The organism is Bradyrhizobium sp. dw_411, assembly GCF_018449695.1.
Taxonomy (GTDB): domain Bacteria; phylum Pseudomonadota; class Alphaproteobacteria; order Rhizobiales; family Xanthobacteraceae; genus Bradyrhizobium.
Genome location: NZ_JAAVUY010000011.1, coordinates 139,681 through 246,196 on the forward strand (window position 1 = coordinate 139,681; position 106,516 = coordinate 246,196).

Annotated in this window: 88 protein-coding genes (1 of these 88 cut by a window edge); 30 read left to right on the forward strand and 58 right to left on the reverse strand. The window is 61.1% G+C overall.

Annotation, left to right across the window (positions count from 1 at the left end; genetic code table 11):
- From HB676_RS20155 to HB676_RS20170, 4 genes are all read left to right on the forward strand, one after another.
- Positions 1–143, forward strand: the final stretch of a protein-coding gene (locus HB676_RS20155) for a cell cycle transcriptional regulator TrcR (RefSeq protein ID WP_213739776.1). Its footprint begins 550 nt before the window's first position; the window shows 143 of its 693 coding nt (coding positions 551–693); its start codon lies beyond the left edge, outside the window; it ends in the stop codon at positions 141–143.
- Positions 144–1,078: 935 nt separating this feature from the next.
- Positions 1,079–2,464 (forward strand): transposase, encoded by a 1,386-nt coding sequence (locus HB676_RS20160; RefSeq protein ID WP_213739778.1) that lies wholly within the window; start codon positions 1,079–1,081, stop codon positions 2,462–2,464.
- 104 nt (positions 2,465–2,568) lie between these two features.
- Positions 2,569–2,763, forward strand: coding sequence for a hypothetical protein (locus HB676_RS20165; protein WP_213739780.1), 195 nt, complete (start codon positions 2,569–2,571; stop codon positions 2,761–2,763).
- Positions 2,764–3,314: 551 nt separating this feature from the next.
- Positions 3,315–7,181 carry a DUF4082 domain-containing protein gene (locus tag HB676_RS20170; RefSeq protein ID WP_213739782.1) on the forward strand — a complete coding sequence of 1,289 codons (3,867 nt, stop codon included), beginning with the start codon at positions 3,315–3,317 and terminating at the stop codon, positions 7,179–7,181.
- Positions 7,182–7,447: 266 nt separating this feature from the next.
- Here the strand turns inward: HB676_RS20170 and HB676_RS20175 are convergent, their stop codons facing one another.
- The gene (locus tag HB676_RS20175; RefSeq protein ID WP_249780355.1) at positions 7,448–8,032 is read right to left on the reverse strand and encodes an ATP-dependent Clp protease proteolytic subunit; all 585 of its coding nucleotides are present in this window, start codon (positions 8,030–8,032) and stop codon (positions 7,448–7,450) included.
- Between the two features lie 213 nt (positions 8,033–8,245).
- Positions 8,246–8,791, reverse strand: coding sequence for a hypothetical protein (locus HB676_RS20180; RefSeq protein WP_213739786.1), 546 nt, complete (start codon positions 8,789–8,791; stop codon positions 8,246–8,248).
- Between the two features lie 512 nt (positions 8,792–9,303).
- On the opposite strand from HB676_RS20180, the gene HB676_RS20185 reads away from it, so the two are divergent.
- The 3 genes from HB676_RS20185 to HB676_RS20195 all read left to right on the forward strand — a co-directional run bounded on the left by HB676_RS20185 (position 9,304) and on the right by HB676_RS20195 (position 13,027).
- Positions 9,304–9,798 carry a Rieske (2Fe-2S) protein gene (locus HB676_RS20185; RefSeq protein ID WP_346347387.1) on the forward strand — a complete coding sequence of 165 codons (495 nt, stop codon included), beginning with the start codon at positions 9,304–9,306 and terminating at the stop codon, positions 9,796–9,798.
- A 38-nt stretch (positions 9,799–9,836) separates the two neighbouring features.
- The gene (locus HB676_RS20190) at positions 9,837–11,609 is read left to right on the forward strand and encodes a PQQ-dependent dehydrogenase, methanol/ethanol family (protein WP_249780356.1); all 1,773 of its coding nucleotides are present in this window, start codon (positions 9,837–9,839) and stop codon (positions 11,607–11,609) included.
- A gap of 77 nt (positions 11,610–11,686) precedes the next feature.
- Positions 11,687–13,027 (forward strand): cytochrome c, encoded by a 1,341-nt coding sequence (locus HB676_RS20195; protein ID WP_213739788.1) that lies wholly within the window; start codon positions 11,687–11,689, stop codon positions 13,025–13,027.
- A gap of 3 nt (positions 13,028–13,030) precedes the next feature.
- Here HB676_RS20195 and HB676_RS20200 read toward each other — a convergent pair whose 3' ends face one another.
- The 7 genes from HB676_RS20200 to HB676_RS20230 form a co-directional block, all read right to left on the reverse strand.
- Positions 13,031–13,720, reverse strand: a complete 690-nt coding sequence (locus HB676_RS20200) for a spermidine synthase (protein WP_213739790.1) — start codon at positions 13,718–13,720, stop codon at positions 13,031–13,033.
- A 250-nt stretch (positions 13,721–13,970) separates the two neighbouring features.
- Positions 13,971–14,189, reverse strand: coding sequence for an alkylphosphonate utilization protein (locus tag HB676_RS20205; protein WP_213739792.1), 219 nt, complete (start codon positions 14,187–14,189; stop codon positions 13,971–13,973).
- A gap of 12 nt (positions 14,190–14,201) precedes the next feature.
- On the reverse strand, positions 14,202–14,474 hold the full coding sequence (locus tag HB676_RS20210) for a hypothetical protein (RefSeq protein WP_213739794.1): 273 nt from the start codon (positions 14,472–14,474) through the stop codon (positions 14,202–14,204).
- A 330-nt stretch (positions 14,475–14,804) separates the two neighbouring features.
- The gene (locus tag HB676_RS20215) at positions 14,805–16,715 is read right to left on the reverse strand and encodes a propionyl-CoA synthetase (RefSeq protein WP_213739796.1); all 1,911 of its coding nucleotides are present in this window, start codon (positions 16,713–16,715) and stop codon (positions 14,805–14,807) included.
- Positions 16,716–17,113: 398 nt separating this feature from the next.
- Positions 17,114–18,472, reverse strand: a complete 1,359-nt coding sequence (locus HB676_RS20220; protein WP_213739798.1) for a tetratricopeptide repeat protein — start codon at positions 18,470–18,472, stop codon at positions 17,114–17,116.
- A gap of 89 nt (positions 18,473–18,561) precedes the next feature.
- A complete protein-coding gene (locus HB676_RS20225; protein WP_213739800.1) occupies positions 18,562–19,317 on the reverse strand; it encodes a hypothetical protein in 756 nt (251 codons plus the stop codon).
- A gap of 154 nt (positions 19,318–19,471) precedes the next feature.
- Complete coding sequence (locus HB676_RS20230; RefSeq protein WP_213739802.1) at positions 19,472–20,275, reverse strand: glucose 1-dehydrogenase; 804 nt, start codon at positions 20,273–20,275, stop codon at positions 19,472–19,474.
- A gap of 208 nt (positions 20,276–20,483) precedes the next feature.
- On the opposite strand from HB676_RS20230, the gene HB676_RS20235 reads away from it, so the two are divergent.
- A complete protein-coding gene (locus HB676_RS20235; protein WP_249780357.1) occupies positions 20,484–21,671 on the forward strand; it encodes a beta-propeller fold lactonase family protein in 1,188 nt (395 codons plus the stop codon).
- Between the two features lie 178 nt (positions 21,672–21,849).
- Here the strand turns inward: HB676_RS20235 and HB676_RS20240 are convergent, their stop codons facing one another.
- Positions 21,850–22,338 (reverse strand): hypothetical protein, encoded by a 489-nt coding sequence (locus HB676_RS20240; protein WP_213739804.1) that lies wholly within the window; start codon positions 22,336–22,338, stop codon positions 21,850–21,852.
- A gap of 191 nt (positions 22,339–22,529) precedes the next feature.
- Between HB676_RS20240 and HB676_RS20245 the strand changes: the two genes are divergently transcribed.
- Positions 22,530–22,832: a hypothetical protein gene (locus HB676_RS20245; protein ID WP_213739805.1), complete on the forward strand. Its 303-nt coding sequence runs from the start codon at positions 22,530–22,532 to the stop codon at positions 22,830–22,832.
- Positions 22,833–23,012: 180 nt separating this feature from the next.
- Here HB676_RS20245 and HB676_RS20250 read toward each other — a convergent pair whose 3' ends face one another.
- The 3 genes from HB676_RS20250 to HB676_RS20260 all read right to left on the reverse strand — a co-directional run bounded on the left by HB676_RS20250 (position 23,013) and on the right by HB676_RS20260 (position 26,014).
- Positions 23,013–24,212, reverse strand: a complete 1,200-nt coding sequence (locus tag HB676_RS20250; RefSeq protein WP_213739807.1) for a hypothetical protein — start codon at positions 24,210–24,212, stop codon at positions 23,013–23,015.
- A gap of 70 nt (positions 24,213–24,282) precedes the next feature.
- Positions 24,283–25,263: a tripartite tricarboxylate transporter substrate binding protein gene (locus tag HB676_RS20255; RefSeq protein ID WP_213739808.1), complete on the reverse strand. Its 981-nt coding sequence runs from the start codon at positions 25,261–25,263 to the stop codon at positions 24,283–24,285.
- A gap of 118 nt (positions 25,264–25,381) precedes the next feature.
- Entirely contained in the window at positions 25,382–26,014 is a 633-nt protein-coding gene (locus tag HB676_RS20260) for a CoA pyrophosphatase (RefSeq protein WP_213739809.1), read from the reverse strand.
- Positions 26,015–26,092: 78 nt separating this feature from the next.
- Between HB676_RS20260 and HB676_RS20265 the strand changes: the two genes are divergently transcribed.
- From HB676_RS20265 to HB676_RS20285, 5 genes are all read left to right on the forward strand, one after another.
- Positions 26,093–26,515, forward strand: a complete 423-nt coding sequence (locus tag HB676_RS20265; protein ID WP_213739810.1) for a PaaI family thioesterase — start codon at positions 26,093–26,095, stop codon at positions 26,513–26,515.
- A gap of 145 nt (positions 26,516–26,660) precedes the next feature.
- Positions 26,661–27,674 (forward strand): aldo/keto reductase, encoded by a 1,014-nt coding sequence (locus HB676_RS20270; protein ID WP_213739811.1) that lies wholly within the window; start codon positions 26,661–26,663, stop codon positions 27,672–27,674.
- A 110-nt stretch (positions 27,675–27,784) separates the two neighbouring features.
- Positions 27,785–27,964, forward strand: coding sequence for a hypothetical protein (locus HB676_RS20275; protein ID WP_213739812.1), 180 nt, complete (start codon positions 27,785–27,787; stop codon positions 27,962–27,964).
- A gap of 40 nt (positions 27,965–28,004) precedes the next feature.
- On the forward strand, positions 28,005–28,292 hold the full coding sequence (locus HB676_RS20280) for a DUF1488 domain-containing protein (protein ID WP_213739813.1): 288 nt from the start codon (positions 28,005–28,007) through the stop codon (positions 28,290–28,292).
- A gap of 177 nt (positions 28,293–28,469) precedes the next feature.
- Positions 28,470–28,757: a hypothetical protein gene (locus HB676_RS20285; RefSeq protein WP_213739814.1), complete on the forward strand. Its 288-nt coding sequence runs from the start codon at positions 28,470–28,472 to the stop codon at positions 28,755–28,757.
- A 204-nt stretch (positions 28,758–28,961) separates the two neighbouring features.
- Here HB676_RS20285 and HB676_RS20290 read toward each other — a convergent pair whose 3' ends face one another.
- The 4 genes from HB676_RS20290 to HB676_RS20305 form a co-directional block, all read right to left on the reverse strand.
- Complete coding sequence (locus HB676_RS20290) at positions 28,962–30,626, reverse strand: tetratricopeptide repeat protein (protein ID WP_213739815.1); 1,665 nt, start codon at positions 30,624–30,626, stop codon at positions 28,962–28,964.
- Positions 30,627–31,315: 689 nt separating this feature from the next.
- On the reverse strand, positions 31,316–32,275 hold the full coding sequence (locus tag HB676_RS20295; protein WP_213739816.1) for an AraC family transcriptional regulator: 960 nt from the start codon (positions 32,273–32,275) through the stop codon (positions 31,316–31,318).
- 394 nt (positions 32,276–32,669) lie between these two features.
- Complete coding sequence (locus HB676_RS20300; protein WP_213739817.1) at positions 32,670–33,446, reverse strand: SDR family oxidoreductase; 777 nt, start codon at positions 33,444–33,446, stop codon at positions 32,670–32,672.
- A 47-nt stretch (positions 33,447–33,493) separates the two neighbouring features.
- Positions 33,494–34,192 (reverse strand): GntR family transcriptional regulator, encoded by a 699-nt coding sequence (locus HB676_RS20305; RefSeq protein ID WP_213739818.1) that lies wholly within the window; start codon positions 34,190–34,192, stop codon positions 33,494–33,496.
- A gap of 187 nt (positions 34,193–34,379) precedes the next feature.
- On the opposite strand from HB676_RS20305, the gene HB676_RS20310 reads away from it, so the two are divergent.
- From HB676_RS20310 to HB676_RS20330, 5 genes are all read left to right on the forward strand, one after another.
- Positions 34,380–35,636: an ABC transporter substrate-binding protein gene (locus HB676_RS20310; protein WP_213739819.1), complete on the forward strand. Its 1,257-nt coding sequence runs from the start codon at positions 34,380–34,382 to the stop codon at positions 35,634–35,636.
- 116 nt (positions 35,637–35,752) lie between these two features.
- Positions 35,753–36,631 (forward strand): branched-chain amino acid ABC transporter permease, encoded by an 879-nt coding sequence (locus HB676_RS20315; RefSeq protein ID WP_213739820.1) that lies wholly within the window; start codon positions 35,753–35,755, stop codon positions 36,629–36,631.
- 8 nt (positions 36,632–36,639) lie between these two features.
- Positions 36,640–39,159, forward strand: coding sequence for a branched-chain amino acid ABC transporter ATP-binding protein/permease (locus HB676_RS20320; protein WP_213739821.1), 2,520 nt, complete (start codon positions 36,640–36,642; stop codon positions 39,157–39,159).
- A gap of 36 nt (positions 39,160–39,195) precedes the next feature.
- Positions 39,196–40,143, forward strand: coding sequence for a 3-hydroxyacyl-CoA dehydrogenase (locus tag HB676_RS20325; protein ID WP_213739822.1), 948 nt, complete (start codon positions 39,196–39,198; stop codon positions 40,141–40,143).
- Between the two features lie 29 nt (positions 40,144–40,172).
- On the forward strand, positions 40,173–41,096 hold the full coding sequence (locus HB676_RS20330) for a 3-keto-5-aminohexanoate cleavage protein (RefSeq protein WP_213739823.1): 924 nt from the start codon (positions 40,173–40,175) through the stop codon (positions 41,094–41,096).
- Between the two features lie 207 nt (positions 41,097–41,303).
- Here HB676_RS20330 and HB676_RS20335 read toward each other — a convergent pair whose 3' ends face one another.
- The 10 genes from HB676_RS20335 to HB676_RS20380 form a co-directional block, all read right to left on the reverse strand.
- Positions 41,304–42,311 carry a TRAP transporter substrate-binding protein gene (locus HB676_RS20335; RefSeq protein ID WP_213739824.1) on the reverse strand — a complete coding sequence of 336 codons (1,008 nt, stop codon included), beginning with the start codon at positions 42,309–42,311 and terminating at the stop codon, positions 41,304–41,306.
- A 168-nt stretch (positions 42,312–42,479) separates the two neighbouring features.
- A complete protein-coding gene (locus tag HB676_RS20340; protein ID WP_213739825.1) occupies positions 42,480–43,463 on the reverse strand; it encodes a tripartite tricarboxylate transporter substrate-binding protein in 984 nt (327 codons plus the stop codon).
- A gap of 2 nt (positions 43,464–43,465) precedes the next feature.
- A complete protein-coding gene (locus tag HB676_RS20345) occupies positions 43,466–44,530 on the reverse strand; it encodes a tRNA-dihydrouridine synthase (RefSeq protein ID WP_213739826.1) in 1,065 nt (354 codons plus the stop codon).
- A 40-nt stretch (positions 44,531–44,570) separates the two neighbouring features.
- Complete coding sequence (locus tag HB676_RS20350) at positions 44,571–44,906, reverse strand: cupin domain-containing protein (protein WP_213739827.1); 336 nt, start codon at positions 44,904–44,906, stop codon at positions 44,571–44,573.
- Positions 44,907–44,935: 29 nt separating this feature from the next.
- Complete coding sequence (locus HB676_RS20355) at positions 44,936–45,808, reverse strand: branched-chain amino acid ABC transporter permease (RefSeq protein ID WP_213739828.1); 873 nt, start codon at positions 45,806–45,808, stop codon at positions 44,936–44,938.
- Complete coding sequence (locus tag HB676_RS20360) at positions 45,801–46,574, reverse strand: ABC transporter ATP-binding protein (protein ID WP_213739829.1); 774 nt, start codon at positions 46,572–46,574, stop codon at positions 45,801–45,803. Before HB676_RS20360 ends, HB676_RS20355 begins: the two co-directional genes overlap by 8 nt.
- Entirely contained in the window at positions 46,571–47,545 is a 975-nt protein-coding gene (locus HB676_RS20365) for a branched-chain amino acid ABC transporter permease (RefSeq protein ID WP_213739830.1), read from the reverse strand. Before HB676_RS20365 ends, HB676_RS20360 begins: the two co-directional genes overlap by 4 nt.
- On the reverse strand, positions 47,517–48,242 hold the full coding sequence (locus tag HB676_RS20370) for an ABC transporter ATP-binding protein (protein WP_346347388.1): 726 nt from the start codon (positions 48,240–48,242) through the stop codon (positions 47,517–47,519). The genes HB676_RS20365 and HB676_RS20370 overlap by 29 nt, the downstream gene beginning before the upstream one ends.
- The gene (locus HB676_RS20375) at positions 48,239–49,384 is read right to left on the reverse strand and encodes an ABC transporter substrate-binding protein (RefSeq protein ID WP_213739831.1); all 1,146 of its coding nucleotides are present in this window, start codon (positions 49,382–49,384) and stop codon (positions 48,239–48,241) included. The genes HB676_RS20370 and HB676_RS20375 overlap by 4 nt, the downstream gene beginning before the upstream one ends.
- 65 nt (positions 49,385–49,449) lie before the next feature.
- A complete protein-coding gene (locus HB676_RS20380) occupies positions 49,450–50,301 on the reverse strand; it encodes an IclR family transcriptional regulator (protein WP_213739832.1) in 852 nt (283 codons plus the stop codon).
- A 299-nt stretch (positions 50,302–50,600) separates the two neighbouring features.
- On the opposite strand from HB676_RS20380, the gene HB676_RS20385 reads away from it, so the two are divergent.
- Both HB676_RS20385 and HB676_RS20390 read left to right on the forward strand, forming a co-directional pair.
- Positions 50,601–52,691 (forward strand): hydantoinase/oxoprolinase family protein, encoded by a 2,091-nt coding sequence (locus HB676_RS20385; protein ID WP_213739833.1) that lies wholly within the window; start codon positions 50,601–50,603, stop codon positions 52,689–52,691.
- Between the two features lie 5 nt (positions 52,692–52,696).
- Positions 52,697–54,250, forward strand: a complete 1,554-nt coding sequence (locus HB676_RS20390; RefSeq protein WP_213739834.1) for a hydantoinase B/oxoprolinase family protein — start codon at positions 52,697–52,699, stop codon at positions 54,248–54,250.
- Between the two features lie 13 nt (positions 54,251–54,263).
- Here the strand turns inward: HB676_RS20390 and HB676_RS20395 are convergent, their stop codons facing one another.
- From HB676_RS20395 to HB676_RS20420, 6 genes are all read right to left on the reverse strand, one after another.
- Entirely contained in the window at positions 54,264–54,905 is a 642-nt protein-coding gene (locus HB676_RS20395) for an ATP-binding cassette domain-containing protein (RefSeq protein ID WP_213739835.1), read from the reverse strand.
- Positions 54,898–55,689, reverse strand: a complete 792-nt coding sequence (locus tag HB676_RS20400) for an ABC transporter ATP-binding protein (protein WP_213739836.1) — start codon at positions 55,687–55,689, stop codon at positions 54,898–54,900. The genes HB676_RS20395 and HB676_RS20400 overlap by 8 nt, the downstream gene beginning before the upstream one ends.
- Positions 55,686–56,636 carry a branched-chain amino acid ABC transporter permease gene (locus HB676_RS20405; RefSeq protein ID WP_213739837.1) on the reverse strand — a complete coding sequence of 317 codons (951 nt, stop codon included), beginning with the start codon at positions 56,634–56,636 and terminating at the stop codon, positions 55,686–55,688. Before HB676_RS20405 ends, HB676_RS20400 begins: the two co-directional genes overlap by 4 nt.
- 1 nt (position 56,637) lies before the next feature.
- A complete protein-coding gene (locus tag HB676_RS20410) occupies positions 56,638–57,540 on the reverse strand; it encodes a branched-chain amino acid ABC transporter permease (RefSeq protein ID WP_213739838.1) in 903 nt (300 codons plus the stop codon).
- A gap of 70 nt (positions 57,541–57,610) precedes the next feature.
- Complete coding sequence (locus tag HB676_RS20415; RefSeq protein ID WP_213739840.1) at positions 57,611–58,921, reverse strand: ABC transporter substrate-binding protein; 1,311 nt, start codon at positions 58,919–58,921, stop codon at positions 57,611–57,613.
- Positions 58,922–58,987: 66 nt separating this feature from the next.
- Complete coding sequence (locus HB676_RS20420) at positions 58,988–59,959, reverse strand: dihydrodipicolinate synthase family protein (protein WP_213739841.1); 972 nt, start codon at positions 59,957–59,959, stop codon at positions 58,988–58,990.
- Between the two features lie 306 nt (positions 59,960–60,265).
- Here HB676_RS20420 and HB676_RS20425 point away from each other — a divergent pair, with 306 nt between their 5' ends.
- The 3 genes from HB676_RS20425 (at position 60,266) to HB676_RS20435 (ending at position 64,219) form a co-directional block, all read left to right on the forward strand.
- Positions 60,266–61,363, forward strand: a complete 1,098-nt coding sequence (locus tag HB676_RS20425) for a mandelate racemase/muconate lactonizing enzyme family protein (protein ID WP_213739843.1) — start codon at positions 60,266–60,268, stop codon at positions 61,361–61,363.
- 13 nt (positions 61,364–61,376) lie between these two features.
- Positions 61,377–62,465: a mandelate racemase/muconate lactonizing enzyme family protein gene (locus HB676_RS20430; RefSeq protein WP_213739845.1), complete on the forward strand. Its 1,089-nt coding sequence runs from the start codon at positions 61,377–61,379 to the stop codon at positions 62,463–62,465.
- 116 nt (positions 62,466–62,581) lie between these two features.
- Positions 62,582–64,219, forward strand: a complete 1,638-nt coding sequence (locus HB676_RS20435; RefSeq protein ID WP_213739847.1) for a GMC family oxidoreductase N-terminal domain-containing protein — start codon at positions 62,582–62,584, stop codon at positions 64,217–64,219.
- A gap of 18 nt (positions 64,220–64,237) precedes the next feature.
- On the opposite strand, the gene HB676_RS20440 is transcribed toward HB676_RS20435, so the two are convergent.
- From HB676_RS20440 to HB676_RS20455, 4 genes are all read right to left on the reverse strand, one after another.
- Positions 64,238–65,449, reverse strand: coding sequence for an ABC transporter substrate-binding protein (locus HB676_RS20440; protein WP_213739849.1), 1,212 nt, complete (start codon positions 65,447–65,449; stop codon positions 64,238–64,240).
- Between the two features lie 421 nt (positions 65,450–65,870).
- Positions 65,871–66,305 carry a hypothetical protein gene (locus HB676_RS20445; protein WP_213739851.1) on the reverse strand — a complete coding sequence of 145 codons (435 nt, stop codon included), beginning with the start codon at positions 66,303–66,305 and terminating at the stop codon, positions 65,871–65,873.
- A 33-nt stretch (positions 66,306–66,338) separates the two neighbouring features.
- Positions 66,339–67,937, reverse strand: coding sequence for an FAD-dependent monooxygenase (locus HB676_RS20450; protein ID WP_213739852.1), 1,599 nt, complete (start codon positions 67,935–67,937; stop codon positions 66,339–66,341).
- A 159-nt stretch (positions 67,938–68,096) separates the two neighbouring features.
- Positions 68,097–68,366, reverse strand: coding sequence for a hypothetical protein (locus tag HB676_RS20455; RefSeq protein WP_213739854.1), 270 nt, complete (start codon positions 68,364–68,366; stop codon positions 68,097–68,099).
- A gap of 531 nt (positions 68,367–68,897) precedes the next feature.
- Between HB676_RS20455 and HB676_RS20460 the strand changes: the two genes are divergently transcribed.
- Complete coding sequence (locus tag HB676_RS20460) at positions 68,898–69,803, forward strand: AEC family transporter (RefSeq protein ID WP_213739856.1); 906 nt, start codon at positions 68,898–68,900, stop codon at positions 69,801–69,803.
- A gap of 59 nt (positions 69,804–69,862) precedes the next feature.
- Positions 69,863–71,359 carry a UbiD family decarboxylase gene (locus tag HB676_RS20465; protein WP_213739858.1) on the forward strand — a complete coding sequence of 499 codons (1,497 nt, stop codon included), beginning with the start codon at positions 69,863–69,865 and terminating at the stop codon, positions 71,357–71,359.
- Between the two features lie 111 nt (positions 71,360–71,470).
- Here the strand turns inward: HB676_RS20465 and HB676_RS20470 are convergent, their stop codons facing one another.
- The 9 genes from HB676_RS20470 to HB676_RS20510 all read right to left on the reverse strand — a co-directional run bounded on the left by HB676_RS20470 (position 71,471) and on the right by HB676_RS20510 (position 85,990).
- On the reverse strand, positions 71,471–73,027 hold the full coding sequence (locus HB676_RS20470; protein ID WP_213739859.1) for an MFS transporter: 1,557 nt from the start codon (positions 73,025–73,027) through the stop codon (positions 71,471–71,473).
- 164 nt (positions 73,028–73,191) lie between these two features.
- On the reverse strand, positions 73,192–74,400 hold the full coding sequence (locus HB676_RS20475) for an alpha/beta fold hydrolase (protein WP_213739861.1): 1,209 nt from the start codon (positions 74,398–74,400) through the stop codon (positions 73,192–73,194).
- A gap of 3 nt (positions 74,401–74,403) precedes the next feature.
- Positions 74,404–75,771: a DUF4403 family protein gene (locus HB676_RS20480; RefSeq protein WP_346347389.1), complete on the reverse strand. Its 1,368-nt coding sequence runs from the start codon at positions 75,769–75,771 to the stop codon at positions 74,404–74,406.
- A 980-nt stretch (positions 75,772–76,751) separates the two neighbouring features.
- Complete coding sequence (locus tag HB676_RS20485; RefSeq protein WP_213739865.1) at positions 76,752–77,678, reverse strand: LysR substrate-binding domain-containing protein; 927 nt, start codon at positions 77,676–77,678, stop codon at positions 76,752–76,754.
- Between the two features lie 619 nt (positions 77,679–78,297).
- Positions 78,298–79,941, reverse strand: a complete 1,644-nt coding sequence (locus HB676_RS20490; RefSeq protein WP_213739866.1) for a thiamine pyrophosphate-binding protein — start codon at positions 79,939–79,941, stop codon at positions 78,298–78,300.
- 48 nt (positions 79,942–79,989) lie between these two features.
- Entirely contained in the window at positions 79,990–82,071 is a 2,082-nt protein-coding gene (locus HB676_RS20495) for a DUF4387 family protein (RefSeq protein WP_213739868.1), read from the reverse strand.
- 717 nt (positions 82,072–82,788) lie between these two features.
- Positions 82,789–83,352 carry a cytochrome b gene (locus HB676_RS20500; protein ID WP_213739869.1) on the reverse strand — a complete coding sequence of 188 codons (564 nt, stop codon included), beginning with the start codon at positions 83,350–83,352 and terminating at the stop codon, positions 82,789–82,791.
- Positions 83,349–84,359 carry a catalase family peroxidase gene (locus HB676_RS20505; protein WP_346347390.1) on the reverse strand — a complete coding sequence of 337 codons (1,011 nt, stop codon included), beginning with the start codon at positions 84,357–84,359 and terminating at the stop codon, positions 83,349–83,351. The genes HB676_RS20500 and HB676_RS20505 overlap by 4 nt, the downstream gene beginning before the upstream one ends.
- Positions 84,360–84,994: 635 nt before the next feature.
- Positions 84,995–85,990 carry an AraC family transcriptional regulator gene (locus HB676_RS20510; protein WP_213739914.1) on the reverse strand — a complete coding sequence of 332 codons (996 nt, stop codon included), beginning with the start codon at positions 85,988–85,990 and terminating at the stop codon, positions 84,995–84,997.
- 68 nt (positions 85,991–86,058) lie between these two features.
- Here HB676_RS20510 and HB676_RS20515 point away from each other — a divergent pair, with 68 nt between their 5' ends.
- Positions 86,059–87,270, forward strand: coding sequence for an MFS transporter (locus HB676_RS20515; RefSeq protein WP_213739871.1), 1,212 nt, complete (start codon positions 86,059–86,061; stop codon positions 87,268–87,270).
- A 426-nt stretch (positions 87,271–87,696) separates the two neighbouring features.
- On the opposite strand, the gene HB676_RS20520 is transcribed toward HB676_RS20515, so the two are convergent.
- From HB676_RS20520 to HB676_RS20560, 9 genes are all read right to left on the reverse strand, one after another.
- Entirely contained in the window at positions 87,697–88,620 is a 924-nt protein-coding gene (locus tag HB676_RS20520; RefSeq protein ID WP_213739872.1) for an ABC transporter permease, read from the reverse strand.
- Positions 88,621–88,629: 9 nt separating this feature from the next.
- Entirely contained in the window at positions 88,630–89,499 is an 870-nt protein-coding gene (locus HB676_RS20525; protein WP_213739873.1) for an ABC transporter permease, read from the reverse strand.
- A gap of 202 nt (positions 89,500–89,701) precedes the next feature.
- Complete coding sequence (locus HB676_RS20530; protein WP_346347392.1) at positions 89,702–91,279, reverse strand: ABC transporter ATP-binding protein; 1,578 nt, start codon at positions 91,277–91,279, stop codon at positions 89,702–89,704.
- Between the two features lie 6 nt (positions 91,280–91,285).
- Entirely contained in the window at positions 91,286–92,266 is a 981-nt protein-coding gene (locus tag HB676_RS20535) for a BMP family protein (protein WP_213739875.1), read from the reverse strand.
- A gap of 39 nt (positions 92,267–92,305) precedes the next feature.
- Positions 92,306–94,153, reverse strand: a complete 1,848-nt coding sequence (locus HB676_RS20540; RefSeq protein ID WP_213739876.1) for a hydantoinase B/oxoprolinase family protein — start codon at positions 94,151–94,153, stop codon at positions 92,306–92,308.
- A gap of 2 nt (positions 94,154–94,155) precedes the next feature.
- Positions 94,156–96,204, reverse strand: a complete 2,049-nt coding sequence (locus tag HB676_RS20545; RefSeq protein ID WP_213739879.1) for a hydantoinase/oxoprolinase family protein — start codon at positions 96,202–96,204, stop codon at positions 94,156–94,158.
- A 26-nt stretch (positions 96,205–96,230) separates the two neighbouring features.
- A complete protein-coding gene (locus HB676_RS20550) occupies positions 96,231–98,570 on the reverse strand; it encodes a xanthine dehydrogenase family protein molybdopterin-binding subunit (RefSeq protein ID WP_213739880.1) in 2,340 nt (779 codons plus the stop codon).
- The gene (locus HB676_RS20555) at positions 98,567–99,067 is read right to left on the reverse strand and encodes a (2Fe-2S)-binding protein (protein WP_213739882.1); all 501 of its coding nucleotides are present in this window, start codon (positions 99,065–99,067) and stop codon (positions 98,567–98,569) included. Before HB676_RS20555 ends, HB676_RS20550 begins: the two co-directional genes overlap by 4 nt.
- Complete coding sequence (locus HB676_RS20560) at positions 99,057–100,025, reverse strand: xanthine dehydrogenase family protein subunit M (protein ID WP_213739884.1); 969 nt, start codon at positions 100,023–100,025, stop codon at positions 99,057–99,059. The genes HB676_RS20555 and HB676_RS20560 overlap by 11 nt, the downstream gene beginning before the upstream one ends.
- Before the next feature lie 89 nt (positions 100,026–100,114).
- Here HB676_RS20560 and HB676_RS20565 point away from each other — a divergent pair, with 89 nt between their 5' ends.
- Both HB676_RS20565 and HB676_RS20570 read left to right on the forward strand, forming a co-directional pair.
- A complete protein-coding gene (locus tag HB676_RS20565; RefSeq protein WP_213739886.1) occupies positions 100,115–100,777 on the forward strand; it encodes a TetR/AcrR family transcriptional regulator in 663 nt (220 codons plus the stop codon).
- Between the two features lie 316 nt (positions 100,778–101,093).
- Positions 101,094–102,332, forward strand: coding sequence for an amidohydrolase family protein (locus HB676_RS20570; protein WP_213739887.1), 1,239 nt, complete (start codon positions 101,094–101,096; stop codon positions 102,330–102,332).
- Between the two features lie 132 nt (positions 102,333–102,464).
- On the opposite strand, the gene HB676_RS20575 is transcribed toward HB676_RS20570, so the two are convergent.
- From HB676_RS20575 to HB676_RS20585, 3 genes are all read right to left on the reverse strand, one after another.
- Positions 102,465–103,469 (reverse strand): ABC transporter substrate-binding protein, encoded by a 1,005-nt coding sequence (locus tag HB676_RS20575; RefSeq protein WP_213739889.1) that lies wholly within the window; start codon positions 103,467–103,469, stop codon positions 102,465–102,467.
- Between the two features lie 63 nt (positions 103,470–103,532).
- A complete protein-coding gene (locus HB676_RS34110) occupies positions 103,533–104,369 on the reverse strand; it encodes an ABC transporter permease (RefSeq protein ID WP_213739891.1) in 837 nt (278 codons plus the stop codon).
- Between the two features lie 10 nt (positions 104,370–104,379).
- The gene (locus HB676_RS20585) at positions 104,380–105,195 is read right to left on the reverse strand and encodes an ABC transporter ATP-binding protein (RefSeq protein ID WP_213739893.1); all 816 of its coding nucleotides are present in this window, start codon (positions 105,193–105,195) and stop codon (positions 104,380–104,382) included.
- Between the two features lie 360 nt (positions 105,196–105,555).
- Here HB676_RS20585 and HB676_RS20590 point away from each other — a divergent pair, with 360 nt between their 5' ends.
- Positions 105,556–106,515 (forward strand): amidohydrolase family protein, encoded by a 960-nt coding sequence (locus tag HB676_RS20590; RefSeq protein WP_213739895.1) that lies wholly within the window; start codon positions 105,556–105,558, stop codon positions 106,513–106,515.
- Position 106,516 lies beyond the last annotated feature (1 nt).

Below are 106,516 nucleotides of genomic sequence, written 5' to 3' on the forward strand. Positions count from 1 at the left end.
GCGCCACCCTGCTGCCGGCCTCCGAGACCACCCGCAAGGAACCGGAATTCGAGCCCAGCGAAAAGCAGCGCGACGATCTCAACGTCGATGCCGTATTCGCCAAGCTGAAGACCATCGGCGGCAAGAAGCAGGACGACGAGTAAGGCGTTTCCGGAGACTGTCGTCTCCCGCGCTTGATGCTGAACGGATTCGAATTTTCAAACAGCCAAAACTCAGATCGTCATTCCGGGGCGATGCGAAAGCATCGAACCCGGAATCTCGAGATTCCGGGTCTGGTCCTTCGGACCATCCCGGAATGACATCGCTTAAATTTCACACACCCCCGCATTCCCGCGACGCAATCCGCCCGAGTTTTGCCAGTAACTTCCCGCCCTCTCGTTCGGAGGGCGCAGGGAATGCCGGGCGCCCGATGCGCCCGCAGCGGCGTGTGCAATGGGTGGAGTAGAAGGCACACGCGTTAGTCAGGTCACACCGGCATCACCCGGCATTCCCTACGCAATGGTTTTAACGGCTTCCTTCGCGCTCTCCCCGGCGACCGGGCTTTCTTGCCACCGTCGCCCCCAAGAAACCTGCTTCTCAAGGAGAAGCTTGCTTCTCAAGAACTTGACGCCAGCGTCGGGGCGTCAGGACCACACGACTTCTCCGTCCGCTTCGGCGCCGTTCGTTATCGGCGCTTCCACGTCCACCGCATCCCGCCCCGCGTCCGTGACGATCGCGAACCGCCCCTCAAGTGGGACGGGACGGAAGGGGATATAGATTGATTTGCTATTTCTGAAAATCAGAATATTTTTTATCGAGGGGCTGGACACAGGCGTGCCGCGCAACGCACAAGCGCGTCATTGATTTGCCCGTCGGGTTATCGTCTTGCCGTTTGAAGCGACGATCTCCGCCGTCATCCTCCGCTCCGGCAGCGGAAGTGACCGTCACCAATCCTGACGTCTGCTTTATTCTTGCCAACGGACTTCGGCGACTCGGCTCACCATGTCCGAAATGTGCCGATTTTGTTGCAAAAGTCGGTTGAGGCCTGCCGCGAAGCGTGATTCCGTTGTGTTGACGCGATTCTCGGCGAGGTCGATCCATGATGGGCCGTCTGAAGAGTGACCAGGGTCAACTTTTCTACGAGTTTCACCTTGGTGATGCGGTTCCTGACGATCATCTGGTGCGGAAGATTGACGCCGCGCTCGATCTATCCTGGCTGCGCGGCGAGCTTGCGCCTCACTATTCGTCGATAGGCCGCCCGTCGATTGATCCGGAACTGATGATCCGGATGCTCATCGTGGGATATGTCTTTGCGATCCGCTCGGAACGGCTGATCTGCCGCGAGGTCCAGGTGAACCTTGCCTATAGGTGGTTCTGCAAGCTCGGTATCGAGGATGCGATCCCGGATCATTCGGCATTCTCACGAGCCCGCAACGAGCGCTTCCGCGAAGGCGAAGTTTTTCGCCACGTGTTCGAGCGGGTTGTCGAGACGTGTATCGCGGCCGGCTTGGTCGGTGGCGAGGGCTTTGCCGTCGACGCGAGCCTGATTGCGGCCGACGCCAACAAGCAGCGTTCGATTGCGGGTCAGGATTGGCGCAGGGATCGCGATCCCAAGAGGTCCAGCCGTGCCGTGAAGGAGTATCTGTCGACCCTCGACGATACTGCGTGGGGCGCCGCCAGCGACGTTGTCCCGAAGTTCGTTTCGCCGTCCGATCCCGCAGCGCAGTGGACCGGAGCTCACAAGGGACCAGCATTTTTTGCTTACTCCGACAATTATCTCATCGACGTGAAGTTCGGTGTCATCGTTGACGTTGAAGCATCCCGCTCCATCCGCCAGGCCGAGGTCGGCGCGGCAAAGACCATGATCGAGCGAACGGAGGAGCGCTTTGGTCTCAAGCCGGAGCGGCTTGCCGGCGATACCGCTTACGGGGCGGCTCCGATGCTGAACTGGCTGGTCGAGGAGAAGGGCATCGCGCCACATATCCCTGTGTTCGATAAATCGAAGCGGGACGACGGTACCTTCTCGCGCGGCGACTTTCGATATGACCGGACCGACGACGTCTACCACTGCCCGGGCGGAAAGCGGCTTGGGACGAGCGGCACAGTGCACGAGGGCAAGACGCTTCTGTATCGCGCAAGTAAGCTCGACTGCGATGTATGCCATCTCAAACCGCAATGCTGTCCAAAGGAACCGGCACGCAAGATTCCGCGCGATATCCATGAGCACGCCCGGGATGTTGCCCGCTCGTTCGCTGGCACCGAGGGCTTTGAGCAGTCGCGGCGGGAGCGCAAGAAGATCGAGATGCGGTTCGCGCACTTGAAGCGCATCCTGAAGCTCGGTCGGCTTCGACTGCGTGGACCGCGAGGTGCTCAGGATGAGTTTGTCCTGGCCGCGATCGCCCAGAACCTGCGACGACTCGCATCGCTGGTTGCGCGACCGCCACCCGCTCACGCGCCGTGTATTGGGTGCGTAGGAGTTGCGTAGAGAGCGTCGGGGCCGGCGGACCAAAGCCGGCGCTTCTAACGAGGTAGCTGACCCTTCACCTGCAGCACCCGACTTTTGCAACAAAATCTGCCAGGAACGGACTCATGCGCTGCAACAAATTCAGAGCATCAAACTCGTTGTCAGTCGCGCAACTCGTTGAGCAACGCCTTGGCCTCCTTCAAGTCGAGCGTATCGAAGCCCTCCGTGAATCAGCCGTCGACCGGCGCGAGAAGATCGTGGGCTTCGTCCCGCTTGTCATCGTTGCAGAGCGGCAGAAAATCGCGCCGCCCAAGCTGTAAAGGTTCAATTGTGCGGGGTGCGGCCGGTGCAATGCCTGGGCTCCAGAAACACTAAGTTACAAAAAACTGCGTGCACCAACTATTTTTTAGCTGGTAAACTCTTGGTCGATACCGTCTCCGCGATTCGAGTCGGAAGGCTGATCGGAAGATTTCGTCAGGGCGCGCTGACGTGAAGTTTGTCTATGGCGGCGGTCAGATCCTGGTAGGTGACTGGCTTGGAAAGCCTTTGTATGAGGGGCCCGCCACACTTGCGGACTTCCACGCCGTTGCCGTCACGAGCATGAGTTACTTCATAACCGCGATACAGCCACCTCTTACCTTCGGTCCAGTTTGGCTTCGCGTTTTGCACAATCGCCTCCTCGTTACCTGCTGATCACGACACATGAGATCTATGTCACATTACGTCAATCAATTGCGCGTAGTGATATCGTGACGACTCTACATTATTTTGCGTGTTTTAAAAATTAAATCGATAAATGTTGATTGCACGGGTCATCGGATATCACATTCCGTACCCATTGCATGGTTCTCCTCAGCAAAAATAGTGCACCATGACATTAAATCCTATTGTTTTAGAAAATCAAAAACAGGGCACACCTCAGAGTGAATGGGACCTCAGCGGAGCCGCCTCAACCAACATCGAGGGGTTCGCTACCAGCATCAGCGTTAATAGTGGCGACCAGATCGGTTTCAAGATCAATACGGATTCGGCGAACTACAGGATCGATATCTATCGACTTGGGTATTATGGCGGACTTGGCGCTTGTCTCGTTACAACGCTTCAACAGACGACGGCGTCGATTCAGCCGCCGGTAGGCGGCGATCCCTCGCTCGGTTTGTACGATGCCGGAAACTGGACTGTTTCCGTAACCTGGACCGTGCCCGCAAGCGCTGTCTCTGGTGTCTATATTGCGAAGCTTACCCGCCAGGATACGACTGCCGGCGAGAGCCATATTGTCTTTGTGGTTCGCAACGACGGCGCCACGTCGGATATCGTCTTCAAGACGTCCGATACGACATGGCATGCCTACAACGGCTGGGGCGGCGCGAATCTATACGGTGGCAACGCGACGGCGAGCCCGGACGGCCGTGCGTACAAGGTCAGCTATAATCGGCCGTTCGCCACGCGCGACGGCATCGGGACTTTCGCTGGTCCACAAGACTTTCTATTCAGCGGGGAGTATCCAGCGATACGCTGGCTGGAGCGTAACGGATATGACGTCGCTTACATTGCAAGCATCGACGCAGAGCCGGGCAACACTCCGCTGACAAACTACAAGGTATTCATGTCGGTCGGGCATGACGAATACTGGTCCGGAGATCTGCGCACCAGCGTAGAGGCCGCGCGTGACGCCGGCGTGCATCTCATCTTCATGAGCGGCAACGAGGTGTACTGGAAAACCCGATGGGAAGCGGACAGCAACGGCACCGCGAACCGCACCCTTGTTTGCTATAAGGAAACTCACGCCACTGCCAAGATCGATCCGACTCCCGTATGGACCGGAACCTGGCGTGATCCGAGTTTCAGTCCGCCATCCGATGGGGGGCGCCCGGAAAATGCACTGACCGGCACCATCTTCCAGGTCGATTCCTATCGGGGCGACATCATCACAATTCCATCCAACCTGGCTCAATTCAGGTTCTGGCGAAACACGGCGATCCAGTCCGGCCAGGCAAATGCGCTCGCGGTGGGTATGCTCGGATACGAATGGGACGAGGCGCCGAACAACGGCTTCCGGCCTGGCGGACTGATCAACCTGTCATCGACGACACTCGATGTGAGTACCTACCTTCTCGACTATGGCAATACTACTGGGGATGGGACCGCGACCCACAGTCTTACGCTCTATCGCGCGCCGAGCGGCGCGATCGTGTTCGGTGCCGGGACGGTATTCCTGTCTTTCGGTCTCGACACGACACACGATTATGCCAACGACGGCACGATTGCACCGACGCCGATTGACCCGAATGTCCAACAGGCCATGGTGAACCTGTTCGCGGATATGAGCGTCCAGCCGCAGACGCTGCAATCGGACCTCGTCGCCGCGACGGCATCTACGGACCATACGCCACCGGTATCCACGATTTCCGTCCCCGTTGCAGGTGCGAGCCTCGTACAGCAGCAGCCGGTGACCGTCTCCGGCTCGGCGAGCGATGCCGGCGGGCTCGTCGCCCTTGTCGAGGTTTCGACGGACGGTGGGACGACCTGGAATCCTGCCACCGGCACCACCAGTTGGACCTTCATATGGTGGCCGCTGCTTCCCGGAAGCTTCACGATCCAGTCTCGCGCCGTCGACGACAGTCTCAACATGGAAACGCCCGCGACCGGCGTTACCGTAACTGTCACGCCTTCCGCGACAGTGAGCCTGTTTACTCCCGCGGATGTGCCCTTCGCCGTGCTGGCCAACGACCCGCTCGCTCTGGAAATCGGGGTGCAGATCCAGGTCAACACGCCTGGTTCGGCTGCCGGTATCCGCTTCTACAAGGACCCGCTGAACACCGGCCCCCATGTCGTCAATCTCTGGAGTTCGACAGGCGCCTTGCTTGCCAGCGCGGCATCCACCGGCGAGACCGCGAGCGGCTGGCAACAGGTCAATTTCTCGACGGCTATTCCGCTCACCGCGAACACCACATACGTTGCGTCGTACCATACGGCTTCCGGATTCTATTCGGACGACATCAACTATTTCTTCGGTGCGCGTGCTGTTGGTGCTCTGCTCGCTCCCGGAAGCGGCACCAACGGCGTGTTTGCTTACGGAGCGACGAGCGTCTTTCCCGCCGGGACAGGTTTGAACTCCAATTACTGGGTTGATCTGGTCTTCAACCGGGCAGGAGGGGCCGGCAATCTGCCGCCCGTCGCGAACGATATCAGCGGCTTTACGACAACCGAGAATACTGCACTTTCCATTCCCGTCGCATCGATTCTGGCCAACTGCTCCGACCCGAACGGCTACACCTTGTCGATCTCGGGTGTCAGCAACCCGGTCGATGGTAGCGTCACTTATGATTCGACGGCCCAAGTGGTCAGCTTCACGCCGACGACCGGCTATCTTGGGGCCGCAAGCTTCACCTACACGATCACGAATGGCCACGGCGGCACCGCCTCGGCTACCGTTTCACTGACCGTCATCGCCGCCGGCATCGTAAATCTGTTCACCCCCGGAACGACGCCGACGAATGTCACGGTGGACGATCCCAATCCGATCGAACTGGGAGTGAAGTTCGAGGCATCCGTCGCCGGCCAGATTGTCGGAATTCTTTTTTACAAAGGCCCTGAGAATACCGGCACCCATGTCGTCAATCTCTGGGATTCGACAGGTACCCTGCTTGCCAGCGCAACCTCCAGCGGCGAGACTGCGAGCGGCTGGCAAACTGTGAACCTTGCCACCGCGGTGACATTGACCGCCGGCACGATCTATGTGGCGTCCTATCACTGCGGCGGCTTCTATTCGGGGGATGGGAATTATTTCGACGCTGACCACGTCAATGGAACCCTGACGGCACCAAGCAGCGCCAGCAGCGGTGGCAATGGGGTCTACACCTATGGCAGCGGGAGCAGTTTCCCTACCAGCAGCTTCAACGCCACCAATTATTGGGTCGATGTGATGTTCGGTCCAGGAGGCGGAGGAAATCTGCCGCCCGTCGCGAACGATATCAGCGGCTTTACGACAACGGAGAATGCCGTTCTTTCTATTCCGGCCGCGTCAATTCTGGCGCACTGCTCCGACCCGAACGGCTACACCTTGTCGATCTCGGGCGTCAGCAACCCGGTCGATGGTAGCGTCACTTATGATTCGACGGTCCAGGTGGTGAACTTCACGCCGACGACCGGCTATCTTGGGGCCGCAAGCTTCATTTACACGATCACGAATGGCCACGGCGGCACCGCTTCAGCTACCGTTTCTCTAACCGTCGTTGCGACCTTTACCGTCAGCCTGTTCACGCTCGGAACGACGCCGGCGGTTGTCACGGTGGACGACGCCAATCCGGTCGAACTGGGGGTCAAGTTCGAGACATCCGTCGGCGGCCAGATCGTCGGAATTCTGTTTTACAAAGGTCCTGAGAATACCGGCACCCACGTCGTCAATCTCTGGGATTCGACAGGCACACTGCTCGCTAGCGCAACGTCCAGCGGCGAGACCGCGAGCGGCTGGCAGACCGTAAACCTTGCCACCCCGGTGACGTTGGCTGCCAACACGATATATGTGGCATCATACCACAGCGGAGGCTTCTACTCGGCAGACAGTAATTATTTCGCAACTGACCACGTCAATGGAGTCCTGACGGCGCCGAATAGCGCCGGCAGCGGTGGCAATGGGGTTTACACCTACGGCGCCGGCAGCAGTTTCCCCATCAATACCTTCAACGCCACCAATTATTGGATCGATGTGCTCTTCAACCCCGGGACCGATTCGTAGGTGATTGAATTTAGGGGGCGCGATCAGAAGTCCCCTTTTGGGGGAAAGAGTTGCCGCCAAACTGGCCGGATACGGTCTTGAGCATAGCCATTGAACGGTGCCCAATGTCCGTTCCGGGTCACTTGCGGAAGTCGACGACCAGCCTGCGCTCGTCCGCTTGTACTTCTACAGCAGACATTACTGGGTTCGCGTCGGATGTTACCTAGTGTGGACGAAGTTGTTCAACGCCACCTCAAGGGGCACGACGCAGCACTAGAATGACTACGCTAACGAGCAGATGTGCGAATGAGATCATCCACGATGCCGGAGCCCTCATCTACGAGCTGCTGACCACTCATCCAGATATCATGGCCTGCGATTTTTTCACGCATCCTGGTAAGCCAGACCGAGCTCACGCCGCGGATGCCGATATCGCTACGGAAGAACTCGTCAGTGACTCGAGTCTCGATCTTCTTGATAGCTTGCGATAAGAGGGCTTTCTCGGAGTCGCTGAGTTCCTGTCGCTTCATGTTTCCGCTGGCGCTACTGTTCAAGCTGGCCTGGTGAAACATAAAGTAGGCTTCGGGATCGGCCATGCGCTCAGTGCCAGCGAGAAAAATCGGAACACACATTGAGGCGCAAACACCGGCCTTTTGGACGAGTGTATCAATCGCACGATCACGCGCACGGATCACGGCGACGACTTTGCGCCCGTGTTCGATCGAGCCGCCCGGCGAATTGAGCATGAGGACGAGCCGACGTCGATCCCCCTTGTAACGATCGATGGCAGCGGCGACGCGCTCGCTCATCGGTTCCTGCACAGGCCCGCTCCAGCCGAGCACGATGCGGTTCGGCTCTTCGCTGATGGACAAGATCTGTCGAGAGGCCACGTCTCCTGAGCCGGAAGGCAATTGGAAAAAGGCCCAAAAGAGCAAGATGCAGCAGATGCTGCCAAGAATCCTGAGCCAGGACATAGTCTACTTACTCAATCCAGAAAGGGAGTGCACTTGCGTAGCACTGCCAATAGATCCTGAGGTGTGCTTAATAAACGTCACGGAAGGTACATCGCAATCAGAAGATAGCCATCACGAATTGACCGCTTTATAGAGTAGGAACAGCGCAACGACTCCAGTTAGAGTCAGCATACCCGCCGCGGAAATAAACGACAGCGTACGGTTCAAAAGCTTTGTTTCCGCCGAGTAGAAGATCGAAACCGCCGTGCGGTCGATCGTTGAGCGCACCGGCACCAGAGCCTCCCCACCACCGCCCGAAAAAAGCATCATGAAACTAACAGCGATTGGCGCTTGATCAGGCATGGCGACCGATTTGATTTTGGCATTGCAAAAGGCGATAATGAAGTTTGTTCGCTCGCACTTTCCTTCCATGGCGCGCAAGTCATATGCTGGTTGCCATGTTCCGGCCAGCCGATGGTCGCGCAGGATGTTTGGAGCATAGTTCACAAACAGTCCGTAAAGCGCCGCTCCACAAGCAATCAGCACGATGAGCCAACGAACCGGGCTACCTGTCGCCCGGGCGGCCTCGGTGACGACCCGGCTCTGTGGGACAGCCATGTCGACATTAAGCGCTTGTGCAGCGGCCCCAACTCCAGATTGGCGCTTGCCGAACGTCATTGTGATCACTCCCGATACTCAGGTCGCCTGCTACCTAAGGATGAAGCCGATAAAACTTCGCTAAGAAGCATCGACGAATTATCCTGATTCAGACATCGTTAAGCGCTGCACATATGAAGTCCGTGATGTCTCCTTTGGGTCAAACTGAGACCTCGACCCGCCAGTGCGGCATGTCTGTTCTACCCCACAAGCAGACTTCGCTCCGCTACCCGGCCAGGTCCGTTCAGTGCCAACATCGGAAATCCACGCGACTTCTCTTCGCGGGCCGGGCGAAAATGCGATCCTGCTCCGCCGCTTGTGCGCTTGACGGGGTGCGCAATTGCAACGATCTTTTGCGCGGACGGTGCAACGCGCCGTCAAACAGCAACTCGGCCAGTTCACGTGCCGGGAGAAAGCGGGGAGGCGTGGCGGCTGCCAGCGATCGTGATCAGGCGTGCGAGTGCTCGTGCCGTTGCAACACGGACGATGGCGTAACGAGCCGCCGCGATGTGCTGCTGCTGGGATCAGCCTTCGTGGCTGCGACAGCTTTGCCGGCTGCGGCCGCCGAGCCGGCCGACGAGCGGCCTCAGGAAGGCGACTTTCTGGTTGGCACCGATGGCCCTCCGACCCCCCTCGGACCAAATGATATCTCGGCTCCGCAGGTGATCGCCTGGCCGATGGATCCAGTCACGAAAACAATCCGCGACGGATCGCGCCTCAACAAGGTGCTGCTGATCCGCCTCGATCCGGCCACGCTCGAACAGCCGACGCAGGGGCGCGCCGCCGATGGCGTTGTCGGATATTCGGCGATCTGCCCGCATGCGGGCTGCGAAGTTACCGGCTGGCAGGCGGATCAACTCATGCTCGAGTGTCCGTGTCACAATTCTCGCTACAATCCGCGCGAGGCGGCAGCGATCGTGGATGGACCGACCATGCGCGCACTGGCGTCGCTTCCGCTCAAAATTGTCGATGGCAAGCTTGTCGTCGCCAAGCCATTCATCGGGAGGCTCGGTGTCGTATCGTCCTGATCGATGAATCCCAAATAAAAAAAAGCAGGGAGGAGTTCATGTCTGGGTCGAAGAGGTGGCTGCACGGCATTTCAGCCGTTGCGGTGATAACGATTGCCGGTCTCGTGAGTGGATCGGCGCAGGAAATGATGGCATCGCCGCCGGCGGGTCCGGTGCCATTGCCGCAGGTGCTGCAGAACTATTCGCCGGTTACCGCGGATCGGTTGCGCAAGCCTGAAGATTCGAACTGGCTCTTGTTTCGGCGCACCTATGACGGATGGGGTTTTAGCCCGCTCGCCCAGATCACGCCGGAGAACGCCGGTCGTCTCCAGCTCGTGTGGAGTTTTGCCACCGGCCAGGTCGAGGGACACCAGGCGCCGCCCATCGTCAATAACGGCGTGATGTTCGTCGCGACACCCGGCAACCAGGTGATCGCCATCGAGGCAAAGACCGGAACGCTGCTGTGGCGCTACAAGCGCCCGCTGCCGGAAGATCTGGTGAACCTGCACCCGACCAGCCGTGGCGTCGGACTCTACGGCGACAAGGTCTACTTCGCATCGGCAGACACCACGCTGGTGGCGCTCGACGCCAAGACTGGCAAGGAAGCGTGGACCGCGAAGGTCGCTGACTACCGCAAGGGCTACTACACCTCGATCATGCCGCTCGTCGCCGACGGCAAGGTCATCATGGGAACGTCGGGCGGTGAACTCGGTATCCGCGGCTTCGTGGCCGCGTACGATGCCGAGACCGGCAAGGAAGCCTGGCGCACCTTCGCTGTGCCGGAGCCCGGTCAGCCCGGTAGCGAGACGTGGCCGAACGGCGATCAGTGGAAGACCGGGGGCGCATCGATCTGGGTGCCGGCAACCTACGATCCGGAGACCAATCTCTCGTATTGGGGCACCGGAAACGGCGGGCCGTGGATGGGCGACCAGCGCCCGGGCGACAATCTCTATACCTCGTCGGTGATCGCCCTCGACGGCAAGACAGGGTCGATCAAGGGACACTTCCAGTATCACCAGAATGATTCCTGGGACTGGGACGAGGTTTCGCCGCCGATCATCGTCGACTACAAGCACGGCGACAAGAGCGTGAAGGGCCTCGTCGACGTCGCCCGGGATGGTTACCTCTGGCAGCTCGAGCGCACGGATGGAAAGATCAACTTCATCACGGCGCAGAATTTCGTCAGCCACAACGTCTTCAAGGGCGTCGATCCACAGACCGGGCGGCCCATCGTCGATCCCGAACACAAGCCGACGACCGGCAAGACGACCTTGTTCTGCCCCGGCACGTGGGGCGGGAAGGATTGGCCGCCGGCAGCCTACAGCCCGAAGACGCGGCTGCTTTACATCCCGGCGAACGAAAACCTCTGCACCGAGTTGACGGCGGAAGTGCCGAAATACGTGGTCGGAGAACGCTACACCGGCGTCACCAACAACGTGCTGCGGATACGCGCCGGCGCGGACCACATCGGCGAAGTGCAGGCATGGGATCTCGACACCGGCAAGCGAGCCTGGACCACCAACCTGCCATCGGAGAACTGGGGGCCGATCCTCGCGACCGGTGGTGACGTGCTGTTCTCCGGCGGCACCACCGACCGCATGTTCCGCGCCTTCGACGCCAAGACCGGAAAGATCCTGTGGCAGTATCCCACGATCTCGGGGGTTAACGGCGTTCCCGTGTCGTTTGAGGTGGACGGCAAGCAGTACATTGCCGTGCAGACGGGTTGGGGCGTCGATGCCGCCCGCATGCAGGGCAGATTGAACCAGACCTTCCCGGGCAAGTATCCGGACGTGCCGCCCGGCGGCGCCGTCTATGTCTTCGCGGTGAACTGACCTGTAATCAACAACTGGCCGCGGGATGTGTCCCGCGGTCAGAATTTGACGATCTCCAGAATGATGATGGGACGCGTATGGCGAAAAAGCTGATAATTGCCGTTTCAGTGGTAGCGGTCCTTGCCATCGGCTTCGTTTCTTTTGCCATTCTCTGGCCGGCGAAAAGCACGTTGAGCACAACGGACGCCACTCCTGCCGCTTCGTTGGAACTGGCAGAATACGCGACGCGACTTTCGGATTGCGTTGCCTGCCACAGCGTTCCGAATGGAAAACCGTTCGCCGGTGGCCTTGCGATGGGGTCGCCCCTCGGCACGATCTATTCAACCAACATCACACCTGATCCAAAGACCGGCATCGGCACTTACGATTTGGTGGATTTTGACAATGCCGTTCGTCACGGCATCGCCAAGGACGGACATCGTCTCTATCCGGCAATGCCATACCCTTCCTACGCAAAGCTCTCCGATGACGAGATAAAGCTGCTCTACACGTATTTCAGCAAACACGTGGTCCCCGTTGAACAAGCCAACACGCCGTCGGATATTTCGTGGCCTCTGAATATGCGTTGGCCGCTTGCAATGTGGAATGTGGTTTTCGCCGACCCGAAGACCTATGCGCCGAAAACCGATCGCGACCAAAAATGGAATCGGGGCGCCTACATCGTTCAAGGGCCCGGACACTGTGGATCTTGTCATACGCCACGCGGCCTCGCCTTTCAGGAGGTCGCCCTGAATGAAGACAGCCCTCGCTTTCTATCGGGCGCGCTTTTGGACGGCTGGAAGGCGTCGAGCTTGCGTGGCGAAATGGACGTCGGCCTCGGCCGCTGGTCGGAAGCCGATATCGTCGCCTTCCTGAAGGACGGACATAACGACTTCGCCAGCGTCTACGGATCGATGACGGATGCGTACAACAACAGCACGCAATATTTCACCGACGACGATGTCGGCGCCGTCGCTCATTATCTGAAATCGCTTCCGCCAGCGAACGGCAATGCCGCCAATACCTACGTGTATGATCCGAAGACGACTGATTATCTGCATAGCGCGGAAAGAAAGTCCCCCGGCGCCATACAATATCTAAAAAATTGCGTCTGGTGCCATGGCTATGACGGCAGGGGCCAGGGTGGCCAAATGGCTGCCCTCGCCGGCAACCCCAACGTGATCGACAAAGACCCGGAGTCGATCATCAATATCATCCTGAATGGAGCCGGCCGGGTGGTTAAAGACGAAGCGCCCGACCCCTACAGGATGTCTTCGTTCCGTGTGCTAATGTCCGATGCTGACGTTGCTGCGCTAGCTTCCTTCATCAGATCGGCCTGGGGCAACAAAGGGCCGGCGGTGCTGGAGAAGGACGTATCCGAACTGCGGGACAAGACAAATATAACAAGCGATCGGGTCGTCATCTTGCGAATGCGCTAGCCGTTAGCGCGAGGCCGGCAGGGGCTTGATTGCGAACCAGATGACGTGGTGGGCGCCGCTGCGCTTGGTCGTTGCACGCAAGCGAACTTCATTGACCTCGAAATCCGCTGCAGCAAGGCGTTTCGAAAACGCGGCATTTGGCCCGGACGACCAGACCGCGAGGACACCACCCGGCCGCAGCGCGCGGCGGATCGATTGCAATCCCTTGCGGTCGTAGAGGGCGTCATTGGCCTTGCGGATCAATGCTTCCGGGCCGTTATCGACATCGAGCAGAATGGCGTCGAACGCCGATGGCGACGCTTTGATGATTTCGACCACATCGGCTTCACGGATGTCGGCGCGTGGATCGCTCAGGCAGTCGCCGAAGATTTCGGCCATTGGCCCGCGCGCCCACGCGATCACAGCGGGGACGAGTTCAGCGACAGTAATCCGTGCTTGCGCGTCCAGCACCGCGAGCGCGGCGCGCAAGGTAAAGCCCATGCCCAGTCCGCCGATCAACAGATGCGGGCGCTCGACGCCGTCGATCCTTCGACAGGCGAGCGTCGCGAGCGCCTCCTCCGATCCGCTGAGACGGCTGTTCATCAACTCGTTCTGACCGAGTTTCATCGAGAACTCGGCGCCCCTTCGCATCAAACGAAGTTCGACGTCGGCACCGGGCACTCGGGTCGTATCGATCTGCAACCACGGAATCATGCGATGCTTCTACGCTGTTTGAGACGGTCGCGCGCCCGGCAATCCGCCAAAAACAAGGCGTTTCTTGAAGCAGGACGACGAGTAAAGCGTTCCCGGGAGACACGAGGTTTCCCGAGGGTATTTTCGGTTGCGGGACGCGTATAATGCGTACGCAACCGGGATAGACCCTTGCATGACTGCACTCTTTGCGAAGATTCGATGGATGCCCGGATCAAATCCGGGCAGGACGGCTTGTGGATTGATCGGATCCTCACGCCTTCTTCAAAAACTCCGTCCGCAGTACCAGGCCCTTGACCTTGTCGGTGCGGCCTTCGATCTCACCCTCATTGTCGGTGAGGTGAATATGCCTGATCACGGTGCCGCGCTTGAGCACCGTGGACGAGCCTTTCAGCTTCAGATCCTTGATCAGCGTCACGCTGTCGCCCTCGGCGAGAAGCGCGCCGTTCGAGTCTCTGACCTTGATATCCATGCGGTGTAATCCCTACGGCCTGTTCGGATTGTTCAGCATATATTCGCCGAGGTCGCGCTGCCGCTTGTCGGCGCGGGCGGCGGCGTTGCCGCGCTGGGCGTCGCGGTCTTTGCGGCAGGCGACATATTGGGACGATCCGACGGCGACGTTGTTGGCGCGGCAGAAGGCGTCGTCGTCTTCGCCGAGAGTACCCGACGTGGGGGACTCGCCGCGACGCGCGCAGGCGGACAGCGCGAGAGCGAGGACGATCAGGGCTGTGGCGAGTTTCGCGGGTTTGGGCTGCATTCAATGTCCCGTCGGTCGAGTTCTTGCTGTCATTGCCGGGCTAAAGCGCGAAGCGCGACTTCACGCTAAATGACCCGGCAATCCATCGAAAACAAGGCGTTTCTTGAAGAGGATGGATGCCCGGGTCAAGCCCGGGCATGACGAATGGTTGAAACACTCCGTCAACGAGTTCGCTAACCTCTCCCGCTTGCGGGGGAGGTCGAAGCCGGAGGCTTCGGGTGGGGGAAATTCTATCAACCAGCACACCTGCGATACCCCCACCCCGGCCCTCCCCCGCACGCGGGAGAGGGAGCGCGCTCCCATCGTCGTTAGAAAGCTGCGTCGAGCATCTCACACCCGCCCTTTCAGCGCCTCGCCGATTTCGTCCAGCACTTTGGGGTCCTCGATGGTGGCGGGCATGGTCCAGGGGTCGCCGTCGGCGATCTTCTTGATGGTGCCGCGCAGGATCTTGCCGGAACGGGTTTTGGGCAGCCGGCCGACGGTGATCGCGAGCTTGAAGGCGGCGACCGGGCCGAGCTTCTCGCGCACCAGCGCCACGATATCCTTTTCGATCTCGGCGGGGCTGCGCGACACGCCCGCCTTCAGCACCAGGAAGCCGCAGGGCACCTCGCCCTTGATCGCGTCCTTGACGCCGAGCACCGCGCATTCGGCGACATCCGGATGCGACGCCAGAATCTCTTCCATGCCGCCGGTGGAGAGCCTGTGACCAGCGACATTGATGATGTCGTCGGTGCGGCCCATTACATAGACATAGCCGTCGGCGTCCTTGTAGCCGGCGTCGGAGGTTTTGTAGTAGCCGGGGAATTCGTCGAAATAGGCTTCCCTGCAGCGCTCGTCCTGCTCCCACAATGTCGGCAGACAGGCCGGCGGCATCGGCAGCTTGATGACGATCGAGCCCATCGTATCGGCGGGCAACGGTCTTGCCGCTTCATCGACGACATCGACCTGATAGCCCGGCATCGGCACCGTCGGCGAGCCGTGCTTGACCGGCAGCATGCCGAGCCCGACCGGATTGCCGGCGATGCACCAGCCGGTTTCGGTCTGCCACCAGTGATCGATCACCGGGACTTTCAACTGCTGCTCGGCCCATTCCACCGTCGGCGGATCGGCGCGCTCGCCGGCCAGAAACAGCGTGCGGAATGTCGACAGATCATATTGGCGGATGAATTTGCCGACCGGGTCCTCCTTGCGGATGGCGCGAAACGCCGTCGGCGCGGTGAAGTGCGCCACCGCCTTGTGTTGCGCGATCACCCGCCAGAGCGCGCCGGCATCGGGCGTACCGACCGGCTTGCCCTCATACATGATCGAGGTCGCGCCGTGAAACAGCGGCGCATAGACGATATAGCTGTGGCCGACCACCCAGCCGATATCGGAGCCGCACCACCACACCTCGCCGGGCTTGATGCCATAGAGATTGAACATCGACCATTTCAGCGCGACCAGATGCCCGCCATTGTCGCGCACCACGCCCTTCGGCTTTCCGGTTGTCCCTGACGTATAGAGGATATAGAGCGGATCGGTGGCGCTGACCGGCACGCAAGCCGCGGTCTTGCCGGCGGCGAGCGCGGCGCTGCGCAAGGTGACCCAGTCGTGATCGCGTCCCTTGATCAGGTCGCAGGTTTGCTGCGGTCGCTGCAGGATGATGCAGGCCTGCGGCTTGACGCTGGAAAGCCTGATCGCCTCGTCGAGCAGCGGCTTGTAGGCAACGATGCGGCCAGGCTCCAATCCACAACTCGCCGAAAGAATCAGTTTCGGCTTGGCGTCCTCGATCCGCGTCGCCAATTCCTTGGCCGCGAAGCCGCCGAACACCACCGAATGCACCGCGCCGATCCGCGCGCAGGCCAGCATCGCGACCACGGCTTCCGGCACCATCGGCATATAGAGGATGACGCGGTCGCCCTTGGCGACGCCGAAATCGGCCATCACGGCCGCCAGCGTCTGCACTTCGCGCAGCATCTGCGCATAGGTGAATGTGGTGACGCTATTGGTCAGCGGCGAATCGTGAATCAGCGCCGGTTGATCGGCGCGTCCACCCGCGACATGACGGTCGAGCGCGTTGTAACAAGTGTTGACCACCGCGCCGGCGAACCAGCGGCCGTACAGGCCGAGGCTCGGATCGAAGATCTTTTTCGCCGGCTCGATCCAGTCGATCTCCGCCGCCGCCTCGCCCCAAAATCCCAAGGGATCCCGCAGCGAGCGGGCGTGAACCTCGTGGTACCGGCTGTTGTCCTGGATGCTCATTGGCGTTGCTCCCGGGTGCCATTGTCACGGGAAGCGGCGGCAGTTCAAGGTGAAAACGATGCGACAACTGCGCTTACCTCTCCCGCGTGCGGGGGGAGGTCGCCACGCGGAGCGTGGCGGGTGGGGAATTCTATCCTCCCCTCGACCAGCGGGTTTTGCGGAGCATATGAAGAAAGAGATTGGGCCTGCAGTCTTTGTGCGGCCATCCTTCGAGACGGCCGCCTCCGGCGTCCCCTCAGGATGAGGACTTTCTGTGTGGCTAAATCTTGAACCCTCATGGTGAGGAGCCTCGTCTTCGAGGCGTCTCGAACCATGAGGCCCCAGGCGATTACCGCGGCGGAAAGTCATATGCGATAGCCCTCCCCGCAAGCGGGAGAGGGAGCGCACCCGACAAACTTCTACTGCCTCGCAATCGTGTTCAGCCGGTCCAGCCGCGCTTCCATCGCCTCGCGCAGATCATAGCCGCGGCGGCCGAACGAGGTGTTGCGCTTTTCGATGAAGTCGCGCTGCTGCTGGGTCAGCGCCAGGGCCGCGCGATGGCTGTCGGATTCCGCGCTCGCAATGACCCTCAAAAATACATCGTTGATATTGCGATCAAGCTGGGCAAGTCCGGGATCGGCGCAGATCGCCTTTTCCACCTGCCGCTTCGCGGTGGCGCAATTGAAGCTCGGCAGGTTCTTCTGATAGGACAGCGATCCCAGCCGCTCGGCTTCGACCGCGAGTTCCTTGTAATTGGCAGCCGCGGTGGCGTCGGAGGGATTGAGCCGGACGGCTTCCGCGTAATCCTGCATCGCGCGGCTGCGATCGCCCTTGCCGCGCCAGGCCGCACCGCGATTATTGTAGGCGCGCTGAAATTTCGAATCCAGTTTCAACGCCGCATCGTAATCCGCAATCGCGCGGTCGTAATCCTTCATGGCCTGATACGCATCGCCGCGGTTGGTCAGGAATGCCGCATCGGGGCGAAGCTTGATTGCCTGGTCATAATCGGCGATCGCACCGGCGTAGTCGCCGTTGCCGGCCAGATGCAGCCCACGATTGTCGAAGAATTCCGGTCGTGACGGATCGATACGGATTGCCGCGGTATCGTCCTGCAGCGCGCGATCTGTACGGCCAAGCTTGCGATAAGCAGAGCCGCGGTTGGTATAGGTCTGCGCCCGGTTCGGATCGAGGCGAACAGCCTCGTCGTAATCGGCGATCGCCTTCTGATATTCGCCCTTGAAATACCAGGCGGCGCCGCGATCCGAAAATGCCAGCGCGAAATCAGGCTTGAGGCGCAGCGCCTCGTTATAATCCTCGATGGCACGATCGTATTTTTTGGTGTTGTTGAAGACGTTGCCGCGGCTTTCATAGCCTTCGGCGGCGTCCGGATCGAGCTTGATGGCCTGGTTTAACGCGTCAAAGGCGCTCTGGGTCTGGCCGTTCTGGCGAAGGATTTCGCCGCGAACACGAAACGCACGCGCCAGATTGGGATCCCTGGCAACGACCGCATCGATTTCGGCCAGCGCCTTAGTCGTCTCGCCGCTGTTTTGCAGCGCGAGGGCACGCGTGACCATGGCTGCGAGCCGATCGGTATCCGTTGTGCCCGGATTGTCGATCAGCGCGGTGCAGCTCTCAATCAATTTTGCGGGCACGGCAACGCTCAGCGGCGCGCAAACGACCGGCGGCTCGGCCGCCGGTTCGGCGCCGGCTGCGATAGAGGAAAAGGCAATGGCGGCAAACACCGCGGTTGCGACAAATGGCGAGGCTAGAGATCGCATGGTCGGCTCTCGAAACAAGGGTGTGCGGCGCGGCAATAACGCGTCAGACGTTTGGTCGCCGCAGCCCTGCCCGAGGTTCGAAAGGAGAGTTAGTTCCGCTCGACCGCCAGCAGATGGTCGAGCCGCTCACGCATCGCCTTTTGCAGGTCGTAATCCGGCCGGCCGAACGCGGCGTTGCGGCGGGCGATGAAGTCATCCTGTTCGTGCTGCATGGCGCGGCCGGCGCGCGGGCTGGCGCTGGTGGCCTGGCGGACCACCTTGGTATTCACTGCGTTGATCTCGCGATCGACATTGGCCAGTTCGGGATTGCCGCAGATCGCCTTGTCGACCGGCTTCCTGGCATTGGCGCAATTGAAACTCGGCTTGTTGTTGACCGCGATCATCGCGCCGAGCCGTTCCACCTCCAGCGCCAGCGCTTTGTAATTGGCTTTGGCGGCGACCTGACTGGAATCGAGTTTGATGGCAGCCGAGAAATCGGCCAGCGCGCGGGGCCGGTCGCCCTTCTTGCGCCTGAGTTCTCCGCGCGCGTTGAGAATGTCGGCCATCGCCGGATCGAGCCGCAGCGCGGTATCGTAGTCGCCGATCGCGCGGTCGATCTGGTCTTTGCGATCGTAGACTCCGGCGCGCGCGATCAACGCCTTGATGCGATCGGCCTTCACGGTCTTTTCGCTGTCGATCAGCGGGCTACAAATGGCGACGATCTGGTCGTCGTCATTGGCGGTCACAGCGGCGACGCAGGGCGCGGGATCGACCTTCTGATCGGCGGTTTCGCTGGCCGCGGCGAAGGCGGCATGGGGCAGCACAACCACAAGAGAGACGCCAATTAGCAAATTTCGGATCAGCATCGAATTCCTAACAATCGTCACTTCACTTGTGCGACCTCATGCGGATGGACCTCATCCTGAGGAGCGCGCCCTTCGCGCGCGTCTCGAAGGATGAGTAGCGTGGGACCTCATGGTTCGAGACGGCGCAAGGGCGCCTCCTCACCATGAGGACATCTTAACTCACCTTCAGCGTGATCCCGCCATCGACCACCAATTCGATACCGGTGACGTATTTCGACTCGTCCGACGCCAGGAACAGCGCCGCGTTGGCGACGTCCCAGGCATCGCCCATATGCCCCATCGGCACCTGCGCATCGCGCGCGCGCCACATCGCCTCGACATCGCCATTGGCATAGCTCGCGACCAGCCCGGCGGAGTGTTCGACCATCGGCGTTTTCATCAGGCCGGGCAGAATCGCGTTCACCCGGACTTTCTGCGCGGCGAATTCGACCGCTGTGGTGCGCGTCATCTGATTCATCGCGGCCTTGGTCGTTCCATACGTCACGTAGGAGATGCCAAGATGCCGGATCGAGGCGATCGACGAAATATTGATGATCGAGCCGCCGCCCTGCCGCACCATCACGGGGATGACATGCTTCATGGCGAGAAAGGCGCTTTTGAGATTGACCGCGAAGACGCGGTCCCAATCCGCTTCCGGGACATCGACCACGCTGCCGGTCTCGGCAATGCCGACATTGTTGTCGAGCACGTCGATACGGCCATAGGCCTTGATACACGCCGCCACCATCGTTTCGACATCGCCAGCGCGGGAAACATCCGCCGTAAACGCGGTCGCCTTGCCGCCCTCGCCGGTAATGATGCCGGCGGTCTCGGAGGCTGCCGTGGCGTTGCGATCGACGCAAAACACCTGCGCCCCCTCGCGCGCAAAGGTCACGGCGGTTGCCTTGCCATTGCCCCAGCCCGGCCCGATCGAGCCCGCTCCCACCACCAACGCCGTCTTGCCCTTGAGCCGTTGCATCGACCTCTCTCTGAGTTGGTGGAATTGGAGTTGGCGCGAAATTGGCCGGAGGAAGCCCCGCGGTCAACCCATTCGGGGTTGCGGCCAATCGACCGGATGTGACGGCCGGCGTCTGCAGCGCTTCGCTCTGGCAACCAGCAGATTCCCCGCGTATCCTGATACGGCAAACCGGCCCGACAGAGGCCGGTCTATCCGGGAGAACGCTGTAATGACTGCCACACGTAATTTTGGAATATCCTTGAGGCTATCGCTGGGAGCGGCCATCCTGCTCGGCAGCACCGGTCTCGGTCTCGTCCATGCCGCGCCCTTCATGATCGTCGGCATCGACGAGAAGGTGACATGGGACGACGAAGGCAAGACGATTCTCGCCGCACCCGGCAAGGATTCGGTTTTGATCGTCGATCTCGCCAATCCCGAAAACCCCAAGATCGTCGCGACGCTGCCACTGGCCAATTCGGTCGTCGGCCCTCCGGTCAATGTCGATATCGACCCCACAGGTTCGGTCGCGCTGGTGGCGGATTCGGTCGACGTCGTCAAAGACGGTGACGCGCTCAAGCAAGTGCCTGATAACAAGATCTTCGTGATCGATCTCAAGGCCAACCCGCCCAAGCTGGCCGCGACCGTCACTGGCGGCAAGCAGCCGTCAGGGCTGAACTTCAGTCCGTCCGGCAAGATGGCGCTGGTCGCCAACCGCGGCGACAACTCGGTCAGCGTGCTCTCGGTCAATGGCACCGACGTCAAGGTCACCGACACCATCAGCTTTCCCGACAGCGTCGCGCATGTGATGTTCACGCCTGACGGCAAGCACGCGCTGGCCGTGCGATTTCCCGCGCATAAAGTATCGGTGCTCGATATCGACGGCGGCAAGGTGACCTACAACAAGGTCGATCTGGCGACGGGACAATGGCCCTACAATGTCGTGGTGACGCCGAACAGCAGAATCGCGCTGACCTCCGACAATGGCAACTCCGGCGCTTCCGACGGCAGCGTCGATACGACCAGCGTGATCGACCTCGAAGCCAATCCGCCCCGGATCATCGACCGGGTGGTGGTCGGCGACGGTCCCGAGGGGCTCGCGATGTCGCCAAAGGGCGATCTGGCGGTAGCTGCGATCCTGCGCGGCTCCAATGCCAGCAAGAAAGCATATTTCTACAACAAGAACGGCAGCCTCGCGATCCTGAAGATCGACGGCAAGAAAGTGACCAAGACCCAGGACATCGAAGTCGGCGGATTGCCGGAAGCGGTGTTGTTCACGCCCGACGGCAAATACATTCTGGCCGGCAATTACGTGGACCAGGATTTCTCGATCCTGAGAGTCAACGGCACCAAGGTCACCGACACCGGCAAGCGCTTCAAGGTGCCGGGACATCCGGCTTCCGCGCGCGTGAGTCATTAGACTTGATGGAATGGAATTGAATTGATCTGCAGCGACACCGACGGTGAACTCCCTCCCCCCTTGTGGGGGAGGGTTGGGGAGAGGGGTGCAGTCTATCGATAGACCTGAACCCCTCACCCGGATCACATCTGCGATGTGATCCGACCTCTCCCACAAGGGGAGAGGTGAAGAAAAGGAATCATTGAAACGTCATGTCCAGGCATTTCGAAATGTCGGAGCCGAGACCTGAACTGATGGTGATGCAGCCGCGGACTTTTTGCGCTGAATTGTCGCTGGCCCAGATCGCGTAGCCGCCGGGGCCGAAAAACGAATTGGTGTTCGGCGGTTCGGTTTCGGTCGCGTCGAACGAATAGTTGGAATCGGTCTCGAAGATGCGCGGCTTCTTGGTACAGCCGCCGTCGGTCTGGACGTTGATCACTTCCTTATTGTCCCGCGTCAACGCCAGGCTGACCGAGCAGCGGAAATATTCCGACGTCTTGACGTTGAAGAGATAGGCATAGGATTTACAGGTCGCGGTGTTGAGCTTGCCGGCGGAAAGGCCGCGGCTGCAGGCAATTCTCTGGTTATTGCTGAGCTTGAAATCATCGGCCCTGGCCACCGGCGCCAGCGTCACAACCATCAGCGCACCGCCTAAACAAATTTTCATAAACTGGTTCATTCGAATCATCCCCCCACTTCCGGCGAACCCGGTTCTGGCAGGGAAGATAGTCGCGAAGTCGAAAGCAGGAAATCACAAAGTCTCAAAAGGTGCGTCAAACACGCCACTCGCATCATATTGACGGAACGACGATGTTCGTGATTTGTTCAAAACGGGACAGGCCGAGATTTTTTCGAAGGCCGAATGCGGGAGGATGCGGGATGACGCGATTTTCGAGAACAATTTTGATAGCCGCGGCGCTGACGACGCTGACAGGGCCGGCGTTCGCCCAGGCCCCAGCGCCCACGCCCTGGGAGCTGTCGCCGGACATGGGCTACGGCTACGACAAGGATGGCAAGACCTTCTCCTACAAGATGGGGACCAGCAACGCGGGTGCGCTGCTGAAGGGCGCGAAGAAGGTGCCCAAGGGTACGCTGTTTTTCATAGGGCATAATGGCCAGCTCTATATGCGGACCGGACCGTACCTTGAAGGCGACGGCAAGTTCATGTTCGGGACGAATTGAGGAGATCTTCGTCCCTTCTCCCCTTGTGGGAGAAGGTGCCCTCGCGAAGCGAGGGCGGATGAGGGGTCTGCGTCCGCGGAAAGAACCCCTCACCCGTCCGCGCTGCTTCGCATCGCGTCCACCCTCTCCCACAAGGGGAGAGGGAAAGAAAGCCACGACACTGCGTAACCGCGTAACTCCTCAAAACACCGAAGCCATTTCCTTGGCGCCGGGCTGATTGCTGTTGCTGTCCATCCGGCTGTCGGTGATGGCGAGCAGTTTCGCCACCGTGTTGTGGCGGATCGCCACTGGATTGCGCTCATAGCCGCCGCGCTGGAAGAAATTCGCGGTCGGGACCTGCTCGCGCATCGCCTGCGGCATCGTCACCATGTCCAGACCAGTGCCGTCGCCGGTGAGATTCATCATCTCCAGTTCGGCCGCGCTCAGCGGGCGGGTATAGCCCTTGGTGCGCGCGAAAATCACCGAGGTCAGGAGCTTGTGGGTCTGCAGCAGCGGGCCGACATCGATGTCGAGCACCATGGCGTGGATCGCCCAGCCCTGCGGGCTATCGCCAATTTTCTCGTGCTGTCCCCACTCGTCCGGCACCGAGCGCGCCACCGCCAGCATCCGCTTGAACACCGCGATCTTGGTATCCATCGCCTTGCGCGCCGGGCCCGACAATTGCGCGGCCTTGGCGGTCAGCGCGGCCAGGATTTCGTGGCCCTGCTCGGCAACCAGTTCGACGCTGTTGGTGGTGAGCAACTGGTTGTAACCCATCGCGGTGGAGATGGCGCGGGTGCCGCCATGCTCGATGCCCGCCTGCACATCGTAATTGCCGGTGCCGCCGGTTTCGAAGGAATAGACCCGCACCGCCTGCTCGCGGGTGAGGCCCGCCGCTGACGCGACGCGGGCATAGGCGCGCTTGAATTCGATCTCGCTGGCCGGCCGCTGCGGCACGAACTGGAAAACATCCGAAGCGGCCTTCAGGAGATCAGCCACCACAGGAATGGCCTTGCGCGGGCGCGGCGCCTTTTCATCCGGCTCCGGCGGCGACGGATCCACCGGCCGCTTCGGCCCGTTATAAAGCGGCGCCTGGGTCAGGACATAATCATCGAGCGTGATCGGCTGATGGTCGCGCCGCTTGGCGTTGCGGCCGCGGCGTTTTTCGGAAATCGAACTCCAATAGGCGCCGGCTTCCTCGTCGAACGCCGCACGTGCTTCCTGATATTCGGCAAGCCGGCGGCGATATTCCGCGATCGCCTGGGGCGACGCGGCCTGCGCCATCGCCTCGGCGGTCGCCGCCGGAAGCGCGCCCGCATCCACCGCGGCCGCGGGCGGCGCGATTACGAGCAGCGCGAGCGAAAAATATAAGGGGCCGGAGCGAATCACCTGAGAGCGCATGGGATCGTTCTAACAAGGGCGGAGCGCACACGTCAGCCCTGAAACGGCGCTTATCGCCGCAGCAATGGCCCTACTCCTGCTCGACGCCGCTGGCTTTCACGAGTTCCGCCCATTTCCTTTCATCCTTGTCGATGAAATCGGCATATTCCTCCGGCGTTCCCGGCGTGATCTCGGTGCCGTCGAGCCCGAGTTGCTTCTTCACCTCGTCGGAGGCGAGCGCGGCCTGCAGCTCCTTGTTGAGCCTCTCGATCACCGGACGCGGCGTGCCGGCCGGCGCCACCAGTCCGTAATAGAGCGAGGCATCGAACCCGGGTACGCCGGCTTCGGACATGGTCGGCACCTCCGGCAGCAGACTGCTGCGGGTCGAACTCGTCACCGCCAGCGCGCGCAACAATCCAGCCGAGACGTTGGCGTGGGCGGCGGGAATCGGCGCGAACGCCATCGGAATGTGTCCGCCCAACAAATCGGTCAGCGCCGGACCGGTGCCCTTATAGGGAATATGCTGCAACTTGATGCCGGCGGCGCGAGCGAAATATTCGCCGGTGATATGGCTGACCGTACCGGCGCCGGCAGAGCCGAAATTGACCTTGCCGGGATGCTCCTTCGCAAACGCGACCAATTCGGCGATGGTGGCGACCGGAAACGACGGATGCACCACCAGCGAATTGGGCGCATTGCCGATCATGCCGATCGGCGCAAAATCCCTGCGCGGATCATAGCCGACATTCTTGTAGAGCGACGGTCCGATCGCCAGCGTGCCGGTATAGCCGAGCAGAATGGTGTAGCCGTCGGGATCGCTCTTGGCCACGAGTTTGGTGCCGAAGGTGCCGCCGGCGCCGGCGCGGTTATCGACGATGATGCCTTGGCCGAGCAACCGGCTCATCTTGTCGGCGATCACGCGTCCGACAATCGAGGTGCTGCCACCCGGCGCAAACGGAATCACCAGCGTGATGGGCCTGTCCGGATAGGATTGCGCCTGCGCGCTGGCGAGGCCACAGCAGGCACCGAGCGCCGGGATGAGCGTGCAGAGCAAGATTTTCCAGCGGCGCATCGGAAAACTCCCATCCTGTTATTCTTGTTTTTATTGGGCCGCATCGTCGTCGAAAGCCAAGGGATCTGCAACCCGGCATCCGCAACCCGGCTTTTCCGGGAGCGGCGAGAGCAAGCGGTTATTTCCAGGCGAAAACCGGCTGTTCCAGATCGGCCACGCGGGTATCGCGGCCCGCAAGGACTTCGCGGAACTGGTACACCATCGCCGCGGTCGGCGCGTGGATGAACTGACTTTCATAGCGAAAGCGGATCACGCGCCCCGCGCTTTCGGGAATCGCGACGAAATCGAAAACATCATCCTGCTCGATATCGCGCAGCGGAATTCGATGCACCGAGGCGACCTCGGCCGGGTTGGGCAATATCGCGGTGCTCACATGCGCCCACAACACGACGGGGGTGATGAGATATCCCGACCGGGTCGGATAATCATCGAGCAATCCCAGCACATCGCCGGGGCCGAGCGCGAGGCCAAGCTCCTCGTGAAGCTCGCGCAGCGCGGCCTCTATCGGCGTCTCGCCTTCATCGCAGCGGCCACCCGGCAGCGCCCATTGCCCGCGATGGGCGCGCAGACTTGAGGCGCGCAAGGTCAACAACAATGCCGTGCCGCTTTGCGCGCCATCGGCTTCAACCAGCACGATCGCGACGGCGGCGCGTTTCAGCGCAGGCGCCGGTTCGCTGGCGGGGAGCCGTGCAAATCCCGCACAGAGCCCTGCAATATTACGCCGGGTGGTATCGTCGAATGGCCGGTTCATCCTGCTTGACTACAACACGTCAGCGATTGATGAAATAACCAGAGAGCTGAATTCATCGCTGCACTGGATTGACCTGACATGACCGACACAGCCGAGACACTCAAGGCCTCCGGCTGGAGCCTCGTTGAAACTTCAGGGTTCCTCTATCTGGTCGGGCCGCTGTGGGAGCGCCTCGTCAACGGCGAGCATGAATACGCGCTTATCACAGAGGATAAGCATCATAACCGCCGCGGCCGGGTGCAGGGCGGCCTGTTGATGACGTTCGCGGACCGCTCCTGCGGCATGACCGCGCGCTATGTCTCGGGCCGGCCCACGATGGCAACGGTCCAGATGGACGTGCATTTTGTCGACAGCGGCAAAATCGGCGAGACCCTGATATCAAAGCCGCGCGTGGTGCGCGTGACCCGCACCCTGGTCTTCATCACGACGGAAATAACCGCCAATGAGCGCTGTATCGTGACGGCCAGCGGCGTGTTTAAGATATTGAAGGATGGAACGTAGCATTGGTCGTCATGACGAAGAGCGAGCGATAAAAACATCCGTCATTCCGGGGCGCACGAAGTGCGAACCCGGAATCTCGAGATTCCGGGTCTGGTCCTTCGGACCATCCCGGAATGACAGCAAGATAAAAAAGGAAACCGACCCGATGGAATATCGTCAACTCGGCCGCAGCGGCCTGAAAATCTCGCCGATCTGTCTGGGCACCATGATGTTCGGCGGCCCCGCCGACGAGGCCACGTCGGGGCGGATCATCGCCAAGGCGCGCGAGGCCGGCGTCAATTTCATCGATACCGCGGACGCCTATTCAACCGGCAATTCGGAGCAGGTGGTCGGCCGCGCGATTTCCAACAGCCGGCAAAACTGGGTGCTCGCGACCAAGCTCGCCAATCAGATGGGTGACGATCCCAACCGCGGCGGCTTGTCGCGCCGCTGGGTGTTGCAGGCCGCGGACGAGAGCCTCAAGCGGCTCGGCACCGATTACATCGACATCTATTACCTGCACAAGGAAGACCATTCGACGCCGCTCGACGAGACCGTGCGCGCGATGAGCGACCTGATCCGACAAGGCAAGGTGCGCTATTTCGGCCTTTCGAATTATCGCGCCTGGCGCGTCGCCGAGATCTGCAACATCTGCGACCGGCTCGGCATCGACCGGCCGATCGTCAGCCAGCCTTATTACAATGCGATGAACCGCATGCCCGAAGTGGAGCATTTTCCGGCCTGCGGCTATTACGGCCTCGGCGTCGTCGCCTACAGCCCGCTGGCGCGCGGCGTGCTGACCGGCAAATATCGCCCCGACGCCGTCCCCGACAAGGACACCCGCGCAGGACGCAACGATACGCGGATCATGCAGACCGAGTGGCGGCCGGAATCGCTGCAACTGGCGCAGGAGATCAAGCAGCACGCCGAGTCCAAAGGCATCACCGCCGGACAGTTCGCGGTGTCCTGGGTGCTGAACTCGTCGTTCGTCAGCGCGGTGATCGCAGGCCCGCGCACCGAAGAACAATGGGACGATTACGTCCGCGCGCTCGACTATCGCTTCACCGCCGAAGATGAAGCCCTGATCGACCGCCTCGTCGTCTCGGGCCACCCCTCGACGCCGGGCTACAACGATCCGCAATATCCGATCGAAGGACGCCGGGCACGAACGGCGGGCTGATCCAAGCGGACTAATCAAAGATAACCATGGCTATTCGGCCATAAAAGGCGCACTGCGAGGAGCCGCCGCGTTTCGCAGGCCTGCGAACGGCTGCCCTCAAAGGAACCTCCATGCAGAACCTCTCTCCGCGCCATGTCAAAACCGAGGAATCGCTGCGTCTCGGCGTGGAGTCCGGCTGGTACAGCACCAAAGTGAGCGGCACATTCGTCACCGGCCCTCACGCCACGCAGGAAGATTGCCTGTCGAAAATCGCCGAGCTCAATCCGCCGGTGGCCCGGAAGAAGTTCTAAGAGCCGCACCAACAGCCTGCTCAATTCAGGGAGACCCGCCATGGCGCTCACCCCAGGTGCTTTCGGAGACTACGACTACAACCGGATGGTCGTGCGCTTCACGATGAAGAATGACGGGGCTGACGTGACCTGCGCCATCTCCACCGACGCGATGGACCAGCTTGAGGGCTCGTCGCGCACGCCGCCGGAACAGCGCGAGCAGCAATTCATGCGGCTGCGCGACCGCATCGAAGCCCGCGCCTCGTTGAAATTCAGCGATGTCGAGCTCGAGGGCAATCCCCCCGGCGTGATCCTGCGCGCGATCGACTTTCGTCCGCCGCGGAAATAACCGGACATAAGCACCGCAGACATTTTGCCGCCTTGGGCGGGCAAGTCCTGCCGGGTCGGTATTGACAGCGCTTGAAGCTGATTGATTTCACACGGAAATTTTCTGGCCCGGGGTTTGCAATTTGCACGCGGGGGTTTGCTTTGTGTGCCGATTGCGTAGAAGCCACAGGAGTGAATCATGTCACATCATCACATATTGCCGCCGATCACCTACACGCCGGAGCCGCGGCCGAAGAAGATCGAAACCCGAAAGCGCCGCATTGGTGTCGGTGGCGCCGAGATGTTCGACGAGATGGACGAGACCGGCGGGACGCAGGCGTTCGGACCTGCGCTGCCCACCGGCGGCAAGCCTCCGCTGCCGAACTTCATCCCGATCGAAAGCTCCGACCAAAAGCCGCAGCATCCGCGCGGACGGCTCAGCGAAAGCACGCTGAAGCTGATGCTGCAGGCGCAGGAATTGGAGTGAGAGCTAACGGATGGGGTCCGCAGGTCGGCGTCGTCCCACGCCTATGGCTGCCTCCATCCTTCGAGACGCATCGCTTTGCGATGCTGCTCAGGATGAGGTCCGAGCCAGGATCAGGTTTCCAAACCCTCATGGTGAGGAGCCGCAAAGCGGCGTCTCGAACCATGAAGGCCACGGTAGTAGCCGCGAGGATTAACGACGCGCGCCTTAGCAGGCGCCCACCCCCGCCAGCTTTCGCAGCATCGCGTCAAAGACCAGCTTGATCCGCTGGACGGCCGGGGTCTTGTAGGGAAAGTCCTCGTTCTTGGCGTGGACCAGCATCGAGGCATTGACCTCGAACACGACGAGTTTGCCCGAACGATCCAACCCGCAATCGATGCCGAAATATTCCAGGCCGATGCGTTGCTGGATGGCCCGCAACGCCACGTAATTGGCGGGCGCGAACACCGAGGCAGGGTCGTTCAAAAATGCCTCTTCTTCCTGCTGCATCCAGGGCTGATTGGCCATGTCGGTGCTGACGTGATGCACTTTCCAGTCGTTTCCGATCGCAAGATGATACGGCAGAACCTGACCGTCCACGAAAATGAAACGGTATTTTCGGAAATGGCCGTCGTCGGAGCGATAGTCGATATACTCGATCAGATAGTGATCGTGATCGGGGCGCTGTTTCAGAAAAGCCGAGAGCGCGGCGGGATCCTCGATCTTTTCAAAATCGTCGCCGCCATGCGTCCCGACCGGCCGCGCCAGCACGGATGATGAAAACGGAATCGCGGCCTGCAGCGCGGCGACGGACGTATCCGCACCAGCCGGATGGCGCAGGGCTTTCGGGATGTTGCAACCGGGTATTCCCTGCAGCAGGACAGCAACTTCGTCACGTGTCGTGCGCTGAATCCGGCGTGGATGATTGACGGTCGGCAGATCGAGCCGGTCGGCGAGACCGGCCGCCATCGGCAACAGGGTGTCGGCCTGGTCGGCGTCGGAGATCAGATTGACGACCACCTGCACGTTTTGCCGGAACAATTGCGCGTCATAGTCGCGCGACGCGAACAGCGCGAGCGTATCGGTGTCGTGGACGGCGTCCTTGAAGATATATTCGGTCGGCGTGTTGCCCCCGAACGGCGCGTACAGCGCCAGCACCCGAAACTCCGCCGGGGATTTCGCCGCCGGGCGTTTGATGAGGGGCTGGATCTCTGCCGCCGCTGCGTAGGCGGCATGCGCGCCTTCAGCGTCACCCATGCGCTGCCGGATGCCGCCCATCCAGTTGATGCTGTCGGCGTCGCGCGGATCAAGCGCGACGGCCTCCTGAAAATGTTTGATCGCGGCCTCAAATTCGTTCAGCTCAAAGCAGACCTTGCCCAACTGCTGGCGAAGCTGGCCGTCTTGCGGGCGTTCGCCGATCAACTCCAGCAACAACGCCCTGGCGATGATGTATTGCTGGGTGGCCATCAACGCGTGAACCAGATTGGTGCGCGCCGGCCAATGGCCCGCATTCAGCTTGAGTGCCTGAAGATAGAGCGTGATCGCGTCCTGCGGCCGTCCGGTCTTGAGGTGCACATTGCCGAAATTGCACCAGCAATCGGTCAGATGCGGCGCCAGCCGCAACGCGGCCTTGTAATTTTCACCGGCCGATTCGAGATCGCCTCGGATCATCCAGGCATTGCCGAGTTTTGCATGAAGCTCTGAAACGATTTCGACGGCCACCGCATCCGGCGCTTCGTTGCCGACCGAAGCCAGACCAAGCTGAAATGCCGATATCGCTTCTCCGGTTTCGCCGGCGTTGTAATGGTCGACCCCGATACGCAGTTGGCGCTGGGCGAGCGGACCTTCGGCATTGACGTCCGGGAAATGCGTGGCGAACGCGGTCGATGGCATTATTTCTGCTCTTTTTTGAGGGAAAAGCAGCTTCGACCATGTCTTATTCATGGTAAACAAAACCTTACCAGGACCTGCGATCCGGGTACGGCGGGCTTGGGAATTTGTTTCCCGATCTTTCAACTGAATCGGCGCGCGCCGCGATGTGCAGAATCAAAGAAAATCGAACGCGTCTTCATCGGAGAACGCATCAAGGCCGGGAAACCGGTCAGAAATATTTTGACGGGCTGAGAGTTTTGAAACTTGCTGAACGCGCGGCTCAGCATTTACTTGCCAGGCCTGCTACTTGCTAAACAAGCTACTTGCGAGCCTGCTATTTGCGAGGCCTGCCGCGCTTGGCAAACACCAGTCCCCGCTCGTCGGCGGTACATCGAAGTGAGCTTGCCAGTTTGAGAGCTTCGTTGCGTTCCGGACCGGGGGCCATCTGGCGCGCCTGTTCGAGAGCGTCCGCCGCAGCGACGTCCCAGTCGAATCGATCAGAAGAGCGTTGAGTTTCCTTGCTCATCGCACCGCGGAGCTCCTGCTGCCTACGCGTTGATCACAAGTTTGATTCTCATATTAAGAGTGGCGTGATTCGCTGTCAACGCCGCCCGGGAGCCGTATAAATACGATCGCCGCGGGACTCGGGCCTCAAAAGACCGGTGCACGCGGGGGTGAACCCGCCGCCGGCAGGCGTTGCGTGCAGCGCGTCATTTCGTGCCCAGCGCGGCCTCGCGTATTTCCGAGGGCGTCGCGCTATAGCGGCGGCGAAAGCTGCGGTTGAAATGGGAGACATCGCCAAACCCGACATCATAGGCAATCGTACTGACGTCCCGTTGCCCGAACAGCGGATTGGTCAGCATGCGATGCGCGCGCGCCAGTCGCTCGGCGAGCACGAAATCGGTGAACGTCGTGCCGGCTTCCGCGAACAACTGGCGCACGTAGCTTTCCGATATCTGCTGGCTTTGGGCGATCTCGGCGATGGTGAAGCGAAGCGGACCGATCCGCTCGAGGATGCCGCGCCTGATCGCCGCCAGCCTTGCGGCGCGCTGGCCCTGCCGGTGCTGGCCGGGGTTGCGGCCGCCCAGCAGCAACGCAGCCAGATCATGCATATGACCGGCGACCAGGCCGCGCAATTCCGTCATCGCCAGCTCGCCCTGCTGATTGAGCAAGGTGGCGTAACCCACCAGCAGCTCCAGCATACGGTCGTCCTTCGGAACAGGCCGCGCCACCAGATCGTCGAGATTGGCGACATGCGGTTCCAGAGAATCCCGGCTTAACCGCAGATTGATAACCCGGGTCGGGGTATGTCCGGAAAACGTCGCGACAGAGCCATTTGCCGTCAGCACCGCCTCGCCCGCATGAACCGTGGCGGTCCGACCGTGCTGACTGACCTCGCCGGTGCCGTCCTGCATCACCACCAGCACCAGATCGTCATTGTCGATCAGGGCCGAGGTATGCCGGTTGCGCATCGGCGACAGCGATCCCGTCGCCATCGCAAAGCCCGGCAGCGCGCGCAGCGTCAAATCGATCTCGAGCTCGCGGCCGCCGAGCGGATCGATTTCGATGCCGAGAATCTTGCGTCCAAAAGTTTCGCGAAACGCTTCTTCGCCGGTGCTGCCCCGGAGCGACCCGTTTGTGACACGCAGTGTCTTTATTTCATCGTCCACCCAAGCCTCCGCCCCGGCGCCGATGCCGGCATGGCCAGGTCAAGCAGCCTGACCGCGCGCGGGCCATTCGCTCACCAACTATGGCGAATCCGTCCGGTGCCGGCATCTGTCGTGGTGCGGCCGGAGAACCCGCGATCGAACTTAGCCATCAGCGAGAGGCCGCTGACAAGCCGCCATTCCGCACCGCTGCTCAGCGCTGCCAGATCGTGCGAGGGTGTCGCCCCGTTGACCACAGGGCTGGCGACCGGGGTCGGCCCTATGAAGCCCGCCGGCTGTCTCGTTTCAATCGGATGTTCCGGCGCAAATACGGGGGCACCCGACCGATCTGCGCCACGCTGCCGGAGCTACAAGGCCGCCGTCTTGACGGTGACAACGCTATATCGCGACGTTGTTTCTACCCAAGCATCTGCGTATCGCCGCAGATCGAAATCGCCTGACCGGAAATTGTCTTGCCGCGCGGGCTGCACATGAACAGGATCTGATCGGCGAGCTGGTCCGGCGTGACGTAATCCTTGATCGAGGTATAGGAGAATGCGGTGCGCTCCATCTCGGCGAAGGAGATGCCGCGCTGCTGCGCCTTGGCTTCCAGCACCCGGCGCTGCCGGTCGCCCGCGACAAGGCCGGGCAGGATCGCATTGACCCGGATATTGTCCGGCCCGAGTTCGATCGACAGCGATTTGGTGAAGCCGATGACGCCCCATTTCGCAGCCGCATAGGGCGTGCGCATCGCAAAGCCGAGCCGGCCGGCCGCCGAAGAGAGATTGACGATCGAGGCATTCTTGCTGTTGCGCAAATGCGGCACCGCCAGCCGTGTGCAGTTGAATTGCCCGGTCAGGCAGATCTCCAGGCAGCGGTCCCAGTCTTCGGGATTCATCTCCTCGACTTTGGACGTCGGCCCGGCAATGCCGGCATTGTTGACGAGCACGTCCAAGCCACCGAGTTTTTTCGTCGCATCGTCGAACATCTTCTGCACGGCGGCGCGATCCGAAACGTCGCATTTCGATTGCGTAATGGCGGGATCGCTTGAAGCCAGCGCAGACAGCGCCGTTTCATCGACATCGCAGGTGTGAACCTTGGCGCCTTCACGCGCAAACGCCCGCGCGATGGCGAGCCCGATGCCGTTGGCGCCGGCCGTCACCAGCACGCGCAAGCCCTTGAGTTCGAGATCCATGATCGCTCCAAGTGTTTGAAGAGTGTTTGTTGAAGAGTGTTTGTTGTTCAGCCGGCCAGACCGCCGCGCGAAAGAATGACCTGCGCCGCGCCGCTGATGTCGGCGGCGACACCAGCCCGCGCCGCGGCGGCGTCACCGGCGGCGATGGCCCTGCGAACATCGGCATGAAACCGGATCGCGTCGCCTTTCCCGAGCCGTTCAGGATTGGCCAGCAGATCGAGATTGATCACCGGCCCGGCCTTGAGCCACAGCGCGCGGATAATCTCGACCAGAATGGTTGAATGCGCGGCGTCATATACCGCGAAATGAAATGTCTTGTTGAGTTCGACGGCGCGCGGCAGGTCCGGGACCGGCTGCAGGCTCTCCGCCCGCATCGCGTCTTCGGCCTGCGCAATCGAACCGAGATCGCCGGCCTCACGATTCAGCGCGGCCTCCGCGGCCGCGTGGCCCTCGATCGCAATCCGCACTTTTGTCAGGTCGCGGAATTGCGCCGCCGACATCAGCGGCACGCGCACGGCGCGGTTCGGCGTCACTTCCAGTGCTCTGTCTGCGACCAGCCGCGACACGGCCTCGCGCACCGGCATAATGGAGACGCCAAGCACGTCCGCCGCCGACCGCAGCGACAACTTCTCACCCGGCGCGAGCCGGCCTGAGATCAACAGGTCCGCCAGTTGGGCGTAGGCGCGCTCCCCCAGCGTCTGGCGGTCGAGCGGCTCCACGAGATTGAGGGCGGCAGGCAGATTCAACGGGCCTTCTCCCAAGGCTGGAGACAGATGCGAGACAAGACTCGACAATCCCCCGGTCTTTTGCCACTCTAACTGTGATCACAGATCACGGCAAGATGCGAAGCGCTCCCCTTAGAAAGAACGCAGCGCTTGCCAAAGCGAGGAAAAACAGCCGCTTCACGCGGCCGTATCAGGGAGACCAAGGCTGATGTCTGACAACAACCACTTCACGCGCCGCGGCCTGTTGAAGACCGCCGCCGGCGCCGCGCTGGTATCGGGAGTTTCCGCACCGGCAATCCTGCGCGCGCAAACCGCCGACGTGATCCGCATCGGCCATCTGACACCCCGCACCGGCTTTCTCGGCCCGCTCGGCGAATACGCCGTGATGGCGATCGATCTGGCGGTGGAAGAAATCAACGCATCCGGCGGCATGATGGGCCGCAAGGTCGAGGTGCTGAAAGAGGATTCGGTCAATCCGCAGACCGCATCCAGCAAGGCCGAGCGCATGATCGAGCGCGACAAGGTCGCCTGCATCATCGGCGAGATCTCCTCCGCCTCGTGTCTCACGATCGCGCAAGTCGCCTCGCGCAACAAGACGCTGTTCATCAACACCGGCGCCAATTCGGATGCGCTGCGCGGCAAGGATTGCCAGCGCTACATGTTCCATGTCGAGTCGCAGAACTCGATGTATGTCAAAACCGTCGGCCGCTCATTCCTGCGCGACGGCCTGGTCAAGGGCAAGAAATGGTACTCGCTGACGGCGGACTACGCCTTCGGCCACGACCTGTTGAAGGTTTCAAAGCGTTTCATGGAAACCAACGGCGGCAATTTCGTCGGCGACGATCTGGTGCCGACCGACGCGACGGATTTTTCCGCTTATCTATTGAAAATCCGCGAGGCCAAGCCCGATCTGGTCGTGATCAATCTCTCCGGCAACCAGATCACCAACTTCCTCAAGCAATATGCCGAGTTCGGCCTCACCTTCCCGGTCGGCGGATTCGGCTTCGACACCGCGTTGGCCTGGGCTGCCGGCAAGGGCAATTTCGTCGGCACCTGGCCGGTCGTCTGGCATCATCTCTTGGAAACGCCCGGCTCCAAGGCGTTTGTCGCAGCCTTCACCAAGAAATATTCCAAGCCGCCGGAAAACCAGGCCTGGGGCGAATACGTCGCGGCCAAAATCGTGGCGCAGACCGTCAACGAGATCAAATCGGCGGAATCCCCGAAGATCATCGAGCAGTTCGAAAAGGGGGCGAAATACGATGTGCTCAAGACGCGGCCCGGCTATTTCCGCGCCTCGGATCATCAATTGATGCACGAGATGTATGCGGTCACCGCGCTGCCGGCCGACAAGGTCAAAAACCAGTGGGACATCTTCACCTCCAGCCCGCCGGTGCCCGGCCCCGACGAGGATCTGGAAGTGATCGCGGCGACGAAAGAGGAGAATAGCTGCACGTTCCCGAGCTAGGCTGTCATTCCGGGATGGTGCGCTGGCACCAGACCCGGAATCTCGAGATTCCGGGTTCGATGCTTCGCATCGCCCCGGAATGACGAAGGTATCTTCCCTGTCGAAAGCCCCCTTCCATGTCCGCCATGTTGCTGGCACAGCAAATCCTCAACGGGCTGCTTGACGGCGTTTATTATCTTTTGATCGCGCTCGGCCTGTCGCTGATCTTTTCGCTCGGCGGCATCGTCAACCTGGCGCATGGCGCGTTCTATGCGATCGGCGCCTATCTCACGCTGGTGCTGTCGCCCTATCTCGGCTTCGGCGGCGCGTTCGTGGCGGCGCCGATCGCGGTCGCGCTGTTGGGAATGGCGATCGAGCGTACATTGTTCCGGCGCTTTTATCGTTCCGATCCGATCCTCTCGCTGCTGATGACGTTCGGCCTTGCCATGGTCGCCGAGCAGGCGTTGCGGATGATCTTCGGCGCGCCGCCATTATCCTTTTCGATACCGCCGTGGTTGCGCGGACAGGTCGCGATCGGCAGCTTCATCTATTCGTTCTATCGCGTGGTATTACTTGGCATCGCGGCGACCTGCGTCGCCGGCCTGTGGCTGCTGCTGCAAAAGACATCCTTCGGCCGCGTGGTGCGCGCCGGCGTACAGAATCCGGACATGGTCGGCGCGCTCGGCATTTCGCTGCAGCCCTATATGTCCGCCGTCGCTGCGCTTGGGATCGGGTTGGCGGGCCTCGCCGGCGTGTTGCTGGCGCCGATTTATTCGATCCATCCGGCGATGGGCCAGGAGATCATCACACCGGCTTTCGTCGTTGTGGTGATCGGCGGTCTTGGATCGTTCTGGGGCGTGGTGGCCGCCGCACTGCTGGTCGGCCTCGTCAAAGGCCTCATGGTCGGCATCGGCTATTCCGCGGCGTCCACCGCGGCGATCTATCTGTTGATGCTGCTTGTCTTGCTGTTCCGGCCGCGCGGCCTGTTCGGCGAGCGCATCACCCGGTTCGAGTGAGGCGCGGAATGTCGAAGCGCCTGCCTGTTCCGCTGCTGATTGCCGCCTTTGGGCTATTGGTGTTGCCGCCGATATTGCTGGCGCTCGGGCTGACCATGACGTCCGCCACGGAAGTGGTGATCTTCGCCACCGCCTGCATGGCGCTCAATATCCTGGTCGGCCATACCGGTTTGGTATCCTTTGGTCACGGCGCCTGGTTCGGCTTGGCCGCCTATGCTGCAGCGCTCCTGCAGCGCAACTGGATGCAAGATTCGTTTTTCGGACCGCTGATTGCCGGAGTCTTGATTGTCGTGGCCGTAGCCGCGGCGTTCGGCTTCCTGATCCTGCGACGACGCGGCGTCTATTTCTCTTTGCTGACGCTGGCGCTGTCGGCGATGCTTTACGCGGTGTCGTTTCGCTGGACCGACGTGACCGGCGGCGAGAATGGCCTCGGCGGCATCACCCGGCCGACGCTGTTCGGGCTCAATATGGAATCTTCGACCGCCTATTACTGGCTGGCCGCAACTGTCGCATTCCTGGTGCTGATATTGCTATGGCGCTTTCATCATTCGACCATGGGCACCGTGCTGGTTGCGATCCGCGAGAACGAGCAGCGGGCGCGCTTCCTCGGCTATCCGACCAACCGCTACAAACTCGCGGCCTTCGTGCTGTCGGCCGGCATCACCGGACTTGCCGGCATCCTTCTGCTGTTTCAGAACCGCATGACCTCGGCCGATCCGATCTCAGTCGCCTTCTCCGGCGATCTGCTGGCGATGGTCGTGATCGGCGGCATGCGCAGTTTCCTGGGGCCGGCGCTGGGCGCGCTGTTCTTCATCCTGTTCCGTGAATTCCTCGGTATCTATACCGAGAACTGGCTGTTCTGGTTTGGCCTGGTGTTCGTGGCCTTTATCGTGTTTTCGCCGACCGGCTTGATCGGCATCGGCGAGCGGCTGATCGCGCCGTTCCGCAAGAAGACGACTGAAGACGCCGCGATGTCGGCGCGCCGCATCGAGGTCCTCCCGCTGCCTGAATTCCTGCGGCCGAAATCTCACATCGTAGGTCCCGTGCTTTCCGCCCGCCACATGGTCAAGAGCTTTGGCGGCATCAAGGCGGTTCAGGGCGTCGACATTTCCATTGCCGACCGGACGCTTCACGCGCTGATCGGGCCCAACGGCGCCGGCAAGACCACCGCATTCAATCTGCTGTCGGGCCTCTACCCGCCAGATCAGGGCACGGTATCGCTGATGGGACAGCCGATATCGGGACATACGCCGGAGGAGATCGCGCGCGCCGGCATCGGCCGCTCGTTCCAGATCACCAATCTGTTTCCGGCGCTCAGCGTCGGCGAAAATATCCGCCTCGCGGTGCAGGCGCGCAACCCGCGCCGCTTCGATCCTCTCACGCCGGCGCTGTCGATCGACGCGATCAATGCCGAAACCGACGCCACCATTCGCTATCTCGGCCTCGCCGGGATCGAACAGGCCGAAGCCGGCATGCTCTCCTATGGCGGCCAGCGGCTGCTCGATATGGGCGTGGCACTGGCGACGGCGCCGCGCGTGCTGCTGCTGGACGAGCCGCTCGCGGGCCTCGCCGCAGCGGAACGCGAGCGGATCGGCGCCATCATCAAACGCATCTCGTCCGACCTGCCGGTGCTGCTCGTTGAGCACGATATCGACCGGGTGTTTCAACTCGCCGATCACGTCACCGTCATGAATGAAGGCCGGGTGCTGCTCGACGGCAGCGTCGAAGATGCCCGCGCCAGCCCCAAGGTGCAGGAAATCTATATCGGCTCCGGCGCGGCCGCCGTCGCCGCGCGTCCGCGCGAAACCGCCGCCGGCGGCAACGCATTGCTGGTCGCCGAACACGTCGATACGTTCTATGGCAAGAGCCACATCCTCAACGATGTCGGCTTCACGCTGCATGGCAATGAGATCATCGCGCTGCTTGGCCGCAACGGCGCCGGCAAATCGACCCTGTTGAAGACATTGATTGGCATCGCGCCGGCCGCCAACGGCTCGATCAAACTCGCCGACAACGAATTGATCGGGCTGTCGTCGGCGCAAACCGCCCGCCTCGGCATCGGCTATATGCCGCAGGGCCGCGGGCTGTTTGCCGGCATGAGCGTCGAGCAGAATCTCGAATTGGGCGGCCTGAAGCGCCAGACCGGCAACGGCGTGCACTGGACACGCGAGCGTATCTACGAATATTTCCCGCGCATCCGCGAACGGCTCGACAGCCCGGCGGATTATCTGTCCGGCGGCGAGCAGCAGATGGTCGCGGTGGCGCGGGCGCTGTCCGGCGACGTGCGGGTACTCTTGCTCGATGAACCCTTTGAAGGCCTTGCCCCGGCGGTGGTCGAGCAATTATTCGAGACTTTCGATCGCCTACGCAAGGAAATCGCCATCATCATCGTCGACCATCATCTCGATCTGGCCCTGGCGCTGTCCGACACTACCGTGGCGCTGGAGCGCGGGCGTATAATCCATCAGGGACCATCCAAGGCGCTGCGCGACGATCTCGATCTGCGCCGCAAGGTGCTCTGGCTGTGAGGACGATATAAGTGAATAATAGTGTGAGTGAAGAAAATGCCGAATACTGAACGCCACGTCGCCATTGTCGGCGCCGGCTTGATCGGACGCGCCTGGGCCGCGATCTTCGCGCGCGCCGGATGGCATGTGCGGCTGACCGATCCGCATGCGCCGACGCTGGAAGCCGCACCGCGCCTGATCCTCGATGAATTGCGCGCGCTGGCCCGTCATGGATTGGCCGACGATCCCGCCGGCGCGGTCGCGCGCGTGTCGGTCGCGGCAAATCTCGAAGCGGCCGTGGCGGGCGTCGAATTCGTCCAGGAAAACGGGCCTGAGAAAGTCGAAGAGAAGCGACTGATTTTTGCCGAGCTCGACCGGATGGCGCCGAAAGATGCGCTGCTGGTGTCCTCGACTTCGGCCATTACGGCGTCGCGCTTCACCGAAACGCTGCCCGGCCGGGCGCGCTGCCTGGTCGGTCATCCCGTCAATCCGCCGCATCTGGTGCCGCTGGTCGAACTGTGCGGCGCGCCATGGACATCGCCCGAAGCGATCGACCGAGCCCGGACAATCTATCGCGAGATCGGACAGGTGCCGGTCACCATCAATCGCGAGATCAACGGCTTTGTGCTGAACCGGCTGCAGGGCGCGCTGCTCGCCGAGGCATTTCGGCTGGTCGGCGAAGGCTATATCTCGGCGGAAGACCTCGATCACACCGTCAAGGACGGACTCGGGTTGCGATGGTCATTTCTCGGCCCGTTCGAGACCATCGAACTCAACGCGCCCGGCGGCATCCCGGATTACTGTGCGCGCTATACCGGTTTCTACAAGGAGCTTGCATCCACCGCCGCCGGGCCTGAAGTGTATCAGAGCCCCAACGTCGACCGGGTAATCGCGGCGTGGCCGCATCAACCCACGCCGGAGCGCGTCGCCGCCCTGACGCAACGCCGCAACGAACGCCTCGCCGCGCTGGCCGCGCACAAGGCGAAACAAAACGATAAACCCTGAATTCAACTCGCAACCAAGAAGGAAAAAACATGAGCCGCAAAGTTATCATTACCTGTGCCGTCACCGGCGCGATCCACACCCCGTCAATGTCGAAGGCGTTGCCGATCACGCCGCAGGAAATCGCCGACGCCGCGGTCGATGCGGCTGAAGCGGGCGCCGCGATCGTGCATCTGCACGCCCGCAACCCCAAGACCGGCCAGCCCGACCAGACCCCGGAAGCCTTTGCGCCGTTCCTCAAGATCATCAAGCAGCGCTCGAACGCCGTGATCAACCTTACCACCGGCGGCGCGCCGACCATGACGGTCGACGAGCGCGTACGTCCTGCCGCCGTCTACAAGCCGGAAGTCGCTTCGCTCAACATGGGCTCGATGAATTTCGCGTTTTTCGGCATGCTCAACCGCTTCAAGAAATTCGAGCATGACTGGGAGCTCAAGCACCTGCAGAACAAGGATATCGTGTTCCGCAACACCTTCCAGGACATCGAATATGTTCTCAATACCCTGTCGGAAACCAATACCCGCTTTGAGTTTGAATGCTACGACACCGCGCATCTCTACAATCTGAATTACTTCCTCGAACGCGGGCTGGTGAAGCCGCCGCTGTTCGTCCAAACCGTGTTCGGCCTGCAGGGCGGCACCGGCGCACATCCGGAAGACGTGCTGCACATGAAGCGCACCGCCGACCGGCTGTTCGGCGACAAGATGGTGTGGTCGGTGCTCGGCGCCGGGCGCAATCAACTGCCGATCGCGGCAATGGCCGCCGCGATGGGCGGCAATGTCCGCGTCGGACTGGAAGACTCGCTGTGGGCCGCGCCGGGCCGGATGGCGGCCTCCAACGCGGAGCAGGTGACGCTGGCGCGAAAGATCATCGAAGGCCTCGGCCTGGAGATCGCGACCGCCGACGAGGCGCGCGAGATTCTGCAATTGAAGGGCGGGGATAAGCTCGAGGTTTGAGGTTTGGCGGGCGCTTCCTTGTTACCTCTCCCGCTTGCGGGGGAGGTCGACGCGCTCGACGCGCAATTGCGCGCCTGAGCGCGTCGGGTGGGGGAAGTCTATCCTCCACACCCGCGTTTGCGGAGGCACCCCAATCCCGACCCTCCCCGCAAGCGCAGGAGAGGGGGCGCACCTCCGCTATCGCTGCAGATTAAACTGCCTCTGTCGTCACCCCAACTGTCCCGTCGCCTTTTCCAGCAGGCTCCAGGCTTCCTCGCCATACTTTGCTTTCCATTCCGCATAGAAGCCGGCCTTCTTCAAAACCTCGCGGAACGGCGCGGGGTCCGTGTCGTTGAAGGTGATGCCTTTTTGCTTCAAAAGGCCCGCAAGGTCATCGTTGAGTTTGGTCACCGCATCGCGCTGCTTGATGGCGCTCGTGTTAAATCCGGCGGCGACCTTCGTCTTGAGTTCGTCGGGCACGCCGTTCCAGGTCCGGTTGCTGGTGACGACCCAGGAGCCATCCCAGACGTGGTTGGTCCGTGAACAGAACTTCTGAACCTCGTAAAACTTCGACGTCTCGGCAACGACCAGCGGGTTCTCCTGTCCGTCGACGACACCCGTTTGCAACGCGCTATAGACGTCGGAAAGATTGATGCTGGTCGGCGAGGCGCCGAGCGCCTTGAACAGCGAAACATAGACCTGACTGACCGGAACGCGGATCTTGAAATTCGCCAGATCCGTGGGGTCCTTGATCGGCTTCTTGCTGGTGGTGATCTGCCGAAAGCCGTTGTTCCAGATTTTCTCGAACGCATAGAGCCCCGCTTTGTCGAAGCCCGCGCGAATCAGCGCACCAAGTTCGCCATCCATCGCGGGCCACACGGCATCGGCATTCTTGAAAGCAAAGCCCGTTCCATTGATGGCGGCGATCGGTACCAGATTGGCGAAGATCAGCCCGCCAGTGCTGAAGAAGTCGATGGCGCCGGAGCGTACCTGCGACAAGAGATCGCTGTCGCCGCCGAGCTGGCTGTTCGGGAAAACGCCGATATCAACTTTGCCGCCGGTGTCCTGCCTGATCTGGGCGGCGGCCTCGACCGCGAATATATTCACCGGATGGGTGGCGGAAAAGCCGTGGCCGAATTTCCAGGTGTAGTCGGCAGCCACCGCGCGTCCGATGTAAGGCATCGCCAGACCAGCGCCGCCAAGGCCTGCCAGGACCTTTCTGCGAGATACAATCATGATTTCCCCCGTACTTTTTTATTTTGGTGCTCAAGTCCTCGGTCGGGCCGGTGGACGGCCCGTTCCGATCACCATCGTACTTGCTCTGGTCGGCGTCTGCTATCGCGTAGTTGGCGGCGGCTATCGGCCGCACCCGGCCTGGGATCATGCCAAGGCAGGTTGCGCTTTTTAGAAGTTGATGTTCGCGGCCTTGATGATCGGGCCCCACTTTTCGATCTCGGCCTGCGTAAAGGCCTTCAGATCGGCCGGACTTCCGCCTGCCGGCTCGGCACCGAAATTGGAAAGGAATTCCTGCGTCTTCGGCTCCTGCAGCCACGCATTGGCGGTCGCGTTCAGCTTGGCCACGATTTCGCTGGGAACCTTCGCGGGCAGCAGCAGCGCATACCAGACGCTCGCCTCGAAGCCGGGGAGCCCTGATTCTGCGACCGTCGGCACATCAGGGAGTTTCGACCAGCGTTGCGAAGACGCGATTGCGAGCGCCTTGATCTTGTTGTCCAGGATGGAGGGAACATAGGCCGCCAGCGAATCCATGCCGATGTCGATATGGCTGCCGATCAGATCGCTCAGGATCGGGGCACTGCCGCGATACTGGGCCTTGCCGAACTCGATCCCGACCGTGCGGCCCAACAGCTCGCCGGTGATGTGACCCAAGGTGCCGTTGCCCGGAAACCCTGCCGTGGTCTTGTTCGGGTTGGCTTTTGCGTAAGTGATAAAATCCTTGAGCGACCCATAGGGCGCGTCCGGCCGAGCGGTGACGATCACAGGCGCCTTGGCGACGAGCACGACCGGCGCAAAGTCGCGCTGCGGGTCGAACTCCATGTCCTTGTACATCAGCTTGTTGGTCGCGGCTTGCGCGGTGGTCGCAAACAGAACCGTGTAACCGTCGGCCGCGGCGCGCGCGACAGCACCCGCGCCGATATTGCCGCCGGCGCCGGTTTTGTTCTCCACGATAAAGGGCTGACTGAATTTCTCGCTCAGTTCACGGGCAAGACCGCGGGCGATCACATCAGAGCTGGTGCCGGCCGCAAATGGAACGATCATCGTCACCGGACGCGACGGCCAGGTTTCCGCATGACCCGACGCGGCTTGCGCGAAGCACAGAACCGTTCCCAGCAACACAGACGCAGCGGCCCGCCGATTGATCGGTCGCATGATTATTTCTCCCTGCTGCCTTGTTCGATGTCGGCAACATATTTTTTCCAGTTGTCCGTACGCAAAGGCATGTCGGCGAACGTCTTGCGCTGGTCTGCCGCCACACCGACGAGTTCGGCCGCGGTTATGCCCTTGCGTTGGAGATACGCCTCGAATCCTTCGAGCGCCGATGACAGCACCGACGTCCCGCGCAGCATCACCGCGGACGACATCTCCACCGCGCTGGCGCCAGCGAGCATCATCCGCACCGCATCGAGACCATTCTGCACGCCGTTGGTCGCGATCAACGGCTTGTCCGGACCGAGCTGCTGCCGAGACGCGGCCAGCCAATGACAGGTGAGTGGCAGGTTCCAATAGCCGCCAACGCCGAGCGAGGTCCCGAGAAACGGCGCCATGGTCTCGACATCAGGGATGAATCCGAGCGAGCGCCCGGCCATCACAACCGCTTCACCGCCCGCGCGAAAGGCCGCCGCGGCCAAATCCGGAACCCGTTCGCTCTGGCCTGATATCTTGACCCACAGGGGAATGCCGATGGCCTGCCGCACCGCGGAGACAATCATGGTCACCCGCTCAGGATCGAGTTCGGTCGAGACCACCCCCTTCGCCTGGCTGGCATAGGGCGTGCCGATGTTCAGCTCGAGTATCCGCAAGCCGGCCTGCTCGACCTGTTTGGCCATCGCGACCGTCTGCGCGAGATCCGCCACGATGAGACTGGCGATCGCGTAGGCGTCCAATGCTTTTGCCTCGACATCCAATTGTGCGGTCTGTTCGAGCCACGCCTCGAAGCTTTGCGGAGTGAGACCGGAGCGGCACGCCATGAACGCCGTTGCCGGCGCATCCGGTGTCCACGGAATTTCGCGCCAGGCTTCATCGAGCAGCATGTATTCCGCACGTTGCAACTGGTCCCGGCCGCGTTCGGATTCGTTGGTGGACTTTACGACCACCGCCCCTACCCCCGCACGCAACGCGCGTCGAACGCCGTCCGCCTCGATCAGATGCTCGGCCGATCCCGCGATCAGCGGGTTCTTCAGCACGGTCCTGCCGACGCTGATCTCTGACTTGCTCATCCCTCGGTCCTTTGCTCAGCGTCGTCAGGTAATTTGCGCTTCAGGCGGCGTATTCCGGCCGCTTCGGCGTAAAGACATCAAGGTTCATCACCGGCTCATCGCCGAGCACTTCGCCCCAATGCGTGACATTCGGCGGAATCAAAACCAGCCCGCCGGGGCCGACGTCCCGCACCTCGTCGCCGATATGGAAGCGCAGCGTTCCCGACATGATGTAAGCGATCTGCTCGTGCGGGTGGCTGTGCGGCTTCGGCTCATGGCCGGGCATCAGCCGATGAAGTGCTACCGTCGCGCCATCGCCGGAAAACGCTTTCTGCTCGACGCCCTGGCGGATCAGCTTCCACTCAATTTTGCTCCAGTCGATCTCATGGATATTCATGGCATTCCTCACTTGGTTAGTTGATCTGGCTATTTGGCGGGACCGAGAAGTCCCGTCGGGCGGACGAACAGAAACAGCAACAAGATAGACAGCGCGGCGACGTTTTTGAACGCCGCACCCAGCAACACGATGGCGAGCGCCTGGGCGACACCGAGCAGGATGCCGCCGGCGAAAGCGCCGAGCGGACGGCCGAAGCCGCCGACGATCGCGGCGATGAAGCCGGAGATCGCAAAGGGTACGCCGACATTGAAGGCGGTATATTGCGTCGGCGTGATCAGAATGCCGGCAAAGGCGCCGAGTGCGGCGCTGAGCGCGAAGGCGAGCGCCAGCATGCGCGATACCCGTATGCCCTGCAACGCAGCGGCATCGCGGTTGATGGAGCAGGCCCGCATCGCCTTGCCGGTTTTGGTCGACGAAAAGAACAACCCCAGCAAAATAATGACCAATGCCGAGCAGCCGAGGATCCACAGGAACTGGAAATTGATCGCGAAACCGAACAGCCGCAGCGGTGGCAAGTCAGTAAAGACCGGCAGCGTGCGCGGCTGATCGCCGGCCATGATTTGCGTGATGCGTTCCACCACGATCTGCGCAGCCAGGGTCGCGAGAATCATCACGAACATAGTCGATCCGCGATTCCAGAGCGGACGCACCACGATGCGTTCCAGCACCACGCCCAACATCGCGACAATCGCGATGGCTCCGATCGCGGCGAGCGGCAACGGCAGACCAAGCTTGATCATCCCGACATTGGTGAGCATGCCGCCGAGCATCACGAAGGCGCCCTGCGCGAAATTCACGATGCCGCTGGCGTTATAGATGACGCAAAAGCCGATCCCGATCAGACCATAGACCGCACCGATACCGATGCCACTGAGAACCGATTGCGCGACGAGGTTAAACATGCGCCGCCTCTTCGGTCCCAAGGTAAGCGGCGATCACATCCGGATTGCGTCGGATTTCATCCGGTTTGCCCCGGGCGATCAGGCGGCCAAAGTCGAGCACGGCAATTTCCTCGGCGACATTCATCACCAGATTCATGTCGTGTTCGATCAGCAGGATCGCGGTGCCGCTCTCGACGATACGGCGCAAGAGTGCCGCGAGCGCGTCGGTTTCCTGCCGGTTGAGGCCCGCGGCCGGCTCATCGAGCAGCAGGAGTTTCGGCTTCGCAGCGAGCGCGCGGGTGATTTCAAGCAACCGCTTCTGCCCGTAGGGAAGCACGGCAGCAAAACTATGCGCATGCGCAGTGAGCCCGGTTTCGGTCAGAAGACGCCAGGCCTCGGCTTCGACAGCGGCTTCTTCCGCCCGCGCGGCGCGGGTCGGCACCAGCGCAGCCAGCAGGCCGCCGCGCGTGTGCAGATGGCAGCCGATCTTGACATTCTCCAGCACCGTGAGGTCTTCGAACAACTGCACGAGCTGGAATGTGCGGATCAGGCCACGGCGCGCGATCGTCTCCGGCGGCTGTCCGGTGATATCAGCGCCGTCGAAATGCACGCGGCCTTCGCTCGGCGGCCTGAAGCCGGAGATCATGTTGAACAGCGTGGTCTTGCCGGCGCCGTTGGGGCCGATCACGGCTGATAGCCCCTGCCCCGGAATTTCAAGCGAGACGTTATCGAGCGCGACCAGACCGCCGAAGCGGCGCGTGATGCCGTCGAGGCGCAGCAGACTCATGCGCTCCTCCGCCGCCATCTGGCCCACAGTTCGGGCAAGGAAGCGAGCCCGCGCGGCGCATAGATCAGGATCACGATCAGCGCGGCGCCGTAAGCGAGGTCCTGATAATCCTTGAAAGTGCGAAAGCTTTCCGGGAGGACCGAGATGATGATGGCGCCGAGTGCGGGCCCCGCGATGGTGCCGATGCCGCCGACGTAGAGCATCGTAAAGGACATCACGACCATCGGCAGGCCGAACACTTCCGGGCTCACGAAGCCTACCGCATGCGCGAACAGCGAGCCGGCGATGGCCGCGTAGGCCGCCGAGATCATGAAGGCGATCAGCTTGTAGCGCGCGACGTCGATGCCGAGCGCACGCGCGGCGTCTTCGCTGCCCGCCGCGGCCACGAACGCCCGACCGAGCCGGGAGCGGCGGATGCCGGCCGCCGACAGCAACGCCAGCGCGGCGGCGATCATGAGAAACACCAGCAGACCGCGGTCGGATGTAATCGTAAAGCGGCCGATACCGATCGGCGCGATGCCGGAAATGCCCATATAGCCCTGCGTCACCGACTGCCATTGCACGGCCACTTCATAAACAATCAGTCCGATCGCCAGCGTCGCCATTGCCAGATAATGGCCGCGCAACCGCAGCACGGGATAACCGATGACGAGCGCGCAGAGGAGTGCGCCGGCCAGCCCGACCAGGCCGGCTGGCAGCGGCTCCCAGCCATAAGTCGCGGTCAGCACGGCCGAACTGTAACCGCCGATCGCGGCAAACGCATTATGACCGAACGACACCTGTCCGGTGAATCCCATGAAGATGTTCAGGCCGGTGACCAGGACCGTGTAGATCAATGCGAACTGTAACACGGCGATGAGATAGCCGCCGCTCGCAAATGTATAGACGACGAACACCGCCGCGAGGCCCCACAGGAGCCACGTCGCCAGATTGCCACGGCCGTTAGCCCAGATAGTATTGAACGAGTTCATCGTGTGACTTGATTGTGCGCGGATCTATTTCCGCGGCGATGGAGCCGACCGAGAGCAGATAGGCGCGGTTGGCGAGCTTGAGCACCAGCGGCGCCTTCTGCTCGACGAGAATGATGGACAGGCCCTGGCGGTTGAGCTCGCCGAGCTTCTGGAGAATTTCGTCGATGATTCGCGGCGCGAGACCGAGCGAGGGCTCGTCAAGCAGGAGAATTTTCGGCTCCGACATCAGCGCGCGGCCGACCGCAAGCATCTGCTGCTCGCCGCCGGACAAGGAGCCCGCGGTTTGCGCGAGACGCTCCTTCAGGCGCGGAAACATTGCCAGCACGCGCGCGGTGCGGCGCGCATATTCGTGCTTGTCGTTGAGCAGGTAGGCGCCGAGCTCGAGATTTTCGGCGACTGTCATCGGCGCGAATATGCCGCGGCCCTCGGGCACCAGCACGATGCCGAGTCCCGCGGCCGCAGCGGGGGCACGGCGCGGCACTGCGCGCCCGCGGAACTTCACCTGGCCCTGCGTCGGCACCAGACCCATGATGGCATTCATCAGCGTAGATTTACCGGCCCCGTTGGGGCCGAGTACTGCGACCAGCTCGCCTTCGTCGACGTGCAGATCGACCGGCCGAAGCGCCTCGACGTGCCCGTAGCGCGCCGAAAGCCCTTCGATCTCGAGGATCCGCGTAGGGGTCGCGATGCTCTTCACTTCACCACTTTGACCTGGCCGCCGGTGATGGTCGCCAACAGCAGGGGATTTTCGGTGATGCCCTGATGATTGGTCGCCGACATATGATAGATCCCGGTGGTGCCCTGGAAATTGTCCATCGATTCCAGCGCATCGCGCACCTTCGGGCCCTCGACGGATTTGGCTTTTCCTGCCGCGGCCGCGATCAGCATCACCGCGTCCCAGCCACGCCCGGCCCAGTTCGGATCGCGGTCCTTGTACTTGGCCCGCCACGGCGTCAGGAATTTGCCGATCTCGGTCTTGAGCGGGCTGCTTTCGATTTCGTCATAAACCTGCGAAGGGGACGCGACGAAGAAGAACTTGTCGCCGAGCACTTCCGCCACCGGGCGAAACACCGCGATGTCCTCGAGGCTGGTCAACATGATCATGTCGAGGTCGAGCTGCTTGATGTTCTTCGCGGCCGTGAGCGTGGTGCCGCCAAGGCCGATCTTGATCAGTGCACGGGCGCCGGCGGCGTACATCTTCTGGATCTGCACGCTCAGATCGGCGTCGTCGGTCTTGTATTGCTCGACCCCGACGATCTCCAAGCCGTAATCCTTGGCCTCTTTCTCGGCCGCGGCCTTCTGCGCATTGGCGTAGGGCGAGGGATCGTGCAGCACGCCGATTTTTTTGATCTGGGTTTTTTTCTGGATATATTCGAGGCGCGTCTCGACCTCGAAGCGCGGCTGCGGAATCGTGGTGAAGGCCCATTTCACGTGATCCGGCTGCTGCGGCAGAATCGAGCACAGCACCATCGGGGTTTCCGCGCGCACCACCAGGGGTGCGGCGGCAAAATTGCCGGCCGACACACAGCCGCTGGCGAACACCTGGACTTTGTCGGAAGAGAGCATCTTGCGATAGGCGGTCACCGCCTCCTGCGGCTCCGAACGATTGTCCTCGACGACCAGTTCGAGCTTGCGGCCATCGACGCCGCCAGCGGCGTTCACGGCCGCGATCGCGACTTCGACGCCGTCGCGCCAGGCGCGATCCACAGTCGCGGCGTAGCCGGTCAATCCGGCCGACATTCCGATCTTGTAGGCGTCCTGCGCCCGCGCGCCTGACGTGCCGGACAGTGCGACCGCGCCTGCCAGCAGGAGCCCGGACGTAAACCGGAACTGAGCCATGTATTTCCCCCGTATTTTTTGATCGTTTTGGTTGCGAACTTGCAGAGACGAGACTTGTAGATAGATCAGTCGAAAATAAACTCCCGCAGGTTTGGAATGCCGAGCCCTTCATAGGCGGTCGAGTTCAGCCGCAGCGAGATCGCCTTGGTGCAGGAGCGGAGCAGCTTGAGTTGTTCGGGATCGACCGGCTCATGAACATCCTGCGTGGTCCCGACGATCGCGACCGCGCCAACAAGTTCGTTGTCGAAATTCAGGATCGGCGCAGCCACGGCGGAAATACCGAGCAGCGTCTCATCCATGGAGACGTCAAATAATTGTTGGCGGATTTGCGCCAAACGCTCGCGCATCATCACTGGGTCGACCAATGTGCGCGGCGTGAAGGCCTGGAGCTTGCGCGCCAGAATGCGCTGCTGCACCGCTGCCGGCGCGAAAGCCAGGTTCAGGCGCCCTTGTGCCGATGCATGCGCCGGCAGGCGATAGCCGAGTCGCACTGAAATGGTCACCAGATTGGGGCTTTCGACCACCGCGTTGATGATGGCATCGCCGTTTGCCGGCGTGCTCAGCACGATGGTCTGCCGCGTCAGATCGCGCAGCCGCGACATGTACGGTTCGGCCAGCCGCCGCAGATCGAACTGGTCGATCGCGGACTGGCCGATATACACGAGCTTGAGGCCGAGCCGGTAGGTTTCAGTCTTGGCGTCCTGATCGACGAAGCCGAGATGCTTCAGTGTCGACAGATGGCGATGCATCTTCGCCTTGGGTTCGCCGAGCTGGCTGGCGAGCGCGGTGAGCCGCATCGGCTGTCCGGCCGCGGCCAGCGCCTCGATGATCTGCCCGGTGATCACAACAGACTGGATGAACTCGGAATTGCCCGAGCGCTCCTCGTCCTCGGCACGATCAAGCGTTTCGGCTTTCATGGAAGCGCCTTTGCCGTGGAAGCGCTTCTAAGCCACGCAAGCGAATCCAGCCCGCCAAGACGGTTGCTTTCGACGATCCTGTGCGCGGCGTACCCGATCACTGCCTCCCAGTCCTCTATCTCGTTATAAGAGACAGGGTTATGAATTTTGGAACAGCCTACCTATCCACGTCGACGAATGTCAACGTGGCATTACAGTTTGACACCTAAAACCGGCACCCTATAATCAAATTAACGGAACACAGTATCGTATAAAGAAACCAAGATGTTCCGTCTGAGGAAACCTGAGGGCGTCTTTTCATGCCGAACCATGCCTCGAACTATGCTTTGGCCGTCGATATTGGCGGGACTTTCACCGATGTGGTTCTGAGAAGCGGCTCCGGCCAGACTTCAGGCCAGACCTGGGTCGACAAGACACTCACCACCCCCGAAAGCCTCGACATCGGGTTCTTCCGCGCCGTCGATTCCGCGCTGGCCAAAGCCGGAATCGAGGCCGCCGCCGTGACCGACGTGGTCGTCCACGCCACCACCGTGGTCACCAACGCAGTGATCGAGCGCAAGGGACCGTTGACGGCGCTGCTGGTCACCGACGGCTTCCGCGACATCCTCACCATCAAGGACGAACATCGCTACGAGATGTTCGATCCGCAGATCGAATTCCCCGAACAACTTGTCACCCGCGAGATGACTTTCGGGGTGCCGGAGCGCGTGCTGGCGAGCGGAGACGTGCTCACGCCCCTCGATACCGTCAGGGCAGCCGCGATCGTCGATGATCTCAGGGCGAAGGGCGTAGTGTCCGTCGCGATCTCCTTCCTCAACTCCTATCTCAACCCGGCGAACGAACGCGCGATGCGTAAGGTGTTGCAGGCGCGCGCACCGGGCATGTATGTCTCGATCTCGTCGGATGTCGCGCCGCAGATCCGTGAATATCCGCGCACCTCCACGGTGGTGATGAACGCCTACACCACGCCGATCACGGGTCCTTATCTCGACGCGCTACGCGACGGCCTGCGCAAGCGCGGCTTCGTCCACGATCCCTTGATCATGCTGAGCAATGGCGGCGTCATCGGCATCGACATCGCCAAGAAGTTTCCAGTGCGCATGGTGGAATCCGGCCCGGCCGCCGGCGCGCTGGCAGCGGCCTATTATGCCGAGGTGCTCGGCCTCGACCGCCTGCTGTCGTTCGACATGGGCGGCACGACGGCGAAGGCTTGTATCATCGAGGATCGTCATCCGCTGATCAGCGGCAATTTCGAAGTCGACCGCATCTATCGCTTCAAGACCGGCAGCGGCCTACCGATTTTGATTCCCTCGGTCGACATGATCGAAATCGGCGCGGGCGGCGGCAGCATCGCCTCGGTCAGCAATCTCGGCCTGTTGAAGGTAGGGCCGCGCAGCGCCGGCTCGACACCGGGCCCGGTCGCCTATAGCCGCGGCGGCCAGGACGCCACAGTGACCGACGCCGACCTCGTGCTCGGCTATCTCAGCGCGGACAATTTCCTCGGCGGCGACATGAAGCTCGATCTGGCCGGCGCCGAGAAACAATTGGCGAAACTGGGCGAGAGCCTTGGCACATCGGTGCGCGACGTCGCCGCCGGTATTTATCGAGTGGTCGGCGAATCCATGACCGCTGCTGCGCGCGCGCATGCCGTCGATCGCGGCATCGACTATCGCGGCGTGCCGTTGTTTGCCTTCGGTGGCGCCGGTCCGGTCCATGCCTGTTACGTCGCTGAATTGCTCGACAGTCCGATGGTGATCTATCCGCCGCTGGCGAGCGTGCTGTCCGCCTTCGGCACATTGGTGACGCCGCCGCGTCTCGATCTCAGCCAGGGCGCGCTATCGCGCCTGTCAGCGCTGAAATGGGACGATGTCGATCGTATCGTCGCCAAGCTCGTTGCAGACGCCAGCAGCGGATTGGCCAGTGCCGGCTGCAAGCCGTCCGACATTCAGTTCCAGTTCGGGGCTGATCTGCGCTATTTCGGCCAGCAGAACGAAGTGACCGCCTGGTTCGATGCCGATCCGCGCCAACAACACGACGCGGCGCGGGTGCGCGCCATCTTCGAGGACGCCTATGAAAAGCTCTATAGCTTGCGGCTGCCCGAGGTGGATGTGGAGATCGTCAGTTGGCGCCTTGTTGCCACCGGCCCGGTCGCATCGCGCGACAGCAAGGTCGCGCTTCAGTCGGCTGCCGCGAAACCGCAGGGCAAGCGCAGCGCGCGTTTCGGCGCCAACGACATCGAAACGCCGGTCTATGCCCGCAAGGACCTGGCGGAAGGGCAAACCCTCGAAGGGCCCGCCATCATCGAAGAACGCGAAACCACGATCATCATCCTGCCGGGCTGGCGCGCCAAAGTGGACGCGACCGGCTGTATCATGGCGTCGAAGGAGTAGCTGACATGGACGGCATCGAGCTTGAGATCGTCTGGAGCAATCTCATCAGTATCGTCAGCGAACAGGCCAAGGCGCTGCAACGCATCGCCTTCAGCCCGATCGTTCGCGAGGCCGGCGACCTCGCCAACGCCCTGTTCGACCGGCAGGGCCGCATGGTGGCGCAGGCGGTGACCGGCACACCGGGCCACATCAATTCGCTGGCCGCGGCCGGCCGGCATTTCGTCGACGCCTTCCCGACCCAAACGCTGGCGCCCGGCGACGTCCTGATCACCAACGATCCCTGGCTGTCGGCCGGACATTTTTTCGACATCACCGTGATGTTGCCCGCGTTCCACAAAGACAAGCTGATCGGCTTTTTCGGCTCGACCATCCACCACACCGATATCGGCGGGTATGGCGTCGGCGCGGGCGCCCGGGACGTGCATGAGGAGGGTCTGTGGATCCCCATGCTCAAGCTTTACGAAGCCGGCGAACCGAACCAGGTGCTGCACAAGATGATCCGCGCCAATGTGCGCACGCCGGATCATGTGTTCGGCGATCTCGCCGCGCAAGTTTCGAGCGGACGCCTCGCCTGCAAGCGGTTGTCCGCCCTGCTCGACCGCCAAGGCTATGAAGATATCGACGAACTATCCGAGGAGATCATCTCGCGCTCGGAAAAGGCCACCCGCGATTCGATCCGCAAGCTGAAAGCCGGCACCTTCCACGGCGAAAGCTCGTTCGACGTGCCCGGCGGCGACGTGATTACCCTCAAGACCGCCGTCACCGTCGACACCGACGAAGGCACGATCACGATCGATTTCGACGGCAGTTCCGGCCCGAGCCCTTACGGCATCAACGTGGTGATGAATTACACCCACGCCTATTCCACCTTCGCGATACGCTCGTGCCTCGACCCCGAACTGCCGAACAATTTCGGCAGCCTCGCGCCGATCAAGGTGAAGGCGCCGGAGGGCTGTATCGTCAATTGCAAATATCCCGCGCCGGTCAACGCGCGCCATGTCGTCGGCATGTACGTCCCGATGCCGATCCTCAAGGCGCTGTATCACATCATGCCCGACCGCGTTCTGGCGGAAGGCTCCGGCGCGGTCTGGACCATCCAGATCCAGGGCAAGAACGCTGCCGGCGATCCCTTCACGAGTTCGATGTTCAACTATTCAGGCGGCATGGGCGCGCGCATGACCAAGAGCGGCCCCGCAGCGACCTGCTACCCGACCGGTGTCGCGGCCGTGCCGATCGAAGTGCTGGAAGCATCGATGCCGATTCTTTTCACCAAGAAAGAGCTGCGCGAAGGCTCCGGCGGCGCCGGCGCGTCGGTCGGCGGCGACGGACAGGTGATCCAGTGGCGTATGCGGACGGACAGCGATTGGCTGCTCAACGCCGTTGCGAGCCGCATCAGCCTCGCTCCGGAAGGGCTCGGCGGAGGCAAGCCCGGGGCGGCCGGGCGATTTCTTGTCAACGGCAAGAACGCCAGCGAAGCGCGCAAGATGGTGATGAAGCCGGGTGACGAGGTCACGCTGGAAACCCCGGGCGGCGGCGGCTACGGCGCGCCCAGAGCCTGATTGGCTCAACGCGTCAAGCCGGACTTACAGATCCGCGCTCGATCCGGAAGGCGCGCGACAACAGATCAGCGACGTGCACCTCGTTGGATTCCGCGATCAGAACGGAAATTTTCTCGGTCTTCAGGTTCGCCAGCACTTCGCCGAGCCGCCGCGCCAGCGCGGGAGCGAGCCCCTCGAAGGGTTCGTCGAGCAGCAGCATGCGCGTTCCCGCCATCAGCGCGCGCGCCAATGCGACCAGTTTCTGCTGCCCGCCGGACAATTCGAGCGACGGCCGGGCACGGAACGCGGCGACTTCTGGCATCAGCCCGAAAATCCAGGCAAGACGTTGATCGGCGTCGGTCGCCTTGAGCGCTAGGGCCGGCAGGCGGACATTTTCCTCGACCGTGAATTCCGGCACCAGCCGGCGATCTTCCGGCATGTAGCCGACGCCGTGCGCTGCGCGCAGATGCGGCGGCAGGGTCAACAAGTCGATCGAACCGAGTTCAGCGACGCCGCTGGCCGGAAGGGCGCCCATGATGGCGCGGAACAGCGTGGTTTTGCCCGCACCGTTGCGGCCGATCAGCCCGCATATTTCGCCTTCTTCGAGCGCGAAGGATGCGCCGCGGATAATCGGGACCGGCCCGATCGAGACGTTGAGGTTGGATACTTTAAACATGGCGGGCCGCGCCGGCGGCGCCCTTCAATCTGGGGCCGCTGATCAACGTCTGAATGCGCTCATCGCCCAGCGTTTCGCTCGGCGTCCCGTCGGCAATTACAGTACCGTCGTAAAATGCCAGCACACGCTCGGCGAAGCGCTCGACGATCTCCATGTCGTGCTCGACGAACAGCACCGTGATCTTGCGATTGCGCAACGCCGACATCACCACCTGCATCAGGCCGAATTTCTCCTCGATCGAGATGCCGCTGGTCGGCTCGTCGAGCAGCAGCAGGCGCGGCGAGCCCGCGACCGCCATGCCGATGTCGAGCAGCTTGCGTATCCCCTGCGGCAGGTTGGCCGCGAGCGTATCGCGGTAACGCGCGATCTCGAACAGTTCCAGCAAGGTCTCGGCCTCGGCGACGGATTCCTTTGAGCGCAGCGGCGTGTAGAGATGGCCCAGGAGATTTTTCGGCGCACGGCAGACCGCGGCCGCAGCGCACATGTTCTCGAATACCGTCAGCGAGGGGAATATCTGAGCCACCTGAAACGAGCGCGAAATGCCCATGCCGGTGATCCTGCGCGACGGCAGGCCGGTAATGTCGCGCTGCTCGAAGTGAATCGTTCCATTGGTCGGCCGCAGATGACCTGTAATCATGTTGATGAAAGTGGTTTTCCCGGCGCCGTTGGAGCCGATCACGCCGACCGTCTGCTGCGCCGGCACGCTGAGCGTGATGTCGCGCGCGGCGGTCATCGCGCCGAAGCGCTTGCCGAGGTCGCGGACGCTGAGGATCGGCGCGTTCATGGCGCGGCCGCCTTGCGGCGCCAGCGCAGCCGCGTGACCAATGAGCCCAGCCCCTGGGGCAGGAACAGAATGGTCAGCAGCAGCACCGAGCCGAGCAGCATCTGCCAAAGCTGCGGCAGCATGGCGAAGGCAAACGAGCGCAAGGACTCGAACGCCAGCGATCCGACGAATGCCGAGACCACCGATCCGGCGCCGGAAAGGATGGTGATAAAAACGAATTCGCCCGATGTGGTCCAATAGGACATGTTCGGATCGACATGGCCGATCGCGAACGCGGCTAGCGCGCCGCCCATGCCGGCCAGCAGACCGCTGATCACCAGCTTGGTATGGATCAGCCGCGACACCGACATGCCGAGAAATTCGACCCGAATTTCATTGTCGCGCACCGGCATCGCCAGCGCGCCGGACACCGAGCGAAAATAGGCATCGATCAGGAACGCCGCGATCGCGCAGACCGCGAGCACCAGCCAGTAGAGCGCCATCAGCAGCTTTTCCTGATGCGGCGCATAGCCAAAGAAGGTTGGCGAGGCGACGCTGAAGCCGTCGGTCGAGCCGAGCGACTCGGCTTTGACCAGCACACCGTAAAGGATCATGGACAGCGCCAGACTAAGCATCGCGAAAAAGATTTCACGGTAGCGCGCCAGCAGGAAACCCACCACGAAAGCGACCAGCCCGGCTGCGGCGCCACCGATCAACATCAACAGGAAGGCATCGGTCACGCCGGTCGCCCGGCCGACCAGCGCCACGGCATAAGCGCCGATGCAATAATACAGCGCCTGTCCGAACGAGACGAGGCCGGCGCGCCACAACACGATCAGGCCCAGCACGACCAGGCCGTTGGCAAAGGCGATGGTGGCGAGCGAGATAATCCAGTCCGGCAGCACGAAGGCTGCGGCGGCGGCCAGCAGCAAGGCCGCACCAGCCGCTATCCGGCCGTGCCGTGCCATCTCAGATTCTTCTCGGTTGGGCGCGCACGAACAGACCGTAAGGCCGGATCATCAGCACCAGCGCCATGACGCCATAGATAACGAACAGTTCAACCTGCGGCACCAGATGCACCGCGGCCGCGCGGCATATCCCGACGATCAATGCCCCGATCAGCGCGCCTTCGATCGATCCCATGCCGCCAATCGCCACCACGGCGAAGGCGAGCACGATCACTTCGACGCCGATGCCGAGCGTCACCGCGATCTTCGGCGCCATGATCGCCCCGCCGAGCGCACCGAGCATCGCGCCAATGACAAACGTGATGGTGTAAACCGCCGTGACATTGATCCCGAAGGCTGCAGCGGTTTCGCGATCGAAAATCACGGCGGTCAACAATCGTCCGTAGCGGGTGAATTTCAGCGCCCACCAGGATATCACGGCGATCAATGCCGCCGTCGCAATCAGGCCGAGATCGTAGTTCGACAAGATCAATGCACCGACGGCCGTATTTCCGGCGGCGAGCAGCGGCTGATAGGTCGGGTAGGACTGCGCGCCCCAGACCAGGATGACAACGTCTTCGAGGATCAGGAAAGCCGCGTAAGTCACCAGCACCATCACCACTTCGTCACGGCCATAGACCAGTCGCATGACGCTGCGTTCTAGAATAAGCCCGAGCACGAGCCCGAGCGCCATCGCGAGCAACGCCATCAGCAGGAACCCGCCGGCATCCGGCCAGCCGCGATCGAAATAGATGCCGATCGCGGTCGCCGCCCCATAGGCGCCGAACGTGTAGAACGAGCCGTGCGCGACGTTCAGGATCTTCATCACGCCGAAAATAAGCGTCAAACCGACGGCGACGATGAACAGGTAGGCCGCATAGACCAATCCGTCGATCAAAATGGCAAAGGCGGTCAGCACCGACATTTCCTGACAAAAACATCAGCCGTCGCGGGGACGTCGTTCGCCCCGCGACGACGGGCTGGCGCGGTGTCGCTCAGCACTTCGCGCCTTTCATGCCGTCCTTGATCCAGTCATCGGCCGTGACGCCTGCCGGCGGGTTCACACATTCGGCGGGAAAGCGCATGATGTCGACGATTTCGGGCTCGTTCTTCGCCTTGTTGAAGCGGTAGATGCCGTAAGCCGTCCCCATGATGCCCTGATGCCCATCCCCGATCGCCAGCTTGACCACGCCTGCGGGGCCTTCGAACTCGATGCCTTTGAAGGACGCGGCTATTTCGTCCGAAGTCGGCTTCGTGTCGCCTTTCCTGGCCTTTTCATAAGCCAGTTTCAGCCCGAGCAGCGACATCACCATTTGATAGGCGGGATAGGTCGGCGGCGTGCCGTAGCGGTCGGTATAGATCTTCTGGAACCAGCGGTTAAATTCGCTGTCGGGCGCAAGCGGACCGAACGGACCGCGGGCGCCGATGATGGTGCCGTCGGGCATCTTGTCGCGCAGGCGCCAGATCGCGGCTTCGCCGGTTGTCGCGATGATCGTCATGCGCTTGTCCAGCGCGCGGGCCTGTTCCTGATAAAGAAACGCTTCGAGATCGCCGTCATAGAAGCTTGTATGCAGCACCGGCGAGCTTGAGGTCAGCAGCGTCGAAATCTCCGCGCCATATTCGCCCGCGAACAGTTTCGGGAAAAGCGACTTGTCGATGGTCACCTTCGGCGCAAGCACCTGCATCGCACCGGTGAAGTCCCGCCAGGAATCCTGACCCCAGGCGTAATTCTGGTTGATGCCGGAATAGCTGGTGACGTCAGGTTTTTTGGCTAGCAGGTAACGCGCGGCGCCGACATTATCGATGGTCGACAGCGGGCTGACGCGGAATACATAGGCGCGCGGTTTTTCCTCGAAGATGCGCGGCGTTCCGCAATCATAGAACACCGTGATCGCCTTCAGTTCCTCGGCGACCGGCGTAACCGCCAGGCAGTTGCCCGAAGAGATATAACCGACCACGGCCTCGACCTGATCGCGCTGCACGAGGTTGCGGAACTCAGTGACGACGTTGGCGGCAGAGCCCGTCTCATCGATATATTTCGCTTCGACAGTCGTGCCGCCGAAACCAATCTTGTTGAAGGGCGCCGGCACTTTTCCCGCGTTCATGGCGTCGATCAGGACCTCGGCGCCATTGCGTCCGGGGATGCCGAACGGCGCCGCGGCGGGCCCGGTCAGGAAGCTGACGATGCCGAGCTTGATGGTTGAAGCGTTCTGCGCCTGCGCGGGAAAAATCGCCGCGCCCAGCAATGCCGCCAATAACCACGACGACTTGAGCGCGCCTGCAAGCGAACTTTCTCGATTAAACATTCCTACCCTCCCCGTACGATTCCATTTTGGGCGTTTTGCCCGTTTTATCGTTTTATAATGACACCCCTAAGCGGCCGTGCTGTTGGCCATCCTGTCATCGAGCAGGCCGGACTCCACCAGCGCCTGCCGTATCCGCCCGATTTCGGCGCTGCCGAGCTTGACCAGCGGCGGCCGCACCACGGCGCGCGGCAACTTGCCGAGCAGCACCAGCGCTTCCTTCATCCGGTTATGCATATCCGCCCACGGCTCGGCGTAGAAACAGCGCGCCAGCGGTTCGATGCGATCGTTCAGGCGCTTCGCCTCCGCCAGATTATTGCTCTGGACCGCCTGGAATAATTGCGCGTGCAGATCGGGGATAACGCTGCCGCTGCCGGACAGCAATCCGTTGCAGCCGAGTACCAGCGAAGAAAACAGCCAGGCGCTGTGCGTGGTCAATACGTTCACGGGCCGCGAGAGATTTTGCAGCGTGCGGATATGCCATTCATGGTGCGGTACATTGCCGATCCAGTCCTTGATGGCGCGGATCGACGGCACCTCGCGACACAGGCGCAGCAGTGTCTCCTTTGGATAGCCTTGGCCGGTGGCCAGCGGATATTGAAACGCGATCAGCGGCAGGTCGGTGGCGTCGGCAATGCGCTTGAAATGCGCCAGCGCCATCTCGGGAGACTGGCCGAGCGTGAACGGCGCGGGAGGAAACACCAGCAGCGCCGATGCGCCGCCCTGGGCGGCCATGCGCGCAAGGCGCGCCGCTTCCAGACTGCCATCAGCCCAGATGCCGTTGACGATCGGCAAGCGCGCGCCAATTTCGTCCCGTGTAATGTCGAGTACGCGGCGTTGTTCGTCGAAGGTGCAGGAAGCGACCTCGGTCGAATGCGCATTGATGGTGATGGCGGAAAGGCCCGGGGTTGCGGCGACGTCGCGCAGGTGCTTGCGGAAATTTGCTTCGTCAATGGCAAGGTCGTTGTCGAACGGCAGCAGGACCGCCGGAATAACCCCGTGGGGGACATAGACCGAGCTTTGGGCCGAGGTTTGGGACATAAGCCCTCCCTTGAACATTATGGGCGTTGTTGCCTCAAGGTAATCCGATCTCGACACTCATTGTCAATTGACGGTACGTCGCGGAAGCCTGTTAGCTCCGCCGCCGGGACCGAAATGGTAAACCGGTCCGCCGGCGCAACCTCAGATCAATCTCACGGCATGTGACGCCGCGCCCTGCCGATCGCCCGGCCGTCTCGGCCAGCGCTATGCGGGCGACCTGCCCCATGATAAACAGGGTCAAGCGCACCAACAATAACAAGCGCGAAGGGAGTCCTGCACCCTGCCTGGGGTCGGGTTCGAGCTACAATGAAAATCACGCAGGTATCGGGCGTCGTTTACCGCCAGCAATTCAAACCTGGCGGGCCCACGCCAAAATTCGCCGGCGAAGGCCGAAATACGTTCGAGACATTGCTGGTCAAGGTCGAAACCGATGAGGGGATCGTCGGCTGGGGCGAGGCCTTTCCGCACCGGGTGTGGCCGGCCGTCAAGTCGCTGCTGGAGAGCCTGATCGCGCCTGTTTGCATCGGTGCGGACGCGTCAGATATTCCCGCGCTGATGAAAAGACTGATCTACCACGTGCATGGCGTCGGGCGCGCCGGCCCTGTGATGTATGCGCTATCAGGGCTGGATATCGCGCTCTGGGACATTCTCGGAAAGTCAAAAAGTCTGCCGATCTACCAACTGCTAGGCGGCAAGCCATGCGCGAAACTTCCGGCCTATGCCAGTCTTCTGAAATATAACGATACCGATATTGTCGTGCGCACCTGTAAAGAGGCGCTGGATCGCGGTTACAGCGAACTCAAGATCCACGAGACCGGCCGCGCCGAAATCACCGCGGCTGCGCAAGTGCTGCGACGGCACAATGGCGGTTCGCTGATGGTGGACGTCAATGCACCGTGGACGCCAAGCGAAGCCTTGTCCGCCGTCGCGCCCTTGCGCGAACTCGGTCTGAAATGGATCGAGGAGCCGGTTTGGCCGCCGGAAGATTTCGAAGCTGCACGTCAAATCAGCTTAGCTGGCGTGCCGGTCGCGATCGGCGAAAATGTCCTGACACCCTCGGATTTTGCGCGGCTGATCGACAGCCGGTCGGTCGATTATGTCCAGCCGAGCGTCACCAAGATCGGCGGCATATCGATCGCGCGAGACATTATCGCCGCCGCCAACGCAGCGAACGTGGCAGTCGCACCGCATTCCGCCTATTTCGGTCCGGGTCTGATCGCGACCGCGCATCTGGCTGCGGCGTTCGGGCGCGCGCCGATGGTCGAGCGGCTTTATTGCGACCTCACGGAAAGCCCGTTCGGTGACTGGTACGAACCGGTCGATGGCCATCTTGCGGTCCCGCAAGGGCCGGGGCTCGGCATCGATCCCGATCCAGCGATTCTGGAAAAACTTCGCGTCGCGTAAGCCGGAGGACAAGATGAAAATTCAGGGTATCAAGGTCAATTTCGTCCGCCTGCCGCTGGAGGAGCCGCTGGTCGGCGCACCCTATATGCCCGGGATGCTGCGCGAATTCTTCACCGTGCAGGTGCAGACTGACCAGGGCATCGAGGGAATCGGCATCACCGGCTTTGGCGGCAATCTGGTTCGTTCGCTGCGCGCCGCACTCGAGGATTTCGGCGAGCTGATCAAGGGCGACGACCCGCTGCGCACCGAACAGGTCAACGCCAAACTGCGCGCGGCGTCGGCCTCCTGCGGCTCCGGCATTGCCCTGCTGGCGATTTCGGCGATCGATACGGCGCTGTGGGATATCCGCGGCAAGGCCTTCGGCATACCCCTGGCGCAGTTGTTGGGCGGCGCGCGCGACAAGGTGCCGGCCTATGCCAGCGGCGCGCTGACGCGCACCACGCCCAACGACAAGATCGAACGCGCCGCCTCCGCGCTGGTCGAGAAGGGCTATCGGCAGGTCAAGACCCAGATGGCGGTGGAAGGGTTTACGCCCAAACAGGAGATCGAGCGCATTCGGATGATCCGCGACGCGGTCGGGCCTGACGTCAATCTGATGGTGGACATCAACCAGCGCTGGAGCGTCGCCGAGGTGATTTCGATCGGCCACCGCATCGAAGACCTCGGCCTCGGATGGCTGGAGGACCCGACCACCTGCGACGACTATCAGGGCCACGCGAAGATCGCCGATGCGCTGGCGACGCCGGTCTGCGCCGGCGAATATCTCTGGGGCATCGAGCCGCACCGGCAGGCGATAGCCCACCATTCGGTCGACATCACCATGATCGATCTGCTGCGCGTCGGCGGCATCACGCCATGGATGAAGGTCGCCGGCATGGCGGAAGCCCACAACAAGCCCGTGGCCAGCCATCTGCTGCCTGAAATCCATGTGCATTTGATCGCCGCCATACCGAACGGGCTGGTGGTCGAATACATGCCGTGGACCTGGCGCCTGTTCGACAATCCGCCGATGCCGGTCAACGGCGAAATCGCCGTGCCGACCGGACCCGGCCTCGGGCTGAAATTCGCGCCGGATTTGTTCGAAAAATATGGCGTTGGCTAGCGCGGCGGGAGCGCAGACCAGATGAATTTATCTAATCTGCGCCCTTACAAATTTCACGGGCGGCGCGTGGCTCGGCCGCGATAGGGTCGCTGAGAAGCAACATCGCGGCGTTGGGAATGAGTGAAAATAGAACAGAACTTGGCAGGTTCGATTACGTGATCGTCGGCGCGGGCTCCGCCGGATGTGTATTGGCCAATCGGCTGTCCGCCGACCCGTCGATCCGGGTCTGCCTGCTGGAGGCCGGTGGCAAGGACAGCCATCCCTGGGTGCACATTCCCGTCGGATATTTCTTCAACTTCGATCATCCGCGGGCGGATTGGCGCTATCGCACCGAACCCGAACCGGGCCTCAATGGCCGGGTGCTGAAATATCCCCGCGGCCGCGTGCTGGGCGGAACGTCATCGATCAACGGCATGGTCTACATTCGCGGGCACGCGCTGGATTACGACGGATGGCGGCAGCTCGGCAACGTCGGCTGGAGTTGGAGCGACGTACTGCCCTATTTCAAGCGCTCGGAAAACCAGGTGCGCGGCCCCAGCGAAACCCACGGCGTGGGCGGGGAATTGGCGGTCGACGATTTGCGCGCCTCCTGGGAAATTCTCGACGCCTTCCGCAAGGCCGCGATCGAAAGCGGCATTCCCGCGACCGACGATTTCAACGGCGGTGAAAGCGAGGGGATCGGCTATTTCCAGGTGACGCAGAAAAATGGCCGCCGCATGAGTACGTCGCGCGCGTTTCTGAAACCGGCGGCGGCGCGCAAGAACCTGACTATCCTGACCGGCTGCCTGGTGCAGCGGATTCGCTTCGGCGGCAAGCGAGCCGTGGGCGTCGAATTCCTCAAGGACGGCGCACCGGCTTACGTCGCGGCGGAGAACGAAGTCATCCTGTCGGCCGGCGCGGTGGGATCGCCGCAAATCTTGCAGCTTTCCGGCATCGGCGCGCCCGCGTTGCTGGGAGATCAGGGTATCGCGGTCAGGCATGCGGCGCCGCGGGTCGGTGAAGGACTGCAGGATCATCCTGCGGTGCGCATGATGTTCAAGGTCGAGAACACAACGACGCTGAACGATCAACTGTCGAGCTGGGTCAGCAAGGCCGCGATGCTCTTTGAGTACGCGCTGCTGCGCAGGGGGCCGTTGACGATCCCGCCCGCGCTGGTCAACGCGTTCGTGAAAAGCGATCCGGCCCGCGCCGCGCCGGATCTGCAATATGTGGTCTATCCATTGACCTACGACATGATCGGCGAGCCGGCGCATACATTCTCGGCCTTTACCGGCTCGATCTGCCTGGTGCGGCCGGAAAGCCGCGGCTCGATTCGCATCACATCGCCTGACGCCCGCGTCTCTCCGCAGATACGGCTTAATTTCCTGGACAACCCCACCGACATTCAGGCGGCGGCCGCCGGCATTCGCGGCATGCGGCGGGTGTGCGCGGCCGATGCCTTGAAGCCGTTCAATGTGCGCGAATTCAGGCCCGGGCCGGAGTTGGTCACCGACGAGCAGATCGCAGCGGCTGCACGCGATATCACCGCGACGATCTTTCATCCGACCAGCACTTGCGGGATGGGACCGGATGACACCGCTGTGGTCGATGACCGCTTGCGCGTGCGCGGCGTCGAGCGCCTGCGTGTCGTCGATGCGTCCGTGATGCCGATGGTCGTCTCGGGAAATACCAACGCCGCCACCATCATGATCGCGGAGAAGGCATCGGACATGATCCGCGAGGATCGCCGTCAAAGCGCCGCCGCCGTTGCCTGACAACGGCGGCGGCAGGCTTTATTTCTTGACCATCGGGCATTTGCTTTCGCTTAACGGGCGAAACGCCTTCTCGCCGGGAACGGTATCGAGAATCTTGTAGTAATCCCACGGGCGCTTGCTTTCCTCGGGCGTTTTGACCTGGGCCAGCAGCATGTCGTGGATCATGAGATTGTCTTCGCGCAGCACCGCGTGGCGCGCATACATGTCATCGAGCGGCATCTTGTGCATCATCGCCAGAACATCTTCCGCTTTGTCGCTCTTGGCGGCTTCCATCGCCTTGAGATATTGCAGGGCCGCCGAATAATCCGCGGCATGGCTCAAATTCGGCATCGATCCCATCTTCTTGTAGTAGCGCTCGGACCACGCCCGCGTTTGGTCATCCATATCCCAATAGAAGTCGGACGAGAGCACAAGTCCCTTGGTGGTCTTGAGACCGAGGGCATGAATGTCGGTGATGAACACCAGCCCGCTGACGAATTTCGCGGTCTTCAGAAGACCGAATTCCTCGGCCGTCTTCAACGCATTCACCATGTCGTCGCCGGCGTCGGCGAGCGCAATAACCTGGGCGCCGGAATTCTGGGCGGAGAGGATGTAAGACGCGAAATCGGAGGCCGCGAGCGGATGGAAAACGCTGCCCAGCATCTTGCCGCCGGACGCATTGACGATCTGCGTCATTTCCTGTTCGAGCGCGTGACCGAGATTGTAATCGGCGCCGATCACATACCAGGTCTTGGCGCCTGTCTTCATCATGGCTTCCGTGATCGCCTTCGAAGCGGCAAACGTATCGCTGCGCCACTGCACCGTATATGGATTGCACTGGCCCATGTTGAGCGCGGAGGTAGCACCGTTGCTCGCCAGGAACACCTTTTTTCGATCATTCGCGGCCGCGGCCACCGCCAGCGACACGCCCGAGCCGACGACATCGACAATGGCGCTGACGTCTTCCTGATCGTACCAGCGTCGTGCGATGGCGCTGCCGACGTCCGTCTTGTTCTGATGATCGGCGCTTACGACTTCGATCGGCCTCCCCAGCACCTTGCCGCCCATATCTTCAACCGCGAGCTGCACGGCCGCCACGGCGCCTTTGCCCGAAAGGGCCTGATAGATGCCCGACATATCGCCGAGAACACCGATCTTGATTGGAGCGGTCGATTTGTCTTGTGCAAAGGCTGCGGAAGCCCATCCGCAAAGCAACGCGACACAGGCAACAGAGAACGGAGTTTTGGACATCGGCGTTTTTCCAAATGGAGAGCAAAATTGAAACAGACCGGCAGCAATCGGCGCGCCTGCGCAAGGCGTCACTGCCTTCGAGCAGCGCATCCGGCGCTAAAGTCTTTCGCGGCACAAATGATGAAAATTCAATAACCCATTAGAGTTCTGAATTGCCGCGCTGCAGCAATGCAGACGATCTGAAAATGTGTGAAGAAATATCGGAATTGCCCCGTCGGAAGATCCTCGTTTTACGGGTGTGCGAAGAGGTGGGCGACATAAAGTCGCGTCAACTCTCGACCCTTCGGGTCCACCAAGCGGCGCGAACCAGTCAAGGCTCTCGGCGCCACGATCGCGTGGTCAATCGGCGAAATCTTCGTTCTTGCGAACGAATTGCTTCGGATGAATGTCGACATCCTGGTCTCTTGAAACGCGCCCATCTTCATTCCGGGAATACCACCGGATTGCCCGGCACCGGTGGCGGATCGATCCAGTTAATTTGCGCACCTCCGTCGAGGACGGCGACGAGGAGCGAGCCGGCCTTCACCCAGGCCTGATGCACGTGATGCGGCGGCAGATAGAAATAGCCCTGCTCGTCGATCCTGAAGATGGCTCCGGCATCGCAGTCCTCGAAATAGTGCGTGCCGGCGACAAGGAACGTCTCCTCGGCCTTGAGGTGCGTATGCCTGGGGAAGTGGAAGTCGGCTTGAAATTTCAACATGATTCTCGCCGCACCGGTCTCGGGGTCGGCACGCAGGATGGAGAGCAGTGGCGACTGGTCGCCGAAGTCGGGGAACAAAGGCTCCCAGGAGCGCTCGGCCGCGCTCTGGCTGAACGCCTTGAGGATGGTGTTTTCGGACGACGGAGACGCCTGCATGGTTTTCCCTTTCGGAGTGATGGGTGGGGACGATCAGGCGGATACTGAAGCGAGCAGATCGAGCGCGGCCTTCAGACCGGCAGCATCAGGGGTGGGACTGAACCAGCCGATATGACCGTCCGGCCGGATCAGGAGAGTCGTGCCCGGAGCGGCGCCGTACGCAATCGAGAATTCGCCGCCGGCGTCGCGCAGCACCGGAATGTCCTCGCGGTCGCCCAGTTCGGAATCACCGGGCACTATGGCAAAGCAGCTTGCCGTTGCGCCAAGCGCGGTCCGCGCGGCGCCTCCCAATTCGGCCAGTGTCGCTAGCCCCGCCATGTCGTTGGCATAGCCGATCAGCACATGGCGCCCGCGTCCCAGCCGCTCGTGCAGCCGGAAGGACTGTTCAACATAGGCGCGGCGCAGCCCACCGGAATCGGGCGCGCGGTCCCCCGCGGCGAGGGTGGCATCGGAGAGCTTTGCTCGCTCGTCGCGAACGATCGAGCTGCCGCGATAGGTGATAGTCAGTTGTGTCTCGCGCAGGCCGGGCATCGGCGAGCGCTGCGCAAGCGTCGCTTGCAGTGCGCGACTGGTATTCTCGACGAGGTCCAGCCCGACCACGCGGCGCTCAGCCGAATAACTGTCGAGCAGGCCGGGCGCGCCGCGGCCTCGTAGCGCCAGTGCCAACTTCCACGCCAGATTGTAGGCATCCTGGACGCCGGTGTTGAGGCCCTGGCCGCCGACCGGAGGATGCAGATGCGCGGCATCGCCGGCAAGAAAGGCGCAACCCTTCGAATAGCTCGACACCAGGCGGTGGCTGACCCGGTAGACCGAGGACCAATGCATCTCATTCATCGTGGTGCCCGCCGGCAGCAGCGGAGTCATGAAGGTACGGATCTCGTCCAGCGTCGGCGGGGTCGGGCGTTCGCCTTCCGGCGTCTTCAGCACGCCGTCCGGCACCGTGGTGGAGAGCCGGTAACGATTCACCGAGCCCGCCACAGGTACGGCCACCAGCGTGGCGGCGGCGTGCTCGGTCGTGGCGCTGAGGTTGAAGCGGTAGAAACGCCCGCGCGCCAGGCTCCAGTCGAGCTCGATATCCGCGAGCACGAAAGTCTGCGGGAACTGGCCGCCAACGAAGTCGAGCCCGAGCGTGGTGCGCACCGTACTGCGCCCGCCATCGCAGCCGACGACGAAGCGACTCGTCACGGTTTGCGTTGCGCCATTCGGCCCGGTCATCTCGGCGCGCACGCCGTCCGCCTCTTCCGTGAAACCGGCGAGCGTCCAGCCGTAATGAACCTTGCCGCCGTGGCGGGCGAGGCATGCCTCCAGAATACGCTCCACCTCGTACTGCGCCAGCGACAAAGCACCGAAGGGCAGGCCTTCCGGTATGTCCATGACAGGACCGGGAGCACCGTCGTTGAAGGTCGACACGCCGTGCAGCCACGTCCCCGCATCGACGGCGTCCTGCATGATGCCGAAATCCTCGAAAAGCTCCAGCGTGCGGGCGGTGATGCCCAGCGCCTTGCAGAAGAAGGAGCGCTGGGTCATGCGGTCGACAAGCAGCACCTCACGCCCCTCACGCGAGAGCGCTGCCGCCAGGAACAGGCCCACCGGCCCAGCTCCGACGATCAGAACGTCAACATTCGTTTTCATGATAACCGCCGTTAATTTTGCTTGCCCGATATGTTTCCCGGCGACTGTTCGTTTGTCGCCATCTTCGCACACCGACCCGCAGGGATCATCGCGGACGCTTCCCTGATCGCCCGGGAGCGGGCTGGCGCCGCCGCGCCGGCGGCGCTGGTATAATGCCGCTTAATCGTGCTCGTCGGCGAATTCGATGCCCGCCTGGGTCTCCGAGATAGCCTGCGCAACGAGATTCATCGCCCTGACGCGATGGCCACCCTTGTTCGCGGTCGCTTCCCGCAAGGCACCGAGCGCCTGGTAGAGCGAGGACATCGCACGCTCCATGTTGCCTTGATACGCATCGGCCGATTTCGCGGAAGCGCCGAGTAGTCCGACGGCTGCTGCACCTGTTGCTGCCGCTACCGCAAGATTGCGGCGGGTGATTTTCGACTCAAGCATTTGGTCTCTCCTTTTCTGCTCAGATAAATTCAAAAAAATTCGCGTGCCCGTCGCGTTTCGAACGGCGCGGCCCATTGCCGCGCGTTGCATCCCTCGCCGAAAGCCACGCCTGAAGCAAATACCGACTGAATATGTAGCCATAGCCAATGGCGATGGGCCGCTATCCGCCCGAACCGCCAGGCCCGGACCCGGCCTGCTGATTGAATTCAGCAAAGGACATCTTGAATTCAGCAAAGAAAATCTGCCCAGGCGCGTCCTGCCCGGACCCGACGGCTCAAATCGACGCTGCCATAGTCACCGACGATAGCCGCATATCGAAGCCGTATTTGTTTTCCACCGCCCTCTGCTTCATTTGTCTGCCGCGGGCACACCATTCGGATCGCCCTCTTCGCTCAGCAGCAGGCCGCGATTGAGCGCATGGCCACTCCGATCCACGCGGCCGCACTCACAAAGGCCTCCTTATTCCTAGGCCCGCACCACCAGCGTCCATGATTGCGACTTAACCGGATTCATTCACTTGAGAGTACATCGATGCATGAAATTGCCCTGATATTTACCTGCCTTGCCATCGGCATCATCTTGCGCTGGTCGGGACGATTGCCGGATACCGCGACCAAGACTCTGGGCGGCTGGGTCATCAACGTCGCGCTACCGGCCGCCGCGCTGCGCAGCGTACACGACCTCAAACTGCAACCCGACTGGTGGTTTGCAGCGGCAACGCCGTGGATTGGCGTCGTGCTGGCGATCATCGTGATCGTTCCGATCTGTCGCGCGTTCGGATGGTCGACGCAGCGTACCGGCGCACTGCTTCTCGTCGGTGGATGGGGAAACACTTCCTTTGTGGGCCTGCCGATGATCGCGGCCTTTGCCGGCAGTCAATGGCTCGGGCTCGGCATCGTCATCGACCTGTTCGGGTCCTATCTCGCGCTGTCGACGCTTGGCCTGGCCATTGCCAGCATTGCGAGCGCGGGGAAGCTCGACTGGCGCTTGGTGGCAAAGCGTATCATCACCTTTCCACCCTTCATCGCGATCCTGGTCGCTTTTGCAACCAACCATCTGGAACGGCCGGAATGGTTGACACAGATGGTCACGGCCCTTGCCGAGACACTGACGCCGCTTGCGCTGGCGGCGGTCGGCTATGCGCTTCGGCTCGACCGGCTCTCGGGTCGCCTCGGGGCGCTTGGCGTCGGGCTCGGCTATCGCCTGTTGGCAGCCCCGCTCGCGATCATGCTGATGTACCTTGCCCTGCGCCAAGGCGGTGACCCCGTCGCCAAGGTCGCCATGCTGGAAATGGCGATGCCGCCCATGCTCGGCGCGAGCATCATCGCCATGGACCACGACCTCGAGCCCGACCTCGTCGCGCTGCTGATCGGTGTCGGCGTCCCCTTGTCGATGCTGACGGCGTGGGGATGGTGGTCGATCATCTCATTGCTCTGAGAGGTTTTTTTCCAATGGCTCATTCACCGTCGATATCCGCTGGAACGGGAGACCTCGCCATGCAGTTGACCGATTTGCGCCAATACATCGAAGCCTTGCGCCGCCTCGGCGAAATTCAGGAGATCGACGCGCCTGTCTCACTCGACCTCGAACTCGGCGCGATCATTCGGCGCTGTTACGAAACCGGAGCGCCGGCACCGTTGTTCAAGGCTTTCTCCGATCACCCGCCCGGTTTCCGAATCCTCGGCGCGCCGGCCGGCGCCAGCCGGCAGCCGGGCCGACAGCTGGTGCGCGTCGCGACCTCGCTTGGATTGCCGCCAGCTATCAGCGGGACGGAAATCGTCGAGACCATCGCTGCAAGCCTCAATCTGCCGCCGATCGATCCGGTCGTCGTCGAGGATGCACCGTGCTTCGAAAACGTGACGACCGGTGACGATGTCGATCTCAATCGCCTGCCGGTGCCGTTGCTGCACCATGGCGATGGCGGACGCTATCTCAACACCTGGGGCTGCATCGTCGCCCGGACGCCGGACGGATCCTGGACCAACTGGTCGATCGCCCGGATGATGCTGGTCGACGGCCGGCGCCTCTCTGGAATCGTGGCGCCGCAACAGCATGTCGGCATGGTGGCGAAGGTCTGGGCCGAAATCGGCAAGCCGATGCCGTTCGCCCTCGCGCTCGGCGTCGAACCGGCGATCCCCTTCGTCTGCGGCATGCCGCTGCCCGACTACGTCAATGAGAGCGGCCGTCTCGGCGCCCTGCTTGGCCGGCCGGTCAAGACCGTGCGCTGTCGCACCGTCGATCTCGAAGCGCCGGCAAGCGCCGAGATTCTGATCGAAGGTCATCTGCATCTCGATGAACTGGTGCAGGAAGGGCCGATGGGCGAGTTCGCGGGTTACGTGCCGCTGGAGCCGACCATGCGCCGGCCGGTCTACCGCGTTTCGGCGATCAGCCATCGCAACGAGGCCATTCTTCCCGTCGTCGCGGCCGGCGAACCGGTGGAGGAGAACCATACCGCTTGGGGCATTCCGAGCGCCGCGCAGATCCTGCACGACCTGCGCGCCACCGGCCTCGCCGTCACCACGGCCTGGATGCCGCTCCAGGCGGCGCTGCATTGGCTGGTGGTGACCATGCCGCGCGATTGGCGCCGTCGCAGCGGCATCGCGGCAAGCAAGGAACTGTGCGAGCGAATCGGCAAGACCGTGTTTGCCAGCAAGGCAGGCTCCGTGGTGCCCAAGATTATCGTGCTCAACGACGATGTGGATCCGACCAACACCGACGAACTGGTCTGGGCCTTCGCTACGCGCTGCCATCCGTTTACGGGGCACGCCATGTTCGATCACATCGAGGCGGCGCCGTTGCTCGCCTACCTGCGCAAGAGCGAAAAGATGTCGGGTTCGACCGGCAAGGTCGTCTACAACTGCCTGCCACCCGACGAATGGGGCGAGGCTTTGCCGATCCGCGCGTCGTTCCGCCACGGCTATCCGGCCGATATCGTCGAACGGGTCAAGGCGCGTTGGGGCGAATACGGCTTCGCGGCAGCCGTTGACGGTTAAAGACCGAATATCCGGACTTTGGAGCAGCAGACCGACAGCCGGCAGTTCTCCTCAGCGCCCACGAGCTTGCGCGACTGACCTGCCAAGACCTGACCTGCAAAGGCGGTACGTCTACTGGAGCATCATCGACTTCGATGCCGGACGCTGTCGGGCACCTGCGCGGGGCCGGCCCAAGGCCACGTTCGCGATCAGTGCAAGAAGTGTCGCGAGCACCAGCAGCCCCATCGCGGCACGATATCCGCTCATGAAGTAGCCATCGATAAGCGCCGCCGGATTCACCACACCATCGGCAAGACTGGTGAGGCGTTCCATCGCCGTCGCCGGCTCGGAGACCAGCCGGCCGACAAGGGCAGGATCTGCGTCGGCCGTGAAATGCGCCGTGCGGTACAGCGCGTTTCCCGCGAACAGCCGATAGATCAGCGTCGAAAGTACGAGGCCGATTGCACCCCCCACATTGTGGATGGTCCATGAGGCGCCCATCGCCACGCCGCCGAGCCGTTCCGGCACCGATGCGAGCGCGGCGACCGTCGACGGCCCGAGGATGCAGCCCCAGCCGAGCCCCATCACCATGAAGGCGACGATGACGAGCGCAATATTGCTTCCACCCGAAAACATCATCTGCAGTCCCGCTGACACCGCAAGCAAGCTGAGGCCTGCGACGAGCAACCGCGCCGGCCCGTATTTGTCCGCCAACCGGCCTACCAGGGGAGATGTAAGTGCCACCAGCGCCGAGGTCGGCAGCAGCATGAAGCCGGTGAGCATGCTGTCGTAGCCGCGCACCACGCTGAGATAGAGCGGCATCAGGAAAAAGGCGGAGCAATAGAAGAAGGCGAGAGCGAAGGTGGCAACGCCGGCAGCGGCGAAGCGCCGGTTGGCGAACAGACCGAACTGCACGAGCGGCGCGGCAACGCGCGACTCCACCAGGACAAATAGTGCCAACAGGCAAAGCCCGCCACCGATTGCCGCCAGCGTCGGCAGTGAGGTCCAGCCCCAGTCCATGCCTTGCGTAATACCCAGCAGCAAGCAGAACAGACCCGCTGTCAGCAGGCCGACGCCGTACCAGTCGATGGCGTTGGTATCCGTCTCGTCGCGCGATTCGCGAACACTGGCGAGGCACAACGCCGCACTGAGCACCAGGAACGGAACATTGACGAAGAACACCCAGCGCCAGCCGAGAAAGCCCACCAACAAGCCGCCAGCCACCGGCCCAATCGCCAGACCGATGCCGTTCGCAGCAAACAGCAGGCCAATGGCGCGACCGCGCTCCTGTTCGGTGAATGCATTGGATACAATCGCCGCCGACGCGGTGTAGAGCGCCGCCACGCCCGCTCCCTGCGCGAAACGGAAGGCGATGAGCACCTCGATGGAGGGCGCCGCGCCCGCACCGATGGAGGCGATCCCGAACACCGCCATGCCCGCGTAAAGCGCCTTGCGGCGCCCGTAGAGGTCGGCAAGCCGTCCCGTCACCACCATGAAGGCCGACAGCGCCATGACGAACAAGGTGACGACCCATTGTGCCTCGCTGACGCTCGCGCCGAGGCCGGCCTGTATCTCGGGGATGGCGGTGTTCACGATGGTGAAGTCGATACAGCCGACGAAGCTGGCGAGGCTGACTCCGAGCAGCGTGGTCCAGTTTGTCCGGGGCAAATGATTGACAGGCTTATGCATGATTCACCTATGTCCTGGGCACGGTCGTTGCGAAACGCTCCGAACCGAAGCCCGCAATGTCGCGGACTCGCACCCAGCGGGTATCACCGGGCAGGCACCAATACCGACCTTCACTGGCAGTGACCATCTCATGGGGCCTTCCAGAACAGCCGATGGGCAACTGGCTAATCGGCACAGTCGTTCGGAGGGGCCTCGCCCGCGAACCGATCCGTTATCCAGTTCACCGCCGCGATCGTGCTTGCCTGTGCGGCGCGGCCGTGACCGACATTCGGCAACATCATCAGTTTGACCTTGCTGGCTGCCTTGCAGAGCTTGCCCATATAGTCGCGTGTCACGTCGGGCCGGATGATCTGGTCCGTCGTCCCCTGGGCCAGAAAGACGGGAACGTCTGGCGGCAGCGCGCCAGGCGTGTTCTTTTCCAGAAGCGAGCGCCAAGGCTCGATACTGGCAGGTCCTTCGACCGTCAGGAAATGCTGTTCAAGCGGTTTTTCGGTTCTCTGCCTTGCGATCAAATCGAAAGGACCCTCAATGCATTCATGCGCCAGACGGTCGATCGCGGGCATCGCGCGGGGATCGACGATCTTATCGATGGCGGCGCCGTACACGCGATGCCACGACCAGAGCGTCATCGCGGTGATGTTCTTGCCACCGACGGAGCCGATGTCGTCATTCATCAAGGTCACGAGATCGGTAGCCGGCGCTGCCGCGGCGACACCGACAAGCATCAGTTCCGGCGCATAGGTCTTGGCGATCATTCCGGTAAACAAGGCGGCCTGTCCGCCCTGCGAATGGCCCCACACCGCGAAACGCTTTCCGCCGCCAGCGCCGGGCATCGAGCGCCCGACGCGCACCGCGTCGATTACCGCCCGTGCCTCGCTGTCCCCGACAAGATAGGGATGTATTTCCGGTGTGCCCAGGCCTGGATAGTCGGTTGCGACCACCACGTAGCCACGTTCGACAAAGGAACGCAGTCCCTGGATCTGCTGGAAGAGGAAGATCGCCAGGGACGGCGCGCAACGCGGCGTAATCCCCGAAGTCGGATGCGCCCAGGCAACGATGGGACGACCGCCCGTGGGCGGCTCGCCCAGCGGCACCACGACGACCCCGGAAACAAAAATGGGCTCGCCCTTTAATCCGGTCGACCGGTAAAGCACCCGATAAGCGGCAGCGCCGAGCGGTGCGCCGTCGATCGGCTCCTGACGCACCAACGTGCCGGGCTCGCCGGCAACCAACGATCGCGGCGCCTCATAGAACGATGTCTGCGCCGACGCCGTGTTCGCATGGCTCGCGAGGGCAAGAAACGCGGCCGCAAGCAAAAGCCTGCGGCTCGCGCGAAGGGACCCGGTGAGGCGTTGTGAGATGATCCCGCTCATGCCTCACATCCCGTACAGGATCTTCAACTCACCGCTGGCGCGGAGTGCGATCACGATGCCATCGGCCGGCAGATACACCTTCTCGAGCTTCGCCGAGGAGAGCTGCCCTTCCATACGAAAGCCGTCCTTCAGCGGCCGCGATAGCTTCTCGTTGGCCGTGTTGAGCAAGTTCTGATACGCGACGCCGTAATCGAGGCTCATCTTGTCTTTCAACTGCGTCACGATCGAATCGATCATGGGCGCCATTTCCTCGTCATTCATTGCGAAGCCGAGGTCGACAAGCCGTACGGCGTGACCGTCGGCATCTACCTGCACCCCGCCGGTCAAATAGATCCATCGCCCGGCATTCGGATCGGTGTCGGACGCTTTCGCGATACGCAAGCCGACCACGAGCTTGCCCGACGACGGATAGACGTCGACATCGCGGATCGACATGCCCGCGACCGGTGGCACGACGGCGATCGCCTGCGTGATCTTGCTCTTGAGCGTGTCATAACCGACGCGCAGCGGCAGGATGACATCGAACGAGCCGGGCTCGCTGACGTCGCGGCCGAGAGACGGAAGCGCCGTTGCCGTCACCGCCGGCGGCTGCTGCCCGACCACGGTTTCGGCGGAGCCGGAAAGCTCGAGCGAGCCTTGCAACACCCTGGAGTTGGCCCGGACGCCCGCGAACGCCGCGCTCTGCGGCGTCAGTTGCAGCCAGACCTGCGGATTGTCCGCAAGCTCGATCGGCTCGAATGCATGACGCCAGGCAGTCGCGGCCTTGTCATGCAAGTCGAGCCGGCGCGCGGCTGCGAGCGCGCGCGACCTGACATGCGCAAGCTGGGTACGGATGCGTGGCTCGGCATAGTTCCCGAGCGAAATCTCGCGTCCCAGGACACGCAGGACCGGCGGCTCGCTCCATCGGAATCCGTCGCTGAAATTAAGGTCGAGCGACCAATCCCGGCTGAGCTCCGGCCGCGCTTCAGCCTCGATGGTGGCGCTGGCTTCGGTCTCGCCATGAATACGGGCGGTGAAGCGGTTGGCGCCCTGTCCCTCGAGCGCGCCGTGGATCGGCACCGAACCGTAGACACGGCCCCCGCGGCCGTAGAGCGAGACCGGCCCGGACCGTTCGACATAGCCCCAGATGTCGCAATTGGCGTTGACGCGGAAGACCAATATGCGCCGATGCACGCAACTGACCCGCTCGTCGATGGTGGCAAGCCGTCGCGGAATATCCTTCTCGATTTCTGCTGCAAGCGCCGGCAGGCCGAACTCGATGGTTGCCGAAATCCGCGAATCTGTCGTGAACGGCGCGACAGTGTCGGGAGCGAGCGGAGGTTTTTCCGCCGCCAGCGCGGTCGAACAGAGGCCGATGAGGCCAAGCGCCACGATAGCTCCGCGAGCCGATCGCTGCGACGCGACACGGCGGCCTCGCACACATAATGTTGAAAGTGAGTTCATGATACTTACCTCAATCCTTTTCACATTGCTCGGTTGATACCGCGCATCCGATTCAGGTTGCCGCGATGCGCATTCCAGCGGTCGCAATCGCTGCATACTCTGCGCACGACCGCCGCGACGCCAAACTCCCGAGAAGGCCGCCAGCAGCATGGACAGGGACAAGCGTCATCATCTCCATGATCGAGCTCCTTTTCGTCGTCGATTTTAAATGTGCGGGTACATTTGATCTGCCCGCGAGTGCAGCGAACAAATGATCCAGGCGGCAACTGAAGACAAATACTGCTTCAATATGCAGGTATCGTCGGACACTATGGCCTCTTGTGACGAGCGCTTCCGCGACCGGACGACAATTTGGTGCAATCGATTTTCGAGATATCAGATCAATGACTTGTGTCTGCTTCGCCGACATGCACGGCCAATCAAACCAAGTCGCCGTCGCAAATTCCGGTCTTTTCCGAAGCGCCTCACATATCCGTTACCTGGAGCCGTATCCGATCCTGAACCAGCAAGTCGCCGAGCCAAGGAATCGGTGAGTGCCGCGCTTCTTCAACACAGCGCCAGAGGCAGCCGGCTATCTGCAATGGGCAAGGTAGGCCAGGAAGAAGTTTCGGCGATCTTGCATCAACTCGACAAACCGCCGGGCGTAGCCGTTCGAGCAGTGAGCCCGAGGGTACGCGGCCAGCGGTACGCCCCCTCGCTTGCCGCAAATGTTGGTCCGAGACCTTCTGGAAGAATGTTGCAAAGCCTTAAGGTCCTAGAGCGTTTTCGAGCGAAGTGGACACCGGTTCGCGTGAAGAAAACGCGTCAAAACAAAAGACTGGAGCCCGGTTCTGATTCAATCAGAACCGATAAGGCTCTAGCGGCATGCCAGGCGGCTGATCTCGCCTATCGGCGTGCGTTTGACCTGCTCAGTCCAGCCACGATGCACCCGGCCTCTTTGTCTTGTGAATGCTATCCTTCAGAAAATCTATCAGCACCTTCTTCACGCCTTCGGCCGCGAGCGTGAGCGGAAACTCGCTCGACCAGATGATGCAGCAGGTCAGGTAGAATGTCGGCTCGATCAAACGGGGCTCGGCGAAATCATCCAGCGAAAAACCCGACATGTCGCCCAGATTCAAGATGGTGCTGCCTGCGCCCGACCGAACCGCGGAGAGCTCGCTCGACACGGTCACGGCCTCCGCAGCCAGGTTCAGGGACAGACCCGCCTCGGCAAAAGTCCGGTCGATCACCATCCGGCGCGCGTTCAGGGGGCCGGGTAACACCAGCGGAATTTTTGCAACTTCCCTGAGCGAGATGATGGAGCCCGCCGTGGGAGCTGATAGCTTGCTGCTAATGAGGTAGTGGTTCTGCCGAAACAGTGGCTGGCGAAGGACGACGGGAAAGAATTCATCCTCATATGCCAGAGCCAAATCGAGCCGGCCCTTCTCGACTTCTTCACGCAGGAATTCGCTGTCCCCGTCGACAAATTTGAGGGTGACCTTTGGATACGCCTTCCTGCACGTTTCGATGAAAGGTCCGACCAGGGTCGTGGATAGCGATGCCGGCATTCCCACGCTCACCGTCCCCTGGATCTCGCCGGTACTCGAACGGATCAAGCCCGGGAGATTGTCTAGTTGGCGCAGGATCGAGGACGCCTCTTCGTAGAGTTTCTCTCCAGCGACCGTCGGCCTGACCCCTCGCGCGCTTCTTTGAAGAAGCGGCATTCCGAGTGAGGCCTCCAGTTCAGCGATTTGCTGGCTGAGAGCCGGCTGCGCTACGTGAATCGTCCGCGCCGCCTGCGAAAAGCTGCCCGCCTCGACAATCTTCACAAAATAATAGAGATGGCGGTACTGCATCCGCCTGTCCTCAAATGGGCGCCAGACCTGAAATCCTAGCCAACTAAAAACGACAGGGTTGTCAAGCTCTTCGTTACGTTTTGGCCCGAACCGCCCCGGAAATCAGCGAAGGGGCTGCGAACTGAAATACAGCGCTGTCACACGAATTACAAATAGATCGACTGCCATTGCGATGCTCTTTTGCACTTCGCTTGGGCTCCTCGCATGCTCGGCATGACGTAACCGGCCTTCGGCGGGGTTCGTGGCGGAATATCCCTTAAGTCATTAAATTACTTCATAAGCAAAGAGCGCGGCGATCGCGGTAATTCCAATCAGACCTCCGATAAAAATAATGTCCGCCACCTGTTCCAGCCAATAGCTCAGCCGGGTAAAAGCGGCGCATCGAAGTGAAAAATAAGAGGTGATCGCACACGCCAAAAAGGCGATAGCCGCGAGGGCGGTATATTCGTCGACGTGACTGTGGCCCGCTCTGGCTTCGGTTACCTTAACGAGGCCGACGAGGGTAACGCAAACACCTATTAACGTGCCGGATACCGGCAGCCGCCGCCTATTTGATGGAGGACGAGCGTGATCGGCAGCGCGCCTGGCTTTTCGACGACACGTCCGGATGCGATCAGCGTCATGCCTTGTAGAGTGTCTTCACCGCATCGTGCAGTTTCAGCGCCAACGGCGACGCCGCATACGCATCGGTCACGACTTCGATGTAGACACCGACATCGGTACGCGCCGCGAGCGCCAGCGCATAGTCAAGTTCGCCGCAATTGGTAACCCGCGCCGTGATCCAGTCATCGCAACCGAAAGCGCGGGGCAGTTCGGCATAGTGCCAAGGCGCGATATCGTTGTAAGCGATTTCCGGATCCTTACAGAGCAACCGCTCGATCAGATAGCCGTTATTATTCAGGACAAAGATGACGGGCTTGATCCCAAGACGAGCGAATTGGCTGATTTCCTGAACCGTGAACTGATGTGATCCATCGCCGGTCACGAGCACAACGCGTTGACCTGGCGCGGCCACCGCCGCACCGAATGCGGCCGGCGTGGCCCAACCGATCGAGCCCCAAAGCGTCTGATTGTGGAATCTCGATCCGGCCGGCATCAGCGCGAATCCGAGTCCCATTGACACCGTGCCCGTCTCCGCAATCAGGATGTCATTCGGTTGCAGGAAATTTTCCCATCGCGGATATAGCCGTTCGGCGGTGATCGCATCCTTGCCGGATCCGTCCTGTACACCGAGCGGCTGCGCCACGGGCTTTTTCCAATTCCGTCTTGGCAGCAATCTGGCAAGCGCAGCAAGCACGTCGCCCATCTCGACGTTGGGATAGACCTTGCCGTTGACCTGGGTGCGGTGGTGCCCGATCGAAATCGTCTTTGCCGGATCGAGGCGCGATGTAAAGGCGCCGGTGTTGAAGTCCGTCAACGGCGAGCCCACGTTCAGCACCAGATCGCATCCCTCGACAAAAACACGAACTTTCTCATTCATGAGGGCACCGTCATACATCCCGACATAACCGGGATGACGCTCATCCAATACGGATTTGGCCATGAACATGGTCGCGAACGGGAGGCCCGAGCTATCGATGACGGACCGCATGACCGGTTGCAGGCCGGCTCGCGCCACCAGGATACCCGGAAGCACGCAGGCGGAAGCCGCTGAACCAAGGGCCTCCGCGATCGCGTCGGTGGCGGCTCCAAGCGACGCGACGTCGCTGAGCGGTTGGGAAATTGGTTTTGCCTCCCCCAGGACCGGCTGGTTCGCGAGATCGGCGGGGAATGCCATATAAACCGGACGCCGATGATAAAGCGCTTCGGCGATCAGCCGCTCGGTCTCATAGGCGACATTCTGCGGCGTCATCACCGCGTGAGCGCACACGACCGGTTCACTCATCCGCCGAAACAGATCATATTCTCCGTTCCCGAGCGTATGGTGCATCAGCGCGCGGGCCGCCTGGGTCGAGATATTTGGCGTGCCTACCAGATGAAAAACCGGAAGATGCTCCGCATATGAACCCGCTACACCGTTGATGGCGCTCAATTCGCCCACACCGTAGGTCGTGCAAAGGGCGGCAACACCCTTGACGCGGGCGTAGCCGTCTGCGGCATAGGCCGCGTTGAGTTCATTGCAGCAACCGATCCAGCGAATATCCGGATCGTTGCAGATCGCATCATTGACCGGGAAGGAATAGTCTCCCGGCACACCGAAGACATCCGTAATGCCAATGTCATGCAAACGCGAGAGGACGTGCTGAATTACTGTCTTGGTCATGACAGCTCCTGAAATATCTGTTGAGGAAACGGATCGACCATCGATCGGTCAGAAGGCGGAAGCTTTGGCGAGCGCTGCGGCATAGATCGGTATGTCCAGACGTTCTATGGCGGCCTGCTGCTGCGCACCGAAGACATCCCTCTCATCGACTGAGGCTGAAATATTCGGACGATCGATCGAGACTTTTATGGCATTGCAGCTATCGACGAAGAAGGTTCCGACGACGCGCTCCGGCGGCAGGTTCAGGATTTTGGCGATGTTGCATTTGCTAAAGATATTGGAGTGCAGCGCCGCCTCGTAATTCTCCCCGGAGGTGAAGATGATGTCGAAAGTCAACCTGTTGATGCCGGCGTCCTTGCTTCGGATCACGACTGCCATATCGAGAAGCCTGTGTGTGCCCACCAGCCTGCCGGACGGCGCGATATTGGCAATCAGCGACAGGGTGCGGTCATCGACATTTCCCGTATAGCCGACTTCGCCAATATCGAAATAACGCGGCCTCTCGCTTCCCTCCTTGCTCCACTCCGCTCCGGCAGCTCTGTAATATGTGATCGGAAACATCACGTTCTTGATCACATCCTCATTCTGCAAGAGATGATAGAGCGACCATTCGTAGGCATCCGGAGCGTCAAGGCTCATCCTGGATGACGGCTTCGGCTTCGCGAATTTCGTGATACGCTCGATATCAGCAGTATGCTTGGCGGAAAGCCTGTCCACGTCGCGATCGACCGTACGTAACAGGATCGCGGGGTTCGACGCGTCCGCATCGATGATCCCAAAGCTCGCGTCGGCCAGCGCATCGGGAAATTCATGCTGGATGATTTCGATGACCGCAGCCTTGATCGTGGCGTAGTTTTCGAAAAACACCGGATCCCGGGTGCCGCTGGGCACGATGGCGCCGTAAGCTCCATCGTCATAGCGGAAGCTGATGAGATTCGGCGATAACGGATAGGCGATATTGCCGGCGGTCGCCTTGCGTCCCGGATATCCGTAGTGAATGAGATAGTGGGTAAGCAAACTGGCGAGCAGAACGGCGGCATTCTCGCTCGTGGCCCTGGTCTCGATAATGATGCCAAGCTCTCGCTCCGAACCCGACACAGGCGACGACTGCACCCCGTTTCGACCGTAAACGAGAACGTCGGCGGGAACATTCGGCAGATCGAGCGGATCGATATAGATCAGCGAAACCTTCCGCTTTCCCAGCAGGCGCGAGCCCTCAAGCTTGATGCTCCACGGCCATGGCTTGCGCGAGCGGATGAAGCGACTGTTGCGGATCCCGGCGACGCTCCCGTTCTTGGAAAAGAACTGCGTCTTCTCCATTGTCAGAATACCTTCCGGATAGAACTGCAGTTGAGGATGGCTCTCTTCATAGAGCGAGTGCGCCGCGATGGAATAAGCGGTGCAACGGCGGCTCGCATCGGGCGCCACGAAAAGCGCCGACCCGTCGTCGTAAATCTCGGCGACCAGGCAATCCGAAGGCGATCCGGGATCGCAGGCCAGCGCGCCGCATTCGAGAACATGGCCGACGTGATAAGCCAATCCGGCATCAATACCGCGACGGATCATGTCCGACGCGAAGAGGGCGACATCACAAGCGCGTCCTGCGAAAATGTACTGCGCCCCGCTCTCAAGCGCGGTGATGATGGGGTGAACACCCATCTGACCGACGATGACGCTCTCCCGAAGACCTTCTTCGCTCAATTCCGGTCCGCGACCGGTCGTGCGCAGCGCGCCCTTCTGAAACTCGGAAACGACGATTTCGGGATCAAGTTCAGCGTCGATCACGGCGACTTTAGCGCCTCGAACATTCAGCTCGGAGAAAACTTCCCTTGCAACATCCAGCATCCATTCGAGATTGCGCCGGCCTCCGGCCATACCGCAGCTACCAAGTATGACGGGACATCCGAGCTTCAGCCCTGCTTCCACCATGTGCCGGAAATCTGTCTTCACGGCCTCCCGCTCGAAGTACTCGGTGCCTGTGCCCAGATAATAGGGCCCTGCATCCATCGAACCGGCATCCGAGATGATGGCATCGACACGCTTTTTCAACGCGGCGTCCAGCGATTCCTTGGGGAACCCATAGCCCAGGGCGCCGCATGCGGACACAACACGGTAGATCAGATCTGCCACAACAATACCTCTTCATTAACTCCAGGCAATCAAACAGCATCGCTCTCCGCCCTGGACAATCATCCTCTCTACGATCGAAAACAAATACGACTTCGATATGCGGGTAGTGGCGAAAGCTATGGCTATGGCTATGGCTGCGGCTGCAAGCAATCCTCACCTGGATGGCGCGAAGAGGTTGCGATTTATCGGCTATGAGTTTTGACGAACGATGAGAGCCATTACGCCAAACCACCGTCGACATCGAGTTCGGCTATAAGCTGCACCGATATCTCTATAGCCACACAGTATTTGCCTGGAAGCGCCCAAGCGCGCCTTTTACGCCGGCGACATAATGCGGTGCGTTCATTTTTATTGGAGATAGCAACAATGATGATCCGGTCACGTATGGCAATCACGATCGCGGCGTTTTCCGTTCTGGCGGCATTCGTGTCGTCTGGCGCGTCAGCGCAAGGCACCGCGGAGCAGCAGTCGGCATGCACGGGAGATGCGCTTCAGTTTTGTGGAGCCGATATTCCTGACGTTACAAGAATCGAAGCCTGCCTGAGGCAAAACGAAGCAAGGCTCAGTCCGGCCTGCCGGGCGGAATTTCATCCGGCCGAAAGGACGCGGTTGCAGACGAGCCGTTTTCGCGATGCTTCCGATGATCCCAGGCCGCGATGACTTCAGGATGGATCGTCATCGTGCTCAGGCTTCTCTGATATTGAGAAAGCACGCTTGTCATTCGGCGGGCGTGAGTTCGTCACGAGACGACACCGGCGCCATAGTATCGAATACGCCGTCTCGTCGGACGAGGGCATGGAACAGCGCCGCAGCGAAATGCATCAGGATCAGCGCAAAGAAGAGGAATGCCAGATAGAAATGCGCGTTCCAGAGCAGCGAATGCAGGCTGTCGCTCTGCGGCAGGATCGCCGGAAGGCGCACGCCCCCATACAACACGATCGGGTAGGCAGCGGTTGACAGCATCGCCCAGCCAATCAGCGGCATACCGATCATGAGGATGTATAGAGCGTAATGCGACAGGTGCGCCGCGAGCCGCATCGGCTCTGGCAAATCGGCCGGCAGCATCGGCGCGCCATAGCGCAGGCGCACCGCCAGACGGATCAGCGCGAGCACCAGAATGGCGATGCCGAGTGATTTGTGGATCGACACCAGCGGCAGGTACTTCGGCGTAACGGTGGACACCATGCCAACGCCGATGAACAGCATTGCCAGGATACAGAAAGCCATGAGCCAGTGCAGCAGGCGCTGGAGCGGGGTGAAGCGTTGGCCGATGCCGGTCATGGCTTGGTGCTCTTTGCAGTTCGGGGATAGTCCTTGCTCTCCGCCGTGCGAAGATCATACGACTTGGCATAGACGGACGATCGTGCGGCGGGAAACGGGTCGTCCGATACCCGGATGCCGGCCGGCAAGACGGTCGGATCGAAGTTGATGTCGCGGCACGGACCATCCGCCTCGGCTTCGATCTGCTTTACGGTGAGTGTGCCGACCTCGACGGTACGACGGTCCTCCGGCCAAGCCTTGCTTGGATCGGCAGTGGAATCGCCCGGATTGGCGACGGTTACCACCATGGTCCAATGCAACGGCCCGCGACCGACACGATCGACGATCTCCTGCTGAAGGAAGTCGGGGCCGCGTTTGGCGAGATCATCGGGTGATATCGGGACAGCTTGCACAGCCGGCAGGAGCGACCATCGCACTGCGTGCTCGGCGCCGGAATGATCGACGAAGATGAAAGCGTTGAGGCTGTTGAATCGATCTTCTGCGTAGCTGCCCGTCCAGGGGGCGCTCTTGTCCCATGCGCCGAACGTCGCGATCTCCGGATGCGCACCGGCAAACGCCTTCATCGCGTTTGGATCCTTGCTCGCCGCGGCGAGCAGCAGCTCGTGAAACGCTTGCGGCGTCGACACTGGAAAGACCGGCGGATTGATCATGGCGGCTCGCCACTCCTGCCCGTCCGGGGTCGATATCTGCAGTCCCAAGCCCCTCACCCTGACCGTCGAATCCGGTGCATTTGGATTGGGGGTGCCGAGATTGAAGCGCCCGAGCGCCGGATACTGGCCGCGGGCGAAAACTTGGGCCTGCGAGAGCGTCGATCCGCTCCCATTTGATTCGAACACGCCAGTAAAGCAGATGCCCTTGGCATGGTTCCGGCGATGGCCGAGTGCTGCGCCAGTGGGTGGAGCCAGCGCATCCACCATCTTGTCGGGGGTGAGGCGGCGGGGTGAGAACCATCCGGCGGTGTAAGCGAACGCAGCGGCGCTGCCGGCGATGACGACGAAAATTATCACCAGCGATCCAAACGCGGAACGCGCGGGCAATCGACGCGGCTCGGGCAATGTTCTTCTCCGTTCGGCTATCTGGGCAAGCTCTTTACCAAAACACGCTTCTGATGCCGTGGGACACCAAAGCCATCCATACGAACAGCCTCATTATCGCCGGAAAGTCCTTCCGAAATTTGTCAGGTTTTACCCAACATAGTACGATGGTGACAAAATCGGCGGGCGGAGTTTTTTCGCAAAAAGATCGAACGTTCGTACGATCGCAAACACACGTTCGCGCAACTACTGTGCAGCGATAGACGCTTCTTCCGTGACGCTTCCGGCCAAGAGTTGCTGGAAACCTTGATCCCGGGATCAATTCCAGTCTGGAAAGTGTATCAGCGACATCTCATCGACACGGTCGATATCAGCCATCATAAGGCCGGCGTCAAAAACGGCAAGAATGTGCTTGAGCGGGTAGCATCGAGCAGAATGGCTCGCCGATGAGTTGCAAATGGTGCCCAGGGGTAGGCTGTCCTTCGACCTCTTAAAATTAGCAAAAACAATGACTTATAGCCACCAAAACTAGTCGTTTGTACAACTCTCATGTGCAATGTCTACTGCGGACAGTATCTAAAGACTGTGGCTGCGGGACGCGGATCGCATCAGAGGGTTCGTGGTCTCGAACCCGGCCGTTCCCCGTTGGCAGCAGCAGCCACTATCGCGCGAAAATGGCTTGGCGGTGAGCCGATTATGCGTTTGAAGGCGCGGCTGAACGCTGCTTCCGATTCATAACCAAGCCTGCGTGCGACGACCGCGATCTTCAAGTGGTCACGAACGAGCCACTGTTTTGCTTCCTGCATCCGCAACTGCGCCACGTAACGGGCCGGTGTTTGGCCAACCACATTGGCGAAGCGCAACGCAAATGCCGAGCGAGACGCATGCATGACGTCCGCCAGCGCCTCGACCGTCCAATCCCTGGTTGGATCGCGATGGATCGCAGCGAGAACGCGCCCGATCCCCGGGTCGCGCGCTGCGGCGACCCAACCTTCAGAGCCGCAGCCTTTCTCCACCCAGTTGCGGATCAGCGCCGCGGCGACAACATCGGCCAGCCGCGTCAGCATTCCACCGGCACCGACGCGATCCAGCGCGAGTTCGGCGGTCATGGCCTCGAGCAAATGCGGGATGGCGGGCTCATCGGTGGCGAGTTCGTGCATCTGCATCAGCTCAGGCATCATCAGAAGCAGGGGATGCTGGCTGTCGATGTTAAAGGTCATGCCGGCACCGAACAGCACGGTTTCTTCGCCATCGCTGTTGCCGCCGCTGCAGGTGTCGAGGATGCCGCAGCAAACCGGCTCGAAGTGACAATTCTCCACTGGTGCGTGGAAGGCATCAGGCGAACTCGCCAATGCGTGTTCGGCGCCACGCGGCAGCAAGACCGCATCACCTTCTTCAAGGCGGACCCAGCTGTTGTCTAGAGTTCGCAGCCAGCAGCCTCGCCCCGCGACGAAGTGGAATTGGGCCTTTGACTGGGCCGGGAATGACAGACCCCACGGTGCCGTCATGCGGCAGCGCGCGTAATCGACGCCCTCAAGCTTCAAGCCCCGGAGCATCTCCGTGAGCGGGTGCGTGGCGACAGCATTGGACGAATTATCAAGCATTGCGGGTTTTCTAGCATGGAAACTCCAACTGGTCACGTCCATCTATCGGTTTCCTTCTGGAGACGATCATGACTGATTCCGCCGCCGACGCTCTTGATGCCGATGTTTCCCCGATAACCGAAGGTCCGACTGCGACGGTATGGCCGGCTGTTGTCTCTTTGATGCTCGGAGCGTTCAGCCAAGTCACGGCTGAGTTCTTGCCTGCCAGCCTGCTCACGCCGATCGCTGCCAATCTCGGTGTCTCGGTTGGCGCTGCCGGGCAGGTCGTGACGGCGACGTCCCTTGTCGGGATCGTAGCCGGGCTTGCGACAGCCATCGTGACGCGCGCTATGGATCGCCGCATCGTCCTGTGGTTGCTCACGGTGCTGCTGATCTTGTCCAATCTGCTGTCGGCCACCGCAGGCAACCTGACGATATTGTTGCTGGCCCGCGTACTGCTCGGCATCAGCCTCAGCGGTTTTTGGGCGATGGCAACGGCCACCGCGATGCGGCTTGTCCCGGCTGACGCGCTGCCGCGCGCGATCTCGCTGATTTTCAGCGGAGTTTCGATTGCCACAGTCAGCGCTGCGCCGATCGGGGCCTATCTTGGCGATCTCTGGGGGTGGCGGAGCGTGTTTTTGCTGGCGGCTGTGGTCAGCGCCGTCGTGCTTGTCTTTCAGGTGCTGACGCTGCCGCGCTTGCCGCCGCTCACATCACCGGATGTGCGCACGCTTTTTGTATTGATGCGTCGGCCAAGTGTCCGGCTCGTGGTGATCGCAATAGCCGTCAGCATCTCGGGCCATTTCGCCGGTTTCACATACGTGCGGCATTTCCTCGAGCAAGTGCCGAAGCTTCCGGTTAGCGCGATTTCAATTGTCCTCCTTGCCTATGGCGTTGGCGGCTTCTTCGGCAATTTCGCGGGAGGGGCGCTTGTCGTCCGCAGTGCGAAGGTGGCGATCGTCACTGGATCTGCAGCAATCGCCGTGCTTGCGCTGGTGCTTCTTGTTTTTGGCAGTTCAGGCCTTGTCTCGGGCATTGCGGTTGGCCTCTGGGGTTTTGCTTTCGGCGTGCTACCGGTTGGCTTCCAAACATGGATGGTGCGGGTGGCATCAGACGAAGCTGAATCCGCGGGCGGCCTGCTTGTATCGGCTTTCCAGGTAGCGATCACGGTCGGCGCAGTCGTTGGCGGCATTCTGGTCAATGGCTTCGGCCCGTTCGGCGCCGTTGGTTATCTCGCGGCGGCGACGACGGCGGGCGCACTGCTTGTGTTGCTGTGGCGTAGCGGCGAGGCGCCAGCCTGAAGCCGCGAAGGGCGCCAGGCGCGCTTAAGCGGTGCGAAACCGCACGGCGCTTCCGAGACAGACAAGTCTTGTTGTCGATTCATGAAGTATTGGAGAGGTCATAAATCGGCACTCCAGCGCCAGCTGACGCAACAACATTCAAAACCGGCGGCGTTACATCGGATGCTTGCTTTATGACAGATATGTCCGTGCGGGACTGCGAATAGGCCGAACGCAAAAATCCGGTCATGTATTGCCATAAAACGCTCATGCCGGTTCTCATCTTAGACTACCTCCACTAGTCCGTGCCGAACCACCTCGATTAAAGAGCTGCCTTCAAATGCTGCATGGGCAAAGGCCAAAGCAGGTTAACGGATCCGAGAAACGATCTGACGACGCGACTTGAAAATATTGACCGCTGTTGCAAATTCACCATCGAGGCCTCTTTCAGTTTCTTGTATAGGGCTTGCCATCGTCCGCCGGCGCAATCGCCTGGCCTCGTGAGCCAAGCAGGAGAATGAACGCGACTATGTAAGGCATCGAAACCCACAGCTGCGGCGGAACTGCCAACTGCAGGGTTTGAAAGCGAAACTGGGAGGCGTCCGCTACACCCAGCACAAGACAGATCATCAACGTGGCATAGGGATTCCATCGGCCCAGAACAACAGCCGCAAGAGCGATATATCCTCTGCCCGCGGTCATGTTGGTGATGAAATAATTTACCTCGGCGAGAGCCAGATCGGCGCCGCCAAGTCCGGCAAGGCCGCTGCCGATGATCACGGCCAAAATGCGAGTCCTCGTGACGTTGATGCCCAGCATATCGGCCATGCGTGCATTTTCACTCACGACGCGCGCAGCGAGGCCAGGCCCTGTCCGCCAAAGTACGAAACCTATCGCGAGCGGTGCGATGAGTACACCAAGGCTGAGAATGGTCTGGCTGGCAAGGATCGGTCCAATAACAGGCACGGACCCGATCCAGCTTCCATCGAAAACGGGAAACGGCTCCGTTCGGCTCGCATTGGGGCCAGACTGGACGCCAAAGATGACTTCCCGGCAGAACGACGAAAGCCCAAGGCCGAAAATATTGAACCCGATGCCGACTACGAGTTGATCCGCCTTGATGACGACCGTGAGGTAAGCCAGCATAAGACCGAAGATCATTCCGGCAAGAATGCCGGCCAGAACGCCAAGCACGAAACTGGAGGTCAGAGCTGTTACGACGTTCGCGGCCAGCGCGCCCATCAACATCAGCCCCTCGACACCGACATTGATCACGCCGGCGCGCTCGCAGATCAAGGCACCAAGCGCAACATAGGCAAGCGGCGTGGCGAGCCGCAGGGCCGAAGCGATCAGTCCAAAGTCAAACAGCATTTCGGGTCCTCAGCCGGCCGACTGTCGCGCGCGTTGCACGGCCAGAGCCGTACCCGCCGCAACGAACATGATAAGGACGCCTTGGGCTGCGAACATCGTCGAGCTCGGCACCTGCAACGAGCGCTGCAGATAGCTCATTCCAGTGATGCCTGCGCCAAAGAACACCGCCGAAGGAATCATTGCGATCGAATTATGCAGCGCGAGGAAACTGACGCCGATCGCGAGATACCCGTACCCGGGCGAAAAGCCATCGATGAGCCGGCCGTGTACGCCAAGCACTTCGACAGACCCCGCAAGGCCAGCAAATCCGCCAGCAAGCAGCATCGCCAGCACAATCATCCTGTTAATGCTCCATCCCTGGCTGCGTGCAGCGAACGGGTTGAAACGAACGACCTGCAAAACGAAGCCTAGCGTGGTTCGGGAGAAGAATAACCCAACCAGCAGAGCCGAAAGCAGAGCAATGATAAACCCGGCATGGAGCGGAATGCCGGCAATCAGTTTGGGCAGTTGCACGCTCGCGGGAATACGTTCGCTCTCCCGGAAGGTGGCGGAGGATGCGGCCATCGGCCCGGATACCAGGACGCTGACAAATGCCAGCGCAATGTAGTTGAGAAGAATGGTCGTAACGAGCTCGTTGCTTTTAAAGAAAGCACGGCAGAAACCGGCGATACCGCTCCAGATGGCGCCAGCGATGAAGCCCGCAAATAGCGAAATCAATGTCAGCAAAGAGCCAGACACGATCGGCTGAAGATAGATGGCGCTTGCCGCCGATGCTGCGGCGCCCATCTGCAACTGTCCTTCGGCGCCGATATTGACGAGGCCGGCACGGTAAGCAACACCGACCGCAAGACCCGCGAGCAATAACGTGGTCGCTTTCACCAGCGTGACGCCGGTCGCGTAGGTGTTACCGAATGCGCCGTCGACAATCGTACTCGCGGCAGCCAACGGGTTGGCACCTGCGATCCATACCAGAATGGCTGTGGTCGCAAGCGCCGCCGCGATGCCCGCGAGCGGCAGGACCGCGAAACCGACGCGCCGGTTTCCGGCAAAGGCAGGCCAGGTGAACGCCGGGAAATAGCTGCTAAGCGGCATGTTCACCTCCGGCTCCGCCCATCAGCAGCCCGAGCCTTTCAGAACTCGCCTCATCGGGAGAAAGTTCGCCCGAGACGCTACCGCGAAAGAAGACGAGGATTCTGTCCGAAAGCGATCTGATTTCGTCAAGGTCGCCCGAGAGCAGAAGCACGGCCCCATTCTCGTTCCGGACGCGGCGAACACTATCCCACACCCACGCCGTGGCCCCGACATCGAGTCCCCGGGATGGATTGCACACGATGAGAAGCCTGGGGTTCCGATCAAGCACACGCGCCAGGATCAGTTTTTGCTGATTGCCGCCCGAAAGCTTTTCCGCGGCCGTCTCGGGACGGGGCGGCTGAATGCGATAGCGCTCGATCAATCTCGACGCGTGACGTGCGGAGGCCTGAAACCGGCGGAGACCGAAGCGCGACATTCCACGTCGCTCAAGCACTTCAAAGCTGAGATTGTCGGCCACCGACATGACACCTGCGAGCCCGTCCCGGTGCCTGTCCGGGGGCACATACCCAATGCGGTCATCCCGGATGAGTTTTCGGGTCTCGCCAAAGCCAACGTGAGTGCCATCAATGGTAATTCGGCCTTCCGTTGCCTGGCGCAGCCCGACGATGGCCTCGATCAGATCCTCCTGACCGTTGCCTGCAACACCGGCAATGCCGACGATTTCCCCTTCGCTTACCGTCAAAGAGACACGGCGGACGATCTGCCGCCTGTCCTCTTCGACCGAAACATTGTCGACCTCAAGCACGGTCTTGCGGACTCGACCCGGCGTTTCCTCGGTTGCGGCCACAATGGACGGCAAGACACCGACCATTAGTTCGGCAAGTTGCGCCGGCGTCGTTTCGGCCGGCACGACACTGGCGACCAGGCGGCCTCTCTTCAAGATTGTGATCGCCTGCGAATGGGCAATGGCTTCGCGAAGAAAGTGGGTGATCATAACAATCGCCTTGCCTTGATCCGCAAGACGGCGAATGAGAACAAAGAATGCATCGCTTTCCGCGGGAGTGAGAACGTCTGTCGGTTCGTCGAAAATGATCAGCCTGGCGCCGCTGAGCAGTGTGCGGACGATCTCGAGCTGCTTCTGCGCGCCGAGGCTTATCGATTGAGCCTTGGCATCGAGGTCGAGCTTGAACCCGCAGTCGGCGGCGATTTGTTCGACCTCGCCGCGCAACGCCTTCATCTTGATAATCGTTCGTTGACCGCCGGCTCTTGCGGCAATGATGTTTTCCAGCACGGTGAGATGGCCGGCAATCATCGGGTGCTGGCTCACCAGCGCGATACCGAGCGCGATGGCATGTTTTGGAGAATCGATGCTGACAGGATGGCCGTCGATCGAAATCGAGCCGGCGTCCGGATTCAGCAGGCCGGCAAGGATGCGAACCAGCGTCGTCTTGCCGGCGCCATTCTCGCCGAGCAACGTGTGGATTTTACCCGATTGAAAACTGACCGTGATGGCGTCGTTTGCGGCAATCCCTCCGAACCGCTTGGTGACGTCCTGCAATCGCACATGCATTCGGAAAGTCTCTCGTATGGTGGTATCCGCGAGGTCCTGCGGATACCACCGGTTCATGAGATGTTACGGCTTGTAGTCGGTGTCGGGGATGGTGATCTTTCCGTCCTTGATCTCGGTCATGACCGCGTTGATCTTGGCCTCGACTTCAGGCGTCAAATGGTGGAATGCGGCCAACTTGATGTAATCGTCCTTGGCCGTCAGGGTGTAGACCTTGGGCTCAAGCTTGCCGGCCGAATAAAGATCGCCGATCTGCGCGTAGACCTTGGGGAAGTTCAGCATCACGCTGGTCAGCATTTGGTCAGGCGCCATGGCCTCCTCGTCGGAGTACATGCCGATGGTGGCGACCTTCTCCTGCTTGATCGCTTCGGTTACGCCGAGGCCCGCGGTATCCGCCCAGGCGACGACCAGGTCGACGCCTTGCGAAATCTGGGCCAGCGTCAACTGCTTCGCCTTGGCGGCGTCAGTAAACGATCCGACCCAGGAAACGATTACCTTGGCATTGGGGTTGACGTGCTTCACGCCCTCCATGAATCCGGCGATCGCTTGAGTGAAGGCCGGAATTACGTCGGCGCAAACGACGCCGACCTTGTTCGACTTGGTCGAGAGTCCTGCGGTGACGCCGGCCAGATAACCGACTTCCTGCCACTTGAAGGCCCAGCCATTGACGTTCGGAAGACCTTTGGTGCTCGCCAGCGCGGACACGACCGAAAAGGTCGTTTTCGGGAAATTCGGCGCGGCATCGAGCACCGCCGAGGCGTAGCCGCTGCTATGGGCGATCACGAGATTGGAGCCGCGTGAAGCGAAGTCTGCGAGAATTTCGGGCGCCTTGTCGTAAGTAGCCTCCTCCGCATAATTGCTTTTCCAGCCGTGCTTCTTGGCAGCCGCGTCAAACCCGGCATAGCCGGGCGGATCCCAATTACCCTCGGATACTTTCTGGGTGAAAAGCGCGGACGCCTTGACGTCCGCAGCCGCGGCCGGAAGCGAGAAAGCGCACGATGAGGCCAGCGCAACAAGCAACGCATAATGTCGTAACTTCGTGGTCATATTCATCTCCGTGTTGGGGTGAATGCTGAATACTTTCGACTAGGCGACTTTGCTTCGCTCTATGATAGTGACGGTCTCTCCAAGGGGGTGGACCTCGCCGAAGCCGTACCCTCTGTTGACTTTCCTCCCTGAAAGTTCGTGGCGTTTGGCCAGCGTCGCTGGTGTATCGATGTGAAAACGTCCCTGTTGCGCGTCATCTCGAAGGACGATCACGCCATAAACGTCGCGGGCTTTCTCAGGCGATACCCAGCCATCTTCCACATCGGCGAGCACGAGCGCCGGGTCGCGCTTCAGCGGATTGCCAAATCCGCCACCGCCGTTCGACCGGTAGATCACATGGTCACCGGGCGAGAGCGTGATACCCATCGCGTGCATGCCAAGGTGGGTTTCTTCGCTGTCCGCATTCCGGTGCAGATTGAGGATATTGGCCCCGCCATTGGTGCCACCGGCCAGGCCGAACGGCGTCACCTCCCCGCGATCGCCATGCATGGTCATGGTAATCTCGCCGAGCGCCTTGAAGCTGCGATCGATCCCCAATCCGCCACGATACTCACCGTCGCCGCTGGAGTCCTTCACAGCCTCGCAATGCGTGTACAGCAGCGGGTACCAGCGCTCGAGAATTTCAACCGGCTGGTTCGTGGCCCCGCCGATGAAGATCATCATCTGGAAGGAATTGCCGTCCTTGTAGCTGCGGGCCCCCTGGCCGCCTTCGTTCCAGAGATAGTTGACAAAGGGCCTGCCGGTTTTCGGATGAACGCCGCCGATGCACAAATTGGCGAGATTGATCCCGGCCGCATACATGCGTCGCGGATTGACCGACGAGAAGGCCTGCGCCCAGCACGCCATCGTCACCGCAGCAACTTTCTCATACGCGCCGCAGGCGTAACCGGAGACCGGCGTCGGCTCGACGATATCGACGCAACTGCCGGGGGTCGAGATAACTTCGATACCGCGCGACAGGCCGCGGTTGAGCGGCGCCAAATGCGGAAAGCAATGCAGCGTACCGTCAAAGATCGCGGTCTCAAGCGAGCCGCGCGGAAAGCCGAACGGGCCGCGTGGCGCGGGGTCGCTGCCGCGATAATCGAAGCTGACCCGGTCACCTGCGATCGTCATCTTGCAGTGGACACGAATCCGCGGCTGATCGGGATGCATCACGTCACGGTCGGAAAAATCCTCGAACTCAAATGTTCCGTCGGGTAGTTCAGCGACCTCTTTCCGAAACATGGTTTCGGTGTATTCGATCACGTCATCGAACAATTGCTCGACGACATCGATACCATGCCGATCGAGCATGTCGCACAGGCGCTCTTCCATGAGGATGCCCGAACGATACTGCGCATAGACGTCTGCGAGCCGCTCGCGTCCGTTCCGCATGTTGTATTCGATCAGCGTGACGACGGTCCGGTCGAGCTCTTCGCCGCGGAAAATCTTCATCGGCGGGATTCGGATCCCTTCGGAATAGCAATCCACCGCACGCGGATTGAAACTGCCCGGAAGGGCGCCGCCAACATCAGGCCAATGGCCGGTGCTGCAGTTGAAAGCCACAACCTCGCCCTTGTAGAAAATCGGGCGGATCAGCTTCACGTCGTTGGTGTGGATGCCGCCTGAATAGGGATCGTTGAAGATGTAGACGTCACCGGGATCCATGACCGGAAACCAGTCCTTGATCACCGCGACCGAAGGCTCGAACGAGCCGATATGCGGGGCCTGATCGCGGTTGCCATGCGCGATCAGATGGCCCTTCCGGTTCAGGATCGCGCAGGAATGATCGTGGCCCTCGCTGATCGTCGCGGCATACGCCAGCCGCGCGATCATCTCGCTGCCTTCGTCGCACATGTTGCTCAGCGCGTTGCGGAGGACTTCAAAGGTTATCGGATCGAGTTTCATGGTCAGCTCACTTGGCAAAGGAGATTCAGGCGCTCGTCAACCGTTGCCCTGGAGCCCGGATCGAGTAGCGTGGTGGTATCGTTCTGTTCGATGATCGCGGGGCCCACGACGGAAAATCCGGCCGGCAGTTCGGGCCGGCGGTAGATCGGCGTGTCGAGCCAGCCTGAGCCTTCGAAATAGACCTTGCGGCTGCTAACGGGCTTCGGCTCGGCCTGCGGCTCATTGACGTAGATCGGATCGATTTCGATGGCACGGTCGCCTTCCGCGCTGATCCGGGCATTTACAAGCTCGAACTCGGAGACAACGTCATTGAAGGTAGAGCCGTAAATCGTCGCCTGGTGTCGCTTGTAGGCTTCAAAGATACTTTCGATTGTCTGCGGGGTGATATCCGCCTCCGGCAGCGGAACGAGGATGCTTCCGGACACTTGGCCGTAATTGCGCACCTCGATGGAGCGGCGAAGGATCATGTGGCCTTCACTGACCCCTTCCGCCTTCAGGCGCTCGCGGGCTTGCGTTTCGAGGTCCGCCACGACGGCCTGGATACGGCCGAGATTGTAGCGGCTGCTTGTCTCGAAAAGCGACTTCACGAAGTCATGGCGAACTTCGACAAAGAGGTTGCCAAGCGCAGATCCGCAGCCGGGGTAAAAGGGAACGATCACTTCTGGAATGCCAAGCTCGCGGGCCAGCCCGACGGCATGGAGCGGTCCGGCGCCACCGAATGCGACCAGCGAGAAGCCCCGAGGGTCGTGGCCGCGCTTGACCGACAACAGCCGAATGCCGCTCGCCATGTTGGCACGCATGATGCGGAGCAGCCCGACGGCAGCGTCCGTAACTGAAAGGTTCAGCGGCTTGGCAATGCGCGCGATCGCCGCTTCGGCGAGATCGCGATTCATCGCAACTTTGCCGGCAAGACGGGTGTCGGGATCGAGGCGACCCAGCACAAGGTTCGCGTCGGTGACGGTCGGCTCGACGCCGCCTTGGCCATAGCACGCCGGCCCAGGCCGGGCGCCGGCGCTATCCGGGCCGACGCGAAGCGCGCCGCCGGCGTCAACGCGTGCGATCGAGCCACCACCGGCGCCGACCGTCGACACGTCCACGGCCGGAAAATTGATCGTGATGTTGAAATCCATATTCCATTCGGAACGGATCAGGGCCTGCCCACCGATCGATAAAGAAACGTCGGCGCTGGTTCCTCCGATATCGAGGTTGATGACGTTTGGACGCCCGGCCGACCGGCCGATATTGGCACCGGCGACCACACCGGCAGCAGGCCCGGACTGACAGATCCGCGCGGGCATGCGCCGCGCCGCATCAAGCGACATCAGACCGCCGCCGGAATGTGTGATGAGGGCGGGACCGGTGTATCCGAATGCCTCGAGCCGTTCTGCCAATCTCGAAAGGTAACGTTCCAGCACCGGCCCCAGATAGGCGTTTGCTACCGTGGTGCTGGTACGCTCGAACTCGCGAATCTCGGGCAGGATTTCCGACGAAACGCAGATGTAATGATCAGGCAACTCGCGTTGTAGAAATTCCTTGGCCGCGGCCTCATTGATGCCGTTGACGTAGCTGTGCAGGAAACTGATCGCCACTGATTTGGTGTCCCGTTCCTTCAGGGCTTTGGCCGTCTGTCGAAGCCCGTCGATATCGATCGCCTCAAGCACCTCGCCGTCATAGGCGACGCGTTCCTTGACGCCGAGCGTATCGCGGCGGCTTACGAGCGCCGGTGCCGGATCCCAGTCGGAATCGTACAATGTCGGGCGCGATGCGCGCGCGGCGTGCAAGACGTCCCGGAAACCGTGCGTGGTGAGTAGCGCCGTCCGTGCCCCGGTGCGCATGATGATGGTATTGGTCGCGATCGTGGTGCCGATCTTGATCAGCCGGATCTGATCCGGCGCAAGATTCAAGGCGGCGATGCCGTTGATCATGCCGTCGATGAAATCTGGCGGCGTCGACGGCGTCTTTGCGGATGTGACCTTGCCGCTTTCGACGTGATATCCAATCATGTCGGTGAAGGTGCCACCGACGTCTATGGCCACAATATATTCTGACACTCACGTTTCTCCGTTCAATATGCCGGTCAAGCGGTCTGGCCCACCAGCTTCTTTTGAGCCTTGCGTATATGTTCGAGGATCATCGGCGCGGTCAGCGGCACGGCGCTGATCGATACGCCGAGGGGAGCCAGCGCGTCTTCGACAGCGCCGGCGAATGCCGCAGGGACCGGGATCGCACCGCCCTCGCCGACCCCCTTGACGCCGAGAGGGTTGAGACTGGACGCGCGATCGAGGTGGTGGATTTCAATGAAGGGAATTTCCATCGCCGTCGGCATGATGTAGTCGGCGAAACCGGTCGTGAGCAGTTCCCCGGTCGGACTGAACCAAAGCTTCTCGTAATGGGCGCCGCCAATGCCTTGCGCCGTGCCGCCGAATATCTGCCCCTCGACGATCGTCGGATTGATCATGAGGCCGCAATCATGAACGACGACGTGGCGATCAATTGTAACGACGCCGGTGCCGAGATCGACATCAACTATCATGGCGTGAACGCCGCTCGAAAACGTTCCACCAACAGGACGAAAGAAACCCGTCGCCCGCAACCCCGGCTCATCGCCGGTTTCAAGCCCCGGCATCGCGGCGGCGAGCGAGAGCGTTTTCAAGTCCGTGCACATCTGATGCACGCCCTTCACCCGCACGACGCCGGAAACAATCTCCAGGTCGATGGGTGATACTTCGAGCATGTCCGAGGCCATCGCGAGCGCGCGCTCCCGGACCTTTCGGGTGGCGCGCACCGCCGCGGTACCGCCGATGACGGTGCCACGGCTGGCAAATGTCGCTCCACCCCAGGCAAACTGATCGGAGTTGCCCTGCTGAAAAACGATGTTGCTCATGTCGACGCCGAGTTCTTCGGCGACGATCTGGGAGATCGTCGTGGCGTGCCCCTGCCCTTGGGATGGATAGCCGGTTGTGACCCTTACAAAGCCTGTCGGTTCGACGCAGACCTCGACGCCTTCATAAGATGCGATGCCGGTGCCTTCGACATAAAAGGCAAGCCCGACGCCCTTATAAATTCCGTTGGCGCGCGCCTTCGCCTGCTGCTCGCGAAAAGCTTGATAACCGAGCGAATCCAGCAGGAGATGGAATTGGGCCGGGTAGTCGCAATCCCGGTGGATCAGCGGCGAATTACCCTGGAACACGACACCGGCGTTCCAGGGGCAATCGGCGGGCGTCACCAGATTACGCCGGCGCACCTCGGCAACATCCAGTTCAAGCCTCGTCGCGATCCGGTTCATGATCGTCTCCATCACGAAGACGGCATGCGGCTGACCCGCGCCCCGGTAAGGACTGACGATCGGCGTATTGGTGTAGACGGCGACGTACTCGGTATAAATATTCGGAATTTTGTATGGACCGGGCAGGATACCCTGGCAGCATTCGGCGTTCACCGGGCCATAGGGACAGTAGGCGCCACTGTCGTAAAGAAAGACGTCTTTCAACGCAGTGATACGGCCGTCGTCCATGACGGCGACTTCGACATCGTGCACCATCAATCGCTCGTGGTTCGAGCCGATGAAATGCTCGTGGCGATCCTCGATCCACTTCACGGGACGCTTGAGCAGCCGCGCCGCGAAAGGAACCAGAACTTCCTCGGCGTAGAGAAGCATGATCTTCACCCCGAAGCCTCCACCGACGTCGGGCGCAATTACGGTTATGTCGGCTTCCGCCATTTGCAGCTTTTCGGCGAGAATGCCTCGGGTTGGAATCGGCGCCTGGGTGGAGTCCCAGAGTGTCAGCTTCCCGGTCCTCGCATCGAAATCCGCGACGGCTCCGCGGGTCTCCATCGGTTGCGCGCAGCCGCGCTCGGGCCGGAGTTCTTCCCGAAGAACAAAGCTTGCATTGGCAAAGGCAGACGCAAGGTCGCCATATTCGGTAACCGTACGACAGGCGATGTTGCTGTCGGTGTCGTCATGGACCAGAGGCGCGCCGCTGCGGGACGCCTCGACGAGATCGACGGCTGCCTGCGATGTTTGGTACGCGACGTCGATCAGTTCGAGCGCGTCCTCGGCGATGTAGCGGCTTTCGGCGACGACGAAAGCGATGGCTTCGCCGTGGAAGCGAACCTGATCGATCGCCAGTGCACGATGGGTCCGGGGGAAAATGAACCCTCGATCGAGGAAAAGCAGCGGCATCGGCGAATTGGCGTGGCCGAGATCAGCCGCCGTAATAACAGCGAGCACTCCCGGCAAGGCCAGGGCTCGCGATGTGTCGATGCCGAGTATCCGGGCCTTGGCGTGCGGACTGCGCAGGACCGCGCCGTGCGCCATGCCGAGCAGATGAATGTCGTCAACATAGACACCTTTGCCGGCCAGAAGCCGCGGATCTTCACTCCGTTTGATGCGTTCGCCGATGACCCGCGTATTCATGCCGCGGCTCCGCCGTTGTTCTCCCGGAGCGTCTTCGCAGCCGCCTCCGTGGCCTTAATCATTTGCTGATAGCCGGTACAGCGGCAGAGATTCCCTGCCAGCGCTTCGCGAATCTCGTCGGCGCTTGGATCCGGTTTTGCTTCCAAATAGGCGCGGAGCGTCATCAGGATGCCGGGGGTACAAAACCCGCATTGCAGGCCGTGATGTTCCCAGAATGCGGTCTGAAGCGGATGAAGCTTTTCTTCAGTGCCCAATGACTCGACCGTTTCGACCGATCGTCCCTCCGCCTGCACAGCAAACAAAAGACACGCACGAACGGGCTCACCGTCCATAAGAACGGTACAACTCCCGCAAAAGCCATGTTCACAGCCGACGTGCGTGCCGGTGAGTCCCGCCTCGTGGCGAATGAAATCGGAAAGGCTGACGCGCGCTTCAACCGTCGCCGTGACGACCCGCTCGTTGATCTTGGTGCTGACGATGAAGGTGTCATGCAACATGGCAGGCCTCCGACGTCCGCCGCCATGCATCCTCAATGGCACGCGCGACAATTGTGACCGCGATGTCGCGCCGGTACCAACTCGGCGCAAACGGCGTATCAGGGGGAAGAAAATCCGCGGCCAAGCCAGTGAGACTGTCCGCAAAGGATTGCAAGTTGGCGTGTTTCACAAGCTGCGCTTCCGCAGCAGAAAACCGGACTGGCCGATTGGCGACGCCAGTGATGACGATACGCGCAAAGGAAATACCTGGCCCGTCTCGCACCAACACGGCCGCCGCCGCGACGATCGACGCGTCGCCATGGCGGCGATTCACCTCGCAAAAACCCCAACCGGCTTTTTCCGGCATGGCGGGTAATTTCGCATCGACAAGCATTTCGTCGGCGCCGAGCGTCGTCTTCCCGTCGCTGGTGTAAAAATCGTCGATCGGCAATGTTCGCGCTCCCGCCGGACCACGCACGCCAAGCATCGCGTCGAGGCAGAGCAGGACCAACGGCATCTCTGCGCCAGGGTGATTTTGCGCCAGGCTGCCACCGATGGTGCCCCGGCTGCGAATTTGCTGATGGGCGATATGGCCGATGGCGTGCGAGAGCAGCGGCCAGTTTTCGGCGACCTCAGTGCTACGCTCGACTTCGGCGTAGCGAACCATTGCACCAAGCGTCAGCCCGCCATGATCGATGAGAATGTTTCGAAGGGCCTCGACGCGATTGAGATCGATCACGACGGACGGCCGTTCTTTTCGATAATTCATCAATGGCACGAGGCTTTGGCCACCAGCCAGCAGCTTGGCAGTCGAACGATGAATTGCGAGAAGCGTCAGGACGTCCTCAACCGCCGTTGGAGCCGCGTATTGAAATGGCGCCGGCTTCATTGCGAAACCGCCTTCGTCGTGGTCCCACGACGAGTTGCCGCTCCCCCAATTCGGGGCGCGCAGGAGCGCCTGCTTTGCGGAAACGGGCATGGGCCGGTGCCAACCGAGGCAAAAGCTGACTTGAGAACCGCACGAATCTGTGCTTTCGCAGGGACGGTTCTTTGTTGTACGAGCGACCTATGACCATGACGGCAAAAAAGCCCCGTGTCCCGGCGGCCGCGACGCGCGAACGGCTGCTTGACGCCGCCGAAGCCCTGTTCGCTCAACATGAATTCGACGCGGTGACGATCCGCGAAGTGGCTGAGCTGGCGCAGGCACGCCTCGGCCTCAATCATTACTACTTCAAGAGCAAGGAAGAGCTTTTCCGGCAGGTGCTTGCGCGTCGCGTCGAAGAGCTCAGCAAGCTGCGCCTCGACATGCTTGCACGCTTCCGCAGCGAAACTAATACAGCCGCGCTGCCGGTTGAGAAGATCGTCGAGGCGATGATCCATCCGCTGCTCGAATTGAGTCTCGGCGAGGACGAGGGCTGGAAATCCTACGTGCGCCTCAACGGCCGTGTCGCGACGTCGGAAAAGTATCTTCGCCTGGCCGAAGGACTTTACGATCCGATCGCGCAGATTTTCATCGAGGAGCTGGGACGGTCCCTTCCTTCGTGCAGCCGCGCGCAATTGGAATGGGGATTTCTGTTCCTGGTCTCGGTCATGTCCGGGACGTTTTCCGAGAGCGGCCGAGTGGAGCGGCTTTCCGACGGAGCGCAACGCTCTTCCGACCTGTCGGCCGCCTATCGCGCGATGGTGCCCTTCATCGCAGCCGGTCTTCGCGCCATCTCGCCAGAGAAATAACCCAAACGCGCCGAAGACCCACTTCATTGTGAAAGTCCGTTTAGTTGGTTGTACAACTAATACAACTCGGCTATTTGGTCATTGTCACGCTGCTATTTTTGTCAGCGCGCTGTTTTTTTGAGCGGCGCATGGCACCGATTATCGGCAGTGCTTCGAAACTTCGAGAGCGAACGAACTTTGTTCTCAGCTAAAAAGAACCGGACTTTCGGAGGCGCTACGATAATTTCGTCCAAGCCAGACTTGCTAAGCCAGACTTTTGCTAAGCCAGACTTGGCCGACGACCAACCGCCCACGACTCCTGCATCGGAATATCGGAATGAGCATGCCTGAACGGACGACGTTGCTGACCGGTGGCCAAGTGCTGCGCAACGGCACCGACGTCGCCGAAAAACTCGACGTCGCAATCGGCCAGGATGGCCGTATCACCGCCATCGATCGCGCTTTGATCCCGGCAGCCGATACGAAGGTCATCGAGCTGGCCGGAAAACTGGTAGTGCCGGGATTGGTTGATATGCATCAGCATCTCGATAAATCCCGCACCCGGCGTGTGGTATCGAATCCGGAGGGAACGCTGGAGGGCGCGCTGGCCGGTTACAAGAAGCTGGCGGCGAACGTTACCCGCGAAGAGATCATGGAGCGGGCCGAGCGGACGCTTCGGGCATGCCTTGCGCACGGCACTGTCGCCATTCGTACCCACACCAACATCGATCCCGAGACCGGCGTACGGGGAGTCGAGGCGCTCGTCGATCTGCGTGAGCAATGGCGTGGCCGATTCACGCTCCAAGTGGTCGCCCATGTCACCTCCGGCGCCACCCGCATGCCGGAACAAGCCAAACAATGGCTGGATGCGGCAGCGGCCAAGGGCGTGGACGCGATCGGGGGCGTTCCGGCTTTTGCCGATCCGCCGCTGGAATTCCTCGATATGCTGTTTCGCGTGGCTGTCGAGCATGGCTTGCCGCTCGATATGCATATCGATGAGCATCTCGATGCGGATCGCCAGATGCTGGATGCACTGATCGACCGCACGCGATCCTTTGGCATGCAAGGCCGGGTAACGGCCGGTCATTGCTCGGTGCTCAGCGCGCTTGAACCGGATCATGCCAAGCGGATCGCGGACGGCTTCGCCAGCGCCGGTATCGCCGTGGTGACGCTTCCGGCCGCCAACCTGTTTTTGCAAGGCCGCGAAGCTGCGAAATTGCACCCGCGCGGCGTCACGCGTGTGCGCGAACTTCTGGCCGCCGGCGTCAAGGTATCGGCCGCTTCCGATAATATACAGGATCCCTTCGTGCCGATCGGGTCCGGCGATCTGCTGGAAGTTGCGCGACTGACCATGGTCGCCGCGCATCTCGGTCTGACCGACGTGGAAACCAGTTACAGGATGGTCGGCGAAACCCCTGCTTCCGTGATGGGACTGGGCTCTGATTGGGGGATCCAGGTCGGCGCACGGGCCGATCTTTTGATCACCGACGCCGAAGATGTGGAAGATCTCGTGACCAGCGGTTCGCTGGCGCGCGCCGTCCTCATTGGAGGCGAACTCGCGGCAGGTTCGCTTTAAGGTCACTGGCCAAGAATTGGGGTCAGGGGCTCGGGCTGAAACTGGCGACGCCGTGACCAGTTGCAGCACCCAGACGAGTTGCGCTGACAACTCGTCTGGCATGTGAAGATATCGATTTCGCTCAAAAACGCTCTATAGCTTGGCAATCAACTCGTTGGTCGCGATCTTGCTCGCATCGATGTCGTTCTTGATGAAGCCCGCATCCTTGTAGATTTTCTGGCCTGCCTGCAACGACGGAATGTCGATCCAGCCAAGCCCGTTTTTCTGCGTATTCGCATTTTGCGAGCATGCCAGGCGCAGCTTCATGCTGGCCGCCACCCGCGCCGGGTCCTTGCCGTCGATCGCGATCTTGGAGGTGATGGCGATCGCTTCATCCTGGTTGGCGAGTGTGTATTCCATGCCCTTCTTGTAGCCCCGCAAGAACCGGGTCATGAGGTCCTTTTTCGTTTCGAACTGTTTCTCTTCAACCACAAACATGTCGGTCGAAGTGTTCAGGAAATCCTTGGCCCACAGCACGTCGACTTCGCCGAGGCCTGCCAACTGCATGCCGGCGAGAATCGAGTCGGTTGATGCCATCGCGTCAACCTTGCCCTCGATGATCGCCGGCGCCGCATTGATGCCAAGCGCAACCAGTTCGACATCGCGCTCGCTCATGCCGTTGAGCGCCAGGATGGTCGCGAGATTGTAGCGCGTGCCGCTGGCCATGCTGATTACGCCGATCTTCTTGCCCTTCAGGTCACGCGGCGTCGTTATCTTCTTGTCCTTCAGCGCGAAGACATTGAAAACGTTGACCGGGTAAATGTCATAGATGGCCTTCAACTCACTGCCCTTGTCGGCGGCAAGATAGATCGCTTCTGGCCCGCAAAACGCGACATCGGCGTTGCCGGCAATCATATTGCGCAAGGCGTCGCCTGCGCCCTGCCCGGGCATGAACTCGAAGTCGACGCCTTGGTCTTTGAAAAAGCCCTTCTCCTCGGAGACATAGATGTTGGCCTGCTCGGCCAATCGCGGACTCCAGCACGCCATGCGGAACTTGTCAGCGGCGTAGGCCTTTCGGACCCAGGGAGCCGTGATAGCGATTGCAGCACCGGCCGTGAGCAGTTGCCGCCGCGAAAACGAAGGCTTTGTTGCAGTCATGGATGTATTCCTTCCGATGAGAGTCAAAATGGAGACCTGAGTATTTGAAAGTGAAGATGCCAGTCAGTCGCCGCGTTTGATGGTGCGCCAGGAAAAGAACGTGGACTCCAGCATTTGCATCAGCTTGTAGAGGACGATCCCGATCACCGTCAGATAGACGAAGATCGCAAACATCAAAGGCGTATCGAAGCTTCCCTGCGTGACGATCACGAGCGCGCCAAGCCCCTTGTTCGCGCCGACATATTCGCCGACCACCGCGCCGACAACGGCGAGCGTTACGGCCACACGCAGTCCGGCAAAAATCACCGGTAGCGCGCTCGGCACGCGCAATTTGATGAACGTTTGCCAGCCCGTCGCGGAGAGTGCCCTGAACAGCTCGAGTTGATGCGTACTGGTCGAGGTCAACCCGATGATCGTGTTTTCGAGCAGCGGGAAAAAGCAGATGAGTGCCGTAATGACGACCTTTGGTGCGATGCCGAAGCCCATCCACACCACCATGATGGGCGCCAGCGCCAGTTTGGGCATCGCTTGCGAGGCGAGAATGTAGGGGCCAAGCATTTCCCGCATCAACTGGCTTCGCGCGGTGATAACGCCCAACGCGATGCCGACGACGCTGCCGAGCAGGAAACCAAGAACGATCTCGGTCAGCGTCGTAACCGAATGCTCCGGCAGCTGGCCGTTCAGCGTATTTTCCACGAGCGATTGCCAGACCCTATAGGGCGTCGGCAGCACGAGCGGCGAGAGTTTGGCGATGCTGACGTAAGCCGTCCACAACAGAAGCAGGATGATGAACACGGCCAACGCCAGCACGCTCCGTCCCAGCGAGGTCGAGTACCAGGGGGTCGACGGCATGGTTTCGTCGTCGACGATCATGGGGGCGGCTTTTTCGATGCTGCTCACGGCGGGATCCCTATTGCGTCATGCAGTGCTTCATGTCCTTGCAAAGGGAGACGAAGCGGTCATCGAAGCGGTGTTCCGGCACGCGCGGTCGCGGCAGATCGATGTCGAAGGTTTTCTTGACCCGGCCCGGCCGGCTCGACAGAACGACAACCCTGTCGGACAGGTAAACGGCTTCGCCGATGTCATGTGTGATGAACAAGGCGGTAGCGCCGCTCATGCTCCAGATGCGCAGAAGTTCGGTATGCATCTGTTCGCGCGTGATGGCGTCCAGCGCGCCAAATGGCTCGTCCATGAAAAGGATCGAGGGGTTCATGATCAGAGCCCGCGCGATCGCGACACGCTGCTGCATGCCGCCGGAGAGCTGAACGGGATAATGGTTCTCCGTATGAGCCAGCCCCATCAACTGCAGGAGTTCACGTGCCTTCGGTCGATACTCTTCGGCCGAGAGGCCAAAGATTTCGATCGGCAGAAGCAGGTTCTCGAGGACGTTGCGCCATTCCAGTAGCACCGGCTGCTGGAATACGAAGCCCATTTCCCGCGTAGGTTTGGAGATCGGCTTGCCGTCAATCGCCAGTTTGCCGCGGCTTGGCGAAATAAGCCCCGCGGCAATTCTTAGAAGGGTGGTTTTGCCGCAGCCGCTCTCACCGAGCAGCGAGACAAACTCGCCTTCCGGAATCTTGAGATTGACGCGATCGAGCACGGTGGTCCGGTTCAATCCCGAGCGGAACGACTTGGATATTTCCTGAAAGTCGATTTTTGTCGGCCGGGACTGCCGCTGTCCGTCGGGACTGAAAACGCCCCCGCGAAGTTCCGATACCACCGCCATTGCCGCTTCCTGTGTTGACCTGCCCCGCTCGAAAAGCGGAGAAGACGCAAACGAGAAAGCAAATTTCGGGCCGGACAAGTTCGCACATGTCCAGGGACAGCAATTTTCATTATTTTCCCGTATCTCCTTGAATTAGAAGCACCTGTCGCGACTGGATTTCGTCGGCCGCTCCGCGAATTTGGTCATGCGACTAGGGCAAAAGGGGCTGCATTACAGTTGCCCGAAAACTACGCAAAGAATTTAGGCGCTTGACTAATTTCTTGCCGCAGGATCGCCACCCACTTGATGAAAGGGAGGGAGTGTGTTGGTCTGGCAATAGCTGCACACCGCTAGCGATATTTGAAGTTTGGACAAGCCCGAATGAGAGATAAGCCCCGCATCGTCGCTCTTGAGGAACATTACATCGATCCCGATCTTGCGCCTCTGCTGTATGGCACCAGGCACGACGATCTTTCGGAGATGGAAAGACGGCTACTCGATCTCGGGACCTTGCGGTTGCGCGAAATGGACGATGCCGGCATCGACCTGCAGGTGCTTTCGCATGGCGCGCCGGGCTGCCAGCAACTCGATCCCGAGACGGCGGTGCGCATGAGCCGGCAGACCAACGATCGGTTGCATCTTGTCGTTCAAGGCAACCCGGCGCGCTTTGCGGCATTCGGCATTCTGCCGACACCGGACCCGGCGGCGGCGGCCGATGAACTTGAGAGGGTCGTGACCCGGCTGGGATTCAAAGGGGCGATGCTTCACGGCCTCACCCACGGCCGCTTTATCGACGACAAACAATTTTGGCCGATTTTCGAACGGGCCGAAGCATTGGATGTTCCGCTCTATCTGCATCCCGCTTACCCAAGCCCCGCGGTCGCGGAAGTCTATTACAATGATTACGCACGCGAGTTCCCCGAACTATTGGGCCCGGCGCTCGGCTTCACGGTTGAGACGGCCACGCAAGGCGTTCGGCTGGTCTTAAGCGGCGTATTCGAAAAATATCCGCGCCTGAAGTTCATTATCGGCCACCTCGGCGAAGGCCTTCCGTTTCTGTTGTGGCGGATCAATCAATCGCTTTCCCGCCCGGGTAACAGCCGCATGGCGTTTCGCGATATTTTCTGCAAGCATTTCTGGCTGACGACCAGCGGCAATTTTTCCGACAGCGCGCTGGCCTGTGCAATTACCGAGATGGGCGTCGATCGCATCCTGTTTTCGGTCGATTGGCCGTATGTCGATAATCGTCTGGGCACGCAGTGGCTTTCCGGCTACTCGCTAACCGAGGAAGACAAGTCGAAGATTTTTGCGGGCAATGCAGCTTCGCTCCTGAAGCTCTAGG

Bases quoted from the DNA above. Each gene is read 5' to 3' on its own strand.
- HB676_RS20360 (WP_213739829.1), bottom strand. From the start codon at position 46,574: ATGAGTCTGCTGCGCCTCGACGGCATCACGCGCCGCTTCGGCGGTCTG.
- HB676_RS20200 (WP_213739790.1), bottom strand. From the start codon at position 13,720: ATGATTCCGTGGTTGCAGATCGATACGACCCGAGTGCCCGGTGCCGAC.
- HB676_RS20410 (WP_213739838.1), bottom strand. From the start codon at position 57,540: ATGTCGGTGCTGACCGCCTTTGCCATTTTGATCGACGGATTGGTCTAT.
- HB676_RS20575 (WP_213739889.1), bottom strand. From the start codon at position 103,469: ATGACTGCAACAAAGCCTTCGTTTTCGCGGCGGCAACTGCTCACGGCC.
- HB676_RS20475 (WP_213739861.1), bottom strand. From the start codon at position 74,400: ATGAGCGGGATCATCTCACAACGCCTCACCGGGTCCCTTCGCGCGAGC.
- HB676_RS20270 (WP_213739811.1), top strand. From the start codon at position 26,661: ATGGAATATCGTCAACTCGGCCGCAGCGGCCTGAAAATCTCGCCGATC.
- HB676_RS20170 (WP_213739782.1), top strand. From the start codon at position 3,315: ATGACATTAAATCCTATTGTTTTAGAAAATCAAAAACAGGGCACACCT.
- HB676_RS20450 (WP_213739852.1), bottom strand. From the start codon at position 67,937: ATGAAAACGAATGTTGACGTTCTGATCGTCGGAGCTGGGCCGGTGGGC.
- HB676_RS20165 (WP_213739780.1), top strand. From the start codon at position 2,569: ATGCGCTGCAACAAATTCAGAGCATCAAACTCGTTGTCAGTCGCGCAA.
- HB676_RS20355 (WP_213739828.1), bottom strand. From the start codon at position 45,808: ATGTTTAACCTCGTCGCGCAATCGGTTCTCAGTGGCATCGGTATCGGT.
- HB676_RS20460 (WP_213739856.1), top strand. From the start codon at position 68,898: ATGCATGAAATTGCCCTGATATTTACCTGCCTTGCCATCGGCATCATC.
- HB676_RS20215 (WP_213739796.1), bottom strand. From the start codon at position 16,715: ATGAGCATCCAGGACAACAGCCGGTACCACGAGGTTCACGCCCGCTCG.
- HB676_RS20420 (WP_213739841.1), bottom strand. From the start codon at position 59,959: ATGTCCCAAACCTCGGCCCAAAGCTCGGTCTATGTCCCCCACGGGGTT.
- HB676_RS20500 (WP_213739869.1), bottom strand. From the start codon at position 83,352: ATGACCGGCATCGGCCAACGCTTCACCCCGCTCCAGCGCCTGCTGCAC.
- HB676_RS20530 (WP_346347392.1), bottom strand. From the start codon at position 91,279: ATGAACCGGTGGTATCCGCAGGACCTCGCGGATACCACCATACGAGAG.
- HB676_RS20520 (WP_213739872.1), bottom strand. From the start codon at position 88,620: ATGCTGTTTGACTTTGGACTGATCGCTTCGGCCCTGCGGCTCGCCACG.
- HB676_RS20225 (WP_213739800.1), bottom strand. From the start codon at position 19,317: ATGCTGATCCGAAATTTGCTAATTGGCGTCTCTCTTGTGGTTGTGCTG.
- HB676_RS20550 (WP_213739880.1), bottom strand. From the start codon at position 98,570: ATGAATACGCGGGTCATCGGCGAACGCATCAAACGGAGTGAAGATCCG.
- HB676_RS20230 (WP_213739802.1), bottom strand. From the start codon at position 20,275: ATGCAACGGCTCAAGGGCAAGACGGCGTTGGTGGTGGGAGCGGGCTCG.
- HB676_RS20455 (WP_213739854.1), bottom strand. From the start codon at position 68,366: ATGCTTGAGTCGAAAATCACCCGCCGCAATCTTGCGGTAGCGGCAGCA.
- HB676_RS20325 (WP_213739822.1), top strand. From the start codon at position 39,196: ATGCCGAATACTGAACGCCACGTCGCCATTGTCGGCGCCGGCTTGATC.
- HB676_RS20235 (WP_249780357.1), top strand. From the start codon at position 20,484: ATGACTGCCACACGTAATTTTGGAATATCCTTGAGGCTATCGCTGGGA.
- HB676_RS20335 (WP_213739824.1), bottom strand. From the start codon at position 42,311: ATGATTGTATCTCGCAGAAAGGTCCTGGCAGGCCTTGGCGGCGCTGGT.
- HB676_RS20310 (WP_213739819.1), top strand. From the start codon at position 34,380: ATGTCTGACAACAACCACTTCACGCGCCGCGGCCTGTTGAAGACCGCC.
- HB676_RS20555 (WP_213739882.1), bottom strand. From the start codon at position 99,067: ATGTTGCATGACACCTTCATCGTCAGCACCAAGATCAACGAGCGGGTC.
- HB676_RS20240 (WP_213739804.1), bottom strand. From the start codon at position 22,338: ATGATTCGAATGAACCAGTTTATGAAAATTTGTTTAGGCGGTGCGCTG.
- HB676_RS20435 (WP_213739847.1), top strand. From the start codon at position 62,582: ATGAGTGAAAATAGAACAGAACTTGGCAGGTTCGATTACGTGATCGTC.
- HB676_RS20395 (WP_213739835.1), bottom strand. From the start codon at position 54,905: ATGTTTAAAGTATCCAACCTCAACGTCTCGATCGGGCCGGTCCCGATT.
- HB676_RS20570 (WP_213739887.1), top strand. From the start codon at position 101,094: ATGAGCATGCCTGAACGGACGACGTTGCTGACCGGTGGCCAAGTGCTG.
- HB676_RS20425 (WP_213739843.1), top strand. From the start codon at position 60,266: ATGAAAATCACGCAGGTATCGGGCGTCGTTTACCGCCAGCAATTCAAA.
- HB676_RS20255 (WP_213739808.1), bottom strand. From the start codon at position 25,263: ATGCGCCGCTGGAAAATCTTGCTCTGCACGCTCATCCCGGCGCTCGGT.
- HB676_RS20515 (WP_213739871.1), top strand. From the start codon at position 86,059: ATGACTGATTCCGCCGCCGACGCTCTTGATGCCGATGTTTCCCCGATA.
- HB676_RS20430 (WP_213739845.1), top strand. From the start codon at position 61,377: ATGAAAATTCAGGGTATCAAGGTCAATTTCGTCCGCCTGCCGCTGGAG.
- HB676_RS20250 (WP_213739807.1), bottom strand. From the start codon at position 24,212: ATGCGCTCTCAGGTGATTCGCTCCGGCCCCTTATATTTTTCGCTCGCG.
- HB676_RS20345 (WP_213739826.1), bottom strand. From the start codon at position 44,530: ATGAGCAAGTCAGAGATCAGCGTCGGCAGGACCGTGCTGAAGAACCCG.
- HB676_RS20385 (WP_213739833.1), top strand. From the start codon at position 50,601: ATGCCGAACCATGCCTCGAACTATGCTTTGGCCGTCGATATTGGCGGG.
- HB676_RS20445 (WP_213739851.1), bottom strand. From the start codon at position 66,305: ATGCAGGCGTCTCCGTCGTCCGAAAACACCATCCTCAAGGCGTTCAGC.
- HB676_RS20330 (WP_213739823.1), top strand. From the start codon at position 40,173: ATGAGCCGCAAAGTTATCATTACCTGTGCCGTCACCGGCGCGATCCAC.
- HB676_RS20300 (WP_213739817.1), bottom strand. From the start codon at position 33,446: ATGGATCTCGAACTCAAGGGCTTGCGCGTGCTGGTGACGGCCGGCGCC.
- HB676_RS20245 (WP_213739805.1), top strand. From the start codon at position 22,530: ATGACGCGATTTTCGAGAACAATTTTGATAGCCGCGGCGCTGACGACG.
- HB676_RS20415 (WP_213739840.1), bottom strand. From the start codon at position 58,921: ATGTTTAATCGAGAAAGTTCGCTTGCAGGCGCGCTCAAGTCGTCGTGG.
- HB676_RS20195 (WP_213739788.1), top strand. From the start codon at position 11,687: ATGGCGAAAAAGCTGATAATTGCCGTTTCAGTGGTAGCGGTCCTTGCC.
- HB676_RS20190 (WP_249780356.1), top strand. From the start codon at position 9,837: ATGTCTGGGTCGAAGAGGTGGCTGCACGGCATTTCAGCCGTTGCGGTG.
- HB676_RS20275 (WP_213739812.1), top strand. From the start codon at position 27,785: ATGCAGAACCTCTCTCCGCGCCATGTCAAAACCGAGGAATCGCTGCGT.
- HB676_RS20205 (WP_213739792.1), bottom strand. From the start codon at position 14,189: ATGGATATCAAGGTCAGAGACTCGAACGGCGCGCTTCTCGCCGAGGGC.
- HB676_RS20285 (WP_213739814.1), top strand. From the start codon at position 28,470: ATGTCACATCATCACATATTGCCGCCGATCACCTACACGCCGGAGCCG.
- HB676_RS20590 (WP_213739895.1), top strand. From the start codon at position 105,556: ATGAGAGATAAGCCCCGCATCGTCGCTCTTGAGGAACATTACATCGAT.
- HB676_RS20510 (WP_213739914.1), bottom strand. From the start codon at position 85,990: ATGCTTGATAATTCGTCCAATGCTGTCGCCACGCACCCGCTCACGGAG.
- HB676_RS20375 (WP_213739831.1), bottom strand. From the start codon at position 49,384: ATGGCTCAGTTCCGGTTTACGTCCGGGCTCCTGCTGGCAGGCGCGGTC.
- HB676_RS20470 (WP_213739859.1), bottom strand. From the start codon at position 73,027: ATGCATAAGCCTGTCAATCATTTGCCCCGGACAAACTGGACCACGCTG.
- HB676_RS20265 (WP_213739810.1), top strand. From the start codon at position 26,093: ATGACCGACACAGCCGAGACACTCAAGGCCTCCGGCTGGAGCCTCGTT.
- HB676_RS20320 (WP_213739821.1), top strand. From the start codon at position 36,640: ATGTCGAAGCGCCTGCCTGTTCCGCTGCTGATTGCCGCCTTTGGGCTA.
- HB676_RS20560 (WP_213739884.1), bottom strand. From the start codon at position 100,025: ATGCCCGTTTCCGCAAAGCAGGCGCTCCTGCGCGCCCCGAATTGGGGG.
- HB676_RS20400 (WP_213739836.1), bottom strand. From the start codon at position 55,689: ATGAACGCGCCGATCCTCAGCGTCCGCGACCTCGGCAAGCGCTTCGGC.
- HB676_RS20465 (WP_213739858.1), top strand. From the start codon at position 69,863: ATGCAGTTGACCGATTTGCGCCAATACATCGAAGCCTTGCGCCGCCTC.
- HB676_RS20350 (WP_213739827.1), bottom strand. From the start codon at position 44,906: ATGAATATCCATGAGATCGACTGGAGCAAAATTGAGTGGAAGCTGATC.
- HB676_RS20490 (WP_213739866.1), bottom strand. From the start codon at position 79,941: ATGACCAAGACAGTAATTCAGCACGTCCTCTCGCGTTTGCATGACATT.
- HB676_RS20220 (WP_213739798.1), bottom strand. From the start codon at position 18,472: ATGCGATCTCTAGCCTCGCCATTTGTCGCAACCGCGGTGTTTGCCGCC.
- HB676_RS20380 (WP_213739832.1), bottom strand. From the start codon at position 50,301: ATGAAAGCCGAAACGCTTGATCGTGCCGAGGACGAGGAGCGCTCGGGC.
- HB676_RS20390 (WP_213739834.1), top strand. From the start codon at position 52,697: ATGGACGGCATCGAGCTTGAGATCGTCTGGAGCAATCTCATCAGTATC.
- HB676_RS20540 (WP_213739876.1), bottom strand. From the start codon at position 94,153: ATGAAACTCGATCCGATAACCTTTGAAGTCCTCCGCAACGCGCTGAGC.
- HB676_RS20340 (WP_213739825.1), bottom strand. From the start codon at position 43,463: ATGCGACCGATCAATCGGCGGGCCGCTGCGTCTGTGTTGCTGGGAACG.
- HB676_RS20440 (WP_213739849.1), bottom strand. From the start codon at position 65,449: ATGTCCAAAACTCCGTTCTCTGTTGCCTGTGTCGCGTTGCTTTGCGGA.
- HB676_RS20405 (WP_213739837.1), bottom strand. From the start codon at position 56,636: ATGGCACGGCACGGCCGGATAGCGGCTGGTGCGGCCTTGCTGCTGGCC.
- HB676_RS20160 (WP_213739778.1), top strand. From the start codon at position 1,079: ATGATGGGCCGTCTGAAGAGTGACCAGGGTCAACTTTTCTACGAGTTT.
- HB676_RS20485 (WP_213739865.1), bottom strand. From the start codon at position 77,678: ATGCAGTACCGCCATCTCTATTATTTTGTGAAGATTGTCGAGGCGGGC.
- HB676_RS20535 (WP_213739875.1), bottom strand. From the start codon at position 92,266: ATGACCACGAAGTTACGACATTATGCGTTGCTTGTTGCGCTGGCCTCA.
- HB676_RS20260 (WP_213739809.1), bottom strand. From the start codon at position 26,014: ATGAACCGGCCATTCGACGATACCACCCGGCGTAATATTGCAGGGCTC.
- HB676_RS20315 (WP_213739820.1), top strand. From the start codon at position 35,753: ATGTCCGCCATGTTGCTGGCACAGCAAATCCTCAACGGGCTGCTTGAC.
- HB676_RS20280 (WP_213739813.1), top strand. From the start codon at position 28,005: ATGGCGCTCACCCCAGGTGCTTTCGGAGACTACGACTACAACCGGATG.
- HB676_RS20585 (WP_213739893.1), bottom strand. From the start codon at position 105,195: ATGGCGGTGGTATCGGAACTTCGCGGGGGCGTTTTCAGTCCCGACGGA.
- HB676_RS20365 (WP_213739830.1), bottom strand. From the start codon at position 47,545: ATGAACTCGTTCAATACTATCTGGGCTAACGGCCGTGGCAATCTGGCG.
- HB676_RS20180 (WP_213739786.1), bottom strand. From the start codon at position 8,791: ATGACGTTCGGCAAGCGCCAATCTGGAGTTGGGGCCGCTGCACAAGCG.
- HB676_RS20290 (WP_213739815.1), bottom strand. From the start codon at position 30,626: ATGCCATCGACCGCGTTCGCCACGCATTTCCCGGACGTCAATGCCGAA.
- HB676_RS20565 (WP_213739886.1), top strand. From the start codon at position 100,115: ATGACCATGACGGCAAAAAAGCCCCGTGTCCCGGCGGCCGCGACGCGC.
- HB676_RS20210 (WP_213739794.1), bottom strand. From the start codon at position 14,474: ATGCAGCCCAAACCCGCGAAACTCGCCACAGCCCTGATCGTCCTCGCT.